Origin of the sequence: Antarctobacter sp. (assembly GCF_034670325.1) — a bacterium.
Lineage (GTDB): Bacteria > Pseudomonadota > Alphaproteobacteria > Rhodobacterales > Rhodobacteraceae > Antarctobacter.
Map to the genome: position 1 here is coordinate 283981 of NZ_JAXMNR010000003.1, position 114159 is coordinate 398139.

Consider the following 114159-nt stretch of genomic DNA (forward strand, 5'->3'; position numbering starts at 1 on the left):
AAAGCTGGTTGATTTTGATAGCCCAGATGATTTTGTCGGTAAGGCGGCGCTTCTGAAAATCAAGGCTGAAGGCGCGAAGCGTAGGCGTGTTGGCTTTGTCATCGCCGGCGCGCCACTCCTTGGTTGCCAACATTCGTTACACGTCCAAACGACCGATGGTAAGGTCGTTGGCGTCTTGAGCGAATTTGCCTATTCCCGCCGGTTTTCAAAGAACATCGGCGTTGGGATGATGTCGACGGAGATCGAGAGCGCTTCGCAGGATCTTATAATTGATTTGGACGGGGTGGGTCGTGAAATCAATGTTGAGGAATTGCCCTTTGCATAATGGGTTGGCCATGCTGGCAGCGGCCATTTGAACCAGTGCGGTGAAGGTTTGGTTCGAGTGTTCTTTAGGGGCTCAACCCGGTAAGGACGGCAGACAGGTTTGCGATCGCCGATCCTCGCCCCGTTCAATGACCACTTCGGTGAAATGTGTTTCATTGCGACAAAAGCCTTGCTGCACTCGCAGAATAATGCTGCGCCAACACTAGCTGCGCCTGCACAAGTCCGTTTTGAACGCACAGCCGACCTTCACCCGCCGAGAATGGTGTAAGATGGACAAATGGACGGTCTGGTAAAGCTGCACCGCAGCGCTCGGCCACGAGGCGCACGGCAGGTCAGGGCCGGTGGTCCCCAAAACGTCGTCCTCACCAAATCCCAAACCCACCGTCCGCAGCCCAGTCCACCCCCTCAAAACCTAACAGGGTGTAAAAACGCCTCTGTAACTCCTTGATCTTGCACAACCGCTAAGCTGTCCACATGTGGACACCCTCCCAAAACCCGCGCTGCCATTGGCAACCAAATCCCCAGCAGGCACACTCCTCCCATAGGCCAGCCAAGGAGGGATTCGCATGAAAGTCGGTATCGTCGGGGCGGGCATGGTGGGCAGTGCCGCCGGATTTGCTCTGGTCATGCAGAACACCGTCTCGGACCTCGTTCTGATCGACCTCAACGCCGCCCGCGCACAGGCCGAGGCCGAGGACATCGCCCACGCCGTCCCCTTCGCAGGCTCCACCATCGTCCGCTCCGGCACCTACAAGGACATCGCCGACGCCTCCGTCGTCATCCTCGCCTGCGGCGTCTCTCAGAAACCGGGTGAGACCCGCCCCGAATTGCTTGGCCGCAACGCCGCCGTCTTTCGTGCGGTCATCGGCGAGGTCATGGCCGTCGCCCCAAACGCCATCCTACTGGTCGCCAGCAACCCCGTCGACGTCATCACCGATATCGCCACCCAACTGTCCGGACTGCCGCCCGCCCGCGTGATCGGGTCGGGCACCATCCTCGACACCGCCCGCTTTCGTTGGCTGATCGGGCGGCACCTCGGCATCGCGCCTGGATCGGTCCACGGCTACGTCTTGGGCGAACACGGCGACTCAGAGGTGCTGGCCTGGTCCAACACCTGTGCCGGATCGGTGCCACTCGCCGCCTTTGCCGCCCAAATCGGCGCGCCCTTGACGGCTGAGGTTCGCGCCCGCATCGACAAGGGCGTGCGCCGCGCCGCCTATACGATCATCGCCGGAAAAGGCGCGACATGGTACGGTATCGGCGCGGGACTGGCGCGGATCGTCAAGGCCATCGGTCGGGACGAACAGGCGGTGCTGTCGGTCTCAATCGTTGAAAAGGACGTGCTGGGCGTGCCGGACGTGGCATTGTCCTTGCCCCGTCTGGTAGGGGCCAAAGGGGTCACGGCGACGCTTTGGCCGGACCTCAACCCCGAGGAAACAGAGGCGCTGCGCCGCTCCGCTACCCTGCTCAAGGAAATGTCGGACAGCGTGGCGCTGCCCGACTGATCAAACCGCCCGCGCCACCACCAGCCAGTTGGGCAGCTTCTTGGGATAGCCTCCGGTCTCGACCACTTCGAACCCCGCGGCAATCAGCGCGGACTCGATCTGTGCGGGCCGCAGGCTATGCACCGGCCCCGGAGCCTTGCCGATCTTCTGCAATGCCCAGATCAAGGGGCGGAACCACGGCTTGCCACCAAGGCAGGGTGTCTTGGAGATGAACAATCCGCCCTCGGGTAGCAGTCCCCGCACATGGGCCATGACCGCCGCCGGATCGTCCACAAGATGCAGAAGGTTAAAGGCCAGCACAGCATCATACTGTTGCCCCGCGCCCGCCGTCCCGGCTGCGTCCACGGCAAAGGAAACATGATCGACCGCTGAGGCCTTGTCGTTGGCAATGCGCACCATTTCCTTGGATAGGTCAGTGCCCAGATAACGCGCCACCCCGTCCGCCAGCTTTAGCGCCGTGGTCCCGGTGCCGCAGCCCAGTTCCATCACTGACATGTCAGGCCGCAGCCAGTGCCGCACGCGATCCAGCGTCGCCTCATAGGCGTCCATGTTGCCAATCGGCTGTGTCGAATATTTCTGTGCAATTCCGTCCCAAAAGGCTGCCGGTGTCATGAACCTGTCTCCATCAAATGTGTCTGGAGCGCATATACGCCAAAGCATGTCTTCCGGGGATTGCCGAATACCGCAGCGGTCCCATGCGGGATCGCATGGGACCGCTGCGGGGCGGCGGGCTACTCTGCCGCGTCGCGCTTGGGCAGAACCCAATCACGGCGCACAAAATGGCAGGTGTAGCCGCTCGGGAGACGTTGCAGATAGTCCTGATGCTCTGGCTCCGCCTCCCAGAAATCACCTACGGGTTCGACCTCTGTCACCACTTTGCCGGGCCAGAGGTCGCTGGCGTCAACATCCGCAATGGTGTCCAGCGCGCAGGCGCGCTGGTCCTCATCCACGTAATAGATGGCCGACCGATAGCTCATCCCAAGATCGTTTCCCTGACGGTTCACGGTTGTCGGGTCGTGGATCTGAAAGAAGAATTCCAGCAGCTTGCGGTAGGAAATCCGCTCTGGATCAAACAGGATCTCGATCCCTTCGGCGTGGGTGCCGTGGTTGCGATAGGTGGCATTCTTCACGTCGCCCCCGGTATAGCCGACGCGGGTTTCGATCACGCCGGGCATCTTGCGGATCAGCTCCTGCATGCCCCAAAAGCAGCCGCCAGCCAGAACAGCACGCTCACTCATTGGATATCCTCCACCTGATCGATGTAATCGCCATAGCCTTCGTCCTGCATCTCATCCTTGGGGATGAACCGCAGCGAGGCCGAGTTGATGCAGTACCGCAAACCACCCTGTGCCATTGGCCCGTCGGGAAAGACGTGACCCAGATGACTGTCGCCGTGACGCGAGCGCACCTCGGTGCGAATCATGCCAAGGCTGGTATCGCGTATCTCGACAACATTGTCCGGTTCGATCGGCTTGACGAAGCTGGGCCAGCCGCATCCTGATTCGTATTTTGCCGCCGAAGCGAACAGCGGTTCGCCCGAAACCACGTCGACGTAGATGCCCGGCTCTTTCGTGTGCAAGAATTCGCCGGTGCCCGGACGCTCTGTCCCGGCCTCTTGGGTGACGTGGTACTGCTCGGGAGTCAAGCTGTTGATAACCTCCGGTCTTCGCTCATATTTCGCCACGTTGTCCTCCTGTGCTACCGCGCCTTGCATTAGATGGGTTGGAACCGCGATTTTCAAAGCGATTTGTCATGGAACTCACGTTGCCTTGCGCGGCTCTTGCGCGATGGCGGGACGGCTGCCATGTAACGAGCGAGTGACACGTGCTTTCTCCCAAGAAAACCGACTGTCGCTCCGGGCGCTGGGATGGCAGCTCAGCGCCCGTCTTATTGCCCCAACATACCGTCTGACGCGCCGATTCTAAGGCGTGCCACAGCCCAGCGGGCGGCGTCCCGCACGGCGGGGTCTAGGTCGTTGCACAGGGCCTGCACGGTGGGGATTAGCGATACAGACCCAGAGTTGCCGATGGCGTAGCAGACGTTGCGCACAAACCGGTCGCGCCCGATCCGCTTGATAGGAGAGCCGGAAAACCGCACCCGAAATCCCGGGTCATCCAGTGCCGCCAGATCCGCCAAGGGGGGGGCCACAAGGTCGCCCCGCGCGTGGTACTTCACCTCTTCGGCCTGCTGCGCGAACTTGTTCCACGGGCAGACAGCAAGACAATCGTCACAACCGTAGATGCGGTTGCCCAGACCGGCGCGCAGGTCCTCGTCCACCGGACCTTTGTGTTCGATCGTCAGGTAGGAAATGCACCGCCGCGCGTCGAGGTGATAGGGCGCGGGGAAGGCATCGGTCGGGCAGATATCCAGACAGGCCCGGCAAGAGCCGCAGTGATCCCGCTCGGCCCCGTCGACTTCCAGATCCAGCGTCGTAAAGATACAGCCCAGAAACAGCCAGGACCCCAGCCGCCGACTGACAAGATTGGTGTGCTTGCCCTGCCATCCAAGTCCCGCCGCTTGCGCCAAGGGTTTTTCCGGCACCGGGGCGGTGTCGACAAATACCTTGATCTCACCGCCCGCCGCGTCGATCAGCCAACGGCCCAACCGTTTCAGCCGCTTCTTGACCACGTCGTGATAGTCACGATTGCGGGCGTAGACACTGATTGCGGCACTCTCACGCGCCTTCAGAACGGCCAAAGGGTCCTCGTCAGGCCCATAATTCTCGGCCAGCATGATGATAGACCGCGCCTCCGGCCAGAGCACATCCGGGGCGCCGCGCCAATGCACACGCTCTGCCAGCCATCCCATCTGGCCGTGATAGCCCTGCGCCAGAAAACCCTGCAAACGCTCCATGACGTCCGGAACGTCACCGGGGCGGCAAATTCGGCAGTCGGCGAAACCCACATCGGCGGCCTCACGTTTCACGCGCTCGGTCAGACCGGTCACAAGGTCCCCCGCTTCTTCTGTCTGAAAATATCCCGGGGGAGGCCCGCAGGGACGGGGGCAGCGCCCCCCACGATTTTTCGACGAAAAATCGCCTCCCGCTCAGAAATCAAGGTCGGCATAATGCGCCGGTGGCGGAAAGCCCGGCACCTGGTCGGCAAGGATCGACCGGAATGCGGGGCGCGACTTGATCTTGGCGTACCAGTCCTTGACCACCTCGGACCGGTTCCAATCCACGTCCGAGATGTAATCGAGACTCGACAGATGCGCGGCAGCCGCGAAATCGGCCAACGTCATGTTGTCCCCTGCCAGCCAGCGGCGGTGATCCAGCAGCCACGCCATGTAGTCGAGGTGATACTTGACCGCCTTGGCACCTGATTTGACGTTGCCGCTGTCGGGAAAGCCGGCCTTCATCACCTTCTTGTTCACCCGCTCATACAGCAGCTTCGAGGTGACCTCATTGTGGAACTTGTCGTCGAACCAGCCCACGATGCGGCGCACTTCGTATCGGGCGTCGGCAGAGCGCGGCATCAGCGACGGCTCGGGGTACTTTTCTTCGATCCACTCGCAGATCGCGGCGCTTTCGGCCATGATCTTGCCGTCGATCTTCAGCACTGGAACCTTGGCCGCCGGGTTGCGGCGCATGAAATCCGGGTCCTTCTCCCAATAGCGTTCCTCGACCAGCTCACACTCGATCTTCTTTTCAGCGAGGCTGAGTCGGACCTTGCGGCAGAACGGGGAGAGGGGAACGTGGTAGAGCTTGGCCATTTGGGATCCGGATTGCGGGGAACCCCCTCTACTTGCCGTGAAAGCGGGCCAGTTTCAACGAGATTGATGGGATGCGGCGATCCGGTGCCGGCTGCAGTCTTGCCAGCAAGGGGATTTTCAGCGCCCGAAGGGTGTTCTAGGGTGCCGCCATGACACAGCTGTCCCTGCATCACATTTCACTGCCCGTGCGTGATCTCGCGCGGTCAGCAGAGTTCTATGACAACGCCTTGGGCCTGCCCCGGCTGGACCGGCCCGGGTTTGGGTTTGACGGGGTTTGGTACGGCTGTGGCGACGGTCAGTTGCACCTGATCGTCAACCCCGACGGCACCTATCGCAGCGGGCCGGTGACGGGCGGGGATGTGCATTTCGCCCTGTCGACCGATGATTTCGACGGCGTCTTGGCCCGGTTGGCAGAAGCGGGCTACAGCGAAGATGCGGCTGCTGACGCCCCGACTCACCTTCGGGTCAGGCGCGACAGCGATGCCGGTTTCGCACAGGCCTTTCTCATGGACCCGGACGGGCATCTGGTTGAGATCAACCGCGCCCGCGGTTGATCCGCCTTATTCCGCCGAGCGGCGAATGCGATAATGCGTCTCGGGCGCGAATTTGCCCTCGATCATCGTTTCATCGCCATTGGCCCAGCGGATCGCGACCCGGGTCACCTCAACAGCGTCGCCAAGTCCAAAATGCGCCACAGGTGCGTCGAAAGACATGAAACCGCCGCCCAGCTGCAATTCCTGCATCCGGGTCACGCCGTTTGTGTCCGTCACCCGGATCGTCGCGCCGATGCCATCGCGGTTGCCGGCCAGATCCTCAAAAGAGACTGCCAGCGCGTGGCCTGCTTGCGCATTGTTGCGAAACACCGCCAGCGGGCCGTTTACCGTGTAGGTGACGATATCCAGATCGCCATCGCCATCCATGTCGAATTGGGTCGATGTCGCGGTCATCAGGTAATCCTCCAGCCCGAAGGGGCCAGAGGCCTCGGCAAAGCCGCTGCCGGTGTTGTGGTAGAACAGGTTCGACGGGCTGACCTCATTCGGAACCCATGTGCCATTGACGATATAGACGTCGCTGAGCCCGTCTTCGTCGAAATCGGCAATCTTGGTGTCCCAGCTCCAGCCTCCGATTTCCAACCCCATGTCCTTGGCCACATCGACAAAGCCGCCCTTACCGTCGGGCGTCAGCAACACGTTAAAGCTTTTGATCTGCGGCAGGGCGGCGTTGGCCTCTGCCGCCGGGATCGGGCGGGAGGGTTTGAAATGCACCTCGCAATAGGCGCGCGCCTTGTACTGACCCGCCGGGATCATGCCGCAGATGTCCGCATCCTTGCGCTGGATGGCAAGGTCCTTGATCAGCATGGCCTTGCATTCGGCCTGATATCGTCCGGTCAGGTCCTGACAGCGGCTGGCGTATGTCGGGTCAAAGCTGTTGCCAGAGCGATACCACTCCTTGATCGCCATGTTGCTTTCGCAGATTGCCCGTTGGTCATCGCGGGTGATCGTGGTGCAGTAGCGGTCCAGCGGCTGCATCTTTAGCTTGGCAGAGACGCCCGAAGACCGCCCCGCGATCTGCGCAAGATACAGCTCTGCCGCGCCGTCATTGTTCAAGTCGGCAGTCTTGATCGCCATCGTCGTCGTGGTGGTGTGCGGAATGATCCCGTCCTGAAAGGTGATCGCGCGGAACCCGCCCGCGCCGTCACCCAGGTAATAGTAATCCGGCACCTCGAAATCATTGCCGACCAGCAGGTCGGCCTTGCCATCGCCATCGAGGTCGGTGAACAGCATCGACAGTGTCTCACCGGGGATGCCGGGCAGGACGGTGTGTGCCGCGCCCGTCAATGCGCCCCCTTCGTTCCAGATCACGCGGTCGCGCGATTCCTCACCCGGAATGCGGCGATACCAGCCCGCCGCCCAGTTGCCGACACCCAGATCGAGGTCGCCGTCGCGGTCCGGGTCGCCAAAGGTCAGCGCCATGCTCAGCGACGCGCCGGGCGTATTGGTGACCTCTTGCGGCGCACCGAACCCGTCCGGCCCGTTCATCAGGGTGAAATTGCCGCGCTGGTAGGTGGCCAGAAACAGGTCGCGCCAGCCGTCGTTATTGATATCGACCAAAACGGCGTTGAACACGGGCGCATCGGCCAGCGGGCCAAGGTCAATCTCCATCGGGGTGAACTGTCCCGTGCCGTCATTGGCAAACAGGCGCAGGCCAACCTCGGTCGAGGCGACGGCAAGGTCGATATCGCCGTCGCCGTCGATGTCGCCAGAGGCAAGGCTGCGGCCCTCCCAGAACGGCGGCCACATGTCGGCCATGGTGAACTCGATCGGTTGGTCCAACCCGATCTCCCAGCCTTCGAGACGTGTGAACCCGGTCTCGGCGGCGGGGGAGGGGGGCGCAAAGGGGCGCGGCTCGACAATGATGCGGGCGGCATCGGGGCTGGTGACAACCCAAGGATCGCCCTCGGCGGCCTGAGCGGCCCACAGCCAGTGGGGTGTCTCTGCCTCACCCGTCAACATCCGCAACGCGCGGTCGCTTTGCCATTCGTGGTAGTAATGCGCGCCCGCGCCGGACAGGATGCCCAGCCCTGCGATGCTGGCACCCAGCCAGATCCCGGCGCGCAGGCCCACCGATTGCGCCACGATAAAAAAGGAATAGACGCTGAAGCTGCCCAGCGTGAACAGCAGCGCCATGACATATCCGTGGCTCAATCCCAGACCCAGCAGCGCGCCTGTCACCACCACGTCAAAGGCGATGGGCACCGGCAGGAAAACCCCGACCAGTGCGATCAGCACCAGAACGATCAGACTGAACCTTAGCCCGGTGATCAGGTCCTGCGGCAGCAGCGTGGCGACCACCGCCCCCAGCATCCCCGCCAGCAGCATCAGCGGCACGGTCATCTTGATGATGTACCAGAGGTTTTTCAGGTAGCTCACCAGCACGTCCCAAAGGGCGCGGTGCACATCTGTCAACGGCGCGGGCGGCACCGCGGCCACGCGTTGTGCGGGGGGAATTTCCTTTTGCGGCAGGTGGCGGCAGATCAGTGGCACGACCACAAGGATCACCAGCAGGCTGAGCGCGATCTTGGTCAGCGCCATGTAGAACGGCAACAGGCTGAACAGCATCGTCAGCACCACAACGTTCAGGGTCGGTGAGGCGATCATCGCCGATAGGGTGGTCTCTGCCCTGAGGCCGCCTGTATACATGCCCCTCGCGATGGGCGCGGCGCAGTTGACGCAAACGCCCAGCGGCGTGCCGATGGCCAGACCCAGCGCGCTGTTGGCAAACCCACCCTTGAAACTCTTGCGCCGCACATAGGGCGCTGCGGTCAGAAAGGCGGCGGCAAAGAGCACGCCAAAAGTCATGCCCTTCTTGTTGGTGTTGATCCAGTTGAGCGTGGACCAGAACATCCGTTGCAGCACGGTCATGTCCTCGGTCAACGGATACTTGGCCTCGAACCCCAGCGGATCCTCCAGCAGGATGCCGCCCGACATCATCGCCTTTTCATCCAGCGCCGGATAGCGCGAGCCGGTCCAGAACAGATAGGCCAGCACAATCACGATGGTGGATGCAATGGCAAGGCGAAGCCAGTCGGTGCGGGCGGCGGTACTTTCCACGGTCTGTCTCTCTTGTTTGGGTCTGGTGGGCCGGTTGCGCGTCCTCAGTATGGATGGTCCAGACCAATAGGGGCAAGCGGATCGCAAATGGCGACCAATACGAAAACGCCCCGACTGCGCTGGGCAGGCGGGGCGGATATCAGGTTTGTCGTGGCATGGTCATGGCCAACCGGGGCCGGATCACTTGGCCTGTGTGGTCAGCGCGGTTTCCAGCATCTCAATGCGCTCATTCAGCTGCGAGATGTAGATATGCGCGTGTTCCAGCTCGTTCAGCATGCCCAGCAGCTTTTTGGTGAGGTCGTACTGACCGGCTTCGGCGGTCGGCCCGACGTTGGGCAGATAGCCGAGGTCATACATCATTTCCGCCCGCGCCGAGATTGGCAGAATATCGTACTCGGGCGCGAACACCGCATCACAGCCCACCGAGCAGCTGCCGCTGGTCGTGATGGTGCCTCTCAGCACCAGGTTGCCATCCTCGTCCAGCTCGAATTCGCGGCCAAGGCCGTCCGGGGTGTTGACGTCGATGACGAACTCGCTGTTCGCGGCCGCGCTGGTGACGATGACCCACTTGTCCGAGGTGTTGGTGTTCGTCATCGCGATGGCGCTGCCGCCATTGTTGATCAGCTTGATCAGCTCTCGCGGCGCGGTCGTGGCATTCACCTCTTCAATCAGCAGAGCCGCAGTCGCGTCAGAGCGGCGAACGTGCAGCGCAGCTGTCGGGTTGTCCGTTCCGATACCGACCTCGCCGGTTGAATCGATATAGATACTGTCCTCGGGCGCGCCGGGCTTAGCGCGGAAGAACAGCCTGCTGCCGTTGGTCACGTCGCGGATGAAAAAGTTCGCCTCGTTCGCGGCGATGTCGTAGGTCTGCGCGGTGAACCCGTCGCTGCCGTCCTGCTCCAGACGCAGGGTGGGTGTGTTGCCCTCGACGACGTGGATATCCACAACCGGGTTGGCGGTCTTGATACCAACGTCACCGTCAGCCTCGACATATAGGGTGTTGACCGGTGCGCCCGCCTCAACCCGGAAGGGGATGCGCCCGGCGGTCGAATCCTCGAATGCCAGATAGCTTGCGCCGCCGTTGGATGTGTCGTTGGCGACGATGCGCCAGTCATTCGTTGGGAAGCTGGCGCTGACCGACGTATCCTGAAAGTGGATGCGCAGGTTGTTTTCCTTCAGCCGCAGCGTGTCAAAGCCAAAATTCTCACCATTGACGCAGTCGTTGCCGACGCACAGGCTGAACTCGATGATGACATCATCAAGGTGTTGAATGTCGGCAGAGGCGCTGCCGGACAGCGCAACCCAGGCACCAAGGCCTGCCGCGGCGATCTTCCGCGTCGATTTCATTTTGTTGGCCATGGTCTTTTTCCTCGCGCGCGTTGGTTCGTTTATTGGGTCAGTTTTCTTCTTCGGTCATCTCGTCAGGCGTGGTTATGACGCCTCGGGATACGACGAACTGCCCTGTCAGGTAAAAGGATTTCGCCGCAGTGTCAGAGGCCTTGTCACCGCGTCCGTTATTCTGGGGATTGATGATCTTGACCTTCTCTTCGGTCGCGGCCGTCAGTTCGAAGCTATAGACACCGTCCGTTGCCTTGCCGCGGTCCAGTTCGAAAACCGGCGTACCCGAAGCTGCGAAGACTGTGGTCATTTCGCCGCTGGGCGCGACCACGTCTAGCTTGGCGTTGGTCAGCCCGAACCAGTTCACGAACCAGAACGCGGTTGAATTGTGCTGCGCCACCGGGTCGGCGGCATGGGCCATGCCCCCTGCAAACGTGAACGTGGCAATCGCAAAAACGCGAAGAGTATGGCCGACCCGCATTTGGTGTCCCTTAGACTTTGGGTAAATTAGTTTGAGCAGAAATGTTAACGGCTGCCCCTATTCTAAGCAATGATGCCCTGAAAGGTGCCGCAGGGTCAAGTTTGATGCGCAGTCCGGGTGTAACTACTGCGCCACATTTTGCCATGAGGCCCATTTTGCTTCGGCCCGTGCCTGTGCGTCGTTGATCTGGTCGGCGGTCATTTTCGCGCTCCAGTGTGCGGTTAGCCCGGCGGTGCCGTCAAAACCGCTGGTGCCCGCCAACACGAGCCACATTTGCCCAAGGACATAGTCCTGCGGAACGCCCAGTCCGCGAAAGTACAGCAAAGCGACATTGGCCATGGCGGGGGCATACCCTGCCTCGGCGGCGCGGCGCATCATCAGCGCCGCCCGAACGTCCCGGCGGGGGTCGCGCAGATCGTCCTCCAAGACCAGATAGGCCACCAGAAACTCGGCCACCGGGTCGCCCGCGAGGGCGGCTTTCTCCAAAGCCTTCAACGCATCTGTATCGCGGGGTGGCGGCGCGAGGCGAATGTCGTAAACCAGATGCTGTGACTGTTTGGCCCCCGCGTCACCCTGTCCGCCACGTCGGTAATAGCTGGCGGCCAGTTCGTCACTCTGCGGGACACCAAATCCGTTTTCGTAAAGAACGCCAAGATTGGTCAGCGCCTCGCGCAGCCCCTTGTCCGCCGCCGCCTTGAACAGGTCGGCGGCGCGGTCATAGTTTTGCGGCACGCCGTTGCCGCGCGCATAAAGCAGCCCAAGGTTGTTGAGCGCCCGCGCATGGCCAGAGTCGGCAGCGCCTTGATACAGCGCGGCGGCCTCGGCAAAATCCTGCGCCACGCCTTTGCCGTTTTGCAACAGCACGCCAAGGCTGACCGCTGCGTGAAGGTTTCCGGCCTCGGCCGCGCGCCGGTACAGTCCGGCGGCGCGGGTCAATTCGGCCTCATCGGTTTGCGTGGTCTCGATCACCAGCGCCAGATCATACAAGTGTTCGGCTGTGCCGCTTTCTGCCGCCCGTTCCAGCAGGGTGATAGCGCGCGGGATGTCGCGCGGCACGCCCAGACCCGCGTGATACAGTCGTCCCAGACGGTTGGCGGCCTCGCGGCTGCCTGCCTGGGCGGCGCGGTCATACCATTGCGCGGCGCGGGCAAAGTTCTGCACCACGCCATTGCCGTTTTCGAACCGTTCGGCGAGCGTCAGTTGCGCGGTCAGGTCCCCGGCCTCGGCGGCTGCCCGCAGGTCGCCCTGCGCAAGGGCGGGCGCGGCCATAAAGGCCAGCGCAAGGGCAATCGGGCACAGCAGTCGGCGCATGATCAGTTGGCCTCTGGCGCGGACACGCGGAGCGCGTCGGTCTCAAACCATGTGCGGGCGGCGTCCTGCGCGGCGGCGATCTGCTCAGGCGTCATGAGAGCGCCCAGTACCTCGCGTTTTTCCGGTGCGTCCGGATGGCCGAAGGTGGCGGCGATATTGTACCACTTGTGCGCCTCGACATAATCCGGCGTGCCGTCATGGTCGCCACGGGCAAGGATACCGGCAAGGGCGAATTGCGCCGGGCCATCGCCAAGGTCCGCCGCCGACCGCATCAGGGTCAACGCCTCTTCGCGGCGCGCCTCATCGGTGTCGAACAAGTGCCGCGCCAAGGCGGATTTCGCCTGCACGTTTCCTGCGTTCGCCTGGGTATCAAGCCAGTCGAGCGCACCATCGCGCCCCGCCTTTGCGGCGGCCATGACCCAAGGAACCGCGCGTTGCGGTGCCGCGCGCCCGTCAAGCCGTCCCTCGATCGTCAGTCGCCCCAATTCGATCCGGGCAAGGCGCGCGTCTGTGGTGTCCAGCGCGCGGGTGTACCATGTCAGCGCAGTGTCGAAATCCTCTGCAACGCCAGAGCCAAGTTCGAACTGCCGTGCCAGCGCGACCATTGCGCGTCCCAGCCCGTTTTCGGCCCCCATGCGATACCAGCGCACCGCCTGCTCCATGTCCTGTGGCACACCTTCGCCGCGCGCAAAGGCGTAACCAAGGTTGCTCATCGCCCCGGCGTCGCCTGCCTTCGCCGCCAGCGTCAGCCAGCGCAGGGCCTCTTGCGGGTCGGCGGCCACACCGTCGCCTTGTAGATAGCGGGTGCCCAGCATCCGCTGGGCCATGACATGGCCGGTCTCTGCCGCGCGGCGGAACCAGTCGAGCGCTTCTGTCCGGTTGGTCACACCGCTTTCTGGGTCGTCGAGCAGCATGGCAAGCTGTATCTGCGCCTCTGTCAGCCCTTCACCGGCGGCCGCGCGCAGCCAGCGCATCCCCTCTTGATTTTCCCTGTTCTCGAATTGAACGGCAGCGAGCGAGAATTGCGCCATGGCGTGCCGTTGTTCTGCGGCGGCCAGCAGCCAGTTGAAGGCGGCGCTCTGGTCCTGCGCGACGCCTTGGCCGTTCTGGTAAAGCAGGCCCAGCATATATTGCGCGCTGGCGTCGCCACGGGTGGCGGCGCGGGTCAACAGATCCGCCGCCTTGGCCGCGTCTCGACCGGGACCGTCGGGTACATCGCTGAGATAGATTCGCGCCAGCAGGGTGGCGGCCTCGACGTGGTTTTGCTCCACCGCCTTGTCCAGCCACAGCACTGCGCCCGCCGGATCGCGCGGCCCGCCGCGTCCCTCGATCAGCACGCGGCCATAGCGATATTGTGCCAGAGCAGTGCCGCTATCCTCGGCCAGCGCCTTTAGTCCCTGACGCACGGTGACAAAGTCACCTTGTGCCCAGGCACGTTCGATCGCGGCCATTTCCGGCGGGTCCAGCGTTTCGGCTGCAGGTGGATCGGCCACGTCCTGCGCGGTCAGTGGCAAGGGCGCAAAGGCTGTGGTCGAGGCGAAAAGGATTGAGGCAAAGGGGCGTATGAAAGACGTCATGGCGGCTCCGGTTCTCGGGCGGGTTGCAGGGCAACGCGGGGCGATCCTAGCGATCCTGACACAATGCGCGAGGGGGGTTATGCCCTCAGAGCAGGGTTTTTTCCAACAGCCAGAGCACCGCCCCTGCGCCGCAGAGCGCCGATCCGAAGGGCAGGGCAAGGTCACCTTTTAGATCGCGACGCATCAACAGGGTGACGGCCAACGCGCCCAGTGCGGCGATCAGAACCAGCAGGGGCAACTGGAACGGGCCGGTCAGCGCGCCCAGTCCAGCCATGAGTTTCACATCGCCAAGGCCCAGACCCTCACGCCCCCGCAGCGCGCTGTAGGAAAGGCGCAGGGCCAGAAAACTGCCCATGCCCACCAGGCCGCCCGCCAGCGCATGAACAATTACGCCCTGCGCCAAAGCCGCGCCAAGGCAAAGCGCCGTCAGGGCCGCGGTCAGCGCGTCGGGCAGACGGAACCAAAGCAGGTCGCACACCGCCAGCGCAAGCAACAGCCACAGCAGACCGGCCGAACACCAGACCTCCCACCCGGTGCCGCCACGCAACAGCGCCAGCCCTGCCAATCCCAGCGCCGCTAGCTCCATCAACCAGAGCCAGCCGGGCAGGGCAGTGCCGCAGTGGCGGCAGCGTCCGCGCTGGAGGGGATAGGACAGCAACGGCACCAGATCGCGCAATCCCAGCCGCGTGTCGCAGCTTCGGCAGCGCGAAGGCCGCGTCACCACGTCCTCGCCGCGCGGCAGCCGGTCGACAAGCACCGCCAGAAACGATCCGACAGCAGGGGCGAGCAGTAACAGCAAGAGCATCGACAAGACGGTCATGGTGGCCCTCCGATCCGCCAACGCATTGTCTGGCGGCGATTGTCTGCCCTCAGGTTCTTGTCTAGGATCGCCGGAAAACGTCAAGAGCCTCCGGGGAGCATATGTCACAAACACAACAGGCCGCGCCGCGTCGCGCCGCCGACGCGGGCTTTTCGTTGCTCGAACTGATGGTGGTCGTGGTGATCCTGTCGATCCTTGCACTGGTCATCGTGCCGCGCGTCATCGACCGGCCCGATCAGGCCCGCGCGGCCCGGGCGCAATCGGACATCGGGGCGATTCAGGCGGCGGTCAATCTCTACCGGCTGGACAACTTTCGCTACCCCACCACCGATCAGGGACTTGAGGCACTGGTGACGCGGCCCGGCAGCGAACCCGTGCCGCAGAACTGGTCGTCAGGCGGCTATATGGACCGGGTGCCACAAGACCCTTGGGGGCGGCCCTACCAATACCTGCAGCCGGGGGTTCACGGCGATTTCGACGTCTTTACCTATGGCGCCGACGGGGTGCCCGGAGGCACCGGGGCGGATGCGGACATCGGGTCGTGGACGCAGGGGTAAGGTCTTGCGATGCGGGCTTTAGCCTGCTCGAACTGATGGTTTCGGTTGCCGTGCTGGCGGTGCTGGCGGTGGGGGCCGGACTGGCCACCGGGTCCGCCGTGTCCCCTGCCGCGCGCGATGCCGAAAGGTTCCGCCGGGCGTATGATCAGAACTGGTCGCTGGCCATTTTGGGCCGCGAGTTGCGTGGCCTGACTGTCACCCCTGACGGGTTGATGCTGGCGCGCAAAGACGAGGATGGCTGGGACGGCGGCGCCCTTTTGTATGATTGGCGCGGGCAGGCGCATTTCACGGCGACGGGTCCACTGCCGGATTTTGGCACGCCTGAGATTACCTTTGCCCCCGACGGCAGCAGCACGGCCTTTTCGCTGGTCTTCAGCAGCAGTCGCGGGCCGGTCTGGCGGTGTGCCTCCGATGGGTGGAGCAAGCTGACATGCGCCGCCCAGTGACCAGACGAGTGACCCGCGCGCCAAGGTCGCCCAATCCGCCCAATAATTGCCGGGGCCTGACCCTTCTGGAACTGGTGATCGCCATCGCCATCCTGTCGCTGGGCACGCTGGCCACTCTGAACGTGATCGGGCAGGCGCGGACCACGCTGGGCGGAGCGACGCCGCGCCTGTTGGCGCAACTGGCGGCCGAAAATCGCGCCGAGGAAATGCGCCTGCCCGCAAGCGGCCCGCTGCCCGCGACGGTGACGCTTGGCCCCTACAGCTTTGACATCGAGATCCGCAAACGGACCACAGCCGCAGGTCTGACCCGCGCAGATATCACCGTGTCCTCCAGGGGCGGCCCGGGGGCGACACTTGTCACCGTTCTGCCGCCCGCGCGGGTGCCGTGATGCGGCGGGACAAGGGGCTGTCATTGATCGAATTGGTCGTCGCCATGGCGCTGTTTGCATTGGTCGCCGTGATGGGTATGCAGACCCTCAGCGGCACAATCCGCAGCCGGGATGTGCTGACCGCGCGCGATGACCGGGACGAGAGCCTTGGGGTGACGCTTGCGCTGCTCCGGTCCGATCTGGACCGCGCGGCGCCGCTGCTGTTCTATCCGCCCGACAATCCGCCGCAATCGGCGCTGCATCAGGTCGCCTCAGAAGGGCAGTTTGGCCTGTCAATCGCTGCGCCAGTCGGGGCGGGTGCGCCTTTCCAGCGCGCCGAATGGCGGCTGGACCGGGATGATGGGCTGCTGTCGCGCCGGTTCTGGCCGGTGACTACGCCGGACCGTGCTGGCCAGCGTAGCCCCGAAAGGGTCCTTCTGACCGGCGTTCAGGCCCTGCGTCTGCGCAGTTTCTGGACGGGCTATGGCTGGGTCGAAGGCGCAGGGGCCGATCTGTTCGCCGAATCGCCGCCGCCCGGCGCTGCGGACGGCGATGCGGCCTTTGCTCTGGTCGCCAACACCTATTCCGACATGCTACCCGCCGCCATCGAGATCACTCTGGTCATTGAGGGTCTGGGAGAGATCCGCCTTATGGAGGCATTACAGTGACGGGGTCGCGCGGATTTATTCTTGTCAATGCGCTGGTGCTGGTGGGCGCGCTGGCGGCGGCGGCGGCGGTGTTGCTGGTCCGCGCGGAAATGAGTGTACAGCGGCAGGCGGCTTGGCAGGGCGCGGCGCAACGCGACGCGTATCTGGATGCATTCGAAGCGTTGGCAATTGCCGCACTCGAAGCGGACCCTGCAGGCGGACCGGACACAATAACCGAAAGCTGGGCCCGGCCGATTGTTGCCGCTGAACTGGACAGGGGGGCTGTTAGCGGAACGGTGGAGGATCTGCAGGGGCGCTTTAACGTGAACTGGCTGGCTGTCCCGGAAGACCTCAATGCGCAAAATGCGTTTGCCCGGTTGCTGTCAGGCTTGGGTCTGTCATCTGAACTCGGCGGTCAGATCAGCGATTTTCTTGCCCCCGGCGGGCCGTTGAATGCGGCGGCCTATGCCGCAATTGATCCCGCCACACTCCCGCGCGGCGGCCCGGTTCTGGACATCCGGCAACTGTTGGCTGTGCCGGGCCTGTCACAAAAGGCGTTTGACCGGCTGGAGCCGCTGATTGCTGCGCTGCCCAGCGACACCCGGCTGAACGTCAATACTGCCGCGCCGCAGGTGCTTGCCGCATGGGTGCCCGGTTTGACGGCAGAGGGGGCGCAGGGTGTTGTTCTGCGGCGCACCCGCGCGCCGTTCGGATCGGTCCAGGAATTCCTTCTGGAATTACCCCCCGCCGTGGCCGCAGAGATCGACGACACCCGGTTTGCCATAGGGTCGGAGTGGTTTCTGGCCCGAGCTACCGCCCGTCTGGACGGGCGCACTGCCGCGCGCCGTGTGCTGTTGTCGCGGCAGCCGCTTCCAGTCGGGGTGTTGGTCGACTATCGTCTGCCGGATGGTTGATATGCACGACACCAAAGCGCTGCCAACGGACCCCGGGTTGGCAACCGTCCCGATTGCGGAGCCTGCTCCGCGCGGCCGCTATGTGGCGTTGGTGCCGGGTGAAGCGGTGCCTTTGGTGACGCTGGATTTGCCAAACGGGCTGCGGGGTCGTGCGCGTGAACAGGTGGCCCAGCGGCAACTTGCGGACATGCTGGGGGCCGATGCCGCATCACTGCAACTGCGGCCATTCGCGCCCGAGGGCATGGCCGAAACCTGGTCAAAGGTGATGCTCGCGGAGCGCGCGCAGGTTGCCAAATGGCGCGGCCAGACCGGAGGGCGCTGTGCGGCGGTGCTGCCGGACTACCTTGCCCTTCCGGTCTCTGAGGGGGTGTGGACGGTTGTCGGTACGCCAGACCGCCTGCGGGTACGGTTCGGCCCCGGCGACGGTGCGACGACGACAGAGGGGGCTCTCTGCCTGCAGGCCGCGCGGCTGGTTGCCGCGGGACATGCGCCCGATCGCGTTCTGCGGTTCGGGGCGCCCTTGCCCGCTTTCGAGGGGTGGCTGGCGCAGGCCGGCATTCCGCTGGAAACCGACCCGACCAAGGCCGGGTCAGCCCCTTTGCGCGCCTTTTCGCGGGGGGAACTGACGTTGGACCTGCGCGCCGACCCGCAGGCCGCCCGCACCCGGTTGCAGCGGCAGGTGCGCGCCTGGCAATGGCCGGTGCTGACCGGCGCGGTGGCAGCGGCGCTTTGGGCCGCGACGCAACTGACGGTGATCCGCGCTGTCGAAGAGGAAACCGCGACCGTGACAACCCGCGCCTTGCAGGCAACGCGCCAGAATTTTGTTCCCGCTGGCCCCATTCTCGACATGCGGGTGCAGGTGGCGCGGGTACTGGCGGATGAGCGGGCGGCGCTGCGCGCCAGCAATGACGATGTCTCGCCGCTAGACCTGTTCGCGGATGCCGCCCCTGTTGTGTCGGGGGCTGGCGCGGACCTGCAATCGGTGGCGTGGGAGCCGTCGGGCGGCTTGCGCCTTGTCCTGCAAGCGGGCGATTTTGCCGCCGTCGATGCGCTGGTCGATGCGCTGGGCGCAGAAGGGCTGCGGGTGACGGTGCGCGATGCACGGCTGGCAGAGGACAGCGGCCGCGTGACCGCTGATCTGGAAATCGGGCTGCCGGAGAACGGCGGATGACCCGCCGGTTCGTGGAACAATTGCTGCGCCTGACCGGGCGGGAGCGGGCGCTGTTGCTGGTGATGGCCCTTGTCCTTGCCTGCGGTGCTGCGGCAGGTCTGCTGTGGCCGTTGGTAGAGCGGCGCGCGGCGGCGCAGGCGGCGCTGGACGAGGCGCGCGCCGTCGATGCCTGGGTCGCGGCGCGGGTCGCTGATGTTCAGGTGTTGCGCTCTGCGACCGGCCCCGGTCCCACGGCCCCCATCGGGCTGGCGGCCGTGCAGCGCAGCCTTGAGGGGGCGGGGCTGATCAAGAATGTGGCGACGCTCTCGGCCCGGCGCGGGGACGGCATAGAGATGCGCTTTGAGGCGGTCAGCTTTGACCAGCTGATCGCATGGCTGACGCAGGTCGAGCCGCTCTGGGGCTATCGCTTTGCGGCCTTCCGCATAGAGAGGGGGGCCGAAGACGGGCTTGTCGCCGCAGTGATCGAGGTCGTGCCGCAGTCCGAAACACAGCGCTGACCGGTTTTCCGGACGCCTACCTCGAATGCCAGTGTGTGGCCAGTGTGATTTGAAAAGGCGTGTTTTGTACGGCGTTTTTTTGGAAACGACGGTTGCCGCGGCAGGGTTGAACACGATCTATTACTTGTCCATCGGCGATATCTTTGTCGGGTTCGTTGCGGGCAGCGATGAGGTTGACCGGACGCTGGTCACGCTGGCGGCGGGAGAGACCTATACCGTTACGCTGACCGGGCTTTACGGAGGGGCGTCCGCCGGGGCGTTCAGCGCCGCGAAAAACGAATCCGGGACAGCCTATTGGAGCGTGGTCTACGCCACCGGGGCCGTGAACGGGACCATCGCGGGCCGTCAGGTGGTCGATACCGGCGGGGCGTGGCGCGTGACCTCTGTTGCGCCGGTCGATGGCGAATATTCTCTGGCGGTCGATGACAACGACGACGCGCAGGCGGGGCATATACGATTGCGCTCCTGTCCGGCAACGGGACGACATATACCTCGGTGACCGTCACCGATGCGAACGGTGATTTCAAATGCCACATCCGCCGTTTTTTTGGATACGGGCGGCGCGCGCGTCCTGCGGTCAATGCTGCTGGACAGCGGTTTGCGTCTGGAAACCAATACAGCGGCGGGGTCCGGACGCTGCTGCGTGTGGCCGACCTGGCCGATACCGTGAACTGGACCCGTTAACCGACAGTTTCGATGCGACAGGCGACCGGACCCAACGGGTCATGGTGATGGATGACGGGACCGAGATTATCACTACCTTTGCCGAGGAACCGGGCGTGATCCAGGCACCAACTGCCCCGCCCGGCGATGGATGGGCCGGGCGGGGCAGATTGCTTAACTCCGGATGCGCCAGCCGGTCTTGAAGATCCACCAGATCGCGATCATGCAGATCGCCGTGAACCCGCCGATGGCCCCAAGGCTGACCGCGATCGGCACATCTGCGATCCCGAAGAACGACCAGCGAAAACCGGACACAAGGTAGACCACCGGGTTGAAGTAGGCGACCGTCTGCCATGCCGGTGGAAGCATCGAGATCGAGTAAAAACTGCCACCAAGGAACACCAGCGGCGTCACCACCAGCATTGGCACAAGCTGCAGTTGCTCAAAGCTCTTGGCCCAGATGCCGATGATGAACCCCAGCAAGGCAAAGCTGACGCAGGTCAACACAAGAAAGGCCAGCATCGCAACGGGATGCTGGATCTCCAGATCGACAAACAGCGCCGAGGTGCCAAGGATCACGACCCCGATGAATAGCGCCTTTGTCGCCGCAGCCCCGACATAGCCCAGCACGATTTCAAGGAAATTCACCGGTGCCGACAGCAGTTCATAGATCGTGCCGATAAACTTGGGGAAGTAGATCGCAAAACTGGCGTTCGAAATCGCCTGCGTCATGACCGACAACATGATCAGACCGGGAACGATGAAAGAGCCATAGCTGACGCCCTCCACCTGATCGATGCGCGATCCGATGGCCGCGCCGAAGACCACGAAGTAAAGCGATGTGGATACTACCGGCGAGATGAAACTTTGCATGATGGTGCGGAAGAACCGCAGCATCTCGAATTTGTAGATCGACAGGATCGCCGGAAGGTTCATGCCGCGGCCTCCTTTTTCTGGTCGGCCACAAGACTGACAAAGATGTCCTCAAGTGAGTTCTGAGCCGTATGCACGTCGCGCACGTTGCAGCCGGACGTGGCCAGCAGCCCCATCAGCCGCCCGATCCCGGTGCGTTCGGCCTGCGTGTCATAGCTGTAGACGATTTGTGTGCCATCTTCGGACAGGTGCAGGTCATAGTCCGACAGCGCCTCGGGAAGGGTGTCGATTGCCTCGATCAGGTCGATGGTCAGTTCCTTGCGGCCCATACGGGCCATCAGGCTGGCCTTGTCCTCGACCAGCAGGATCTCACCCTTGTTGATCACGCCAACCCGGTCGGCCATCGCCTCGGCCTCTTCGATATAGTGGGTGGTCAGGATGATGGTCACACCATCGTTTTTCAGTTCCCGAACGGTCTCCCACATGTCGCGCCGCAGTTCCACGTCGACCCCGGCCGTGGGTTCGTCCAGAAACAGCACGCGCGGTTCATGCGCCAGCGCCTTGGCGATGAGTACACGGCGTTTCATCCCACCTGACAGTTCCACGACCTTGGAGTCGCGCTTGTCCCAGAGCGACAGCCGTCGCAGGATGCGCTCCACCAGTGCCTCATCGCCGCGCTTGCCGAACAGACCGCGCGAAAACCGCACCGCATCGGCGACCTTCTGAAAGGGTTCAAGGTTAATTTCCTGCGGCACCAGTCCAACCAGCTTGCGCGCCGCGCGATAGTCGTCAATCACGTCATGCCCGCCAACAGAAATCGTGCCTCCGGTGATCCGGGTGATGCCGCAAATCGCGGAAATAAGAGTTGTCTTGCCAGCGCCGTTCGGCCCCAGCAGCGCAATAATTTCGCCTTCGTCGATGGCAAGCGACACACCTTTGAGCGCCTCGAAACCGTCATCGTACTGTTTCCGCACGTCGCGGATGTCTACCATGGGCATATCCAGCCCTCCTTGTTCGCATGCGCGCAACCTAACCTTCCGCACGTGATGTTCAATTGAGCAGGAATGCATAGAGACCATGCATGTCGCAAACAGACAGGCATCCGCTGAAGGCCCGTCCTAAGGCCAAGGCATGACCCCTACAAAATTAAATCGTCCCGCCCTTGGCATCTTGTTCATCTGCATGGGCATCGTCGCCATTTCGATAAATGACTTGTTGATCAAAGTGTTGTCGGGCGGTTACCCGCTGCACCAGATGGTCTTTGCCCGCTCTGCCGTCGGTCTGGTGTTTTCCTTTTGCTTTGTCTTTGCCGAAGGCGGCCTTGGTGTGCTCAGGACCAGCACGCCGGGGTTGCATCTATTGCGCGGGCTGCTCGTCGTGCTGTCGAACATGACCTATTTCTGCGCGCTGGCGGTTCTGCCGCTGGGGCAGGCGACGGCGTTGTTCTTTGTCGCCCCGCTGCTGATCACCCTGCTGTCCATCCCGATCCTTGGCGAAAAGGTCGGTCCGTTGCGGATCGGCGCGGTGATTGTCGGCTTTGCGGGGGTGGTCGTGATGCAGGAACCGTGGAAGGCGGATGTGTCGGCCTCGCGGCTGGTGATGCTGTTGCCGGTGGTCGCGGCGGCGTTTTATGCTTTGATGCAGGTGCTGACACGGCGGCTGGGTATGACCACGCGCGCCTCGGCGCTGGCGGTCTACGTGCAGGGGACGTTCCTGATTGTCTCGGCGATGTTTTATCTGGTCGCCGGGGACGGGCGCTTTGTCGAAGGGGTCGAGAACGAAAGCCTGGTCTTTCTCTTGCGGGCCTGGATCTGGCCCGCGCCGGGGGACTGGGTGGTGTTTCTGGGGCTTGGGCTGTGTTCCGGGGTGGTTGGCTATTGCCTTGCCGCCGCGTACCGGATGGCCGATGCCGCCACCATCGCGCCGTTTGAATACATCGGTCTGCCGCTGGCGATCTTCTGGGGCTGGATGGTGTTCGGCGAATGGCCGATCCCGGCAACATGGGCCGGATGCCTGCTGATCATCGGGGCGGGCGTCTTTGTGTTTCTGCGCGAACAGGCCAAGGCACGTCCCGCGCCGGGGCGGCGGTCGCGCTGGGGGCGGCGCTAAAGCGCCTTCAGCCGTACCGCGATGCTGGCCTGACGACCGGCCAGCGATCCCAGAGGGTCCAGTTCAGGGTGCGTTGCCAGCACCTGCGCCATAGAGGATTGCGCGTGTTCGAGATGCATCTTGCCGGCCTGCGTCTTGCCCTCGGCCAAGGACTCTAGCCCCAGTTCGTGCCGGGCTGTGGCCGCCACCGCCAGCGCCGCAGCACTGGCCGCGCCGTCGCTGCCCATCGCCATCGCCTCTGCCATCTGGGCGGCCTGCGCATAGTCGCCGGCGCGCAGCAGGCTGTGGGCGTATTCCAGCTGGATACGGGGCAGGAACGGGCCCGCGCTGCTCATCAGCCGCGCATACTGCCGGTTCGCCTGACCGTATTCGCCCTGTTCCAGCGCCGACCGCGCCACCACATAGTTCTTGCGAAAGCCCGATGAATTGCTCTCTGCGGTGCCGCATGCCGCAAGGGGCAACAGCACGCCAAGCGCCATGGACGCCAGCATCACGCGTTTGGGGGTCATCTGCTCTGTCCTCATTATCGTCGCCAAGGTTTGCCTTGATCGACGGCCATGATACCACCGGACAGGGGGCGGCGTCCACGAAAACCCAAGACCGCCCATAGGATAGGATGGAGAGCGTGATGCGCTGGCTTGCCTGGCTCTTGACGCCACTGACCCTTGCCGCCGCCATCTGGGCCGGTCAGGGACTGTATCGCGCGCTTGAAAATCCGCTGCCAGAGGCGGCGGCGCTGGCCCCGGCGCCTGCGGATGAGACGCTGGCCCTGGACATCCCGCAGCCACAGCCGCCGGTCCGCTGGCCGTCGCTTTTCGGCACCTATCAGCCGCCCGAACCGCAACCGCCGCGCCCGCCCGCCCCAGTTCTGGCAGAGCCACCGCGCCCGCCCGCGCCACCGCTCGACAGCCTTGGTTTCGCGCTCAAGGGGGTGGTCAGCGACGGGGACACCCGGTGGGCCATCATCTCGCATCCGACGGGCGAACGCCTGATCCGGGTTGGCGACAGCCTTGCCGACAACGTCATAGTGACGGGGATCGAAAGCGGCGGGCTGCGGGTGGACAACCACGGCGAGGATGCCTTTCTCGCCTTCCGCGACTGACCCTTTTTCCTCCTGATTCGCCGAGGGGGAGACAAGCCCCTTGTTTCGCTGTATGTTGTGGCGAAACGACCGCGAACACGCGGCGAAAAACAATATCGAGAGGGCACGAAAGTGCGGGCAGGAACTTTGGTCGACATGAGCGGCCCCGCGCGGGTTCGCGCGTGGTGTCTGGCAGGCTTCATTGCAATTCTTGTGCTTTTGCCGGGGCTTGTCCGGGCGCAAGGCGCGCTTGATCTACGCGACGCGGACCTGCGCAGCTTTGTCGAAATCGTGTCAGAGGCGACGGGTCGCAACTATGTCATCGATCCCGGCGTGCGCGGCACCGTCACCGTGCTGGCTCCGGAAAACGTGACCTCTGCGGCGCTGTATGAGATCTTTCTCAACGTGCTGGAGGTCAACCGCCTGACCATCGTCAAGGGTATAGACGCCGACAGGATCGTGCCGCTGAACACCGCGAGAGAGCTGTCTCCCGGCGCGGCCGGGGCGGGTGTCTATGAGACCCGTGTCATCTATGTGCAACACATTCCCGTCTCTGAGGTGGTCGATGTGGTGCGCCCGCTGTTGCCGTCCGAGGCAGTGATTTCCACCGTTCCCAATGCGCGGCTGATCATCCTGTCGGATCGTTCGGGCAACCATCGCCGCATCCGGAACCTGATTTCCGAACTCGACCAGCCGCGCTCTGAGCCGATCGAGATGATCCGCCTGCGCAATGCCGACGCGCGTGAGGTGTTGCAGGTGATCCAGTCCATGGGCATTGTCCCTGATGGCGCCAGCGTCAGCGTTGATGCGCGCTCCAACGCATTGTTGGTGCTGGGGCCGCTGGACCTGCGCGAACAGATCCGCATCCTGTCGGGCCGTCTGGACGCGCAACAGAACAACCAGCAAAGCCGCGTGGTTCAGATCAACTATGCGCAGGCGGCGACGCTGGCGGATGTGGTGTTGCGCAGCTTTCAGGGGGCGGACACAGGCGGGACCGGCGGGCAAATCCGCATCGTGCCGGAGCCGGGCACCAATTCGCTGCTGATCTCCGCCCCTGCTGACCAGATGCAGGACATCGTCGCCATGGTGCACCATCTGGACCGCCGCCCGACGCAGGTGTTGGTCGAGGCGGTGATCTTTGAGATGTCGGTGGACGGATTTTCAGACCTGTCGGTGCAGTTCGGCGCGATCCTGAATGATGCGATCATCGGTGGGGTGCAGTTTGCCTTGGAAGGACGGCCCAGTCTGACCAGCCTCGTGTCCACCGTTCTGAACGGCGACGTGGCCAACCCCGGCAACGGCGGCGTGATCGGCGGGCGGGCAGGGGACAACTCCACCGGGATCGCGGGCCTGCTGACGGCCATCGCCGAGACCCGCAGCACGCGGCTGTTGTCGACGCCTTCGATCCTGACGCTGAACGGGCAGGAGGCAGAGATTGTGGTGGCCCAGAACGTGCCCTTTGTGACCGGGCAGTTCACGCAGGTGGGGCAGGGCGCGGTGAATGAACCGTTCCAGACGATTGAACGGCAAGACGTGGGCCTGACGCTGAACGTGACGCCGCAGATCAATGCGGACGGGACCGTCCGGATGGTGATCAAGCAAGAGGTATCGAACCTCACCAATGCGGTCTCATCGGCGGGCGGAGAGATCACCGCCAAGCGGGCGCTGTCGACCACCGTTCTGGTGCGTGACGGCAACGTGATCATGCTGGGCGGTTTGCTGGAGAACGGCTTTGGCTCCAGTTCTCAGCGGGTGCCGGGGATTTCGAAGTTGCCCGTCGTGGGCGGGCTGTTCCGGGGCAAATCAGGGACCAAGAACCAGCGGGTCTTGCTGGTGCTGTTGCGGCCCCGGATCGTGTCCTCGGACAAGGAGGCGACGCGGCTGACGCGTGAGCTGGCACGGGAGGCGAAGAAGGCGAGCCTTGCGATCCAGCCCGAGGACAGCACGCGTTTTCCGCAGACCCCTCTGGGGGCGCTGCCCTTTGATGGGGCCGATCTGAACCAGCCGTTTGACGCGACCTTTATTGATCGCGCGGCGGAGACGAAAAACTATCCGCCGCTGCCCAGCCGGTTGAAATTTTCGGAGTGACCTTTTGGGCTGTCCACGTGTGGACAGACTCGGGGGTGTGAAAAATCAATGGCTTACAGAGGCGTTTTTACGAAGTCTTAGGGTTTGCGCCCGCGCCGGGCTGACAGCCGGGCGCGGAACAGGCCCCCCTCAGGCGGCGTCCGTCACCTGTTCGGACAGGCGTGCGCGCAGATGCGCCGGGACCATCCGGGCGGAACTGATCCGGGGCAGGGGCATCTCTGGAATCGAGGTATCAACGCCATAAAGCGCGAGATATTCGGCGTGATTGTCGAAACTGCTGCGCGCCACGTAGTCGATGTAGGTTTCCGCCGCCGCGCCATTGGCGAGGATCACGTCATGTGCCGCGGTCTCGATATGAAAGACGGTAAAGCGGTCGGGCAGGTCTGCCAGCGGCACCCAGTCAATGCCGTGTCCGTTGACCAGCGCAGAGGCATTTGCCACAAATCCGTCCAGCACCATCCCATGATCCGCCGTGACCATCAGGTCGGACGTGGGCAGCCCACCGCCCAACGCGCCTTGGCGGATGCGGACCAGCCGCGCCCGGTCGCCGCGAAACTGCTTGAGGATCGTCTGACGCCCGATCCATTTGACGGACACCTTCCGACCATCCGCTGTCAGGATCAGGTCGCCGATATGCAGATCCTCGACCGCACGGTGGCGGTTTGGGGTCGCGATTTGCGTGCCCGCCGCAAAGCAAGTGGTGAAATCGCTGGTGTTCAAAGTGTTGAGGTCGATGCTGGAAGGCAAAGTCACGTTTGCCGGATCGACGTTCTCTGACAGGATCAGGATTCGTTGACTTGTGGGGACGCTGCTCATTTCGGCAACCATCGCCACGGTGGTCCCGCCACCGGCCAAGGGCAGCTCCAGCGTCCCCAGAAAGATCGCGGTCACTGAGTTTGAATTGATGTCGTCCCCGACCTCAAAGGTCGTGTCGGCCTCTTGATCGTCGTAGGTGAAAGTCGATGGAAGTTCCTGACTCAGGTAGGTGTAGGTTGTACCGGAATCGAATTCATATCTGAAGTAATTGAGTGCGGTATAGGTGGCCATGTAGTTTCCCGAAACAATGGGTTTTGAGTACGATTTGGTCTGTTAGGAACCGGGTTTGCGCCGCGATAGACGCCCCGGTAAAATGCGCGGGACACATAGGCCCGGCGGCACAGCAGATTAAGGTTTGATTAATCTCTTGGTAACCTTTTCCCCGACGCCAAAAGAGTCAAGCCCTCGCGTGGCCAAGGGCCTGAGACCGACGTTACAGAATGCGCGCAAATGGTGGGTGGGAGCCGCCCCTAGGCGGCGGTTGTCGCCCCTTCGGACAGGCGGTCCCGCAGAGATGCCGGGACCATCCGGGCGGAACTGATCCGGGGCAGGGGCATCTCTGGAATCGTGGTATCAACGCCATAAAGCGCGAGATATTCGGCGTGATTGTCGAAACTGCTGCGCGCCACGTAATCGACATAGGTTTCCGCCGCCGCGCCATTGGCGAGGATCACATCGTGCGCGTCCGTCTCGACATGGTAATAGGCGATGGTCTGGCCAAAGCGCCGCCAGTCGACCCACTGCACCGAGGTGCCGTTGACCAAAGCGCCCGCCGTGATGACCATGCCGTCCAGCACCATGCCGTGATCGGCGGTGACAGTCAGGTCGCGGTTGGGTACGCCCGGCGCAAAGGCACCCGCGCGGATGCGCACTGGTTCCAGCCGGTCGGCGGGTTTGAACATCGGGCTGATGCTGGTGCGGCCAATCCATTTGACCGGCACGCTGCGGCCCTCGGCGGTGGTCACGAGATCGCCAATCGCCAGATCTTCGACCGGGCGTTCGCCGGTGGGCGTGGCGATGCCGCTGCCAGCGGCAAAACAGAGGGTGAAGTTGAAATTCAGCGTGTCAATATCGATGCCGCCGAAGCTGCTGTTGCCCTGCACCGTGCCAGAGTGGCTGTTGAGGCCGCTGGATTGCACCTGTGCTGCCGTGACGGTGTAGGTGAATGTCCCGTCGGCGGCGTTGAGGTTGAACGTCCCGGGAAACGATCCTGACGGTGAAAAGCTGTAGCCGCTGTCACTTCCCCCGTCGACAAACTCGAAGTCGCCGGTGAAGACAAATGTCGGACCTACGACGCTGAAATCGACATCGTAGGTATAGGTGTCGTCGGTCGTGCCTTCTGAAGTCGTGCTTGACGCCGCGACTGAGGGGCTGGTGAGTTGCATGGAGCCAACTGAACCCATAGGTTTTTTCCTTATGAAATGGTGTCAAATTCGCGGGCCGGGATGCGGTGGCTTGTCCACTTGTCCGGGCCATCGCGGCGAAATTCGGTGACGTGTTTAAGAACGCCGGGGGAGGCAAAGCGCGGAAACCGGGCGGTCAGGTGGTCCGGCCCCAGCGTTTTGAGAAAGGACTTTGTCAGTCTCGCGCCAAGGTTTGACCCCGGGTAGGGGGCGATCAGTTCCATGATCCACGCCTGTGTGCCCGAGGCCCAGTCGCGCGGGGCGATCATCTGTCCGTTGATCAGCTTTGCCTCGGCCTCTGGTGACAGAAAGGCCCATGTGATGGCGGCGCGCGGCACGCCCTCGATGTTGCGAATGTGGTAGAACCGCAGGTCAACGGGCGGCTGAATCAGCAGGCGGATGTCGGAAAAGGAAATCCGGTCATATTTGGGCGCACGCATGTAAAGAAAGGAGATCGCGCCATAGGCGGCGATCTGGTCCTGATCCGGATATTCCGGTTTCGGCCCGTCCATTCCGGTCTTGGTTGATGTCATGCCTGATCTGTGCCCCGCTCTGGCCCATAAGGTTAATGGCGGCCCGGTTTGTCAAGCATTGCAAGCGGTTGGGAAAGACCGTTGCGGTGGCGGTGGTGTTGAGGGCACAAAGGGGACGCACCTTTTGCGCGGGACACACGACCGGATGACCAAGACCCCTGAGGAACCGCTGTTGCTGATCGCGCCGGAGCCGCTGCCGGTGCTGCCCTATGCCTTTGCGCGCGACCACGGGGTCGCCTTGGACGGTCTGCGGGTGGTGGCGGGGCCGGCGGCCACGCTGACCGGCCTGCGCGAGGCGCAGCGGCGCGCGGGGCTGGCGGCCCCGCTGGACACGCCGGATGCGGCGGGGTTCGAGTCGGTGCTGGCGCGGCTGTACCACAGCGCCAAGCGCGATGGTGAGGCGCAGGGGGTGAGCTTTGACCTTGTGGATGATGCCGGGCAGCGGCGCGGGCGCGATCTGTTGGAGGACGCCGAGGAGGCGCCGGTGATCCAGTTGGTCAACCAGTTGCTGCGCAAGGCGGTGCTGGACGGCGCGTCGGACCTGCATATCGAGCCGCATGAGGGGGGGCTGCGCGCGCGGATGCGCATCGACGGCTTTTTGCAGACGGTGATGGACCGGGCGGATGTGCCGGTGAAACGGGTGGTCTCGCGGCTAAAGGTCATGGCGGGGCTGGACATCGCCGAGACGCGCCTGCCGCAGGACGGGCGGATTCCCTTGCGGCTGGGCGGGCGGATGATTGACACGCGGGTGAGTTCCTTGCCGGGCAATTACGGTGAGCGGATCGTGCTGCGGATTCTGGACCGGGCGGCGGGGTTGATGCCGCTGGAGCAGTTGGGGCTGGATCAGGTGCAGATTGCGCTGTTGGAAAAGCTGGCCGCCACGCCGAACGGGATCATCCTTGCCACCGGCCCGACGGGCGCGGGCAAGACGACGACGCTGTATTCGCTGCTCAAGCTGGCGGATCGCGAAGAGCGCAATATCGTCACGGTCGAGGACCCGATCGAATATGACCTGACGGGGATCTCCCAGACCCAGATCAACGCCGAGATCGGCATGACCTTTGCCGCCGGGCTGCGGGCGACGCTGCGGCAGGACCCGGATGTGATCCTTGTGGGGGAAATCCGCGATGGAGAGACCGCCAGCACCGCCGCGCAGGCGGCGCTGACCGGGCATCTGGTGTTCTCGTCGCTGCACGCGAATAGCTCGGTTGCCGCCGTGGTGCGGCTGCGCGATCTGGGGCTGGAGAATTTCCTGATCTCGGCCACGCTGCGCGGGGTCATCGCGCAACGGCTGTTGCGGCGCTTGTGCCAGACCTGCCGCCAGCCACATGCGCCGACGGAATCGGAGGCGCGGCAGTTCGATATGACCAACATGCCGCTGCCCACGGCGGTCTATGTGGCCAAGGGCTGTCCGGCCTGTAACGGGGCGGGCTATGTCGGGCGGATCGGGATTTTCGAGATATTGCCGGTGGATGAGGACCTGCGCGAGGCGATCAACTATGGCGCGGGCGAGGGGGCGTTGTGGAAAAGCACGCTGGAGCCGCGTGACCGCCTCATCGGGCAGGCGCTGCGGGCAGTGGCCACCGGGCAGACCAGCCTTGCCGAGGCCCTGCGCGTGGTCGGGGATGGCGGATGAGGGCCTTTGCCTATGTCGCCTACACCGCCGAGGGGAAACGCAAGGCGGGCACGGTTGTTGCCGAGACCGAGGTCGATGCCTCGGAGCAGCTCAAGGCGCAGGGGCTGTATGTCTCTGACCTGACGGCGCGGTCGCGCGGGCGCGCGGCGCGGGGACGGGGCTTTGGCCTTGGCTTTGGTCCGGCGCGGTTGTCGCGCGATTTGCAGGCGGTCTTTACCCGCCAGATGGCGGTGCTGCTGAGCGCCGAGATGGCGGTGGACGACGCGCTGGGCACGCTGAAAAGCGCGGGCAGCACGGCGGCGCTGGATCAGGTGGTGGCCCGCGCGCAGGCCGCCCTGCTGGAAGGAGAACCGCTGTCGGTGGCGTTGGAAACCAGCGGCGCGGGGTTCCCGCGTTACTATCTGGCCGCCGTGCAGGCAGGTGAGCGCGCGGGGGAGTTGTCAAACGTTTTCAACAGTCTGGCAGAGCATCTTGAGACCGCGCGCAGCGACCGGGCGCAGTTGGGCTCGGCGCTGGTCTATCCGGCGTTTGTGGCGGTGGTCTCTGTGCTGGTGGCGGGGGTGCTGTTTGTCACCGTCGCACCCGAGATCGTGGCGCTGTTTGAAACCTCTGGCCGCCCCTTGCCGGATTTGACGCGGCGCATGATGGCGCTGTCGCGCTGGATCGAGGGGCATATGGCGCTGCTGGGCGGGGTCGCGCTGGCGCTGATCGCCTTTGGCGTGATCAGCGGGCGGGTGCAGTCGCTGCGCGATGCGCGCGACAGGGCGTTCCTGCGGCTGCCGGTGGTGGGCACGCTGATGCGGCAGGGCGCGGCTGTGCAATACCTGCGCACGCTGGCGCTGGTGCTGGATGCGCGCCACACGGTGCCGATTGCAGTGGAAAGCGCGGGGTCGGTCCTGACCATCAGCCGTTTTCGAGCGGAATCCGACAAGGTGGCAGAGGCCATTCACGCCGGGGAATCGCTGTCTACCGCGCTGACGGCGCTGAGCGTGGTGCCGCCCGTGGCGCGCCAGTTGATCGGCGCAGGCGAAGTGTCGGCCCGGTTGGCGCGGATGACGGGGCGCGCGGCGGCCTTGGTGGAAAACGGCCTGTCGACTCAGCGCAAGCGCATTGCCGCGCTGATGGAGCCGGCGCTGATGATGCTGGTTGGCGCAATGGTGCTGGTGATCGTGCTGTCGGTGCTGCTGCCGATTTTCGACCTGCAAACGCTGGTCGCCCCTTGAGGGGAAAAAGACAGAGCATTCCCCTTGATCCAAAACGAGCTTTTAAACGCTTGGGGTTAGAGTGCGAAGTTAAGGGGTGTCGCCGGAAAGTCGCACTTCATTTCGCGCATCGGTAGAATTTGACAGGTTTTGGTCTGTAGCCTTCCCAGAGGTCAACGGCTCGGCTACGAAATTGTGAAATATGCAGCATACCAGTTGGTCCCGCGCCTCATTTCAGCGCGCGCGGGCAGGCGTCTGGCGTGGCGCCCAAGGAGGAATTTGAATGTCGGTTGGTCAGAATCTGGGTCGAATTTTTGCACTCTGGGTCTTTTCGCTGCTGGCAGCATCCGCCGCACAGGCGCAGGCCACGTTCAGTTCAAACCTGTCTCCGGACACGATCAGCGAAGGGTCGGTTTCGACACTGACCTACGATATCGTCAACGGGGTCGGATCCCCGCTGGTCAGTGGCGCGTTCACCACCACCTTGCCGGCGGGTGTCACCTTTGCGACGCCCTCGGGTCTGGACGTCTCGACGGGATGTGCGGGTGCAACCGCCACAGCCCCCGATGGCGGAACCGTGCTGACCGTCAGCACGGTGTCTATCGGGTCCTTTGGAAGCTGCTCGGTGTCGGTTCTGGTCACGTCGACCACTGTTGGCAGCCAAATCATCACCAGCGGCGATTTCACCTCTGATCAAGGCAACTCTGGTACGGCCACCTCAACCCTGACGGTGAATGCGGCCGCTGACGGGCCGACCTTCAGCAAATCGCTGTCCGCGTCGTCTGTCGCCATCAATGACACCACGCGGGTGACCTACCTGATCGACAACACCGCCAACGGCAACTTTGTGAACGGCGCCAGCTTTGTCGAGAATCTGCCGTCGGGCGTTACGGTGGCCCCGGCCCCCAATGTCGACGTGTCGACCTGTGCATTTCCGCCCAACGTGACCGCCAGCGGCGGCTCTATCTCTGTCTCTGGCATCACTTTGCTCAGCGGGACAACCTGTAGCATCTCGCTGAACCTCAAGGCGACCTCGGCGGGCACATATACCCTGCTGTCCGGGGATCTGGCGACCTTTTCCGACAGCTACGGCAAAAGCCTTGCCTCGTTGAGTGTCACCGGACTGCCCACAGGCACGCCGCAGTTGCAAAAGTTCTTTCCGGACGGTGTGGCCAACCCCGGCGGGACCGCGACGCTGGAATTCCATATCTCCAACGGCGACAGGGATTTTTCCGCCACCGGGATAACCTTTACCGATGATCTGGATGCCATGCTTTCTGGTGCGACCGTGGCGGCCGCCTCGCTGCCCAGCGATCCTTGCGGCACCGGGTCGACGATCAGCGGCTCTTCGGTTCTGACCTTCTCCGGCGGCACGCTTGCGCCGGGATCGAATTGCAGCTTTTCGGTTCAGGTGACTGTGCCCGGCGGCACCGCTGGCGGGTCTTATGCCAATACGACCTCCTCGCTGACCGGGTCGCTGGGCGGCACCGGGTTCACCGGCAACCCGGCCACCGACACGCTGGAGGTCGCAAGTGCGACGATCGACCAGCCGACCTTTACGCTGGAGTTCACCGACGATCCGGTCCTGCCGGGCAATACCTTCAACGCGCGCTACACGATCACCAATGCCTCTGCCACGACAACGGTGACCGACCTTGCCTTTGCGCATGACATCTCTTTCACCTCGGCCACGGTCGCCGGCGGCACCGGCTCCAACCTGTGTGGCTCGGGCTCTTTTGTCTTTGTCAACACGGTCTCCGGCACGCCCTTCCTGAACCTCACCGGCGGGCAGTTGGCGGCCAGCGCAAGCTGCGTCATCGACGTCACCTTTCAGACCGACATAAGCGAGACGATCGGCGACTACCCGACAACCACCGGGCCGCTGTCCTACAACAATGGTGCGTCGGTCGTGTCCGGACCGACCGCAAGCGATACGCTGACCGTCGAGGGCGGCGCGGATCTGACCCTGTCCAAGCTGTTTGGACAGGACAACGCCCAGCCGGGCGAGACCGTGTCGTTGACCTTTACCATCTCCAGCGCGGCGGAATCGGTCAGTGTGGCAACGGCCATCGCCTTTACCGACGACCTGCACGTCTTCCACGCCGGATCGACCTTTGCCGGGCTTACCTCTAACACCTGCGGCGGCACCGGGGCCGGGGCGACAAGCGATCCCTCGGGCGCCGCAGTGGTCGACGGGACATTCAGTTATTCCGGCGGCACGCTGGCCCCGGACAGTAGCTGTACCATCGTCATCGATGTGACACTGGGCGCGGGCGATCCCGGCGCCGAGGTGACCAACACGTCCTCGACCCTGACCGCCACCGCAGGCAGCGCGGCGACAACCGCGCCGGCGGCGACGGATACACTGTTTATCGGTACGGTCGAGCCTTATCAGTTGTCGTTCGCCTTCGACACAACCTCGGCGTTGCCGGATGATCTGATCGGTCTGGATGTCACGATCACCAACCCCAATGCGCCCGGCACCGGGGACGCGACAGGCATTTTCCTGATAAGTTCGCTGAGTTCCGCGCTGTCCGGTCTGGCGGCCGAAGCGCCGCTTCCGACCGATCCCTGCGGCACGGGCAGTTCGCTGTCGGGCACCACCACTGTCATCATGACCGGCGGCAATGTGGCGGGCGGCGCGTCCTGTTCCTTTACCATTCTGGTCCGGGTGCCGGCGGCGGCGGCGGACGGGTCCTACGCCGTCACGGCGCAGACCTCCGGCTCTGTCGGTGGGGTCGGGGTGTCCGTCGACGGAGTCGCGAAGCTGGTGATCGACAGCAACCTGTTGTCGATGACCAAGAGCTTTGCGGCATCGACGGTGACCGCTGGCGATACCGTGGACATCAGCATCGTGGTCACCAACGACTCGACGACCCGTACGGTCACCGATGTCGCCTTTACGGATGATATCGACGCCATGCTGTCGGGGGCCACGATCCTGTCGCAGTCCGCGACCTGCGGCAGCACCGCAGCCAGCACGGCCACGGTGCTGGACCTGTCAACGGGCACCCTGACGCCCGGCGCGACCTGCACCGTCACCGCGACATTGCAGATCCCGGTGAGTGCCCCCGCCAGCAACGCGACCAATACAACCAGCGCGGTGACCGGCATGGTCGGTAGCGCGGCGGTGTCCGGCGCGGCGGCGACGGACACGATCACCGTCACCCCCGACATCGACCTGGTCTTTGCCAAGGATCTGACTCCGTTGGCCGCCCCGGCGTCCGGCACCACGTCCCTGACGTTCACCATCCAGAATGCCAGCCCGACGGCGACTGCCTCGAACGTCGGCTTTACCGACGATCTGGACGCCATGCTGAGCGGCACGCTGGCGGGTGGGCTATCGGCCAGCGCCGGCTGTGGCGGCGGCACCTTTACCGGCACCTCTTTCCTGACCTTCAGCGGTGGCAACATCGCGGCGGGCAACACCTGTACACTGACGGCCACGATCAGCCTGCCCGGATCGGCAACGCCCGGGGTCTATACCAACACCACCAGCCCGCTTTTCATTGCTGGCGTGGCCTCTGAGGAGGCGGTGAGCGACACGCTGACCATCGTGCCCGCACCGGGGTTCGCCAAGGTCTTTGCCGATGCAACCATCGCGCAGGGCCAGACCAGCACGCTGACCTTTACCGTGGACAATTCTGCGTCGATCATTGAGGCGACCTCTCTCAGCTTTACCGACAACCTGCCCGCCGGGGTGCAGGTGGCGGCGACGCCCAATGCCTCGACCACCTGTACCGGCGGTAGCCTGACGGCGAGTGGCGGCACCGGCGTGATCAGCTATACCGGCGGCACCGTGACGGCCTCGGCCTCCTGTACGGTGGCGGTGGATGTCACCGGCACCGCGCTGGGCAGCCATGTGAACACCACCGGCAACCTGACCTCGACGCTGGGCAATTCCGGCACCGCGTCGGACACCCTTGTGGTTGAGCCGCTGCCGACATTTGCCAAGGCCTTTGCCGCCAGCACGATCGGTGTCAACCAGACCACAAGCCTGACCTTTACCTTGGACAACACCGGCGCCACTCTGGCCGCATCGGCACTGGATTTCACCGACAACCTGCCCGCTGGCCTGCAAGTGGCCGCAACGCCCAATGCCACGACCACCTGTACCGGCGGCACGTTGACCGCCACCGGCGGCACCGGCGTGATCAGCTATACCGGCGGCAGCCTTGCGGGGGCGGCCTCTTGTACCGTGGCGGTTGACGTGACCCCCACCTCGACCGGCGCAAAGGTCAACACCACCGGCGACCTGACCTCATCGCTGGGCAATTCCGGTACGGCGACCGACACGCTGACCGTTGTGCCGCAGCCGGTCTTTTCCAAGTCGTTCGGAACCGATCCCATCGGCGTCGGGCTGGTGACATCGCTCAGCTTTCGCATCGACAACGCTGGGTCGTCGCTGGCCGCGACAAGTCTGGATTTCACCGACAATCTGCCTGCGGGCATGATTGTCGCGACCCCGGCCAATACCTCGAACAACTGTACCGGCGGCACCCTGACCGCCACGGCGGGCAGCGGGGCGATCAGCTATACCGGCGGATCGCTGGGCGGGGGATCGTCCTGTGCGATCTCGGTCGATGTGACCACCACCGCCACCGGCGTCCTGACCAACACCACCGGCGATCTGACCTCATCGCTCGGCAATTCCGGCACCGCGTCCAAGACGCTGACCGTTGTGCCGCAGCCGAATTTCACCAAGAGCTTTGCCGACAGCGCGATCCCGCTCGGGTTCTCATCGACGCTGACCCTGACCATCGACAACAGTGCCTCCAGCGGGGCGGCGAGTGCGGTGGCCTTCACCGATACCCTGCCTGCCGGGTTGCAAATCGCCACCCCTGCGAACGCGACGACCAACTGCGCCAGTGCCACGCTGACCGCCCCGGGGGGCGGCAGCGCCATCAGCCTGAGCGGCGGGTTCTTGAACGGCGGAACAAGCTGTCTGGTCGAGGTGGATGTGACTGGCACCGCGCTGGGCAGCCATGTGAACACCACCGGCGATCTGACCTCGTCTCTGGGCAATTCCGGCACCGCGTCGGACACCCTTGTGGTTGAGCCGCAGCCGGGCTTTGCCAAGGCCTTTACCGATGCGGCCATCGCGCAGGGCTTTTCCACCACGCTGACCTTTACCATCGACAATTCGGGCGCGACGCTGACCGCCTCGGCGCTGGATTTCACTGATACACTGCCTGCGGGCTTGCAAGTGGCGGCGACGCCCAATGCGGCGACCACCTGTACCGGCGGCACCCTGACCGCGACGGGCGGGGCAGGGGTCATCAGCTACACCGGCGGCAGCCTGACAGGCGGCGGCACCTGTACCTTGGCGGTCGATGTGACCGGCACCGCAACCGGCGCGCTGACCAACACCTCGGGTGATCTGACCTCTTCGATGGGCAACTCTGGCACCGCCAGCGACAGCGTGACCGTTGTCCCGCAACCGGGTTTCGCCAAGGCGTTTTCACCGGCGGGTATCAACCTTGGCCAGTCCTCGACGCTGACGTTCACCGTCGACAACAGCGGGTCGATCCTTGCGGCCACGGCGCTTGATTTCAGCGACACGCTGCCCGCCAATCTGGCGGTTGCGGCGACACCCAACGCATCGACCACCTGTACCGGCGGCACATTGACCGCCACCGGCGGCGCAGGCAGCGTCAGCTACACCGGCGGCAGCCTTGCCGCCTCGGCGAGCTGTACTGTCAGTGTCGATGTCACGCCAAGCGCGGCGGGGACCTTCAACAACCTGTCCGGGGATCTGACCTCTTCGCTGGGCAACTCCGGCACGGCGGCGGCGACGCTGACCGTGATCACACCGGAAATCGGTATTTCCGGCTCTGTCGGCGGGGCGGTTGCCGACGGCGGCACGCTGGATCAGGGGACACCCGATGCGGGCGCGCAGCAGACGTTGACGTTAACCGTTTCCAACACCGGCACGGATGCCTTGACCCTTGCCGCAGCGCCGGTGATTTCCGGGGCCAGCAACGTGGTGGTGGACAGTGTCACCGGCCCGCTGGCGACCACGGTTCCAATCGGCGGCAGCACAACGATCACCATTCTGTACACGCCCGCAGCGGCGATCCAGACCGATCCCACCATCAGCCTGCCGTTCAGCTTTGACCTCTCGCTGGGCAATAATGACGTCGATGAGGCGCCCTATGACTTTACCGTCAGCGGCACGGCGCAGGATGTCACGGTGCCGTCCGGCTATACAGTTGCCTTTGATCAGAACCCGGTGAACAGCGGCAATGAGGGCAGCATCAGCTTTACCTTTGCAGCGGCTGAGGTGGGCGCGGGTTTCGCTTATAGCATCACCTCATCGGGGGGCGGCGCGCCGGTCGCAGGGATCGGCACCATCGCCACGGCGACGGACCAGATCACCGGCGTCGATGTGTCCGGGCTGGCGGACGGGACGCTGACGCTGACCGTGGCGCTGACCGATCCGGCGGGCAACACCGGGGCGGACGCCACGGCCACCACCGCCAAGGATGCCACGGCCCCTGCGGGCTATGCGGCCACCTTTGATCAGGACCCGGTGAACGGGGCCAACCAGACGGCGGTCAGCTTTACCTTTGCCGGGGCCGAGGTCGGGAGTACCTATGTCTATGCGATCTCCTCGTCGGGGGGCGGCGCGCCGGTGACCACCATGGGCACCATCGCGACGGCCACGGACCAGATTTCGGGGATCGACGTTTCGGGCCTTGGCGACGGGACGCTGACGCTGTCGGTGACGCTGACCGATACGTCGGGCAACACCGGCGCGGCGGTCACGGACACCGCCACCAAGGATGCCACGGCCCCTGCGGGCTATACCGCCACCTTCGATCAGGACCCGTTGAACGGGGCCAACCAGACGGCGGTCAGTTATACCTTTGCGGCGGCCGAGGTCGGCGCGGGCTTTGCCTATAGCATCACCTCGGACGGCGGTGGCGCGGCGGTCACCGGCACCGGCACCATCGCGACAGCCACGGACCAGATCGCCGGCATCGACGTCTCCGGTCTTGGCGACGGGACGCTGACCCTGTCGGTGACGCTGACCGATGTGGCGGGCAACACGGGCGTGGCGGCCACGGATACCACCACCAAGGACGCCACCGCCCCTGCCGGCTATACGGTCGCCTTTGATCAGGACCCGGTGAACGCCGCGAACCAGACGGCGATGAGCTTTACCTTCGCGGGTGCCGAGGTTGGCGCGGGCTATGCCTATAGCATCGCCTCGGATGGCGGCGGCGCGGCTGTCACCGGCACCGGCACCATTGCCACGATCACCGATGTGGTCAGCGGGCTGGACCTGTCGGGCCTTGGCGACGGCACACTGACCCTGACGGTCGCGTTGACGGATGTGGCGGGCAACACCGGCACGGATGCCACCGACACGGTTGCCAAGGACACGCTGGCCCCGGCGGTTGCCATCGACACACCCCTGTCCGGCGATGGTTTTGTGAATGCGGCTGAGGCCGCCGGCTTTGTCCTGTCGGGGACGTCGATGGGTATGCCGGACGGCAGCCTTGTCGATATCTCGCTGACCGGGAATGGCGTCACCGTTGCCGGGCTGAGCACAACCGTCACGGGCGGTGTCTGGACCTTGCCGTTTGACTTGACGTTCTTCACCGACGGTCCGATCAGCGTCGTGGCCATCGGCTACGACCAGGCGAACAATCCATCGCCGCAGGCGACGGCCACGGGGACGCTGGATACCACCGCCCCCACCGGCTACACCATCGCCTTTGATCAGGACCCGGTGAACCTGTCGAACCATACGGCGATCGATATCACCATCAGCGGGGCCGAAGTGGGGGCAACCGTCGCGTTGCGGATCAGTTCCGACAACGGGGCGACGATTGTCACTCCCGCTACGGTCACCGCAGCGAGCGCAACGGTCAATGTGACGGGGCTTGACCTCAGCTCATTGGGCGACGGCACGCTGACTGTCACGGCGATCCTGACCGATCCTGCCGGCAACCCGGGAAGCGCCGTCACCGGCACCGCGACAAAGGATACCGTCGCGCCCGGTCTGACCATCGACACTCCGCTGGCCGGGGACGGGGTGGTCAATGCCGCAGAGGCTGCGGTTGTGACCGTCTCGGGCACCGCCACCGACCTTGCCGATGGCACCGTCGTAACTGTCAACGTGACCGACACCGGCGCGGGCCTTGCCACAGGCACGGCCAATGTCGCGGGCGGCGTCTGGACCCTCACGCTGGACCTGTCGGGGCTGGCGGACGGCGCGTTGAGCTTGACCGCTGACGCCTCGGACGCGGCGAGCAACCCCGCCCCGCAGGCCACCGCGACTGCCAGCAAGGACGCCGACGTCCCTCTGGTCACCATCGACGGACCCATCGCAGGCGATGACGTGATCAACGCGGCTGAGGCGGGTTCCTTTACTGTCTCGGGCACCGCCACCGGCGTTGCCGATGGCACAATTGTCCGTCTGATCCTGCGCGACAGCGCATTGGCGGCTGTCTACAACCGCGACGCCACGGTCACGGCGGGCGCGTGGAGCCTGAGCTTTGACATCGCGGCGCTGGTGGATGGCAGCTATGACCTGTCCGCCGACGTCACCGATCCGGCAGGCAACCCGGCGGCGCAGGCGACCACCGCGCTGACCAAGGACACCGAGGCCCCGTCGATCCAGATCGCCGATCCTGCGGCGGGCGCGACCAGCTTTTTCGACAACGCCGTAAACGCGGCAGAGGCGGCGGCATTCACCGCATCGGGCACGGCGCTGAACGCGGCGGACGCGGTGCAGGTTGTCCTGACCGCCACCGATGGTGCATCGGGCAGCGTGTCGGTCACCACCGGCCTGACCGCCGGTCCCGCGCCTGCGCACAGCTGGACCGATGCGTTGGACCTGACCACGCTTGCCGACGGGGCGATCACCCTGACGGCGGTGATCATCGACGCCGCTGGCAACACCTCATCGGCCTCGACCAGTTTCCTCAAGGACACCACGGCACCTGCGGGCTATACCGCCACGCTGGATCAGGACCCGGTGAACATCGCCAATGAAACAGCGGCGAGCTTTACCTTTGCGGATGCCGAGGTCGGACCGGGCGCGCCCGGAACCGATGTCACCTTTGCCTATAGCATCACCTCTGACGGCGGCGGTGCAGCGGTCACCGGCACTGGCACCATTGCTACGGCCACGGATCAGGTGACGGGCATCGACCTGTCGGGCCTGTCCGATGGCACCCTGACGCTGAGCGTTACGCTGACCGATTTCAAGGGCAACACCGGCGCGGCGGCGACCGACACCGCCACCAAGGATGCTACCGCCCCCGGTCTGACACTCGATGCACCGCTGGCGGGTGATGACGTGGTCAACGGGGCAGAGGCGGCGGCGGTCGTGATCTCCGGCACCTCGACGGATCTGCTGGACGGCACCACGGTTACCGTGGCCGTCAGCGATGGCGCTGCGGGCCTTGTCACCGGGGCGGCCACCGTCACCGGCGGAATCTGGACTGTCACGCTGGACCTGAGCCCGCTTGCCGATGGGACACTTGGCCTGACAGCGGACGCAACGGACGCGGCGGGCAACCCAGCGCCGCAGGCGAGCGCCGCGATGACCAAGGACTCTGTCGCGCCGACCGGCTACAGCGCCAGCTTTGACGACGATCCGGTGAATGCGGGCAATCACACCTCGACCGGCTTTACCTTTGCCGGGGCCGAGGTGGGGACGAGCTTTGCCTATACCATCACCTCCGACGGCGGCGGCACGCCGGTCAGTGGCGCGGGCACCATCGCCACGGCGACCGACCAGATCGCCGGGCTGGACCTGAGCGGCCTTGCCGACGGCACACTGACGCTGACCGTGGCGCTGACCGATCCGGCGGGCAACACCGGCACGGATGCGACCGATACGGCGGTCAAGGACGCAACCCTGCCCACCGTCGCCATCGACACCCCGATTGCGGGCGATGACGTGGTCAATGCGGCAGAGGCGCTTGCCACACCCGTGTCCGGCACCTCGACCGATCTGGCCGATGGGGCGGTGGTCTCGATTGTCGTCAGCGATGGCGCGGCGGGGTCTGTCACCGGCACCGCGACCGTCACGGGCGGTCTGTGGACGGCGACGCTGGACCTGTCGGGCCTTGCGGATGGGGCGCTTGCCCTGACGGCCGATGTCTCTGACGCGGCGGGCAACGCGGCCCCGCAGGCCAGTGCCAGCGCGACCAAGGACGCCACAGCGCCCAGCGGGTACAGCGCGGCCTTCGATCAGGACCCGGTCAATGCGGGCAACCAGACGGCGGTCAGCTTTACCTTTGCCGGGGCCGAGGTGGGGACGGGCTATGCCTATACGATCACCTCTGACGGCGGCGGAACGCCGGTCAGCGGCACGGGCACCATCGCCAGCGCCAGTGACCAGATCAGCGGGCTGGACCTGACGGCGTTGTCCGACGGCACCCTGACGCTGACGGTGGCGCTGACCGATGCGGCGGGCAACACCGGCGCGGATGCGACGGATACGGCGGTCAAGGATGTGGCGGTGCCCACCGCGACGCTGACCGGTCCGGTTACGCCGCAGGCCGATCCCTTTACAGTGACGCTGACCTTCTCTGAGGCGGTTACCGGGCTGGACCTGACCTCGGTCGCGCTGGTCAACGGCACCGCCTCGGCGCTGACGGGCAGTGGCGCGGACTACAGCTTTACCGTGACTCCGGATCATGACGGCACGGTCGAGATTGCGCTGGATGCGGGCGCGGCCGCGGATGTTGTGGGCAACCTGTCCACGGCGGCCACCGCGATCACCGTCACCGCCGAACTGACCGGCACACCCAACCCGACGCCGCTGCCCGACGCGGATGGCGACGGAGTGGCCGACATCTATGAAACCGGCGACCGGGACGGCGACGGCATCCCCGACGATGAGGATTTCGACCCGCAGGGCTATTTCTACTGCGAGGACGATGGCCGCATCATCCCCGGCGGCGGGTTCACCGTCTCGGGACCTGCGGGGAGCAATTCGTCGCTGGGGACGCTCAATGACATCAACATCACCCGCGACGGTTCAACCGGTGAAATCCAGTGGTTCGCCCTGCGCCCGGGCACCTATTCGATGTCGCTGAGCTATCCGACGGCTGTGGGTGTTCCCAGCACGGCGCGCCTGTCCTCTGGCACGCTGGACCTGACCTCTTTGCTGCCGGCCAACCCGGCGGTGATCGGTTCGTCCGAGTTCGGTGCGACAGGGTTCCTTGCGGATGCCTCGCTGGCGGCCAACCCGGCCTTCTACACCGGCTTTGTGATCGAACCGGGTGATCCGTTTGTGCTGTCGAACAACATCCCGATGACGCAATGCGCCGAAAACCTCGTGACGCTCACCGCCACGACCGACGGGGCAGAGGCCAATACCGGCGTGCCGACCGACGCGACCTTTACCGTGTCGCAGGGGCGTGTATCGACCGTGGATACGGTGATTGCCTATACGGTTGCGGGCTCGGCCACCTCGGGCACCGACTTCACCGCGGTTTCGGGCACGGTGACGATCCCGGCGGGCGCGACATCGGCCACCATCACCGTGCCGGTGCTGGAGGATGGCGACATCGAGGGGCCGGAGACGGTCGAGATCACGCTGACCGGCGTGACCTCGGGCGATTTGACCACGCTGCTGGGGACCGCGGTGACGGCCAGCGCCACTATCGCAGATGACGACTTTGCCGATATCGCGGTGGTCAACGTGGACCTTGTCACCAACGAGGGCGGCGGCGACGATGCCACCATGACCTTTGCGCTGCTGGGGATGCCGACATCGCCGGTCACGCTGCGGTTTGCGGGCGACAGCCAGTGTACCGTGGCCCCGGCCAGCATCACCTTTACGGCGGCGGATTATGCGGTGCCGCAGGCGCTGACGATCCGGGCCATCGACGATGATAAGGTCGAAGGCACGCACAGCTGTCAGCCGACCGTTGTAGTCAGTTCCGCAGATACCCGCTATGACGGCGCACCGCTGGCGCTGGCGACGGTCACCGTGACCGACGACCTGGTGGACCAGATCCGCGAGCCGCTGACCGAGATCCTTGAAGACGACCTTGAGGAGACGATCACGGCGCAGACCAAGGCGTTCAGCCGGATGTCCAAAGGCGCGTTGCAACGCCTGCAGGCCGGCCGTGATCTGCCGTGCGGGACGATCCAGGGCTTTGACGTCGATGGCAGTGTCCAGATACAGGACGCGACAGGGGCGGCGCAGGGCTCATTCGGGCGCGATGCCTACAACTGCGTCACCGACACGCGAGAGATCCTTGACGGCACCTTCTCTCTGAACAAGACCGAGGACACCGGCGTTCAGGCGCTGTTCCAGTTCGCCTGGCAGCGTGAGCGGTTCATCAGCGACGCCGAAATCGCCGGGTACTTCCTTGGCGGCTACTACAGCCGGACGGATGTCAGCGGTCTGGGCGATGGCAAGATCGACGGGTTTGGCGTCAATGGCGGGCTTTATGGGGCGCGCAGCTTTGCGCAGGGTCTCTTCCTTGACTACTACCTCGCCGGGGCCGCCGGACGGCACAGGTTCGACATCGACTTTGACGCCGCAACCGCGCCGATCAACGCCACGGGCCAATACAGCTATCTGGCCGGTTTCGCCGGGGTTGGCATCTCTGGCCAGCGCGAATTCGACAGCTTTGTGATGAAGCCGCGGGTTGGTCTGGACCTTGCCTATGCCAAGGCGGGCGATGCGGATGTGACCGCCACGCAACTGGGGCTGAGCCACAATGGCGTGATCGATCTGGACGATTTCAGCGGCGTGCGCGCGACGGCGGAAATCCGGTTCGAGAGCCTGTCCGCTCCGGGTGGGGCAGAGGCGCTGTCGGGCATGATGCGCACCGCCTTTACCCCGCGCTTTACCTGCGAGTTGTCGTCTTACGAAGATGGGGCGAACTGCGGGTTGGGTCTGGCCTTTGCCTGGGAGCGGACGGATGCGGCCAGCGGTCTGACATGGGGTTTCGAGGTGGATGTAGAGCAGATCGACGACAGCCGCCGGTTTACCTTTAACATCACGCGGGAGCGTCCGGTTGCCAATGGGCGCGGCGCGGTTGTGACACGTCTTTCGATGCCCGAGGCGCAGACCCTGCAGTTGGAACACGGGCTGAAGCTGGACTTCTGATCAGGGGGGCGGGCCCACCCGCCCCCGCTCCGGCGCGGCCCCACCCACCCACCCCCGCGCGCCCGATCGAGCGCGGGCGGGCCCTGAGGTCCGGGGGGACGCGAGGTTGGGGACAGTCAGTCCTGAAAACAGGCGGCGCGGCCGTCCTGCGCGATCAGCGCGGCACCGTCCATGATGGTCGCCGCGCGGCGGTTCATGGTGGATGTGGGCCGGTTCGCCTCACGCTTTTTCGGGCTGGGCAGGACAGAGGCCAGAAGGGCGGCCTGACGGTCGCTCAACGCCTCAGGTCCGACGCCAAAGTAGTGGCGGGCGGCGGCGTCGATGCCAAACACGCCTTCGTCGAATTCGGCCACGTTCAGGTAGACCTCAAGGATACGGCGTTTCGGCCAGAGCGCCTCTACCAGGGGGGTCAGCAGCGCCTCCATCGCCTTGCGGATATAGCTGCGGGCCTGCCACAGATAGACGTTCTTGACGACCTGCTGGCTGATGGTGCTGCCGCCCCGGTTTGCGCCTTCTTCAATCGCGGCGCGGATGGCGTCCATGTCAAAGCCCCAGTGGGCGCAGAAATTGGCATCCTCCGCCGCCACAACCGACCGCACCATGACCGGGGCGACGTTTTCGATGTTGACCCATGTCCGGTCCACGCCGCCGAGGCGGCGGGCCTCGGTCCAGATCGTATGGGTGGTGGGGGGATTGAACACGCGGAAGGCCAGCACCGCCAGCACCGCCAGCAGCCCCAGTCCAAGCGCCGTGCGCCAGAGCCAACGCCGGACAAAGGCCAGCGGGCGAAACGACCGTTGTCCTTTCGTGCCATTGGGGCGCTTCTTGCCGCGCGCCGGTTTCCTTGCCTTCACTGCCATGAAATCTCTGTAGCTCAGCCTTGGCCCGTCGCCAACGCCTGAGCGGTGGTTCCGCATGCAATGTCGCGCGGGCGAGGGGCCAGCCCCTCGCGCTCCCCGGGATATTTTCGGACAGAAGAAACATGGGGGCGGCGCGCCCGGTCCGGTGGAGACGCAAAAGGCCCGGTCGCGTGACCGGGCCTTTTGGTGGATCTGTGCAGAGCGGTCTATTCGGCGGGAACGGCCAGATCGCCTTCAATGCCCAGCGGGTGCGGGATCTTGTCCAGCATTTCTTTCGGGCAGACCTGCATGAAATGTGCCTTTTCCAGATCCCAGTTCTGCAGGATATCGGTTGCCTTGCGGCTACCGGTTTCCTCGACGTGGCGGGTGATCAGGCCTTTCAGCTGGTCTTCCCAAGCGGTGACGGTGACGGGGCAGGTAACCAGCCCCTCCATGTTCATCATCGACGAGGCGGTGCCATCCGGATCATAGATATAGGCCATGCCGCCGGTCATCCCGGCGCCAAAGTTGGCCCCGATGCTGCCGAGGATCACCGCCACACCTCCGGTCATGTACTCACATCCGTTGGAGCCGCAGCCCTCGACCACCACCGTTGCGCCCGAGTTGCGCACTGCGAAGCGTTCACCCGCGCGACCGCAGGCAAAGAGATGCCCGTCGGTGGCACCGTAAAGGACGGTGTTGCCGATGATGGTGTTCTCAGACGCGACAAGCGGCGAGACCAGCGGCGGGCGCACGACGATCAGACCGCCGGACAGGCCCTTGCCGACGTAGTCGTTGGCGTCACCGGATACCTCCAGCTTGAGCCCCGGAGCGGCGAAGGCGCCCAGCGACTGCCCGGCAGAGCCGGTCAGCTTGACGTGCAGGTGGTCGGGCTGCAACGCGTTGCGCATCCCGAATTTCTGCACGATGTGGCTGGAAATCCGCGTGCCCACGGTGCGGTGGGTGTTCATCACCGCGTAGGACAATTGCATCTTTTCGCCGTCTTGCAGGAAGCGGGCGGCGTCGCGCACGATTTCTGCGTCCAGCGTGTCAGGCACCTCATTGCGCGGCTTGGCGCGGTCGTAGACGATGTCATCGGAGCCATCGACGCGGATCAGCAGCGGGTTGAGATCAAGATCGTCAAGGTGATCGGACCCGCGCGAGACCTGGCTGAGCAGGTCGGCGCGACCGACGACCTCTTTCAGGCTGCGCGCGCCGATTTCGGCGAGGATTTCACGAACTTCCTGCGCGTAGAAGGTGATCAGGTTCACCACCTTGTCCGCCGAGCCGGTGAACTTGTCACGCAGCGCCTGATCTTGGGTGCACACGCCCACCGGGCAGGTGTTGGACTGGCACTGGCGCACCATGATGCAGCCCATGGCGATCAGCGCGGCGGTGCCGATGCCGTATTCCTCGGCCCCCAGCATCGCTGCCATGACGATGTCACGCCCGGTGCGGAGCCCCCCATCGGTGCGCAGGGTGATCCGGTCGCGCAGGTTGTTCATCGACAGGACCTGATGCGCCTCTGTCAGGCCCATTTCCCACGGCAGACCGGCGTATTTGATGCTGGTAGCCGGCGATGCGCCGGTGCCACCGTTGTGACCGGACACAAGGATCACGTCGGCCTTGGCCTTGGCCACGCCCGCCGCGATAGTGCCGACGCCGGACGAGGCGACCAGCTTGACCGTCACCTTGCAGCGCGGGTTGATCTGCTTGAGGTCATAGATCAGCTGCGCGAGGTCTTCGATCGAGTAGATGTCGTGGTGCGGCGGGGGAGAGATCAGCGTCACGCCCTTGGTCGAGTGGCGCAGCCGGGCGATCAGGTCGGTGACCTTCATGCCGGGCAACTGGCCGCCCTCGCCGGGCTTGGCGCCCTGCGCGACCTTGATTTCCAGCTCTTCGCAGTGGTTGAGGTATTCGGCGGTGACACCGAACCGGCCCGAGGCGACCTGCTTGATCTTGGCCGACGGGTTGTCGCCGTTGGGTTCGGGCACAAAATGCGCCGGATCTTCGCCACCCTCGCCACTGTCGGATTTCGCACCGATGCGGTTCATGGCGACGTTCAGCGTTTTGTGCGCCTCAGGCGACAGCGCGCCCAGCGACATGCCCGGGGTCACGAACCGCTTGCGGATCGAGGTGATGCTTTCCACTTCTTCGATCGGGATCGACTTGCCCAGCGGCTTGATCGCCAGCAGGTCACGCAGGTGGATCGGCGGGTTGGATTGCATCGCCTTGGAATACTGCTTCCACATCTCGTAGGAGGCGCGGTCACAGGCGGCCTGCAACAGGTGCATGGTTTGCGCGCCCCAAGCGTGCGTCTCACCGGATTTGCGGGCCTTGTAGAAGCCACCAATCGGCAGCACGTCACGGCCGGATTTAAAGCCAAGCGCATGCACGTCTTCGGCTTTTTTCTGGATGCCGCTGACGCCGATGCCGCTGATGCGGGAGATCATGCCGGGGAAGTATTCCGCGCACATCGCACGGCTGAGGCCCACGGCCTCAAAGTTCAGGCCGCCGCGATAGGACGAGATGACCGAGATGCCCATCTTGGACATGATCTTGAGCAGGCCCTGATCAATCGCCTCGCGGTAGCGGGCGACCGCCTCTGTCAGCGTCATGTCCAGCAGGCCGCGCTTAATGCGGTCGGCAAGGCTGTCCTCTGCCAGATAGGCGTTCACGATGGTCGCACCGGCGCCGATCAGCACGGCAAAGTAATGCGGGTCGATGCATTCGGCGCTGCGGACGTTGATGCTGCAGAAGGTGCGCAAGCCCTTGCGGGTCAGGTGGCTGTGCACCGCGCTGGTCGCAAGGATCATCGGCATGGCGACCCGGTCGGGACCGCAATGTTCATCCGTCAGGATAAGGTGACCCGTGCCAGAGCGCACCGCGTCCTCTGCCTCGGCCCGGATACGGGCCAATCCGTCACGCAGGGCACCGGGGCCGCCGCTGAAGGTACAGTCGATTTCGACGCAGGGCGCGTTGAAATGGACCTGAAGTTCCGAGAACTGGGCGTTGCCCACGAAAGGCGTGTCCAGCACAAGGATTTCGGTCTGCGAGCTGTCCTCGTCCAGCACATTCTTGAGGTTGCCGAACCGGGTCTTGAGCGACATCACGCGGTATTCGCGCAGGCTGTCGATGGGCGGGTTGGTCACCTGGCTGAAGTTCTGGCGGAAGTAGTGCGACAGCGGGCGATACTTCTTGGATAGAACGGCACTTGGCGTGTCATCCCCCATCGAGGCCAGCGTTTCCTTGGCGTCCTCGGCCATCGGCGCAAGGATTTGCTCCAGCTCTTCCATCGTGTAGCCCGCCGCGATCTGGCGGCGGCGCAGTTCTGCGCCCTCGAACAGGGGCTGTTCTGTGACAGCGGCCAGCGGCGTGTCCAGTTCCGAGATCTTTTCGACCCAGTCGCCGAACGGCTGGTTGGACGACAGCCGGTTCTTGATTTCGGTGTCGTGGTAGAGCTTGCCCTCTTTCATGTCGACGGCGATGATCTGGCCCGGCCCAAGCGCGCCTTTTTCGCGCGCTGTCGCCTCATCCGTCGGCACCATACCAATCTCGGACCCGGCAATCAGCAGCCCGTCGCCGGTCACGACATAGCGCATCGGGCGCAGGCCGTTGCGGTCGAGGCCGCCACAGACCCAGCGGCCATCGGTCATGGCCAGAGCTGCGGGGCCGTCCCACGGCTCCATCACGGAGTTGCAGTAGGAATACATGTCGCGCCAAGCCTGCGGCAGTTCCACAGCCTGCTTGGACCACGATTCCGGCACCAGCATGGTCTTGGCCATCGGCGCGCTGCGCCCGGCGCGGACCAGCACCTCGAACACGGAATCCAGCGCCGCCGAGTCGGACGACCCGTTGGGCACGATCGGCTTGATGTCTTCTGCCATGTCGCCAAAGGCCGAAGAGGCCATGCGGATCTCATGGCTTTTCATCCAGTTGACGTTGCCCTTCAGCGTGTTGATCTCACCGTTGTGGGCCAGCATCCGGAACGGCTGGGCCAGCCACCACTGCGGGAAGGTGTTGGTCGAATAGCGCTGGTGGTAGATGGCAAAGGCGCTTTCAAAGCGTTCGTCCTGCAGATCGGGATAGAATTCCGCCACCTGCTCGGCCAGCATCATGCCCTTGTAGATGATCGACCGGCACGACAGCGACGCGATATACAGATGTCCGATACCAACCGCTGCCGCCGCCTTTTCGATCCGCCGACGGATCACGTAAAGCTCACGTTCAAAGGTCTCTTCGTCCACGCCTTTGGCGTTCGAGATGATGATCTGTTCAATCTCGGGGCGCGTGGCGTTGGCCTTTTCGCCCAGAACCTCGACGTTCACCGGAACGTGGCGCCAGCCATAGATGTAGTGGCCCATGCGCAGGACCTCTGTCTCGACGATGGTCCGGCAGGTTTCCTGCGCGCCAAAGTCGGTGCGCGGCAGGAACACCTGACCCACGGCCATCAGCTCATTCTTGCGAGGCGTGTGGCCGGTGCGACCGATCTGGTCATAAAAGAAGGGGGCAGGGATCTGCACATGGATACCCGCGCCGTCGCCGGTCTTGCCATCGGCGTCGACCGCGCCCCGGTGCCAGACCGCCTTGAGCGCGGAAATCCCGGCCTCGACCACGCGGCGCGATGCTTTGCCGTCGATGCTGACGACAAGACCCACCCCACAAGAGCTGTGTTCCTCGCTCTCGTGGTACATGCCGTTTTCGGCCATCCACTTACGCTTGGTTTCCTCGGCCCGTACCCAGTCGGCGTCGAATTTGGTCATGGCTCAAGCCCTCCGTTCATGGACCGCCTCGGCGGCCCGGCTTCTTCTGTCATGGCGGCGATCCCAACTGCGAGAGCGTCCTGCCGAAATTAACTCAGTCGGCGGTCTCTGCCAGAACGCCGAATTTCGCGTGACACTCGGCCCGCGTCATCAGTTTGTGGCCCGACTGGCCCTCATAGGCGAAACTGTCGGGTTTGATGTCGATATAGATCTCATTGGTCATCTCGAACCCGTCGGCGTCATCAAAGACCCCGATTGGCAGTTCGATGTCGCCGGAATAGTCCGAGTCCATCGTGACGCGGAAAAACATGCCCGATCCGCAGCGGGTGCAAAATCCGCGCTCTGCCCAGTCGCTTGACTGGATGCGGCCAAGATGAGCCTCATCTTCCCAAGTCACGTTTTCCAGCGCCACGGTCACGCCGATCAGCGCCGATCCGGTCCAGCGGCGGCACATCTCGCAGTGGCAGGCACCGACATTAGTCGGCACCTCGCGCGCGGTGAACCGCACCGCGCCGCACAAGCAGCCGCCCGTGCGCATGCTCATGCCGCGTCCTCCGGCAAGGGCAGGCCGCTCATCAGGTCGCAGTCATAGCGCGGGTAGGTGCCGCGAAAGCCGGGTTCATCGGGATAGATGAAATCCACCGGGCTGCGGTCGCGGGCGTTGGTTTCGCGTTCGTCCTCTGTGACATCCGTTGCAAAGCCCGCAAAGAACCGTTTGTGCCGGGCAGAGACGTATTCCTTGCCGCGCACATGTTCGATCACGCGCCCGTCTTCGTCGCGGCGGGTCATTTCGAATTCGGTGCGGTACAGCGGTTCTCCGTCGATCTCGACCTCTCCGATGATGCGGTCATACCCTGAGACCCGTGTGCGGCCGTCTTCGTCGTCCTGTTGGTAGAAATCAAAGCTGTCCACGCCGTTTTCTATCAGTTCGGACACGCTGCCGGGGTCGGTCAGCGGGGGGATGGTGCGGGTGCGCGCCGGGGCCTCTGGCGGGCCGCTTTCGATCCACTGCGCATCGCTGTCGATGCGGCTGTAGAAATAGGGGCCTGCCTCGCCGAAATCGGCGCGGAACCTGTGGTCGGGGTCAATCTGGGGACAGATGAAGTGATTGGTCACGCTGCAGCTGCGCGACTGCACGGTCATATAGGTCTCGCAGCCCTCGGGCGGGGTGAACAGCCCGCCCTGTACCTGTGCCGCTGCCGAAGTGGCAAGCGCCAGCAGGATCGGCAGACCCGCGATTGCGGCGATGATCGTTTTCCCGTCTCTCAACTTTCCGCCCTCCCGGGTCAGGCCTATCGACCTTGTTGACAGTTTCCAGACACCGTCGGCAACAGACCAGAATTCGGTGCCCGGTTTTGCAGGCTTTGCGTCTTTGATGCGCGCAAAACCTACCTTTTGTGCAAACCCGGGGCTTATTCCGCGGCGACGGCTGCTTTTGCAGCCATATCCTGAAGAACCGCTTCGACGCAGTCGCGCCCGTCACGGATCGCCCAGACCACGAGGCTGGCACCGCGCACGATGTCGCCGATGGCATAGACGCCGGGCAGGGCAGTGCGGCCACTGGTGAACTCGGCCTTCACCGTGCCCCAGCGCGTCACTTCCAGTTCCGGGCAGCCCCAGAGCGTCGGCAGTTCTTCAGGCTCAAACCCCAGCGCCTTGATGACAATATCGGCGGGTTCGTCATAGTCCGACCCTTCGATGACCTCGGGGCGCTGGCGACCGGTGGCGTCCGGCTGGCCAAGGCGCATCTTTTCGACGATCACGGCGCTGACCGGCTCCCCTTTGAAGCCTTTGGGCGCGGTCAGCCATTCGAACTGCACACCTTCTTCTTCGGCGTTCTGCACTTCGCGCTGCGATCCCGGCATGTTGGCGCGGTCGCGGCGGTACAGGCATTTGACGCTTGTCGCGCCCTGACGGATGGCGGTGCGCACACAGTCCATCGCGGTGTCGCCACCGCCGATCACAACGATTTTCTTGTCTTTGGCGTTCAGTTCACCGCTGTCGAATTCCGGCACGCTGTCGCCAAAGTTCGACGCCCGGTTCGAGGCGGTCAGATAGTCGATGGCGCGCACGATGCCCTTGGCCCCCGCACCCGGTCCGCCCAAATCACGCGATTTATATACGCCGGTGGCGATGATGACCGCGTCATGCTGCGCGCGGATTTCCTCGAACGACAGATCCTCACCCACGTTGCAGTTCAGGACAAAGCGCACGCCGCCTTGTTCCAACTGATCGTTGCGGCGTGTGACGATGTCCTTTTCCAGCTTGAAGCCGGGGATGCCATAGGTCAGCAGACCGCCCGCGCGGTCATACCGGTCATAGACCGTGACCTGCACACCGGCGCGGCGCAGCATGTCGGCGGCAGCAAGCCCGCCGGGGCCGGCCCCGATGATGCCGACGCTTTCGGTCCGCTCTTGTGCCGGAGTGATCGGCTTGACCCAGCCCTTTTCCCAAGCGGTGTCGGTGATGTATTTCTCGACCGAGCCGATGGTCACGGTGCCGTGGCCCGACTGTTCGATCACGCAGTTGCCTTCGCACAGGCGGTCCTGCGGGCAGATGCGGCCACAAATCTCGGGGAAGGTGTTGGTGGCCTGACTGACCTCGTAGGCTTCTTCCAGACGACCCGTCGCGGTCAGGCGCAGCCAGTCGGGAATGTTGTTGTGCAGCGGGCAATGGCTTTGGCAATAGGGCACGCCACATTGGCTGCACCGGGCGGATTGCTCTTTGGCCTTGGCGTCGGCGTATTCTGCATAGATCTCGTCAAAGTCGGTGCGACGGACCGAGGCGTCCCGCTTGGCGGGCATTTCGCGCGCGACATCGACAAATTTCAGCATCGGCTGCTTGGCCATTCCATATCCCTTTTCAGGTGATCTCACGTCAGTCCGGGCCTTTTACAAAAGCTGCCACGAGAATAAAAGTCAGAAAGACTGACCTATATTATCTTTCTTTTCGGTTTTACGGCAAAAACCGTCGGCCGCACAGGTGAATTTATGACCATTTCGGAACTAAATCGGCTCTTTCTCCTCTGAAACAAGGGGTTATACCGATGCCTATGACACGGATTGGACCCTGATAATGCCATTCACGCAACTCCTGATTCTCGCCCTGATCCAAGGGGTTACCGAGTTCCTGCCCATTTCTTCCTCAGGTCACCTGATTCTCTTGCCGAATCTTACCGGGATGCAAGATCAGGGGCAGGTGATCGACGTCGCCGTACACCTTGGCACGCTCTTCGCCGTGATCCTGTATTTCCGGTCTGACGTGAAAGACGCGGCGGTGGGCACCTTGCGCCTTGCCACTGGGCGGATCGACACACCGGGCGCTCGGTTGGCCTTTCTGCTGCTTGTCGCGACGATCCCGGTGATCGTTGTCGGTCTTGCGCTGAAACTGACGGGCCTCGATGACATGCTCCGCTCGATCGCGGTGATCGGGTGGACCATGCTGATCTTCGGTCTTGTGCTGTATTGGGCCGACATGCGGGGCGCACAAACCAAGGACGAAACGGACTGGAACCTGCGGGATGCGGTCATCATGGGAATGTGGCAGGCCGTGGCGCTGATCCCGGGCACGTCCCGGTCCGGCATCACGATCACGGCGGCGCGACAGTTGGGCTACAACCGTCACGATGGCGCGAAACTGGCGATGCTCATGTCGATTCCGACCATCATCGCCTCCGCCGTCTTGCTTGGGGCCGAAGTGATCACCACGGCGGACGCGCAGGCCGCGCGCGACGGAGCGATTGCGGCGGTGCTGGCTTCTGCCTCGGCGCTGGGGGCGCTCTGGCTAATGATGCGCTTGTTGCGGTCGGTCAGTTTCACGCCTTACGTGATCTACCGGGTTATCCTTGGGGTCGTCCTGCTGTGGATCGCCTATCGCTGAGGCCGTGCGTCAGACCCGGTGATAGGGCGCGCCCGCAAGGATCGAGGCCGCGCGGTACAGTTGTTCGGCCAGCATGACCCGCACCAGCATATGCGGCCAGACCATCGGCCCGAAGGACATCAGATCCTGCGCCTCTGCCCGCAGGGCAGGGTCGATCCCGTCCGCCCCGCCGATGATCAATGCCAGATCCTGTGTGCCGGTGTCGCGCCAGCCCGCCAGTTTTTGCGAAAATTCAGGCGAAGACCAAGTTTGCCCGCGTTCATCCAGCGCGCAAATCCGCGCCCCGGAGGGGATCGCGCGCCGAAGCAGGGCGGCCTCGGCGCTCATACCGCCGCCCTTGCGGTCCTCGACCTCTGTCACCTGCGCAGGGCCAAGGCCAAACGCCCGGCCCGTTCGGTCGAATCGGGTAATGTAGTCGTCAATAAGCGCCTTTTCCGGCCCCTTGCGGAGCCGGCCAACCACGCACAGATGCAGGCGCACCAGTCAGGCCTGAGCGGCCGTCATCGGTGCCCACATCTTTTCAAGCTGATAGAACTCACGCACCTCGGGACGGAACACGTGAATCACCACGTCACCCGCATCAATCAGCACCCAGTCCCCTGTGCCTTTGCCCTCAAGTGTCGAGAGCACGCCATGGTCCTGTTTGAGTTTATCGGCCAAATTCTCTGACAGTGCCGCCACCTGACGCGACGACCGGCCCGACGCGATCACCATGTAATCGCAAACGGCGGTTTTACCGCGCAGGTCAATCTGCACGATATCCTCGGCCTTGAAATCAGAGAGGGTTTCGAGCACCGCCGCGAGAAGTGTCTCTGCGGTCGGGAGGCTCTGCGCCATGGCCGAGATTCCCCGGCCGTGATCAGCGGCATGTGCCGCAAGTGTCGTCGAAGACAGGACAATGTCCTCCTTTGTCTTTGCACGCGCCCAATGCCCGGACGCCAAGCCGTGTCATAAAGATAGCATCCCGAATGTAAATTCTCAATGTCAAGGCGTCGGCGGGGCGTCGCCATGTGCGCAATCTGCCGCGCGCTTCAGCATTCCGGGGGCTGGATGACTTTGTCGAGGCATCGACATGGGCGCGGGGGGCGCGGATTTCAAGCGTCGGTGCACCCCGGTTTTTTGCATAAATCCTTAGGCCCCGTAGGGTACCCAGACCGTCTTGACCTCTGTTGCGGCCTCTAGAAAGCCGCGCCCTTCGCCCGCCGGTCCGTGCCAGTCGCGTGCCTGACCGTTGTTGACCCATGTGCGTTTCAGATTGCCCGCAGCGCCGTTTTCGATGACCTGCGCAAGGTCGGTGGACGAAAAGCTCCACACCGCTTCGACATCCATATGTGTGGCCAGCGTCGGGGCCAGCTCCGCGTGAGAGCCGGTGAGGATGTTCACCACGCCGCCCGGCACGTCGGAGGTTTCCAGCACCTGATAGAACTCCAGCGCCGCCAGAGGGAAGGGGTCAGACGCGACAAGCACCACGCGGTTGCCCATCGCGATGGCCGGAGCCATGACAGAGATCAGGCCCATCAGCGGGGCCTCATCCGGGCACAGCGCGCCGATCACGCCGCAGGGTTCGTTCATCGCCAGCGCCACGCCGCGCAGCGGCACGCTGCGCACGTCGCCATCGAATTTGTCCGCCCAGGCGGCATAGGTGAACAAGCGGTTCACCGCCGTCTCGACCTCTGCCTTGCCGGTCTTGCCGCCGGTCAGCCGGTCGATCAGCGTGGCAAATTCGCTTGCGCGGGCGGACAGGTTCTCACCGATATAGTACAGCACCTGCGCGCGGTTGTGGGCCGTGGCCTTGGCCCAGCCGCCAGCGGCGCGCGCCGCCTCGACCGCGTTGCGGATGTCCTTTCGGTTGGCGATGGGGGCCTGACCGATCAGCGTGCCCTTGGTGTCAAAGACATGGCGCGCATAGCCGCCGTCGGGGCGCGCCTGCTTGCCGCCGATATACAGCTTGGCGGTGCGGTCCACGGGCTGCGGTTCGGCGCTGTCGCCGGTAAACGGGGTGATCTGCTTTTGCGGTTTGGGTTTGTCGCCTGTGCGGATGTAGGCGCGCAGGCCCTCCCATCCGCCTTCGCGGCCAAAGCCGCTTTCGCGGACCCCGCCAAACCCGGCAGCGGCGTCGAACATGTTGGTGCCGTTGACCCAGACCAAGCCCGCCACCAGTTGCGGGGCTATGTCCAGCGCGGTGTTGATGTTCTCGGACCACAGGCTGGCCGCAAGGCCGTAGCGCGTGTTGTTGGCAACTTCGACCGCCTCGGACGGGGTGCGGAAGGTGGTGGACACCAGCACAGGGCCAAAGATTTCTTCCTGCATCAGAGGCGAGGCCGCAGAGAGGCCAGAGATCAGCGTCGGCGGATAGTAACAGCCCTCTGGCAGGTCACAGTTGGCCCGGTAGATCGTGCCGTCAGAACCAGACACCAGCGCCTCGACCCGGCGCAGTTGTTCGGGGTCGACCAGCGCGCCAACGTCGATGCATTTATCCAGCGGGTTGCCAATGCGCAGCTTGTCCATGCGGGTGCGCAGGCGTTCATGAAAGGTGTCGGCAATGCCTTCCTGCACCAGCAGGCGCGACCCGGCGCAGCAGACCTGCCCCTGATTGAACCAGATGGCGTCCACCAGCCCCTCAATCGCGCTGTCGATATCCGCGTCTTCGAACACGATGTAGGGAGATTTGCCACCCAGCTCCAGCGTCAGGGACATGGCTCGCCCGGCGGTGGCCTGCCGGATCTTGCGACCCACCTCTGTCGAGCCGGTAAAGGCGATCTTGTCCATTTGGGCACCAACGATCATCTCACCCACCGCGCCGTCGCCGGTGACGATGTTGACCACGCCTTTGGGCAGCCCGGCCTGCTGGCAAATGTCGGCAAACAGCAGCGCCGTCAGCGAAGTCCACTCGGCCGGTTTCAGGACAACAGTGTTGCCCATGGCCAGCGCCGGTGCGATCTTCCACGCCAGCATCAGCAGGGGGAAGTTCCACGGCACGATCTGCCCGCAGACACCCAGCGCGCGGGCGTCGGGCAATTCGCTGTCCATCAGTTGCGCCATGCCCGCGTGATAGTAGAAATGCCGCTGCGCCAGCGGAATGTCGATGTCGCGGCTTTCACGGATCGGTTTGCCGTTGTCTAGGGTTTCCAGAACGGCAAACAGGCGCGCGTGTTTCTGCAACAGCCGCGCCAGTGCATACAAATAGCGGGCCCGCCCCGGTCCCCCCAGCTTTTCCCATTTGGGCTGCGCCTTGCGGGCGGCGGCAACGGCTGCGTCCACATCGGCCTGCGTGGCCTGCGTCAGGGTGGCCAGCACCTCACCCGTCGCCGGGTTGCGGCTGTCGAATCCGGTTCCGGGTTGCGTGAATGTGCCATCAATGAAATGCCCAAAGCGCGAACCCTGATCGACGATCCATGCCAGCGCATCCCCGGCGCTTTCGGGGGCGGGGCCATAATCCATGGTCTCAAAGATCTCTTTTACGGTCATCACAGTAGTCCCATTCCGAGGAGGACCACCCAGCCCATCCAGATTAGCGCCAGCAGCCAGACCCCATGTTGGACCCGCAGGCTGCGCTTGTGCAGCGCGGCGTATCCCTGCAACTCGTCGGGAATATCCTCGGGCGGCAGAAACTCCGGTTCTGGCCCAAGCTGCCGAAACAGCCGCGTCGGCAGATCGCGCGTCGCCCGTCGTAGGCGGCGACGTCGCCAATTGGCGGACCCCATCACAAGGAAGATCGCCACCATCATCAAGGACCATTCCGGCGTCATCTGCATCGGTCTAGCCTATCGCGTGCCGCCAGGACGCCGAATAGGCCCCGGTCACATGGTGTTCCAGCTGCCGTTCGATATCGCCCAGCAGGGAGGACGCGCCAAAGCGGAACAGGTCCGGGCGCAGCCAGCGGTCCCCCAGTTCCTCTTTGATCATCGCAAGGTAGACCAGAGAGTCCTTGGCTTTGGAGATACCGCCAGCGGGTTTGTAGCCGACGCGATAGCCGGTGCGGTCATGGTATTCGCGGATCGCACGCATCATCACCAGACTGACGGGCAGGGTGGCGTTGACTGACTCCTTGCCGGTTGAGGTCTTGATGAAATCCGCCCCCGCCATCATGCAAACCAACGACGCACGCGCCACGTTCTGCAAGGTGCCCAGCTCTCCGGTGGCGAGGATCGCCTTGACGTGCGCCTCGCCGCAGGCGGCGCGAAAGGCGCACATCTCTTGATATAACCCCTGCCAGTCGTCGCGCAGGACGAGGCGGCGAGAGATCACGATATCGATCTCTTGTGCGCCCGCCTTTACGCTTTCCTCGATCTCTGCCACCCGCAGGTGGAACGGCGACAGCCCCGCCGGAAACCCGGTCGAGACGGCGGCCACGGGGATACCCGATCCTTCCAGCGCGGTGACGGCGGGGGCGATCATGTCGTGGTAGACGCAGACGGCGCCGACGGTCAGCCCCTCCAGTCCCAACGCCTCTAGCAGGTCGGCGCGGACGGGCTGGCGCGCCTTGGCGCACAGGCGGGCGACGCGGCCGGGGGTGTCGTCGCCCGCCAGCGTGGTCAGATCGATGCAGGAAATGGCGCGGGCCAGCCATGCGGCCTGATAGTCCTTTTTGACAGAACGCCTGCCGGGCAGGGTGGCGGCGCGGCGCTCAATCGCCGACCGGTTGGCGCGGGCCGCCCGGACCCAGTCCATATCCAGCGCCATGCCTGGGTTGCGCGCCTCGTGGACCTGCGGCAGATGCGCGGTCTTGTCTGTCTGGGCGGTGCCGGTGGTCATGTCGCCTCCAATGTCATGTCGTATATACCTGCCCCCGCTGGCGGACCATTTCAAGCGGAACGCTGAGGCAGGGCCGCCTCTGCCAAGGCCTCCTGCAGTTCTCTGTCTGGGACGGTGCCGCCTCGAACCTGCGTGCGCTTCAGCGATTTCCAGCCGTTGGTGATGTTGCGACAGTGGTAGAACCACGCGTTGTGCGCCTGAAACCGACCGGCAAAGGGCAGCCGTTCCAACCCGTGCGCGCGCCACTGATAGCCCTTGAGCGACCCGCTGGGGACGACGCACCATTTGGACGGGCAGGACTTGAGCGGGTCATCGCGATGCGTGTGCCGGGCGTGCGCGGGCCAGCCATCGTCGTCGGGCGCGGGATGGACCCAGCGGCCGGGAAAGCTGACAAAACCTTGTCGGCTGGCGACCGCCGCATCAAAGACAGAGCGCCCCGGCGTCATGACCAGTTCGTCCACGTCGCAGTTCAGCACCGCACGCGCGCCTTGCAGGAACCGAAATTGCAAGGCGTTCAGCACGCCGGTTTGCAGGAACAATTCGGTGTTGAGAAAGGGGGGCAGCCCGCGTGGGCCGTAGCGCAGCGGGGTCGAGAGCAAAACGATGGTCCGAAACCCGGCCCGTTCCAGCGCGGGGCGGATCTGGTCCGGTCCCCATGTCTGCGACCCGTTGTCGACAAACAGCACCGCATCGGCACCGTGCTGTGCGATGTGAAAGCGGCCCCAGTCCTCTACCCAGTCGGGGTGATTGTCCTTGGACAGGGTCATCAGGACGTTGCCCCCGTCAAGGCGTGTGTCGGGGCCATTGACGACCGTCTCTGCGTGCCAGTCACCGATTTTTACGGCGACGGATGCCGGACGTGTTTCTGCGGGCAGGCGGATCAAGGTGTGGCGATAATAGCGAGTGAACCTTGGGCGGACCTCTGTGCCGTCCACGCTGAACCGCGCTGCCGCGATGGCGCGTTTGAGGTTGTTCAGGCGCGGGCAGATCAGCACCACCGCGCCGTCATGCCAGATGGCATCCAGCCAGAGGGTTGTTGCGTCAAAGCGGTCAAGATACCCCTCGGCGCGTTTGGCGGGTCGCACACGCGGGGCGCGGGTCAGGCCGCTACCATTCAGGCCAAGGGTGGCAAAATCGCTCATTTTGTGGTCCCCGCTTTGCGGCAAGATCGCTAGACCACCAATGGCATCGGGTAAAGCACGGATCGTCCCGATGCGATGACGTGACGTAGATCGTGACAGCGTAACCGCCATGCTGTGAGGTGGCGACCAAGGAACCGGGAGGACACCATGACCGAATATCCGCATCTTTTGCGCCCGCTCGACCTCGGCTTTACCACGTTGAAGAACCGCGTGCTGATGGGGTCGATGCACACCAACCTCGAAGAGCGGGGGGATTGGAACCGGGTGGCAGAATTTTACGCCACGCGGGCGCGCGGCGATGTCGGTCTGATGGTGACGGGCGGCATGGCTCCCAACCGCGAAGGCGGGGTGTTTCCGGGGGCGGCGGGGCTGTTTACGCCGCAGGACATCGCCAATCACCAGATGGTGACGGATCGCGTCCACGAGGCAGGCGGCAAAATCGCGATGCAGATTCTACACGCGGGGCGCTATGCCTATGGGCCGGAATGTGTCGCGCCCTCTCCGGTCAAATCGCCGATCTCTCCCTTTCCGCCCAAGGAACTGGACGAAGAGGGGATCGAAAAGCAGATCGCGGATATCGTCACCTCCGCCGTGCGGGCGCGTGAGGCCGGTTATGACGGGGTCGAGGTGATGGGGTCTGAGGGGTATTTCCTCAACCAGTTCCTTGTTACGCACACCAACAAACGGACGGACCGGTGGGGCGGGTCCTATGAAAACCGGATGCGTTTGCCGGTCGAGGTGGTGCGCCGGGTGCGGGCGGCCGTGGGTGACGATTTTATCGTGATCTACCGGCTGTCGATGATCGACCTGATCCCCGATGGCTCGACCTTTGAAGAAGTTGTGACCTTGGCACAGGCCGTTGAAGCGGCAGGGGCCACGATCATCAACACCGGCATTGGCTGGCACGAGGCGCGTATTCCCACCATCGCCACCAGCGTTCCGCGCCGCGCCTTTGCATGGGTGACGCAGAAACTGATGGGCAAGGTGGGCATTCCGCTGATCACCTCGAACCGGATCAACACGCCTCAGGTGGCGGAACAGGTGCTGGCCGAGGGGTGCGCCGATATGGTCAGCCTTGCGCGGCCTTTCCTTGCCGATCCGGATTTCGTGGCCAAGGCGGCGGGCGGCAAGTCGCATCTGATCGCGCCCTGTATTGCCTGCAATCAGGCCTGCCTTGACCACACCTTTGCGGGCAAAGTCTCCAGCTGTCTGGTCAACCCCAAGGCGGGGTTCGAGACGGAATTGGTGGTGGAGAGGACCGATGCGCCGCGTCGCGTGGCGGTGGTGGGTGCCGGGCCTGCGGGCTTGTCGGCGGCGATCACGGCGGCAGAGCGGGGGCATGACGTGACGCTGTTCGACAAGGCTGACCAGATCGGCGGTCAACTGAACATGGCCAAGCAGGTGCCGGGCAAGGAAGAGTTTTTCGGTCTCGTCGACTGGTTCGCTGCCATGGTTCAAGAGGCCGGCGTTACCCTGCGCCTTGGGACAGAGGCGACGCCGGAGGCACTGGCAGGCTTTGATTCCGTTGTCGTCGCAACCGGCGTGCTGCCGCGTGATCCGCAGATCCCCGGTCAGGATCACCCATCGGTCAAAGGCTACATCGACGTGCTGCGCCACGGGGCCGAGGTGGGCAAACGCGTGGCCGTGATTGGTGCGGGCGGCATCGGGTTCGACGTGGCCGAGTTCCTTGTGACCGGCGACAGCCCGACCGAAAGCCTGCCCGACTGGCTGCGCGAATGGGGCGTCACCGACCCGGCCGAGGCACGGTCTGGCCTTGCCCCCGAAGGACCGCAACCGGACGCGGCAGAGCGCGATGTGGTGCTGCTACAGCGCAAGGCAGAGCGTCCGGGCAAACGTCTGGGCAAGACAACGGGCTGGATTCACCGGGCCGCGCTCAAGATGAAAGGCGTCGATATGCGCAGCGGTGTCAACTATGAGCGGATCGACGACGCGGGCCTGCACGTCAGCTATGGCGAGACGCGCGAGCGCCCCGAGGTGATTGCCTGCGACACCGTGGTGCTGTGCGCCGGACAGGTCAGTGAACGGTCGCTGGCCGATGCGTTGATCGAAAAGGGCGTTGAGACCCATGTGATCGGCGGGGCGGATGTGGCCTCTGAACTGGATGCCAAGCGGGCGATTGATCAGGGTACGCGCCTTGCCGCCGCGCTGTAACCCTGTCCGGGCGGGATAACCCTGCCCGGAAAGTCGCGCAGGAATGGAACAGGCCGCCGGTTTGGACGTTGCAGTATCAGACACAGCAACGAAAGGAGGCATTCCATGCCGAATATCGCTGACTCGAAGGTACTGATTATCTCGACCGACGGTTTTGAACAGTCGGAACTGGAATTTCCGCGCGACCAACTGCGCAGCAAGGGCGCTGAGGTCCATGTGGCCACGCTGGACGGCAAGTCCATCAAAGGTTGGGAAGGCTCTGACTGGGGCCGCGAGGCTGAGGCGCAACTGAAGATCGCCGATGCCGACCCTACCCAATACGATGCGTTGGTGATCCCGGGCGGCCAGATCAACCCGGACCTGTTGCGAGTCGAAGAACCCGTGATCGCGCTGGTGCGGGCCTTTGCCAAGCAGGGCAAGGTGATCGCCGCCGTCTGTCACGCCCCTTGGGTTCTGATCGAGGCCGACATCGTGGCGGGCCGCGAAATGACCGCCTATCCGTCGATCCGCACTGACCTGAAGAACGCGGGCGCGCGTGTGGTGGATCAGTCGGTTGTGGCCGACAGCGGTATCGTTACCAGCCGCAATCCTGACGACCTGAAGGATTTCGTCTCGAAGATCGTGGAAGAGATCGAAGAGGGCCGCCACAACCAGAAAGCGGCCTGATCGTCGCTTGACCCCTGTGGTTCAACAGAAGGGGCGCGTTGCATCTGCGGCGCGCCCCTTTGCATGTTCGGCCCGTCGCGCCGGGGTTATTCCGACACGGTGATCGTGATGTAGTCCGAGACAACAGACGGGTTGTGCGGGATGTGGTTCATGTCCCCCAGCACAAGTTGCAGGGTATGCGTGCCTGGATCGAGGCCCAGCATGACCTCTGTCTGGCCACCGCCGAAATGCCGGTGGTTGTCGTCGCCGGGAATGCCGTATTCGGCGAACTCGGCGTCCTCGGCCCCCTCGCCATAAGGCGCTCGGTCGATGAAAACGTGGTGGTGGCCGGTAAATTCCTTATCTGTGCCCGCAGGCGCGACCCCCATCCCCGACAGGCCAAACTGGATCGCGACCGGGCTTGTCACCGTATCCCCGTCAGCGATGTTGATGAAATAGACGGATGCGTCATCCGGGGCCGGCGTGGATTCGGCCCAGACAGCAAGCGGGGCAATGACAAGCGCGGCCGCGCAGGCGATGTTTCGGAACATGGTTTTGGTCCTCCCTGAAAATGACTTCTGACGTTACGGCAATCGTGCGGGCAGATTACACATTCGCGATCCTCCGGTCAGGTGTTTTCCGTTTCGGTACGGCAAACAGAGAACGTGATTACCCCTCAATTGTCGCCTCAATGCCCAAGTTGCGCCCCAGTTCAAAAGCATAGCTGCAGGAGGAATGTTTAGTTGAACGGAGACCGGTATGGATCGTCTGACCGAAATGGAGGCCTTTGCCACGGTTGTGGATCAGGGCGGTTTCACTGACGCCGCCAAGAAGATGGGGATTTCCAAATCCGCGGTCTCGAAGCATGTTTCGAGCTTGGAGGCGCGGCTGGGCGCACGCCTGTTGAACCGCACCACGCGCCGTGTCTCACCGACCGAGATCGGCCTGGCCTATTACGACCGCGCGCGCCGCGTCCTGAACGACGCTGGTGAGGCGGACGCGCTGGTGACCTCGATGCAATCCGCGCCCTCGGGTCTGTTGCGGATTTCCGTGGCCACGGATTTCGGCGTGAACCACCTCAGCCCGGTTCTGGGTGAGTTTCTGGCAGAATTTCCCGACATCACTGTGAACATGGTGTTGAACAACCGCTACGTGGAACTGATCTCTGAAGGGTTCGACATGGCGATCCGCATCGGAGAATTGGAGGACAGCACCCTGCGCGCGCGCAAGCTGACCGAGACGACCAAGCGGATGATTGCCTCGCCTTCGTATTTCCAGAAATTCGGCCGCCCACAGCGGATCGACGATCTGAACGAACACAAGCTGCTGCACTATTCCAACCAATCCTCTGGCAACGTGTGGAAGCTGACCGCCCCGTCGGGCGAAAAGCGTCAGGTGCGCACGGCGGGCTGGCTGACGGTGAACGATGGTCAGTCGCTGCTGAACGCTTGCATTGCGGGGCTCGGCATCGCCTATCTGCCCTCTTACCTGTACAATGAAGCGATGGAGGCCGGTCTGGTCGAGGATGCGATCCCCGACCTGCCGATCGAAATGCAGGGTATCTATGCGGTCTACCCGCCGGGCCGGTTCACCCAGCCCAAGGTCCGCGCCTTTATCGACTTTCTGGTGCATGCCTTTGCCGAAAAAGGCCCGCAAAGCTGGTGATCTGACGCCGCCTATTGCTGTGTTTGCGCGCCGGGCCCATGTGCCCGGCGCGCTTATTCCGTCGAAATCAACACTGCCTCGACGCGGCGGTTCGCCTCGCGCCCTTCGGGCGTGAGGTTTGACGCAACCGGGGCAAGGTATCCGGCCCCCTGAGCATCGATCTGGTTGGCCGAGGTGTCGTGGCGATCGCGCAGGTAGCTCACCGCCGCCTGTGCGCGGCGCAGGGATACGTTGCGATTGGCGTCCAGCGAACCTGTGGCGTCGGTGTGCCCGACAAACAGGATGCGCCGCGACGGGTTCTGCGCAAGATACGCGGCGATGGCATCCAGCGAGGCAAAGCGTCCCGCGCCCAGTGCGGTTGACCCTGTCTCGAACACCAGATCGCCAAGAACCACGTGGCCGTTGGTGTCCAGCTGTTCGGCGATCCCCTGCGCTTTGACCGTGGGAGCGACCGATGCGGGTTTGGCGCTGGGGCGGATACCCCCGGCGGTGTCCCCGGCACGGATGATCTGGATATAGCCGGACCGCGCATCACGGCTGGTCAGGATCGAAACCGCCCCCTGATCGTCCGATAGGGCCGAGACAAAATGGAAATCGGTCAGATCGACGAACATTTCCGGCGCGGGCAGCACCAGCGTGGCAAAACGGAAATCGAATCCGCCGCAGGCCCGCGCCCGACAGTCGAGCAAGATCTTGAACCCGTCGGCAATCAGCGCATCCCGCAAGGGTTTGATCAGCTGGAACGGCGTGTCGCCATTGCCCTGAATATGCCATGCGGCCACCTCGACCCGCCCTTCGACCCGCTCGACCGGCAGGGTGCCGTTCTTCCACGGTCCGGTCGGCAGGGCGTAGGCGCCGGGCGACTGCACGGTGCCAAAGCTTTGCTGCGCACCGGGCGGCAACGACAAGTCAAGCGCCAAGGCGCTGCTGCCCGCAGCCAGTGCCAGCCACAGGGGCAGACCAAGCGCCTCAGCGCGCTTGCGCGTGGTACTCGTCATTCGGACGCATGTCTGTGGCGCTTGCGACGCGGTTCGTCATGTTGAAGAACCCGGCGACATTGGCGATATCCCAGATGTCACGCTCTGAGAAACCGGCATCGCGCAGTGCCTCACGGTCGAACTCGGCCACCTCGGACGAGGCAACGGTCATTTTCTCGGCGAATTTCAACATCGCGCGCTGTCTGTGGTTCAGGTCCGCAACGCGCCAGTTCATCACCAGCATCTCCCCCAGTTTGGGGTCGCCAGACAATTCGCGCACTGCCGCGCCATGCGCGGTCAGGCAGTAAAAGCAGCGGTTCACGGCGGACACGACCACGGCGATCATCTCGCGCTCCAGCTTGGACAGGCCGCTGTCCGCCAGCATCAGCTCATTGTACATCGCGGTAAAGCTGTCCAGCTTGGCGATGTCAAAGGCATAGGCCCGCAGCACGTTGGGCACCATGCCCAACTTTTCCTGACAGATGTCGAAATATTTCTGCGTGGCGTCCGGCAATGGGTCTGCCATCGGCAGGTTCAGCGCGGTGGGAAGGGCGTCGGTCACAAGTCCTCGCTTTCAGCGTTGAGAATCCGGTAATGGTAATGCCCGGCCACCTCCATCTTCAAGGTGGCATAAAGCGCGTTCGCCCCGGCATTCGCTTCGGTGGCGGCGACGGCGATGCGGGTAGCCCCCTGATCCGCCGCCCAGAGCGCGGCGCAGCGCATCATCCAGCCGCCCAGCCCCTTTTGCCGATGCTCCGAGGCAATCTCCAGCGCGTGGACCATGGCGGTCTCACCATGTATCGCGCAAAAGGCCGCGCCTGCGGGTTTGTCCGACACGCGGCCAAGGATGCCGGTCTTGGGCGGGGCGGCGCGGTCCATGATCCTTTGGCGTGCGGCACCGATACCGCCCGTCTCCCAGATTTCGCGCATGATGGCCAGCGGCTCCCATATGGCAAAGGCAGTGACGCGGGGTAGTCTTAGATCGGTCAGCACGTCGATTGGCGCGACCCATAGCTGGACCGGGTCGATCAGGGTATAACCGCGTGTCTTCAGCGCGGTATCCAGGGCTTCTTCGCCGGGGCGGATCATGAACAGCGGGTTTTGACCCAGCAGCGTCATGGATTTTTCCGCAGCCGACAGATCGTCTTCGCGCCAGTCGCCCCGCGCGGTGGCCGCCGAGACGCGTTTGCCGCCGCCGCGCCCCTCGCGCAGTACCCACGGCCCGGCGTCAATCTTGGCCGCCGCGGGCCAAGTGGCGTCGAGCGCGTCGAAGAGGGAAGAAAAGTCATCGGACATGACGGCGGCCAAAAATTAACACTGGGTTGCCGATGTTATGGCTGTTGCCGCCGGGGCTGTCCATGCGGCCTGCGCGCCCGACCGCCGCTCAGTGTGCGACCGCCTCGGGAAACAGCGCCAACAGTTCGGCCATGGCGGCGTCGATTCGGCTGCCATCGCCGCCCCGGATCACCACGTTGGCCCCATAGACGCCGTTGCGCTGATAGGGGTAAGAGCCGATCGACAGGTCCACGAAGCGCCCGGCCAGATCGCTGAGCGGCCCGGCGATATCGCCCTCACCGCGCTCTATCCGCAGCGTCTGGGATAAAAGCGGCTGGCCGCCGGTCAGGCCGGGCAGAACGCTGGACACCATCGCCTGAAACACCGATGGCACGCCCGCCATGACGTGCACATTGCCCAGCGTGAAACCGGGCGCGGCAGAAACCGGGTTTTCGATCAGCGTCGCCCCGTCCGGGATGCGCGCCATGCGCAGCCGCGCCTCGTTCAATTCGGTGCCTTGCCGGTCGTAGTGCGCCTGCAGGATGGCGCGTGCGTCGTCGCGCACGGTGATCGCCACGCCAAAGGCCTCGGCCACGCAGGGCGCGGTGATGTCGTCATGGGTCGGGCCGATCCCGCCAGAGGTCACCACATGATCGAACCCGTCACTCAGTGCCTTCACGGCGGCAATGATCGCCGCGCGGTCGTCCGACACTACGCGGACTTCTTTCAGGTCGATGCCGTGTTTGGTGAACTCCTGCGCCAGGTGGTGCATGTTCGAATCCCGGGTACGGCCCGACAGGATCTCGTCCCCGATGACCAGCATGGCGGCGGTGGGATTGGGCATGGGCTGGCTCCTTGGCGCGTGCGTCGCGCTACGGTATAGGGCCGGGTCATGCGCTTTCAAACCCCTCTCGTCCCGGCGACGCTGCTGCGCCGCTACAAACGCTTTCTTGCCGACTGTCTGCTGGAGGACGGGCGCGAGGTGACGGCCCATGTGGCCAACCCCGGCAGCATGTTGGGGATGAAGGACGAAGGCCTGCGTATCTGGCTGGAACCGAACGACGATCCCAAGCGAAAGCTCAAATGGGCGTGGCGTTTGGTGGATCACGGCGGTGGACACTTTACCGGCGTCGATACCGGTGTGCCGAACAAGGTGCTCAAGGCCGCGCTGATGGCGGGCGAGGTTGCCGGGCTCGACGGCTATGACCTTGTGCGACCAGAGGTGAAATACGGTGAAAACAGCCGCATCGACTTTCTGCTGACCGGGGCAGGGCGGCCCGACACCTATGTCGAGGTGAAATCGGTGACACTGTCGCGCACCCCCGGCCTTGCCGAGTTTCCCGACAGCGTGACCGCGCGCGGGACAAAGCATCTGGGCGAACTGGCCGCAATGGCCCGGCAAGGACAACGCGCCGTCATGCTCTACCTTGTGCAGCGGACCGATTGTACGCGGGTCTCTCTGGCTTCGGACATCGACCCGGCCTATGCGGCCGGGTTTGACGTGGCGCGAGCCGCCGGCGTCGAAGCGATGGCGCTGGGCTGTCGGATTTCACCGGACGGGATCGGTCTGGGCCTGCCGCTGCCCGTTTCTTCTGTCTGAAAATATTCCTGGGGGAGGCGCCGCAGGCGACGGGGGCAAAGCCCCCACCCGCACAAAACAGAACGGGGGCCGACAGGCCCCCGTGCAATTGGACTATTACCGCAGCCCGCAAGGGGCCGCCGCCTCACACCTTGAGGTTCGGGATGATCTGCTTTTTGCGGCTCATGATGCCGGGCAGCACCACGGTGTCGCCGGTCACCGTCGCGCCAAAGCTTTTCTCGGCCACGCCTTTGACAAGGTCGTTGGGGACCAGCAGGGTGGCTTCTTCTTTCAGAATGTCCACGACAAACAGCAGCACTTCGTCCACGCCGTCTTCGGCCTGCACGGTCTTGTAGGTTTCCATCAGGCTGTCCTTGCGGCCAAGCGGGATTTCCGGTGCGGTGGTTTCAAGCACCGAGACGCGGAACTTGGTGCCGTCGACTTCGTATTCCTTGCTGTCCATGCGGATCAGGTCGGCGTCGGAAAAAGCCGAGACATCGGATTTGGCGGCAAACATCTGCGCGGCGAACTCGGTGATGTTCACACCCAGATCGGCGGCCAGCTTTTGGGCGACGGCCTTGTCGTGGTCGGTGGTGGTGGGCGAGCGGAATTCCAGCGTGTCGGACAGGATGCAGGTCAGGGCCGCGCCCTTGATCGCGGTCGGCATCTTGGCGGCGTCGTCGCCCATCAGGTCGACCATGATGGTGGCGGTGCAGGCCAGAGGACGCACGGTGATGTCGATCGGGCCCTTGGTTTCCAGCCCTCCGACCAGCTTGTGGTGGTCGATGATGGCGCGGATGTCGGCGGAATTGATCGACGCGGGCAGCTCGGCAGGGTTGTTGGTGTCGACGATCACGACCGGCGCGCCCTCGGCCACGTCCGAGATGATCTCGGGTTTGTCGAGGCCCCAGTGGGTCAGCATGAAGGCGGCTTCGGTGTTGGGCTCGCCCAGCAGGGCGGGGGTGGCGGGCTCACCTTTGATTTCGGAGAGATACCAGGCCCAGATGATCGGGCTGCCGGTGCTGTCGGTGTCGGGGGATTTGTGGCCGAAAACCTGCGTGGTCATGGGGAATCCTCATTGGCTGGATAGGTCGAATTTGCGGGCCTCATAGCCGCGCGGCATCTTCTTGTCACCCCGCACCAAGGGGGTGCGACCTTGGGGCCGATCCGGGCGGTGGTGCGGGTGTCCACGCGTGGACAAAGGGTCGGGTGTGAAAAATCAAAGGGTTACAGAGACGAATTTACGTTTGGTTAGGAATTGGGCGATCAGTGGGAGCGGCGGCGAGAGGCCCCGGGTCAGGCCCGGGGCGGGGTTTATTCGGCCCGGGACCGGAGTTTGATCGGGCCGGGGCGGGAGTCTGACGTCGCGGAGCGATTTACCTTGGGCGCGGCGTCGCACCCCGGTTGTACGCCGACCAATCCGTGATCTCGGGGTAATACTGTGCCCGCCACGCCCGCACACGCGGGTTCATCACCCGTTTCCACAGCGGCGGCACCATCGCGGCCATGGTCATGATCGGATAGCCATAGGGCAGTTGCGGCGCATCCGTTTCGGCGTGGTTTTGCAGCAAGGGAAAGCGCCGGTCGGGTTTGTAGTGGTGGTCCGAATGCCGTTGCAGGTTGATCAGCAGCCAGTTCGACGCCTTGTGCGCGGCGTTCCACGAATGGCGGGGCAGGACGTGTTCGTATTTGCCCTCTCCCAGATATTTGCGGGTCAGACCGTAATGTTCGATGTAGTTGACCAGTTCCAACTGCCAGATGGCAACCCCGGCCTGCACAAGAAACAGCGCAACGCCGCCCAGACCACCAAGGCCATAGGCCAGCGCCAGCATGGCCAGTTGCAGGCCCCAGTAGCGCCAGAACGGGTTCGACAAGGCGTGCCACGGCAGGCGTTTACGCGCCATCATCGCCTTTTCGGCAGCAAAGCTGGAGCGCAGGCTTTGCCGCAATACGCGGGGGTAAAAGCGGTGAAACCCCTCATTATAGCGCGCGGTCACCGGGTCGCGGGGGGTGCCGACATAGCGGTGATGCACCAGCAGATGTTCAGAGCGGAAATGCGAATAGAGCACCATCGCCAGCAGCAGATCGCCCAAAAAGCGTTCGACGCGGTTTTTCTGGTGCATCAGCTCATGGCTGTAGGTGATGCCCACGGTGCCGGTCATCACGCCGACGCCGAAGAAGACCATGAACTTTTCCAACCCGTTCAGATGCGCGGCGCGGCTGACGTACCAGATCAGCGCAAACAGGCTGATAAATTGCAGCGGCACCCAAGCGGCGGTCAGAAGCTTGTACCAGCGCAGGTCCGCCTCTGTCGTTTCAAGGTCGGCATTTTCCGTGTTCAGGCCCAGCACCGCATCCAGCGCCGAAAACAGATACCATGTCATCACGATGGGCAGCAGCACCCACAGCCCGCCTTGCGTCGCCGCAATCCAGACCAGCAGGATCAGCAGGTAGGACATGTAAAACGGCAGGGCGGCACCGGGTTTGGCGACTTGGGCTGCGGGGATCATCGGGGCTCTCCGATTTCTGGGCGGGGCTATGATACTGTGCGACCCAGCCTGTCCCAAGGGGTGATCAGCCGCCTTGCGCAAGGTCAAAGGCCTTGCGCATGACCGTTGGCAGATCGGAGGGGCGGAATTCAGGCAATTCGATGAAATCTCCGCGATGGGGCAGGCGGTCCATCGGCACCAGAGCGGTTTTCACCGTCAGGCGCAGGTGGAAATGGGTAAAGGTGTGGCGCGCCTCTCCGGCTATGGTTTTCCATTCGGCGCGGATGGGCGGGGCCTCGGCTGGCTGGTCTTCGGTCCAGTCAGAACCGGGCCAGCCCAGCATGCCACCCAGCAAGCCCTTGTCCGGGCGGGTTTCCAGCAGCATGGCCCCATCGACGCGGCGGGCCAGATAGGCGATGCCAAGGCGCGTGGGTTTGCGTTTCTTCGGGGTCTTCTTGGGCAGGTCAGCGGCGGTGCCGCGCAGCCATGCGGTGCAGGCGCTGCGCCACGGGCACAGTCCGCAGGCGGGGCGTTTGGGGGTGCAGATCGTCGCGCCAAGGTCCATCACCCCTTGGGCATAACAGCCGGGGCGCTGTTGCGGGGTCAGGCGGGCGGCGTGGTCCGTCAGGATCGGCTTGGCGGCGGGCAAAGGCGTGTGTTCGTCAAACAGCCGCGCCATGACCCGTTCGACATTGCCGTCGACCACGGTTTCGGGCGCGTCAAAGGCGATCGAGGCGATGGCGGCGGCGGTATAAGGCCCGATGCCGGGCAGGGTCAGCAGGGTGGCGTGATCGCGCGGAAACTGGCCGTTGTGGTCGCGGGTCACGGTGCGGGCGCATTTCAGCAGGTTGCGGGCGCGGGCGTAATAGCCCAGCCCCGCCCACGCGGCCATAACATCGGCATCCTCGGCCCCGGCCAGCGCCTGAACATCGGGCCAGCGGGTTGTAAAGGTCAGGAAATAGTCCTTGACCGCTGCGACGGTGGTCTGTTGCAGCATGATTTCGGACAGCCAGATGCGGTAGGGATCGGGCAGGTCGCCACGCGCCCGCGCGGCTGGGCCAATCCGCCACGGCAAGGCGCGGGCGTGCCGGTCGTACCAGTCAAGCAGCGCCTGAGGGTCAGGGCTGTGTTGTGGCTCATCACGCAAGGGTGAAACTCCGTGTCGGAAGGGGGGTGGTGCCGCCCCGTATGGTCACTAGAATAGCCTCGCCGACAAGGAGTCAAACGTGGCGCATCGCAAACCGACGACATACGGGTTTTCCAGCGCGTCCAAGCTGTTGCAGGACCGCATCCGCAAGGCAGCGGAGGGGCGGGGATTCGCCCAGAGCCGGGTGTTGACGCATTGGGAGGAAATCGCCGGGGCCGATGTGGCGGCGATTTCGCGGCCCGTCGAGGTGAGCTATTCCAAGGGTGGCTTTGGCGGCACGCTGACATTGCTGACCACCGGCGCGATGGCGCCCATGGTCGAGATGCGTCGCGAGGAAATCCGCGCGCGGATCAACGCGGTTTATGGCTATAACGCCATTTCGCGGGTGCGGGTGACGCAGACCGCCCCAACCGGATTTGCCGAGGGGCAGGTGGATTTCCAGCACCGCCGCAAGGAGGCCGGGACCGCCGAGGCGTCGGCCAAGATACAGGCCGAGGCGCGCGATGTGGCCGAAGGCGTGGGAGATGCGGATTTGCGCGCGGCGCTTGAACGTCTGGCGGCAAACGTCATATCGAAGGCGGGCCGGGAGTGACCCTGGCCCGAGGACTGACAGGAAAGAGGCGAACGACATGAAATGGATCCTTCGCGCAGGCGCAGTGGCGCTGGCGCTTTTTGGTGGCGGCGCATGGTATCTGACGCAGGGTGCGGGTCAGACGGGGGCGGCGGACATTCGTTTGCCCGGCGCGGCACAGGCGCAGACGGCTGATATCGACATCACGACCGTGACCGAAATGGTCAAAGGGGCCGAGGATGCTCCGATCGAGGTGATCGAATACGCGTCCTTTACCTGCCCGCATTGCGCCTCGGCCCATGCCAACCTGATCCCCAAGCTGGAGCAGAATTATATTGACACCGGCAAGGTCAAGTTCACCTACCGTGAGGTCTATTTCGACAAGGTCGGCGTCTGGGCGTCGCTGATCGCGCGCTGCGGCGGCGAGGCCAAGTTCTTTGGCATCACCGACCTGATCTACAAGGGTCAGCAGGACTGGGCCCGCGCCGGGTCCGAGGCGGCGGTGATCGGAGAGCTGCGCAAGATCGGCCGTCTGGCCGGGATGGACGGCGACCAGGTTGAGGCCTGCCTGAACGACGGCGACCAGATCGCGACCCTGGTGGCGTGGTTTCAGGCCAACGCGACAGAGCACGGCATCACCTCTACCCCCAGCTTTGTCATCGACGGCAAGACCTACTCCAACATGAGCTACGAGGAATTCTCGGCCATTCTGGACGCCAAGCTGGATTGATGACATCGGCACCGCGCGGACCCCTCGAAGGGGTGAAGGTCATTGAATTGGCGCGCATTCTGGCTGGCCCCTGGGCCGGTCAGACGCTGGCCGATCTGGGCGCCGAAGTCATCAAGATCGAGGCACCGCAGGGCGACGACACCCGCCGCTGGGGGCCGCCCTTTATCGAACGGGAGGGCGATACCTCGGCCTCCTATTTCCACTCGTGCAACCGGGGCAAAGCCTCCGAGGTGGTGGACCTGACTTGTGCCGAAGGGCAGGCGCGGATGCGCGACCTGGTCGCCGGAGCCGACATCCTGATCGAGAACTTCAAGGTCGGCGGGCTGGCGAAATACGGCATGGACTACGCGTCGCTCAGCGCGGTGAACCCCGGTCTGATCTACTGCTCGATCACCGGCTTCGGGCAGGACGGCCCCTATGCGCACCGCGCCGGGTACGATTACATCATTCAGGGCATGTCCGGCTTCATGTCGATCACCGGCGATCCCGACGGCCAGCCGCAGCGCGCAGGTGTGGCCATCACCGACCTGTTCACAGGGCTCTATTCGGTGAGCGGTATCCTTGCGGCGCTGCATCAGCGACACCGCACCGGCAAGGGGCAGCACATCGACATGGCGCTGATGGATTGCGCGGTCTCGGCCATGGCCAATCAGGCGTTGAACTACCTCAGCACCGGCACGCCGCCGGGGCGCACCGGCAATTACCACCCGAATCTGACGCCGTATCAGGTGTTTGACTGCTCGGACGGGCACATCATCATCGCCACCGGCAATGACGCCCAGTACCAGCGCCTGTGCCGCCTGCTGGGGCTGGACGAGATGGCCGAGGCACCGGAATTCAACAGCAACGCCGACCGTGTCGCCAACCGTGAGGCGATGATCGCGCGGCTGACCGGCGCAACGCAGGCGCGGACCAAGGCCGACCTGCTGCAAGCCTGCGAAGCGGCGGGCGTGCCTGCCGGACCGATCAACGACATGGCCGAGGTCTTTGCCGATCCGCAGGTCATTGCACGGGGGTTGCAGATTGCGCCTGACGGCGTGCCGGGCGTGCGCGCGCCTTTCCGGTTTTCGGACGCCGATCTGGTGCTGGAACGACCCGCACCAAAACTGGGCAAGGCTGGCGATTAACGATCCGCGCGTGACACCCGGGCGGGGCGACCCTGCGGCAGATGTTGGCCGTAACAGTTATCCCAAGGCGCTCTTTGTGCTTCTTCTTGGTCCAAATACCTCTGGGGGTCCGGGGGCAAAGCCCCCGCCGGATCGGCGGGCCGCAGGCGCGCCGATCCTTTTGCCCTCAGTCCTGATACCGAAAACAGGCCGTCATGGTGCCGGACTTGTCCTCCAGATCCGCAACATCTTCGTTGATGCAAAAGGCGATCTGACCCAGGTTCCTATTGAAAACACCCGACTGGCGGATCGCGCCGTGACAGCGCGCCCAATCCAGTACCAGCGCCCTCATGCCAGATGATCCACCACGTTCAGGTGCTGGGCGAGGCTCTGCACCTCGTCCAGCCAGCGCGCCACCAGTTTCGGGTCCGAGGGCGCGGCGCTGACACCGGCGGGGACGGCGCGGTCCAGCACCGCCTCGACCGCCAGCGACACCGGGATCGACACCAGCCGGGCCATGGCGCTGCTGCGCGCATCGCCCCAGGCATCCATCACATAGGTCTTGTGATAGACCGGCGTGCCGTCCTTTTCCGCCTCCAGCGCGACACACAGGACAACGCGGTCCGGCTCATCCTCATCGTAGGCGTTTTCGGCCAGCAGCGTGTCGGCGATCTCTTGCAGGCGGGCGTCTGTGGCGGTGCCGGCCTCGGCAAAGATGTCTTTCCACGCCTCCGCCCAGCCGTTCAGGCGCAGGGTGCCGCGTACGAAATTCTTGACCTTCCACGCGTCCTCAAACCCATAGTCCGCCATGAAGGGCAGGCTGTCGCGGTTCGGGTAGACCTCAAAGCTCTCGGCGCTGGGCAGCGGCGCGTCGTAGCGCGACAGCGCGTCCCACGGGCGGTTGACGTTCAATTCGCTGAAGTGGCGGATGGACCGCGAGGGGGATTTCAGCGCCTTCAGCACGCCCACGGGCGCCCAGCTGAATTTATAGCGAAAGGCGTTGGGGATCTTCGGCACGCCACCACAGTATGAGATGAACGACAGCGCGTTGTCGGCGTCAAAGGCGTCCGAGGCGCGGTAGTCGGCCACCAGCCAATGGGCCATCAGGTGGTCGATGCCCGGATCAAGGCCAACCTCATTGATCAGCCGCGCATCGGCCTGTTTGGCGCGGGAGTCCAGCGCGCGCATCTCTGGCGAGATGTAGCTGGACGAGACAAATTGCGCGCCTTTGTCCAGCGCCAGTTCGGCCAGCGGCACGTGCCAGTCACCCGGCAGCATCGAGACAATCACATCGCCCGGTTTCAGGGCGGCAGCCAGCGCGTCCTTGTCAAAGGCGTGGATGTCGTCGGTCAGGTCGCCGACAGCCTCAGTCGCCTTGGCCTCTGTCCGGTTCCAGACGGTCACAGGGTGGCCGTTTTCGATCAGCCGTCGCAGGCCGGGCACGGCCGACAGGCCGGTGCCGCACCAATGGATGGTCATGTCGCGTCCTTTGGTTTGTGTTTCAGATAGGTGTCATGCGCGCGGCCCCAGACGCCGGTGTCAATCGCGTCCAGCGTCAGCAGGTGGGGCAGCAGTTGCTGCGCAAAGTCGTGCGACGACTCGCGTGGCAGCAGCGAGGGCAGGTTGTCGATGGCCATGACATCCAGCGGCGGCGCGTCGTTTACGCGGGTCACGGGCGCGGACCATGTGGTCGCCGCATGGTACAGCGGGATCGGGTTGAACGGGCTGTCCGGGTCGCAGGCGATGTCGCCGATCACCCGCAGGGCGCGCTCTGCCAAACAGGCCTCTGGCGGGACAAAGACCGGCACGCCTTGGGTGGCGAGGATACAGTTGAGAAAGATCCCGTGGTCGAGGATTTCCGGAAAAGGCGCGCCGCGCGCGGTTTCCGCCATGTCCCATGCGGTGACCGGCAGGTCCAGTTCGGTGCACAGGTCGCGGGCGCCGGTGCCGACGCGGCCCTTGGCCCCGATCACGATGACAGAGGCGCGCGGCACCGGGTCAAGGGCGGCGCGCAGCGCGTCCTTCAACTCATCCGCATCGTCCCATGTGGTGACCGGCGGGCAGATCTTGCCGTCGCCTTGCGCGGCCCATGCCAGCAACGACACCGCCGCCCCGGCGTAGCCCGCCCAATAGCCAAAGGCGGCGACGCGGCGGCCCTGATCGTCGGTGAGGTATTCGAGATCGTACAGCGCGCCGCCCCCTGCGGCAAAGCGTTTCAGCAGCCGCGCCCCCGCCGACTGGCCCTTGTAGGCGTGGCCGAACATGATGTGGCGGTGGATCAGCGGCGTGTCCGCCTCTGGCAGTTCCTTGAGGCCCAGGATGATCGCGTCGCGCGGGGCCTCGGGCCATGAGCCTTTGGGCGCAATGTCGGCGCCCGCGTCGGCAAAGGGCTGCGGGCGCAGGATGCGTTTCGGGCAATCCTCGACCGTGACGCGAAAGCCGTGTTTCACCAGCGCGGCGACGCCGTCTGGGGTGACGCCGGTGCGTTCCTCGTTGCGGCGGCTTTCCGCCCGGATCCAGAGATGGGTCATGTCGCTTCCTGATCTTTGCGGGTCAAAGAACCTGCGGGCGGGCGGTCGTGCAAGCAGTTTTCGGCGCGGCTGCCGGTTACAGGTGGCTGCGGGCGTGCTGGCGTTCGGGGGTATCCAGATGGGGCAGGGCGTTGAACTGGGTCATCGCCAGCCCGGTGGACAGCGGTTGAATCCGGTGGAGCGAGCTGTTCTCGATGGCAAGGCAGAGATGCGCCATCGCCTTCAGCTCCAGGTCCATGATCACCCGCATCGCCATGCCGATCAGCCCGCCGGAGGTGACCACCAGCGCGCGCCCGTCGCCCGCCGCGATCTCTGTCATGGCTTCGGTGACGCGGGTCTCGAAGGCGGTCCAGCTTTCCGGCACGCCGTCCAGCGCGCCGTCGCGCCAGAGGGTCAGCAGTTGTGGCATGTGCTGGATAAATTCCTCACGGTCGCCGGGGATGGCGATGCCGTGCTGGGTTTCCATCCGCTGGGCCATGTCGAAATAGGCCAGTTCGTTCAGGCGTTCGTCGCGCACCGGGGCGGCAAGGCTGTCCGGCGCGATGCCTTCCAGCGTTTCGACATGCCTGCGCAAGGTGCCGCAGTAGGTGCGGGCGAATTTCTCATTCGTCTGCTGGAAATAGCCGCCCAACCAGCGCGCCTGCTGCCAGCCCAGATCGCTGAGCCGGTCATAGCTGTCTTCGTCGCGGGCGCTGGAATTGGCCTGTCCGTGGCGGACGAGGGTGATGAATGACATGCCGGTCTCCGCTGCTGTGCCCGGCGCTGATACGCCGGGCGGGGGCAGAGGGAAAGGGTCAGTCCGGTCGCGTCAGGGAAATCGCCGGGTCGTAGGTGAAAACCTGAAGGTGCCGGTCCTTGCTGACCTCGGGGGCGAAGGAACTGACGAAATCGGTCATCTCCCAGCGCATGACCTGATCGGTCTCCGGGTCGATGTAGACGGTGTTGAGCGCCCCGAACCATGCGCCGCCCATGCTGTCGTCCGGGTCGGTCTTGGTGAAGTAGGTCACGACATCATAGGTCATGCCCTCCACCTCGACCGGGCCGGGGCAGGCGGTGTCGGTCAGGTTGGCGACCATCTGCGCCACCTGCTTGCGCTGGAAGGCCTCGCGGTCGGGGGGCAACTGGTTGGGGGACTTGGTCCACGGGCCTGTCAGGCTGGGTCCGATCCAGCTGTCGCTGTCGATCACCAGAGTAAAGGTGCCGCTGTCCTTGATGCCGGAGACGCTGCGCGCCGGGGTGTCCCAGAGGGTGTCAAAGACGTAGCGCACCGTGCCCTCGGGGTCGGTCACGGTATTGGTGAAACGGTGCGGTGGGCGCTGGAACGCATCCAGCGCGCCGCCCTGCATCATCGCGGCGATGCGGTCTTGGCAGGCGGTGTCCTGCGCCGTTGCGGGCAGAGCAAGGGGCATCAGCAGCAGGCAGGTGGCGGCGGCGCGGGCAAGGGGCAAAGGCATCGCAAACGGTCTCCTGTTCTATAATCAAGTTGACCAATCCTAGCCGCAGGAGGGCGCCAAGGGAAACACCGGTCCTACCCCGCACGGGGGGACAACTCGGCGTCCCAGACAGCAAGACGAGGCCACAGGGTGACGGAGTTCGGTCAAGGCGAGCGATCCGGTTGAGTTTTCCCATTTAGATGAATAATTGCGCACATCCGTATGGGAGAGGCGCATGGTGCATATTTTGCGATCACTTGGGCCTGCGGTCTCGCATGTTTCGCCGCTTGAGGCGCTGCGCGCAGGTGTCGGAGCGCTGTTGGGGCTGGGGTTGGCCGGGCTGTTTCTGCTGTCGCCGGAGGTCGATCTGGCGCTTGGGCTATACCTTGTCGCGCCGTTCGGGGCGACCTCGGTGCTGCTGTTTGCCGTGCCGAACAGCCCGCTGGCGCAGCCGTGGTCCGCGGTGGTCGGAAACATCGTCGCGGCGCTGGTGGGAGTTGCCGTCTGCCTGACCATCGCCGACCCGACGCTGCGCGTAGCGCTTGCGGTCGGTCTGGCGATCACCGCGACGATCCTGTGCCGCGCGGTGCATCCGCCCGCAGGCGCGGTGGCGATGACCGCCGCAATGAGCCCCGACGCCATCGCAAAGCTGGGGTTCTGGTTTGCGCTGACACCGATTGCGGCAGGGACGGTTGCCCTTGTCCTGCTGGCCACTGTCTATGCGCGCCTGACCGGACGGCACTACCCGTTTCGGCAATTCGATGAGCCCAGTCGGCATGGCACCGAAGACCGCAACCCCTCGGAACGTCTGGGCCTGACCGAAGCGGAATTGACCGCGCTATTGGAGCGGACCCGGCACTCTCTCAACCTTGGTGTCGAGGATCTGGCGCGTCTGATCGGCGCGGCGGAATTGCAGGCCGCCAGCCATGCCACCGGCCCGCTGACGGCCGAGGACATCATGTCCAGCGATCTGATCACCGTGCGCCCCGAGACCAGATTGCGCGAGGTCGCCGACCTGTTCCGTCGGCATCGGTTTGCGTCGCTGCCGGTGGTTGGCCCGAACAAGGAGTTCCTTGGCGTGATCTTTCAGATCAACCTGATCAATCAGGCCCGTGACGATGCGCTGCGGCTGGATCGCGGCTATGTGGCGGCGCTTGGTCGGCTGCTGGACCGCAGGCGGGAGCGTCCGGTCCGGGCGGGCGCGATCATGAACGTGGCCGGTCCGCGCGCCACCACGAAAACCCCCATCGGCGTGCTGCTGCATCTGATGGCCGATGGCGATGTGGATGCCGTGCCGGTGCTGGAATACGGGCGCATCGTCGGGATCGTGTCCCGGACAGACCTGATCGCCGCGTTGGCGCGGTCGGTTGTGCGCGCCGCGTAATCGCCGGTGATTCACACTGCTTGTATCGCGCGGCGTCCGGCGTTACCTCCGCCGCGCGCCACTGGCAAATTCCGGCGTGGGCCGCTAAATAGGGCGAAAGACCAGAGGAAAAGACGTGAAAGACAAGGCTGGACATCGAGTGACCCGCGACGGCATCCGCATCCATACACCCGCAGATTTCGCGGGTATGCACAAGGCGGGCCGCCTTGCCGCGCAACTGTTGGACGAAGTGGCCGAGCTTGTCTTTCCGGGCCAGACCACCGGCGCGATCGACGCCTATATCGAACGCCGTGTGACCGAAGAGGGGGCCACATCGGCCACCATCGGCTACAAGGGCTATCAGCATGCCACCTGTATCAGCGTCAATCACGTGGTCTGCCACGGCATCCCCGGTGACAAAAAACTGAAGGATGGCGATATCCTGAACATCGACGTCACGGTGATTGTCGAGGGTTGGTTCGGCGATACCAGCCGCATGTATGTGGCGGGCAAGCTGAGCCGAAAGACAGAGCGCCTGATCCAGGTCACCCACGATTCGCTGATGAAGGGGATCGAGGCGGTGAAGCCGGGCAATACCTTTGGCGATATCGGGTTTGCGATCCAGAGCTTTGTCGAGGCGAACCGCATGTCGGTGGTGCGCGATTTCTGTGGTCACGGGCTGGGGCAGGTGTTTCACGCGCCGCCCAACGTGCTGCATTATGGCCGCGAAGGCACCGGGCCGGTGCTGGAAGAAGGCATGTTCTTTACCATCGAGCCGATGGTGAACCTTGGCCGCCCGGAAACCAAGGTGCTGGCCGATGACTGGACGGCGGTGACGCGGGACAAATCCCTGTCGGCGCAGTTCGAGCATTCGGTGGGCGTGACGGCGGACGGGGCCGAGATCTTTACGCTGTCGCCTGCGGGCAAATTCCACCCCACCTATTGACCGGAGCGGCGATGACCGGGGCGCGGGCCGAATCCGGGTCTGAACACCCGGACCCGCGCAGCGATCCCCGCAGCCTTTTCCTGATCCTGTCGGTCTGTAACTTTGTGATCGGCATGGGGGCCTTTGCCCCCATCGGCATGTTGGAGCCGATGGCGGGCGCGCTGGGGTCTCCGGTAACGGCTGTCGCCGGATTGCTGACGGTCTATTCCATCGCCTATGCGGCCAGTTCGCCGATCCTTGTGGCGCTGACCGGGCGGATCGGGCGGCGGCGGGTGCTGACGGCGGGCTTGGCGATCTTTACGCTGGCCATGGCGCTGTCGGCGCTGGCTCCGGGGATTGCGCTGCTTTACCCGGCGCGGGTTTTTGCGGCGGCGGGGGCGGGCATGGTCACGCCTGTATCGCTGGCCATCGCGGCGGCGCTGGCCCCGCCGGACCGGCGCGGGCAGGCGTTGTCGCTGGTGTTTCTCGGGCTGACGCTGAGCCAGGTGGCGGGGGTGCCGGTGGGCAGTTGGCTGGCCTATACCTATGGCTGGCGCAGCGTGTTCGGTCTGGTGGCGCTGATGGCGCTGCCGTGCCTCTGGATGGTCTGGACGCGGGTGCCTGCGGGCTTGCGGTTTTCGCCCGTCACTCTGGGTGATCTTGGCGGCGTGCTGCGCAATCCGGTGGCGCTGATCACCGTGGGCTTTACGGTGGTGTTCCTTGCCGGCATTTTCATGGTGTACACTTATCTTCCGCCGCTGTTGTCGCAAACCATGGGCTATGGCCGCGATGGCGTCAGCCTGACGCTGCTGATCTTCGGGCTTGGCGCGCCGCTGGGCAACATCCTGGGCGGGCGCATGGCGGACCGTCTGGGACCGGGGCGCAGCCTGATCCTGATCTGTATCGCCGAAATCCTGTGCCTGCCGCTGTTTGCACTGTTGCCGCTGCCGGGGACGCTGCTGCTGGGCTTTGTCTTTTTCTGGTCGCTGGTGGGGTGGTGTTTTTCGCCGTCACAGCAATTGCGACTGGTCTCGCTTGCGCCGCCGCTGGCCCCGGTGCTGATGTCGCTGCACGCGGCCTCGATCTATGTCGGCATTGCCGCTGGCTCCGGGCTGGGGGCGATGGTGCTGGAGAGTGCGGGGCTGATGACACTGGGACCGGCGGCGGCCGGTGTGGCATTGGCCGCGCTGGGCGTGCTGATCCTGTCCGACCGCGCGGCGCGGCGGCAAGCGCAAGGTTAAGGGCGGCGCGGGTGCGCCGCCCTTAGGGGCGCGCTGTCACCACTGCCAAAGGGCGGGGACAAAGCGAAAGGCGTCACCGTCGCGCGCGATATGGCCGACTCCGGGGAAGGGGAAGTGGTAGCCCAGCACCGCCATCCGGTCGGTCGCCGCCATGTCCAGCAGGCGCTTGCGGGTGGCTACGGTCAGATCCGCGTCCATGTCAAAGCCGCTGACCCACTCGGGGCGGACCGTGCTCATCCACGCGTGGTTCATGCTGTCGCCGAGGGCGATGAGTTGCTTGCCGCCGGATTCGATCACCACCGACATGTGGCCCATCGTGTGCCCCGGCGTGTCGATCACCCGCACGCCCGGCACGATCTCTGTGCCGTCGGCCATCAGCGACCAGTCCGCGCCCTCGACGTTCAGCGAGTTCACCGCGCCGACGACAAATTGCTGCATCTCGGTCGGGACAGTGTTCACCAGCCCGTCTTGCAGCCAGAAATCGCGCTCTGTTCCGCCGATGTAATAGGCGGCGTCGGGAAAGATCGCTTCGTCAAAGTCATCGCGGATGCCCCAGATATGATCGGGGTGGGCGTGGGTGATGACCACATGGGTGATCGCGCCCGCGTCGATGCCCGCGCTGTCGAGGTTGTCCAGCAGGCGGCCAGAGGTCGGCTGAAAGCGGTTGCCAGAGCCGACATCGACCAGAACGGTGGCCTCGCCGGTTTCGATCACAAGGTGGTTGGTGTGGGAATAGTTGACCTCGGTCGAGAGGAAGTAACTTTCGAGGAAGGCGGTCACCTCTGCCGGGTCGGCGTTGATGCCCAGCCCGTTGGCGGGCACCTCCAGATGGCCGTCGGAGACCACGGTCAGGGTCACATCGCCCAGTTGAAACCGGAAGTGCGCAGGGTTGGCAGCGGCGGGCGCGCCCAGTGTCTGCGCCCGTGCCTGTGACGCGGACAGTGCGGGCAAGGCCAGAGCCGGGGCGGTGGCCGCAAGGCTCAGGATTTCGCGGCGCGAAGGGCGAAAGATGGACATGGAGACCTCCCAATTATTCATGGATTTGAATAGGAAGATATCACCGAGAGGCGAAAATTCCAGTGCAATCGGTTGAGAGGGCAATCCGGTGTGGAGCATTGAAAGTTCAGATATATATAACGTTATATCAATGAGTTAGGTTGTTATTTGTGGGGCCTTTCCGGTCCGGCCCGTTGTGGGCGGCGGATCACACAAGCCAATCCGGCGGGCCGGGTGCCCAAGGCAAAGGTTCCGGTGCCGCGCTTTGAGGGCACGTCATCCACCACAGGGGCGTCATTCGCCGCGCGGCATTTCACACCGGACAACCGCGTTGATTATGGCACGGTCCTGTCCCTGATGCCGCGCAGATGCTCGGGCACGCGCCCCGCCCCGCGCCGGGGCCTGCCGCTGTTACCCGGCGGCCCGCAGCAGGGTAACATGCGTGTCGCCGTAGCGGCGGGTTTCCAATAGATCGAACCCCGCGGGTGCCTCTTGCGGGCTTTGTTCCTCCCAGACCACCAGTGCCTCTGGCGCGATCCACCCGCCTGCCAGTGCAGAGGCCAGCGCCTGACTGCCCAGACCCTTGCCATAGGGCGGATCGAGAAAGATCAGGTCGCAAGGTGTGTCCGCAGCGGGCAGGCGGGTGGCGGAATGGGCGATCAGTTTTGTCCGACCGCCGCAACCCAGCGTGCGGATGTTGTCGCGGATCAGTCTACCCGCTACGCGCCCGTCATCGACAAAGGTCATATGCGCCGCGCCGCGCGACAGCGCCTCTAGCCCCAGCGCGCCGGTGCCTGCGAACAGGTCCAGACCCTGCGCGCCGTCAAACGGATCGCCAAAGCGCCCGCCCGCCAGCATGTTGAACAGCGCTTCGCGCACGCGGTCGGTGGTCGGGCGCAGATGCGCGCCCGCGTCGCCCTTGCCAACGGCGGCCAATCGCCGTCCGCGCCAGTCTCCGGCGATGATCCTCACGCCTTCAGCAAGCCCTTGAGGTTGGTGTCCGGATTGGCCACCATCTCTGGCGCGGGGCTTTTGCCCGCCTCGATCAGGCGTTTGCCCACCATGTAGGACCGGCTGTCGTTCATTGCGTCCACCGCCAGCAGGCGGTCGCCCGCATAGTACCAGTGTGAAATGGCCGCGCCATCCTCACGCACGACGATCCGGTCATAGCCCGCGTTCAGCCCGGCGATTTGCAGTTTCACGTCGTATTGATCCGACCAGAACCAAGGGGTGGCGGTGTAATCGCGCTCTGCGCCGAGGAGGTTGTCGGCCACCAGTTCGCCCATGTCGATGGCGTTGCCCACCGATTCCAGCCGCATCCGGGCGGCGTTTTGCGGAAAGCTGGCGCAGTCGCCCGCCGCCCAGATCGCCGGGTCGCTGGTCAAACCGCGCGCGTTGACGGCGATGCCATTGTCGATCTCCAGCCCGCAGGCTTCGGCCAGAGCGGTGGCGGGGGTGATGCCGACCCCGACGATCACCATGTCGACGTCCAGCGTGGTGCCGTCCGCCAGTTCCGCGCCGGTCACATGGCTGTCCCCGATCAAGCGTTTCAACCCGGTGCCTTCGCGCAGGTCGACGCCGTGTGATTTGTGCAGGTCGCGGAACCAAGCCGAGGTTTCAGGGGCAGCAACCCGTTGCAGGATGCGGTCCGCCGCCTCGACCAGTGTCACAGACAGGCCCAACTTGGCGCAGACCGCCGCTGCCTCCAGCCCGATGTAGCCGCCGCCGACGATCAGCACGCGCTTGCCCTCGGTGCAGGCGGGGGCCATCGCGTCGACGTCTTTCAGGGTCCGCACCACATGCACACCCGCCAAGTCGCCGCCGATGGCTGCGGGCAGGCGGCGCGGCACCGATCCGGTGCACAGCACGCAGTGGTCGTAGGGAATCACCTCGCCCCCGGCCACGACCTGTTTGTTGTCCCGGTCGATGGCGGTGACGGTGTCCGCGAGTTTCAGGTCAATGCCGTTTTCGCCGTAATAGGCTTCGGGGCGCAGGTAGAGGCGCTCCAGCTCCATCTCGCCCAGCAGATAAGCCTTGGACAGCGGCGGGCGCTGGTAGGGCGGCACTGGTTCTTCGCCGATCAGGGTGATCTTTCCCTCGTGTCCCTTGGACCGCAGCCGCGCCACCAGAGAGGCCGCCGCCTGTCCCGCGCCGATCACAACAACATCGCTCATTTCGCCCTCACCGGTTTTCATTCTTCGCGGACAAACTACAGTCCGGATTCGGGAAAACGCAATTCCAAGGAGCGACAGGACGATGACGATTTCAGTAGGCGACAGCCTGCCAGAGGCAACTCTGGCGCGTATGGGAGACAAAGGCCCCGAACAGGTGGCATTGAGCGCGCTCACCAAGGGCCGCAAGGTTGTGATCTTTGGCCTGCCCGGCGCCTATACCGGCACCTGCACCACCGCGCATGTGCCCAGCTTTATGCGCACAAGGGACGGATTTGCCGACAAGGGCGTCGACGAGGTGATCTGCCTGTCGGTGAACGACCCCTTCGTGATGGGGGCGTGGGGCGAATCGACCGGGGCTTCGGCGGCGGGGATTGCCATGATCGGCGACCCGGCGGCAGAGCTGACCAAGGCGATTGGCATGGACTTCACCGCGCCGCCCGCCGGGTTGATCGACCGGTCCAAACGCTATGCCATGCTGGTCGAGGACGGCACCGTGAAGGTTCTGCATTTGGAGGAAAACCCGGGCGTCTGCGAGACCTCGGGCGGTGAGGCGCTGCTGGCCGCGATCTGAGGTACGGCAGTAGAGGCAGGAGAGGGGGCGTCATGCCAGAGGCATGCTTGCAGCATGACGCCCTCGGCCTGCGGCCTCACGACCGGGATGTTTCAGGACAAAAGACGCCGGGGAGGGTCAGAGGCTGTCCAGCTTGCGCGCCAGTTTGGCGTCCAGCGCCGACAGGCCGCCGACGTCGTGGGTGCTGAGCGTCACCTGCACCGTCTTGTAGACGTTGAACCATTCGGGGTGATGGTCCCATTTTTCCGCCCAGAGCGCGGCGCGGGTCATCCAGGCGAAGGCCTGTGTGAAATCCTTGAACTCGAAGGTCTTGGCTATCGCATCGCGCCCCTCGACCATGGCCCAGCCGTTGTCGAGGAGTGGGGCGAGCACCGTCTTGCGGGCGGTATCCGACAGTTTCTCGGTCATTCTTGTTCCTCCTGTCTGTCCTTGCGGAAAGGGCCGTAGGCGGTGAGGATTTCGATGTCCTCATCAATTGCCCGACGTTCCGCTTGCAGATATTTGGCGACGGCGTCGGAAAAGCCCGGATTTCCGATCCAGTGCAGCGAATGGGTCGGGCGCGGCAGGTAACCGCGCGCCAGTTTGTGTTCGCCCTGTGCGCCCGCCTCGACCGACTGCAACCCGTGGGCGATGGCAAAGTCGATGGCCTGATAATAGCACACCTCAAAATGCAGGCAGGGATGATCCTCTGTGCAGCCCCAGTAGCGGCCGAAAAGCGCCTCTTGTCCGATGAAATTCAGCGCGCCTGCCACGTAGCGTCCGTCGCGTGAACACATCACCAGCGCGATGTCGTCGCGCAGGTGCTCTTGTGCAAGGTCAAAGAACGCGCGTGTCAGGTAGGGGGAGCCCCATTTGCGGCTGCCGGTGTCCTGATAGAAGACCCAGAAGGCGTTCCAGTGGTCGGGGCGGATCTGGTCGCCGGTCAGAATCTCGATCTCTCCACCGAAGGCCTGCGCCTTAGCGCGCTCCTTGCGGATATTCTTGCGCTTGCGGGAACTCAGGCTGGCTAGGAAGGCGTCGAAATCCGCATAGCCTTTGTTCTGCCAGTGGAACTGTTGGGTGGTACGCCGCAGGAGGCCTATCTGCTCACCGGCGATGGCCTCGCCCTCGGTGCAGAAGGTGACGTGGACCGAGGACAATTCATTGTCCGACGCGATCTGCACGGCGCCTTGAACCAGCGCCGATGTGCCTGTCACCTCGAACCCCGGTTTGGTCAGAAAGCGCCGCCCGGTGGCCGGGGTGAAGGGCACGGCGATCTGGAGTTTGGGGTAGTAGTCGCCGCCCGCGCTTTCGAGGGCATGGGCCCAGTTGTGGTCAAAGATGTATTCGCCCTGACTGTGCGATTTCACATAGAGCGGCGCTACGGCGATGGTGTCTCCCTCCGCCTCGACTCGCAGGTATCGCGGGTCCCAGCCAGTGCCGGGACCGACGGAGCCGCTGTCCTCCAGCGCCTTGAGGAAGCGGTGGGTGGTGAACGGGTCGAGGGGACGCGCCCCGCCGGTTGCTTCCGGGCAGGCGCAGGCATCCCACACCTCTGGCGCGATTTGCGACAGCGAGGAGAGGACGTCGATGGTGACTGTTGGGGTCGGGCGCTGATCCGTCATGACATTGTTTTATCTGGCATCGCGGGCGCGGCGATCAAGCGTTGTACCCTTCGAAGGTCACATTCTCGGCGATGCGCCGCGCCTCTGCCTCTTCACCGGGCGAGCGGATCGTCCAGCAGAGCACATGCAGTCCGCGCGCCTTTTGATCCGCCACGATGGGACTGTTCAGATCGGTGTGGTGGTGCGAGATGAAACTTGCGCCCATGTCCGCCAGTCCGGGCATGCCGCGCAGATGGTCGCGAATGTCGGCGGAGAGGGTCGGGTAATCGTCGGCGGTATAGGCGCAGGTGGTCAGGCCACGCGGGCGATCCGGGCAGAGCCGCGCCATAGCCGCCGCCGAGTGCGGGTTGAAGGACATGAAGGCAAGCTGCCCGTCATAACCGGCCACGGCATCGGCGGCGGCCTGTTCCAGCGCGCCGATGTTCGGGCCCATGCGCCCGTCCTGATCCTTCAGCTCGATCAGCAAAGGCACGGCGCCGCCGACAATCTGCAACACCTCGGTCAGCGTCGGCACGCCCTCGGTGCCGCCGATCAGGGTCAGTTGCGCAAGGTCGCTGGCGCTGCGCTGTTGCACGGGGCCATTGGCCCCGGTCAGGCGCGTCAGGGCGTAGTCGTGAAAGACCATGGCCTGACCATCTTTGGACAGTTGCAGGTCGATCTCGATGCCGTAGCCAGCCGCCACCGCCGCCCGGATGGCGGCGCGCGAGTTTTCAGGACGTCCGGCCCCGTGCAGGGCGCGGTGCGCGATCGGGCGGTCAAGGAAGACCGGCGGCAGCGGTGTCATCAGGCGATCTCGAAGATGCCTTCGATCTCGACCGCGACGCCCAGAGGCAGCGCGCCCGCCGAGACGGCAGAGCGCGAATGCCGCCCTGCGTCGCCCAGAATTTCGACCAGCGTGTCGCTGGCACCGTTCACCACCTTGGGCTGGTCGGTGAAATCGGGGGTGGAGTTGACGAAGCCGGTCAGCTTGACCACCCGTTTGAGGCGGCTGAGGTCGCCCCCGCAGGCGGCCCTTGCCTGCGCCAGCAGGCTGAGCGCGCAGGTCTTGGCGGCGGCGGCGCCCTCTTCGACGGTCAGGTCGGCGCCGACCTTGCCGGTGATGAGGCCGTCGGCGTTCATGCTGATCTGCCCGGAGACAAATACAAGGCTGCCCACGATCACGTAGGGCACATAGTTCGCTGCGGGCGCGGGGGCGTCGGGCAGGGTCAGGCCGAGTTCGGCGAGGCGGGCATCGATGGCATTGGACATGATAGGCTCCCTTGAATTTGGCGCCACGCTAGCGGCGGGTCCGGGCACGCGCAAGGACCCTGCGCGCCCCTTTGGACGTGTTCATTTGCCCCGGCGTGTTGCTGTGGGAAAGATCTGTGTGGAAGGCGATCGGGGGAGGGGACATGACGCCCCCTGTTCCCCGGTTAACTCTCGCGGAAGGCCTTGGCGAAGTAATCCATGAAGGGTTTCACCAGATAGCCCAGCGGCGTGCGGTCCTCTGTGCGGATAAACGTCTCGACCGGCATACCGGGGATCAGCGCCGCGCCTTCGGGCAGTCGGTCAATCTCTCCTTCGTTCAGCACAATCTCGGCGCGGTAGTAGCGCACGCGCGAGTTCTGATCCTCAAAGGCATCGGCGGAGATCTGCACCACCGAGCCGAACAGTTCCGGCGTCTGCCGCTGGTCCAATGAGGAAAACCGCAGGCTGACCTCTTGATCGACAAACAACTTGTCGATGTGGATCGGTTCCACCTGCGCCGCAATCACCAGCGGGCGGTCCTGCGGCACGATATAAAGCACCGGATCGGCGGGCCGGATGACAGAGCGCGGGGTAAAGATCGTGAGGCCATAGATGATGCCGCTGACCGGCGCGGTGATGACCATCCGGCTGAGCCGTTCCTTGATGGCGCGGCGTTGTTCGGCCAGTTCGCGTTCCTGAAACTGCAGGTCGCGCAGCGTGGTGATGGCCTCTTCGCGGCGGCGGGTTTCAAGGCCAAGGATCTGGATGTCGATTTCCGTGATCTTGCCCTCTGCCTGCGCCTTTTGCGCCTTGAGTTCGCCCACCGAACCGGCCAGCCGCGCCTCTTCGCGTTGCAGGGCAAGGATTTCCGGCGCGCGTACAAGGCCCTGCCGTTGCAGTTCCTCCTTGCCTACCAGTTCCTGTTTGATCAGGTCCGACTGGCGGGTCAGGGCGGTTTGCTGGGCGTCGATGCCGATGACCTGATCGGTGATCTGGTCCGACCGTTTGCGCAATTGCCCGATCTCGCTTTCGATTGAATCGCGGCGCGCGAAAAAGAGGTTGCGCTGACCTTCGACCAGTTCGGCCACTTCGGCGTCGGTCACGGTGCGTTGCAGGACTTCCTCGGCAAAGACGATCTCGTCCTTGCCGTCGCGTTCCGCCTGTAGGCGCGCGCGGCGGGACATGATCTCGAACAACTGGCCCTCGATGATGGTCAGTTCGGACAGCAGCAAGGTCGGGTCGAGCCGGATCAGCGGTTGACCAATGGCCACCGTGTCGCCCTCATCCACAAGGATTTCCGCCACCACGCCGCCGTCGGGGTGCTGCACGATCTGCCGGTTCTGATCCACTTCGATGGACCCGGAGGCGACGATGGCCCCCGAGATATTGGTTGTCGCGGCCCATGTGCCAAAGCCGCCTACGAGGATCGCCAGCCCGAGGATGCCAGCAACCATGGGGCCGCGCAGGGAAAACTGCTTGTCCGCGCTCATCGCACACCTCCCGGTCCGGCCTTTTGCAATTGCTGATGGTTCTTGACCATGTTCTGCAACACCTCGTCCTTGGGACCAAAGGCGGCGCGGCCGCCGTTTTCCAGCATCAGCAACAGGTCGCATTCCTTGATGGCCGCAGGCCGGTGCGCCATGATCAGCACCGCCTTGCCCGCCTCCTTGAAGCTTTTGATCGCCTTGTTGACCGCCTCGGACCCCTCATTGTCGAGGTTCGAGTTCGGCTCATCCAGCACCAGCAGCACCGGGTCGCCGTACATCGCACGGGCCAGACCGATGCGCTGCATCTGGCCGCCGGACAGCCGCCCGCCAGAGGCGGAGACACGCGTGTCATAGCCCTGTGGCAGTTTCAGGATCATCTCATGGGCGTCGGCCTTCATCGCTGCCGCGACCACCTGTTCGGGATCGGGGTCGGGCGACAGGCGGGCGATGTTCTCGGCGATGGTGCCATCGAACAGGGTCACGCGCTGCGGCAGGTAGCCGATATGCTGGCCCAGCGTTTCGGCCCCGTATTGATCCAGAGAGGCCCCGTCGAGCCGGATCTTGCCGCCCGCAGGCCGCCAGACGCCGGTCAGCGCACGGGCCAGCGTGGATTTGCCCGCGCCCGAGGGACCGATCACGCCGCAGGCCTGACCGGGTCCGACATTGAACGACACCAGCCGCAGCGCCGCCTGCTGTTCGCCCGGCGCGACCACGGTCAGTTGCTGCACCTCCAGCTTGGCGGCGGGTTTGGGCAGTTGCGTAGGCTGGCTGGCTTCCGGCACTTCGCTCAGCAGTTGGGACAGGTTGTCCCAGCCCTTGCGCGCGCGCTGCACCAGCGCCCATTGGCCGATCAGCAGTTCGATGGGGGCCAAGGCGCGGCCCATCAGGATCGACCCGGCGATCATCGCGCCCGGTGTCAGTTCGCCTTGCAGGACAAGATAGGCACCAAGACCCAGCATCGCGGATTGCAACAGCATCCGAATGGTCTTGGTCATGGTGGAGAAGGTGCCGGTCAGGTCGGCAGAGGCGATCTGGCCCGACAGGGCCTGTGAGCGCGCCTTCATCCAGCGCTTGAAGGCATCGCCGCGCATCCCCAGCGCCTGCACCATTTCCGCCTCTTGGCGGATCTGGTCGGCGGTGCGTTCGGCCTGCATCACCGCCATGTTGGATTTCAGTGTCGGTGTCTTGCTGACCAGCTGGTTGACCAGCGTCACCGCAATCAGCACAAGGCCGCCGCCAATCGCCAGATAGCCCATCCACGGATGGAAGATCATGATTCCGATGATAAACAGCGGGGTCCACGGAATGTCGAAAAACGCCATCAGCACCGGCGAGGACATCAGCCGCTGCACCGATTCGAGGTCGCGCAGCCCGGTCTGGGCCAGTTCATCGTTCTGGACCGCCGCCCGCCGCAGCACAGCATCGAAGACCCGCAGATCCAGCGCCGACTGGAACCGCGCCGCGACGCGCCCCATGATCCGGCCCCGGACATAGTCCAGCAGGCCCATCATCGAATACAGGAAGATCACAAGGACCGAGAGCGCGATCAGCGTCGCCTCAGACCGCGAGCCAAGCACCCGGTCGTAGACCTGCAACATATACATCGGCCCCGTGAGCATGAGGATGTTCACGAAAAGGCTGAAGATGCCGACAAACCAATAGTAGGGCCGACTTTGTCTTCGGGCGGCGAGGAGTTCATCGCGCCCGGTGTCTTTTCTTGCGGTGCTCATGCGCCTGTATCAGCCCCTCGTTGTGTACCGGGCCGGAATCTGTGACAGTGGGTTCCTGTCATGCCTCATGTCGCCATTGTGCCACATGAGTGGGGATTCCGGCATCCTTCGTTGGGAACATTCGGATATGAAATTATCTACCCTTTTACGGAAAGCGGGCAGCTTTCCCAAGTGGTTTGAAAAGGACTTTGGGTCATGTTGGATGTAAGACCGGTCGTTCTGGTGACGCTCGCGCTGGCTTTGGCCGGTTGTTCGGTGCCCGGACCGGGCGGGGCGCCCGATGGAATCCATGATCCTTATGAGGTGAAGAACCGCAAGGTCCATGATTTCAACAGGAATCTCGACGAGAAATTGTTCAGCGGCGGTGGTCCCGGGTATGCGGGAACCGTTCCGCCATTTGTGCAGGAGCGCGTTTCGAGCTTTGCCGATACGGTCTCTTTGCCGCAGACGGTTGTGAACCAGTTGCTTCAGGGGCGTCTCTTGCGGGCGACCAGCAACTCCATGCGGTTCACGCTGAACGCGACGATCGGCTTGGGCGGAATGTTCGACGTGGCCAAGGAATGGGGGCTGGACCCGGACGATTCCGACTTTGGCGAAACGCTGGCCGTCTGGGGTGTGCCCGAAGGGGCCTATCTGGAGGTGCCGGTTCTTGGCCCTTCGACGGAACGGGATACGGCCGGGGACGTTGTCGACCTGTTCACCGACCCGCTGAAGTACGTGGTGCCGACGCCTGAGCGCTATGTCGGCACAGCGGCCAAGGCATTGGACAAGGTGGGCGAGCGCAGCAAATTCGGCGGCACCGTCGATTCGATCCTGCACGGCAGCGCCGACAGTTATTTGCAGTTCCGGTTGATGTACCTGCAGAACCGGAGATACGAACTGGGCGAGGATGCGCCGGGGTCGGATTTCGATCCGCTGGCGGTGGACGCCGAGGGATTCTAGGAAGGAGCCTAGTCATGACGCTATTTTCACGCCGCCACTTCCTTGCGGTCGGCACCGCGGCAGCGGCCTTGCCCGCGATGCCTGCATTCGCCTTGACGAGCGGTCAGGCGTCCAGCCTGATCAGCAAGATGGTGGATGAGATCAACAAGGTGATCTCATCGGGCAAATCCGAATCCGCGATGTACCGCGAGTTCGAGCGGATTTTCCGGAAATACGGCGATACGCCGCTGATCGCGGCCAACGCGCTGGGCGTGGACGGGCGTCGCGCAACGGGGGCGCAGAAGAAAGCCTTTACCGACGCGTTCACCGGCTACATCTCGCGCAAGTACGGCAAGCGGTTCCGCGAATTCATCGGCGGACGGCTAGAGGTGAAATCCGTCGGGTCGATCCGGCGCGGGTATGAGGTGCGCTGTACCGCTTATCTACGAGGCACCGATCCGTTCGAGATTTCTTTTCACGTCTCCGACTCCAACCGCTTTTACAACCTGTTCATCGAAGGGGTGGACATGCTGCTGACAGAGCGGAGCGAGATCGGCTCTATGCTGGATGCCCGCCGGGGCGATATCGACAAGCTGATCACCGACCTGCGCACGGCAAGCTGAGACCGATCCACCGCGATTGAAAAGGGCCGGGATCCTGACAGGATCCCGGCCCTTTGGCCTTTGTAGGGGGCTGTGTCTCAGTTCCCGCCGCCCAGAATGTCGCGCAGGACCTGCTCGAGGATCGACTGTTTCTGGCGGCGGCGCTCTTCCGGTTCGGGTTGCGGCTGTGGTTCGGGCACTTTGGGTGGCACCGGTTCTGACATAGGCAAAGGCTGCACCGGCAGCCCCTCTTCGACGCCCACCATGACCTCATGCCAGATTTCCGCCGGCAGGCCGCTGCCTGTCACGCCGGTCAGAGGCGTGTTGTCGTCGTAGCCCATCCAGACGCCGGTGACGTAATCGGCGGTAAAACCGACAAACCAGGCGTCGCGCGCCTCTTGGCTGGTGCCAGTCTTGCCCGCGACCTGCCGGTCGGGCAGGGCGGCGCGCCCGCCGGTGCCTTCGGTCACCACCTTGTGCATCATCCAGACCAGTTGCCGCGCGGCTTCCTCGCGGACCACGCGCTCTCCGATGCCGCCGCCGGAGCCCATCAGCGGATCGTTTTGACCTTTCAGACGCAGCACGCGCAGACCGTAGGGCGTCACCGAAGAGCCGCCGTTCAGGATGCCCGCATAGGCGCCGGTCATCTCCAGCAATGTCGCCTCGGACGCACCAAGCGCCAGCGCGGGCGTGTCCGTGAGTTCGCGGTGGATGCCGAAGTCGCGGGCCACCCGCAGCACCAGATCGCGGCCCACGGTTTCGGAGACCTTGACCGCAGGTATGTTCAGCGATCTTTTCAGCGCCTCGGTCAGCGTGACCACACCGTAGTGGCGGCGCGAATAGTTCTCGGGGCACCACTGGCCTGACCCGGGGATGTTCAGGCAGTAGGGGGCGTCCTCGACCGTATCCAGCGGCGAATAGCCCAGTTCCAGCGCGGTGGCGTAAACAAAGGGTTTGAAGGCCGATCCGGTCTGGCGCACCGCCTGCGTCGCGCGGTTGAACAGGCCGGTGGCATCGGTGTCGCGCCCGCCGACCATGCCGCGCACCGCGCCGTCAGCAGACATGACCACCACAGCCACCTGCGCCTTGGAGCCGGATTTGACCTTTTCGGCAAAGATCTTTTCCACCGCCGAGGCCGTCACCCGCTGGATGCGCTGGTCCAGAGTGGTCTCGATCACCACGTCCTCGGTGGTGTCGCGGGTAAAGAAGTCCGGTCCCGACTGCATCACCCAGTCGGCGAAATAGCCGCCACCCAACTGCTGCGCGCCGCTCGACAGCACCGCCGGGTTGGACTGGTATTGGCGCATTTCCTCTTCGGTGAGATAGCCCTGATCGTACATCAGCCGCAGCACTGTCGCGGCGCGGTCCTGACTGCGCTTGAGGTTGGATGTCGGCGCGAGGGTCGAGGGCGCGGTCAAAAGTCCGGCCAGCATCGCCGCCTCTGCCGGGTTCAGCGCCGCGGCGGGTTTCGCGAAATAGCGCTGTGCCGCAGCCTCGGCCCCATAGGCGCCGCCGCCCATGTAGGCGCGGTTGAGATAGATCGAGAGGATCTCGTTCTTGGAGTATTTCGCCTCCATCGCCATCGCATAGATCGCCTCGCGCCCTTTGCGCATCAACGAGCCCTGTCGGCAGTCGGAGACGTATTCTGCCTCCGTCTTCCAGATGTCGGGGTCGTATTCTTCACCAAGGCAGACCAGCTTGGCGGTTTGCTGGGTGATCGTGGATCCGCCGTGGCCCGACAGCGGACCGCGTCCTTCGCGCAGGTTGATGCGGATGGCGCTGGCGACACCGCGCGGGCTGACCCCGAAGTGCCAGTAGAACCGCCGGTCTTCGGTCGCCACGACGGCGTTCTTGAGGTGGGGACTGACGCTTTCGGCTGTGACCACGCCGCCGAACTGATCGCCGCGCAGGGCAAAGACATCGCCGTTGCGGTCCAGCAATGTCACCGACCCGCGCGCGCGCCCGTCCAGCAGGGCGTTCAGCTCTGGCAGGGTGCTGTAGACATAGAGGACCGCCGCCCCGAGGAGCAGCGCCACGACCACCGTGGCCGACAGCGTCACCCGCCAGACCAGCCGAAAGATCCAGCGCACCAGCCCGCCGAAGAAGCCGAGAATGCCGCCGCCGCCACGCTTGCGCCGGGACGGCGTGCGCCGCGCCGCGGGTTTGCGGGTTCGGGTGGGTTTCGCGGCGGGCTTTGCACCACCGCGCGGATAGCGCCTGTCGGCCACGAGCCGCTTGGACTTACCTTTGGAGGTACTCATGAACTCTGCCCGTCACGTTATTCTTTGACCGCGACTCTACCGTCTCTGGAAGGGAATGTTGACCATCCCCGGCGCGGCGCTGCGTTTATTTTAAGCTGAAATATTGTGCAAAACGCCAGCGAAGCACAAAAATTAAACACATTTACCCCTGTGTCCGCCTGAAATCCGGGCTGATCCCTTCAAATTTGCGCTCTGTCGCCGTTCTGCTGCTGGTGCAAATGCAGGCGCTGCCCTGCCAGACCGAAGGGGACCAAGGTGAAACTGATCATTGCAACGATCAAGCCGTTCAAGCTGGAGGAAGTGCGCGAAGCACTGACCGGCATCGGCGTGCGCGGCATGATGGTAACGGAAATCAAGGGCTTCGGCTCTCAGTCCGGCCATACCGAAATCTACCGCGGCGCAGAATATGCCGTAAATTTCGTGCCGAAAATCAAGCTGGAGATCGTCGTCTCCTCGTCGATGGCCGATCAGGTGATCGAGACCATCAAGACCACCGCGCAGACCGGCAAGATCGGCGACGGCAAGATCTTTGTGCTCGACGTGCTTCAGGCCGTGCGCGTGCGTACCGGCGAAACCGACGCAGACGCGCTCTGACGCGCAGTTCATCATGAGGGAAACGGACATGAAACTACTAAAGACGCTTGCGCCGGCCGCCCTGTTGCTGGCCTTGCCGAGCATCGGGTTTGCGCAGGATGCGGCACCCGTAGCGGGGGTCGACGCCTCGACGGATTCGATCTTTATCTTCAACTCGCTGCTGTTCCTGATCGGTGGCTTTCTGGTGTTCTGGATGGCCGCGGGCTTTGCCATGCTCGAAGCCGGTCTTGTGCGGTCCAAGAACGTGACCATGCAGTTGACCAAGAACATCGCGCTCTTCGCGATTGCGGCGATCATGTACTACCTGATCGGCTACAACGTGATGTATCCGCTGGGCAACTGGTCGATCGGAACGGATGAGACCGGTGGCTACCTTGGTGCCTTTGGCGTTGCCGTTCTCGAAGCTGTGGGCGTTGGCCGCGATGCGGCGGACGACTATGGCTATGCCTCGACTGGCTCTGACTTCTTCTTCCAGCTGATGTTCTGCGCCACCACCGCGTCGATCGTTTCGGGCACGCTGGCCGAGCGCATCAAGCTGTGGCCCTTCCTGATCTTTACCGTGATCCTGACCGGCCTGATCTACCCGATCCAGGCATCGTGGAAGTGGGGCGGCGGTTTCCTTGACAGCCAGTACGGTTTCCTCGACTTCGCCGGTTCGACTGTTGTGCACTCGGTCGGCGGCTGGGCGGCTCTTGCAGGCGCTCTGATCCTTGGTCCGCGTATCGGCAAGTACACCAAAGACGGTCGTACCGTGCCGTTCATGGGCTCCAACCTGCCGCTGGCAACACTGGGTACGTTCATCCTGTGGCTGGGTTGGTTCGGCTTCAACGGCGGCTCGCAGCTTGCCATGGGCACCGTGGGTGACGTCGCTGACGTGTCGCGCATCTTTGCCAACACCAACACGGCGGCTGCCGGTGGTGCCATCGCTGCGCTGATCCTGACGCAGGTGATCTACAAGAAGGTCGACCTGACGATGGTTCTGAACGGCGCGCTGGCGGGTCTTGTGTCCATCACGGCGGAACCGCTGACCCCGACACTGGGTGAAGCCACCCTGATCGGCGCCGTAGGCGGTGTGATCGTGGTCTTTGCCGTGCCCTTCCTTGACAAGCTCAAGATCGACGACGTGGTCGGCGCCATCCCGGTGCACCTCTTCGCCGGTATCTGGGGTACGCTGGCCGTGCTGCTGACCAACTCGGACGCGACCTTTGGCGGTCAGATCATCTCGATCATCATCGTCGGTGTGTTCGTCTTCGTGGTGTCGGGTGTGATCTGGTTCATCCTCAAAGCCATCATGGGCATCCGTGTATCGGAAGAGGAAGAGATCACCGGTCTCGACATGGCCGAGCTGGGCATGGAGGCATACCCAGAATTCTCCAAGGGCTGAGCTTCTCCTTCCACTCAGTCTTTGATCACTGGCCCGGGCGTTCGCGCCCGGGTTTTTTATTGGCAGGTTGCGGATTGTCGCGCCCCGGGGCCTGTTATTCGGGACACGCCGGGATAGGGTCGCAGTGAAAGGGGCCGCAAAAGATGCCGCGTTTGTTCGTATTGCTCATTTCGACGGCTTTCCTTCTATGGGGAGCATCCTCGGCCATGGCAGGCCATGGCGGCGGCATGATGGAGTGCGCGACAGATTGCATGGACTGTGCAACGAATGACGCGGTGCAGGGCCATGACCTTGCCTGTGCGGCGTGTCCGGCCATCGGCTCTGTCATGCCCGACGTCCTCGTTCTGTTCGCTCCCGCAGAGCATCGCGGCATGTTTGACCTGCCCGGGCGGTTGCTGGTTGCCGAACCGGCTTTGGCGTCCGATCCACCGCCTCCGCGCGTCTGACAGCGCAACCGGCACCCAAGAGGGTGCCATGCCTGTCAGATACACTCGGAGACCTAAATGAAAACCAGATACATATTGGCCGGTACGCTTGCCCTTGGGGCCGCCATCGCCGCTTATCAATTCACCTCATTCGGCAGCGCCGATGCCCAGACCGCTCCTGCTGTGGGGGCACCACTGGTACAGGTCATCGTGCCAGAGACGCTGTCGCCCGATGCGCAAATCGGCAAGACGGGCTTTGACGCCATTTGCGCGGCCTGCCACGGCCAGAACGCGGCGGGGCGCAATGGCAAGGGGCCACCGCTGGTCCACAAGATCTATGAGCCGTCGCATCACGGCGACGAATCGTTCCAGCTGGCAGTGCAGCGCGGTGTGCGCGCGCATCATTGGCCCTTTGGCAACATGCCGCCGGTGGCGGGGCTGACCCGTGCGGATGTGGTCGCCATTGTCGCCTATGTGCGGGAATTGCAGCGCGCCAACGGCATCAACTGACCGGGCACCCGGCCTGTGTCCGTCGCCATAACGGCGGCGGGTGTGGGCCGGGTCAGCCGCGCTCTGTCTCGCGGCGCAGCCGTTGACGGGCGATGGCCTCGTTCTTTTCGGCCTCGCGATTGTCGCTCAGCGCCGCCTCGACGAAGTTCAGATGCGCCTCGACGGCGGCGCGCGCCGCCTGCGGGTCACGGGCCTGCAAGGCGTCGTTGACGGCGCGGTGCTGCTCTAGCAGGGTGTCGCGCCTTGTGCGCTGCTTGAACATGATCTGGCGATTGTAAAACACGCCTTCGCGCAACAACTGGTACATCGACCGCATCATGTGCAGCATGATGACGTTATGGCTGGCCTCGATGATCGCAAGGTGAAACTCGGCGTCCAGGCCGGCCTCTTCGGTCGGATTGCGCTTGGTATGGGCGGTTTCCATCTTGGCAAAGACCGCCGCGATGACCGCAAGATCGCAGTCGGTGCCATAAATCGCAGCCCGTTCGGCGGCCAGTCCTTCCATGTCGCGCCGGAAGGACAGGTAGTCGAACACCGCTTCGTCGTGGTTGGCGAAAAGCTGGATCAGAGGCTGGGAGAAGGCGCTGCCCAGCACTTCTGTCACAAAGATGCCCGCACTGGCGCGCGAGATCAGCAGGCCGCGCGCCTGCAATTCCGCCACCGCCTCGCGCAGCGAGGGGCGCGAGACACCCATCTGTTCCGACAGGTCGCGCTCTGAAGGCAGGCGTTCGCCGGGGCGCAGAACGCCGCGCAGGATCAGCTGTTCGATCTGCCGGACGACAGCGTGCGAGAGTTTCTCGGACTGGACTTTTTCGAATGGCATAGTTGTTCCTTCGCGCGGTAAGGGATTCTTACCAAAGCTGCGGGAGTCTTACCACCGCGTCAGTGCTGCCTCGTCTTCCTCCTTGGCGGCGACCCATGTCCCGGTTTCCGCGCAATATTCCTTTTTCCAGAAGGGCGCGCGGGATTTCAGGTAGTCCATCAGGTACTCTGCCGCCTCAAAAGCGTCTTTGCGGTGCGGGGCGGCGGTGGCGACCATCATGATCTGCGCGCCCGGCTCCAGCCGCCCGTAGCGGTGGATCACCAACGCGTCCCCCAGCGACCAGCGCTCAACCGCCTCTGCCGCGATCTTTTCCAGCGCTTTCTGGGTCATGCCGGGATAATGTTCGATCTCCATGGCCTGCAAACTGCCGCCCGGACGGTCGCGCACGATCCCGGTGAAGGTGACAACCGCGCCCATGTCGTGACGCCCGGCAGCAAATCCCGCCGCCTCTGCACCGAAGTCAAAGGGGGCCTCCTGCACGACGATCCGCATGGTCAGCCCCCCGTCATCGGTGGGAAAAACGCCACCTCACGGACACCGGCCAGCGGCGCGTCGAAATCGGTCAGTTCCTGATCGACGGCCACGCGCAGCGCGCTCAGATCCTCAAAGGCCATGGCGTAGCGGTCTTCTCTAGCGCGGAGTTCGGCCACCAGATCGGCGACGGTTGCGGCCTCGGTCTGAACCGTTTCACGCGGCAGCCCGATGCGTTCGCGGACCCATGCGAAATACAGCACGTCCATCACTTGTCCTCCTTCAGATGCGGCAGCGCCTTGCGGAAATAGTCCCACCCGGTGATCAGCGTCAGAGCCGCCGCCAGCCACAGCAGCACCAGCCCGCCCTTGCCGGACCAGATCATGCCTTGCAGCTTCCAGCGCAGGCCGAATTCATCCGCGATCTCGCCGCCAAGGACCTGCCCGATGATTTCATCGCCCATGCCCATGCTCGACATCACAAGATAGTGCTCGAATATGCCCTGCGCAAACAGCACCGCGATGGCGACCATCTGCGTGGTGGTCTTCCACTTGGCCAGCTTGGTCACCTTCAGCGTGCCCGCCGTGTCGCCAAGGAATTCGCGCAGGCCAGAGACAAAGACCTCACGGAAGAGGATCATGGTTGCGGGCAGGACAAGCCACGGGGACCACGAGGAAAAACCGATGATGACCATCAGCGCGATGACCACCATGGCTTTGTCCGCAATGGGGTCCAGCATGGCGCCCAGCTTGGTCTCTTGTTGCCAGCTGCGGGCCAAATGGCCGTCCAGCCAATCGGTCATGGCGGCCCCCGCAAACAGGATCAGCGCCGCCCAATCGGCCACGGGGCGCGAGAAATACAGGAACATCACCGCAACGCCGGGGGCGGCGAGCAGGCGCAGGATTGTCAGAAGGTTGGGCAACGTGAGTTTCATCGTCGCCTTCCTAGCCGGTTCTCAGGGAAGGGGGAAGGCTTGCCGGACGGGCTGAGGTGGGCCAGATTGGGCAGATGACAGCGAGGTGATCATGCGTGCGACACTCTTTGCCCTGTTGGGCCTGGCAAGCAGCGCCGTGGCGCAGGACGGCATGACGGATGTGTCTGCAAAGGGGCGTTGGGTGCTGCAAAGCATCGGGGACGCGCCGTTTACCGCGTCGGCGGAACTGGACCTGTCAGAGCCGGGGCGCTTGAGCGGGCGGGGTCCGTGTAACGGGTTTTCCGGTCGGCTGGACGGCGTGTGGCCAGAGATCTCAGTCGGGCCACTGCGCGCCACCCGTCGGGCCTGTCCGGAGCTTGCGCAGGAGCATGTGTATTTCATGGCTTTGCAGGCGGTGCGGTTGGCCGAACTGCGCGAAGGGACGCTGGTGCTGACCGACGCGGCGGGGCGCGAGATGGTGTTTACCGCGCTGCCCGCGCCTTGAGGCGCGTGATCAAAGCCGACCGCGCGGCGGGCAGGGGTTTGTCCCGCAAATCCGGCGCGAGGCGATTTTCCATGAAAAACCCGGTGGTTGTGAGACCGTCGAGAATGTCGGAGTCCTCTGCCTCTCCATGGCCCAACAGGATTGGCGGCAGCGGCAACAGCCGGTCTGCCCAGTCCCCGGCGGCCTGCGCCGTCACCGCGCGCCCGGTTCTGGGGGAGACATAGGTCAGGTTGTCCGTGGCCCCGGTTACCGCGCAGGTGGTCAGGTCAAGGCCAAAACCCATCTCGTCCAGCAGTGCCAATTCCCAGTTCAGATAGGCCAGCGGCCAGAGGTCGGGCCGGTCGAGCAGATCCAGCAGCGTCTCGGAGCGGGAGTAGAGCGCGGGGTGCGGCTCTCTTTCGGGCAGGCAGAAGGCCAGCAGCGCGGTCACCGTGTTGAGCCCTGCCAGCGCAACCCGGTCACCAAGCGCGGCAGCGGCGCGGGAGCGTTGGGGTTCTGCGGTGTAGCTGCCGATGTGATCCTCGAGCCGCGCGCGCCATGCCAGATCCAGTTGCGCGCCGGGTTGCAGGTGCGGGGCCAGTTTGCGCGAAGTGCCGCCGCGCAGAACGCCCGCGTGACGGCCATGTCCGGGGGTGAATACGTCAAGGATCAGCGAGGTTTCGCCGTGTTTTTTCGTGCTGAGCAAGATGCCGGTGTCGCGCCAGTCCATGGCCTGCAAGATCGGGAGGTTGGCGGGCTTTGGCAAGCGGTGATCCAGCGGAGCAGCCTGCGGCTGCGCTGTTTTTCTCGGCCCCCTGTGGGGCCTCGGATTGTGAGTATTTGGACCAAGAAGAAGCCCGCAGGTCAGGCGAGGGAGGGATCGTCGAGCAGGTGGCGGCCCTGTCTGTCCTCGACCTCGATCACCCAGAGGTCGGGGTCGAAGCGGCGTTGGCGGGTGATGGCCTCATCGACGTCGCGTTCGGCCCCAGAGGTGAGGTCGGTCCATTTGCGGTCGCCGGTCATCAGGTCAAAGCCGCGGGTAAAGGCCCGGGCCTGTCCGTCGAGGGTGTTCAGCTTGACGAGGACGGCGCCAGCGGTGTCGTCGCCATGGGCGAGGACAAAAGCGGGGATGTCCGTCAGGCGCAGGCGCGCGAGATAGGCATCGACCCAGAAGCGCGCGGTAAGGCGCGCCATCTCAGGCGTTGCCGTCTTTGAAATCCAGCCCCATTTCGGAGTAGCGTTCCTTTTCCTCGAGCCAGTTTTCACGCACTTTTATTTGCAGGAACAGGTGGATGGGGCGGCCGAGAAACTCTGTGAGTTCCTCGCGAGAGGCCTTGGAGATCGCCTTGATTGTCTCACCCTTGTGGCCAAGGATGATGCCTTTGTGGCCGTCGCGGGCGACATACACGATCTGGTCGATGCGGGCGGAGCCGTCCTTGCGTTCTTCCCAGTTTTCGGTCTCGACCGTCAATTGGTAGGGCAGTTCCTGGTGCAGGCGCAGGGTCAGTTTCTCCCGCGTGATCTCTGCCGCGATCATGCGCATGGGCAGATCGGCGATCTGGTCCTCCGGGTAGAGCCAGGGGCCTTCGGGGACCTCAGACGCCAGCCAGGTGCGCAATTCGTCGATGCCATAGCCTTTTTCGGCGGAGATCATGAAGGTTTTGGCAAAGGGGAAGCGGTCGTTCATGTCCTTGGTCAGGGCGAGCAGTGTCTTGGCCTCGACCCGGTCTATCTTGTTGATGGCAAGGGCGATTTTGCGGCCGCGTGGCAGGTCTGCAAGCCCTTCGAGGATGCGTTCCACGCCTTCGGTGACGCCGCGATGCGCCTCGATCAGCAGCACGATCACATCGGCATCCGCCGCCCCGCCCCAAGCGGCGGCGACCATGGCGCGGTCCAGCCTGCGGCGCGGTTTGAACAAGCCCGGCGTATCGACGAAGATCAGCTGGCTGTCGCCCTCCATCGCCACGCCGCGGATGCGGGCGCGGGTGGTCTGTACCTTGTGGGTGACGATCGAAACCTTGGCCCCTACCATAAAGTTGGTAAGCGTGGATTTGCCCGCGTTGGGCTCTCCGATCAGGGCGATGAAACCGGCGCGTGTGGTCATTGGGGGATCCGGGGGGTTAACTGAAGAAGCTGGTGATTTAGGGGAAAACCGGGATCAACGCCAGTGGAATCCCCGGATCGGCCGCGAATCGGGGTTAACGTCTTGCCGGGGCGCGGAAAATGCCGAGGCACAGTCCATGCACAAACGATGCACAATCCATGCGCATGCACTGCGCCGCGCGGGCGGGTTAACGCATCGTGCGCCGCTCTCGCAGGAGTGAGTAGATCCCGGCCCCCACGATCAGCGCCGCTCCGGCCAGCGTCATGTTATCGGGGCGTTCGCCGAAGAATGTGTAGGCGAGGACAAGCGCCACGATCAGGCGGCTATAGCGGAAGGGGGCGATCACGCCGACCTCTCCGGTGCGCATGGCAAAGGTCATCGCGGTATAACCCGCGAGGCCGCACAGGGCGGTGCCGCAGATCAGGGCGGCGGCCTGTGGAGAGGGTAGGGTCGGTGTCCCGGGCTCAAACATCAGGATCACCAGACCGGCGAAGCTGACGACGGCAAAGCCCAGAACCCCCAGTTGCGCGGTGTGCACATGCATCGGCGCGGTGCGCGTCGCCAGGTCGCGCCCGGCAAAGCCGATCATGCCAAGCAGGGCGAAGACCGCGTTCGCCTCGATCCCCGAAGGCGAGGGGCGCACGATCAGCAGCACGCCCAGAAAGCCCACCGCCATGGCGGTCCATCGGCGCGGGCCGATGCGTTCCTTGAGAACGACCGCCGCGCCCAGCATGACAAACAGGGGGGCCGCCTGAAGGATCGCCGAGGTGGTCGACAGCGGCGTGTAGGCAAGGCTGAGGGCAAAGAAGAGGCGACCGGTAATCTCGAACGCGGTGCGGATCAGCAGGCCGGGGCGCAGGTATTCCCGCGTCCAGACCGGCACGCCGCTGAACCGGGCGTAGAGGGCGTAAAGCGCCATCGCCAGCAGCCCGAACTGCAGGGTGCCAAGTCCGGGGCTGATCCCGCCAGAGCCGGTCGCGGTCTTGAAAAAGGCATCCTCGATCCCGAAGCCAAGCATGGCGAGGATCATGTAGAGGCTGCCCTTGAGATTGTCGGTCATGCGTGGGTCCACGGTTTGCTGAGGCAGGCGGTAGCGTAGATTTCCCGGCTGTGCCAGAGCGCGTCCGCGCAGCGGAAGTCGGGCGGTAGACGGAATATGAAACCCTTGACCCGCCAGAGACTGGACGCGCTCGACGCCCGGGTAGAGCCGCTGGGCCTGCGGCGGCAGCGCCGTGGCCTGATGGTCGTCGACGGGTCAGCGCAGATGACACAGGCGGTGGCCTTGCAGCCACGGGACTGGCGAGATGGATTGGTTTGGGGGCAGTGATTTGCGCAGGTTTATTGGCACCCGGTGGACAAGATCCTGAGCCGGGGGTTCGGGCTGCGCTGGAAGCGCTTTGGCGTACCGGCCGTGTCCCTGTTGCGGATGGGCGACGACCCCGAGCAGATCCCGGCGGGAGCGGGCGGCGGCTTGGGTGGCGTCGGATGTCTTGCCCTGCGCCGAGGCATTGGTCGCTCCGCAAGCGCTGATGTCGCGGGCGGACGAGACGGTGTCCCGGCAAGACCCGCAAGCGGTGCCGCGCAACCTTGCGATGCGGGTCTGGGCAGAACAGGTCCTTGATCCGCCCGGTGTCATGAAGGCGCTGCGCGCGTGCCTGTCGGGCCGTGATTTCGACCTTGAAGCGTTGGAGGCGTTCCACGGACGCCTTAGGGAGGCATCCCCGGAGGCCAAGTTGGCGGATCGCCTTTAGCGGGGGATCATCCCAATTGGTCCAGCAACGCCTTGGCCGCCATCTGCTCGGCCTGCCGTTTGGACCCGGCGGTGGCCTCTGCGGTCTCGCCAGAGGGCAGCCGCGCCTCGATGACAAAGACCGGCGCGTGGTCCGGCCCGGTCCGAGAGGTTTCGACATAGGCGGGGGGCGGCAGCCCGCGCGCCTGTGCCCATTCCTGCAAGCTGGTCTTGGCGTCCTTGGCGTCCTCTTCGACGCCGTCGATGCGTGCGCCCCAGAGCCGCAGGATCAATGCGCGGGCCACGTCAAAACCCGCATCGACGTAGACGGCAGCGATCACCGCCTCCATCGCGTCGCCCAACAGCGCCAGCTTGCGCCGTCCACCGGACAGCTGTTCCGAGCGGCCCAGTTTCAGCGCGTCACCCAGCCCGATCTCACGCGCGACATCGGCGCAGGTCTCTTTGCGCACCAGCGCGTTAAAGCGCGGCGCAAGCTGGCCTTCAGAGGCGGCGCGGTCGTTCTTGAGCAGCGCCTCCGCCATGACCAGACCCAGCACCCGGTCGCCAAGGAACTCTAGCCGCTGGTTGTCCTCGCGCCCCGGTCCAGAGCGTGAGGCATGGGTCACGGCCCTGCGCAGCAGCGCCGGATCGGTGAAACGATAGCCAAGCGAGTCCTGCAAGGCGGTCAGTTCTGCGGAAACCTTCATTCGACAATCCTCAGGACGCGGCCCTCGCGCCCTTCTTGTGAATAGAGCACCAGACGGACCCGTCCCGCAACCGCCGCCAAGGCGACAAGGCCGACGCCACCCGCTGCTTGCGCGATCCGGCTGTCGAGTGAGTTGTCGCGGTTGTCGCCAAGGACAAAGACAAAGCCATCGGGGATGGTCACGGCGGCGGTGAAATCGGTGGCCATTGGGCCGACCTCGAGCACGGTATAGGACGGACCGCCGGGGAGCGTTTCGGTCGCGGCCTGTTTCACGCAGGTGTCGCCCTCGACCACGGGGGTGATACGGCGCGGACGGGTGCCGATGGCGGTGGCGCGGTAGGGTTCGGTCCAGTCGGGGGCGCGCAACCGTCGCCGGGCGTAGCCCCAGAACAGAAGGAACGCCAGCGCCAACAACAAGGCGATGACGGCCCCAGCATTGCTGAGGGTCGGCACCTGTGTCTGTGCCGCCAACAGAACCGCAACCGGGATCACCGACAGCGCAAACCGACCGCGCCCGGTCAGGCCATGCCAGTTCAGCGCCGCGCGGAAAAATCCCATGGCATCCGGCTCAGTCGATCTTTTCAAAGTAGCGGTCGCTGCGCCATGTCCAGAAATACAGCATCGACCGGCCTGCGGACGAGAACAACACCCGGTCGGCGCGGCCAATCAGGTTCTCGTAAGGGACAAAGCCCACGCCATTGGCGATGTTGGGAACACGGCTGTCGGAAGAGTTGTCCCGGTTGTCTCCCATAAAGAAGTAATGACCTTCGGGCACCGTGTAGACCGGCGTATTGTCCGAGCCTTGCATGGAAATGTTCAGGATCGAGTGGCTGACCCCGCCGGGCAGCGTCTCGATGAGCTTTTCCTTGATGCAGGCAGCGCCGTCCCCAACGGTGCCATTGGCACAACGCGGGCGCAGGCGATGCGGTCCCTGCGGGGCGGCCAGTTCCTCAAACGTGCCGTCCGGTGTGACCTCGACCGGCTCACCGTTGATGTGCAGCACGCCGTTGCGCATCTGAATGCGTTCGCCCGGCAGGCCGATCAGCCGCTTGATGAAATCTTGGCCCGACACCGGATGGCGAAACACCACCACATCGCCGCGTTGCGGGTCGCCGCCAAACAGGCGTTTGTTATCGCCGTCGGCCCAGCCGCACAGATCCTGCGCGTCGATGTTGATGCCAAAGCGCGGGATTTTGACAGAGGGGCAAGAGGCGTAGGAATAGCCATAGGCCATCTTGTTGACGAAGAGGAAATCGCCGATCAGCAGCGTGTCCTTCATAGACCCTGACGGGATCCAGAACGGCTGAAACAGGACGGTCCGAAAGACGCCCGCGATCAGCAGCGCGTAGACAATCGTCTTGATGGTCTCCCAGAGACCGCCTTTTTTCTCTTCGGTTGCCATATGGCGAGCCCCTTGCCTGTCGTTCCGGCGTTTCATGAGCGGCAGGGCAGGGCGTGTCAAGGCGGCAGGCCCGGTGATTGACCGGGGCGCGCCGGAGCCACTACCGTAACGACCATTCAAAAGACCCCGGGGAGGGGGCAAGATGATTCGCAAAATTATGTTGTTCTCCGGGCTGCTTGCCCTGTTCGGCGCACCGCTGAAGGCCTTTACCCAGTGCGACTTTGGTTTTGAGGTGAACAACGAAAGCAGCGCCCTGCAATCGCTGATCGACGGGGCGCAGGATCTGGGGGGCTTCTGGCGTCCGATCCGTCAGGCCCCGGATGACGTGCAAGAGATCGGGCGGTTCATCGCGCGGCTGGATATCTGCCTTGTGACCCCGGACGGCAAGCCCCGCACAATCCGCATCGGCGGCGGCAGTCAGGAAATCCCCAGCCCCTATGTCACCACCTGCACCGCCGCGCTGTTGCCGGGAAACCGGCTGTTGGCAAACCGCCACTGTTTCTACGAACCGGCGCTGGTGAAGGCGGGGTTCACCTTTGTGCAGGAGGCGCGGGCGAACTTTGGCTACGTCTCGGAGGATTTCACCGACAATGTGCAGACCTTTCTGGTCGCCAACCGCGAACTGGCGCAGGACGAGGGTACCGATGCGCTGGTGTTGCAGATCGTCGGGGCGGATGCCAACGAACGTTTGGGCGGCCATATCCCCATGCTGATGGAAACCCGCGCCACGCCGCGCCGCGCGCTGACCATGATCCACCATCCTTTGCGCCAGCCGCAGCGGTTTTCAGCCGGGACCTGTCAGATTCACCCGACGCAGGATGAATTGCCGCCAGAGGCGGCAGAACTGCGCCACAGTTGTGAAACCGGCGGTGGGTCCTCTGGTGCGCTGTTGCTGGACGCGCGGACGCTGGCGGTTGTGGGCCTGCACAACCGGGGCGGGCTGACGGCGCGCGGCGGTCACAACGGCGGGCACAAGATTGCGGCGGTCGAGGCGGCGCTGGGTTTGGGCTTTGAGGAGGTGCGTAGCCCGGAACCCAAGGTCGATCCCGAGGCAGAGGCCCGGTTGGCGCTGACCGCCGCGCTGCTGATCCGTGCGCTGGACGGGCGGGCCGCCGCTCTGGCGCAGGTGGAACGGGACCACGCGGGCACACGGGGGGCGACGCTTGCGGCGCGAGAGCGGGCAGACCTGCACGAGGACCGGGCCAATGCCGCGCTCGACGCGGCTGAACGGCTGTCCGACCCGAGGCAGCAAAAAACGGCGCTGGAACAGGTTGCGCGCGACTTTGTGCAGACAAGGGCGGCGGACCGGGCGCAGCGTATGCTGGTGTTCCTGCAACCCAAGGGCCCATCGCGTGACGATCAGGCGATGGCATCACTGTTGGCGGCATTGCGCGCGCCGGACGATGCCGCGCAGCGGCCCCTGCTTGAAGCCATCCTGAAGGATTTCTCCGGGACGTCGGCGGCCAAGAGCGCCGAAGCGATGCTGGCTAAAATGGCGGTGGCGACCAAACCTGTGGCAAAAACGGTTGCCAGACCGGTCGCCGTACCCAAGCAACCGACGGCGCGCGCCAGTGATACGGAGAAAAGTGCTACTGCCGCGCTGGGGCGTGCCCTTGCCATGTCTGATCCGGACATGCAGCGGCGGGCGCTGTCGATGGTGCAGGAGCGTTACCCGGGAACGAATGCTGCGAAAAGGGCGCGGGCGGCGGTCGCAAAACTGACGACCTCGGGAACGGCAGTGGTGAATGGCGCGACCAAGGCCAATGCGCGCGCCGCGCTGGCGCGTGCCCTTGCCATGTTTGATCCGGACATGCAGCGGCGGGCACTGTCGATGGTGCAGGAGCGTTACCCGGGAACGGATGCGGCGAAAAAGGCGCGCGCGGCGGTTGCCGCTGTTCCGACCTTGAGTGTCAAGCAGGACGGCAGCGGTGATTTTCGCACCATCGCCGAGGCGGTGAAGGCGGCAAAGCCGGGCACAAGGATCGAAATCTTCCCCGGAACCTACAATGGCGGAGTTCGGGTTGGCAAAGAGCTTGAAATCGTCGGGGTCGGCGACCGGGACAAGATCATCTGGCAAGCGAAGAGTGCCGACGTCATCGAATGGGTTGCGCCGAAGGGCCGGATCGCCAACCTGAGCCTGCGCCAATTGGGCGAGAGTTCATATGCCGTCAGATTCGGGGCCGGTTCGGCACTTTTGGAGCACTGTGACCTTACCTCTTCGGGAGGTCCCTCGAAGGGAGCTCCCATTGTTGGCATCTTTAATCGCGCCAATCCTGTGCTGCGCGACAACGTCATCCACGATGGCAAGTCGATCGGTGTCTTCGTTGCTTTCAAGGGAAGGGGCACGCTGGAGCGCAACAAAATCTACGGCAACAAAAATGCCCAGGTCAGCGTCACCCTTGAGGGTGACCCTGTGCTGCGCAACAACGTGATCGGCCCCAGTCCCACGATTGCCGTATTCGTCAACAAGGGCGGCAAAGGCACGATCATCGCCAATGATCTGCGCGGCAACAAGGCAGGCGCCTTTAGCATCGGGCGCGACGCGGGCAAGGTCATCCGCCGCGACAACAAGGAATAGTCACGCCTTCAACCGCGCCTCGATCACCACAAAGGCCTGCGCCCAGGGGTGATCGTCGGTCAGGGTGACGTGGATGATCGCCTCGTGCCCCTCGGGCGTCATGGCGTCCAGCCGTTCCTTTGCCCAGCCCGTCACCTCCATCACCGGCTGGCCGGTGCGCAGGTTGCTGACGGCCATGTCCTTCCACGCGATGCCCATGCGCAGACCGGTTCCCAGCGCCTTGGAACAGGCTTCTTTCGCGGCCCAGCGTTTGGCATAGGTGCCCGCCACATCGCGGCGGCGTTCGGCCTTGCGCTGTTCCACCTCGGTGAAAACGCGGTTGCGGAACCGGTCGCCGAACCGCTCCAGCGTGCCGGCGATGCGGTCGATGTTGGCCAGATCGGTGCCAATGCCAAGGATCATAGGGAGGGGTCTCTATCCGGGGATCACTGCGTCAGGGCGGTGGTGATATCGCCCGTCGCCTGATTGAGCGTGAACCGCAGCGAATACCAGTCGAAATCGGCAGTCGCCGCATTGTAGGCCTGCACCGGCACGGAGAAACGCAGCCCGGTGGCGGGATCATAGCTGGAGGTCAGCTCATTGAAGCGAATGCCGCCGAACCCCATGCCACCATAGCCGATGGTCTTGCACTGACGGTCGCCAATCTCGGAATAGGGCGGCGACAGAACAAGGATATGCGCCCATGCGGCGGCCGGTTCGATGGTGTCCAGCACTGCCAGCCGTGTCTTTCCATTGGAAAAGGTGCGGCTGTTTTCTTCCCACGGTTCGGCAAGGTTCCACGCGCTGGCCTGCCAGTCGCAGTCGCTGACGGTGACAACGGGGTCTTCCTGCGCGGCGGCCAGAGCGGGTAGCAGGGCAAGGGGCAGGGCGGTCAGGAAACGGGGCATGGCGGATCACCGGGGTTGTCTGGGGGTCCGTGAAACCCTAGGCCGATCCGTGTGGCAAAGCGAGGACGGGTTTTCCCGACCCGGCCTAGAACCCCAACCGTTGCAGCCGCCCGATCACCTTGCGGAAGATCACCGGCGGCAGGATTTCCTGCAACCTGTCGGCGCGTTTGACCTGCCGGTCAATCTGGTCCTGCGTGCCGGGGCGTGGCTTGAACAGGGTGGTGTGCGACTTGCGCGTATAGTCCCATGTGGCGGTGTAGTAATACAGCGCCAGCGACATGCGCGGCTCTCCATCCGGGTGGTTCACCGTCTCCGGGTTGCCGTGCCATGTGTCAGACCCGGTGTTGAAACAGCACATCCGGTTGAAGACAGGCACAAAGCTGTCGACCTGCTTGGTCATGTCGGTGTTCCAGATCTCGAACGAACCGCCGTATTCCTTTTTCCAATCCTTGTTCAGGTAGATCAGGATGTTAAGGCGACGTTCAAGGTTCAGCTTGGCGTTGTGGTTGAAGTCCGCGTGGATATCCAGATGTCCGCCATTGGCCACCACATGCACGCCGCCACCGGCGAAATAGGGATCGGGGATCAGCCCGTTGATGCCGGTCATCTCTTCGAGGAACCGCACAAAGGGGCGCGAGTTCAGAACGTAGAACAGATTGCGGGTGTAGGGCGGCAGGCGCTCGGGCAGGTAGCTGGACTTCAGCTTTTCCTGCGGGCGGTCGAACATGGTCTCCGCTTCTGGCAAGGTGCGGATCTCTTGCAAAACGTGCTCCAGCACCTCTTCGGGCAGGAAGTCGTCGAAACAGCCATAGGGATAAGGCCGGCGGCTTTGATACTCCGCGCCTACCTGCGCGCCAGCGGCCTTGGCAGCCCCGGCGTCGATGGCAAGCGTTACGGGATCCATCGGGATAACTGGCATGAGAAGACCCTCTGCTGACAGGCGCGTTTGCGCCTTCATACTGCCCGTTTGCGGCAAGAAAATGGTAACAAACGTATGGAATTTGGCGCGCCCTGCGCGGTAACCGCTCCCTTCAGCCGCGCGCCTCATCCATCAGCCGCCGCATCTCGGCTATTGCCGGGCCAAGGCCCAGAAAGATCGCCTCGCCGATCAGGAAGTGCCCGATGTTCAGCTCCATCACCTCGGGAAAGGCGGCGACCGGTTTGACAGTCTCATAGGTCAGTCCGTGACCGGCATGAACCTCCAGTCCCAGTGAATGGGCAAACGCAGCCATGTCGCGCATCCGCTCCAGCTCGGCGTCGCGTTCGTCAAATCGGCCCTCGGCGTGGAAATCGCAATAGGCCCCGGTATGCAATTCGATCACCTGCGCGCCGATCCGGTGCGCCGCCTCGATCTGGCGGCGGTCGGCGGCGATAAAGATCGACACCCGGCATCCCGCTTCGCGCAGGGGCGCGATGAAATGCGCCAGCTTGTTTTCCTCGCGCGCGACCTCCAGCCCGCCTTCGGTGGTCCGCTCCTCACGCTTTTCCGGCACGATGCAGACCGCGTGCGGCTTGTGCCGCAGCGCGATGGCCTGCATCTCCGCCGTCGCCGCCATCTCAAAGTTCAGCGGCACCGTCAGATGATCCATCAACGCATCGATATCCGCGTCCGAGATATGGCGGCGATCCTCGCGCAGGTGTGCTGTGATGCCATCGGCACCGGCCTCCTCGGCCAATTTCGCCGCGCGCACCGGATCGGGATAGGCGCTGCCGCGCGCGTTGCGCACCGTGGCGACATGGTCGATGTTGACGCCAAGGCGCAGGTTTCCGGCATTGGGGTTCATGGCGTTCTCCCGCTCAAAAATTTGATCAAAAGCTAGATCGCAGGCCCCGGAAAGGAAAGTGCGAATTCCGCGCGCCGCCCCGGCTTCTTCTGTCCAAAAATATCCCGGGGGGCGACCGAAGGGAGACGGGGGCAGCGCCCCCTAATCCGCCTGCTTGCCCAGCTTCTTTTTCTTTTTCAATTCGGCCAGCTTGGCCTTGATCGCGCCTTTGCGCCGGTTCTGGAAGGCGGTGATCAGCGGCAGGGACACGTAATAGGCGATTGTGCCCGCCACGATGCCGGGAATGATTCCGCCGATCATGTAAGGAAAAAACACCTCATCGTAGAAGATGCTCAAGTGGCTCCAATCGGCCTTGTCCGGGGTAAAGAGGGCAAGCAGATTGTCCCACAGGTCTTCACCGGCCTTGACGAATTTCTTGCCGATACTGCCATGATCGGCGCCTGCCTTCAGCCCAAGCAAGGAATAGCCGGTCTTCATCGCAACAACGCCGATGGGCACGTAGGTCAGCGGGTTGCCAAAGAAGGTCGACAGGATCGCGGCCAGAATATTGCCCCGCATGATCCAGGCCAACATCGCCGCAAACACAAAGTGAAAGCCGTAGAATGGGGTGAAGGTGGTGAACACCCCGGCGAAGATCCCGCGCGCGATTCGTTCGGGCGGATCGGGAAGACGGTTCAGGCGCAGTTGCACATAACGCGCAGCCCGGCCCCAGCCGCCACGCGGCCAGAGCGCTTCGAGCACGATCCGGCCCACTGGCCGTCTGTCGCGTCGCTTGAAGACCAAACTGTGCCTTTCTGCCTACTCTGCCGCTTCGGAGGCTGCCCCCGGAACCGTCTCCAGTGCCGGATCACGCCGCCTTTCGACCGAGGCGACATTGCTCTCCGCCTCAAGGTTGGAAATCAGGGAGTGCAGGTGTTCCGCATCTCTGAGGTCTACATCCATCATCAAACGGTAATAATCCGGTTTACGGTCTATGAAGTTCAAATCAGAGATATTGGCCCGTGTCTCGCCAATCAATGTGCAAATGCGTCCCAGGACCCCGGCATCGTTGCCAATCGTCAGATCCAGCGACACGGTATAGACCGCCGGGTGCTTGCCCTCGGCCCAATGCAGGTCCAGCCAGCGGTCAGGCTTGTCCTCGTGGTTGGCCAGAGCGGCGCAGTCGATGGCATGGACCGCCACCCCCCGGCCACGATGGGCAAGGCCGACAATCCGTTCGCCGGGCAGTGGCTGGCAGCAGCGGGCGCGTTCAAACCCTTGCCCGTGTTCCAGCCCGACAACCGCTTTCTTGAGTTCGATCTCACCGCCGTCGCGGATGGCAAGGTTGGGATAGACCGCCTCCACCACCTCAGAGGACGTCAGTTCGGCGCTGCCCAGCCGGGCCAGCAGCGTTTCGGTGTCTTCCAGCCGCAGGGTCGCCGCGGCCTTTTCCAGCACCTTGTCGGTGGCTTTCTTGCCGCGCGCCTCAAACGCCGCGCGGGCCAATTCATGGCCCAGCTTGGCATAGCGTTCCTTGTTGGCTTCGCGCAGGGCGCGCCGGATCGAGGCCTTGGCCTTTCCGGTCGTCGCCATGTCCAGCCATGTCGCCTGCGGGGCCTGCCCTTCGGCGATGATGATCTCGACCGACTGGCCGTTCTTCAGCCGCGTCCACAGCGGCACCCGGATGCCATCGACCTTGGCCCCCACGCATTTCGACCCGATCCGCGTGTGGATCGCATAGGCGTAGTCGATCGGCGTCGCCCCGCGCGGCAATTTGACCACGTCGCCCTGCGGGGTAAAGCAGAACACCT

The 114159-nt window shown here is 64.1% G+C and carries 107 protein-coding genes (2 of these 107 cut by a window edge); 39 read left to right on the forward strand and 68 right to left on the reverse strand.

Annotated elements, in window-relative coordinates; translation table 11 throughout:
* Together VOI21_RS09360 and VOI21_RS09365 are read left to right on the forward strand one after the other, a co-directional pair.
* Positions 1-325, forward strand: the 3' end of a protein-coding gene (locus tag VOI21_RS09360) for a glycine cleavage T C-terminal barrel domain-containing protein (protein ID WP_323769577.1). The gene continues 794 nt to the left of window position 1, outside the view; the window shows 325 of its 1119 coding nt (coding positions 795-1119); the start codon falls outside the window, past its left edge; the stop codon is at positions 323-325.
* Between the two features lie 565 nt (positions 326-890).
* Positions 891-1829 (forward strand): L-lactate dehydrogenase, encoded by a 939-nt coding sequence (locus VOI21_RS09365; protein WP_323769578.1) that lies wholly within the window; start codon positions 891-893, stop codon positions 1827-1829.
* Here VOI21_RS09365 and VOI21_RS09370 read toward each other — a convergent pair whose 3' ends face one another.
* The 5 genes from VOI21_RS09370 to VOI21_RS09390 form a co-directional block, all read right to left on the reverse strand.
* Complete coding sequence (locus VOI21_RS09370; RefSeq protein WP_323769579.1) at positions 1830-2441, reverse strand: class I SAM-dependent methyltransferase; 612 nt, start codon at positions 2439-2441, stop codon at positions 1830-1832. It abuts the gene before it with no gap.
* 119 nt (positions 2442-2560) lie between these two features.
* Positions 2561-3067, reverse strand: a complete 507-nt coding sequence (msrA, locus tag VOI21_RS09375) for a peptide-methionine (S)-S-oxide reductase MsrA (RefSeq protein WP_323769580.1) — start codon at positions 3065-3067, stop codon at positions 2561-2563.
* Complete coding sequence (gene msrB / locus VOI21_RS09380; RefSeq protein WP_323769582.1) at positions 3064-3513, reverse strand: peptide-methionine (R)-S-oxide reductase MsrB; 450 nt, start codon at positions 3511-3513, stop codon at positions 3064-3066. Before msrB ends, msrA begins: the two co-directional genes overlap by 4 nt.
* Positions 3514-3716: 203 nt before the next feature.
* Positions 3717-4775 (reverse strand): tRNA epoxyqueuosine(34) reductase QueG, encoded by a 1059-nt coding sequence (gene queG / locus VOI21_RS09385; protein ID WP_323769583.1) that lies wholly within the window; start codon positions 4773-4775, stop codon positions 3717-3719.
* A 99-nt stretch (positions 4776-4874) separates the two neighbouring features.
* On the reverse strand, positions 4875-5540 hold the full coding sequence (locus tag VOI21_RS09390) for a glutathione S-transferase family protein (protein WP_323769584.1): 666 nt from the start codon (positions 5538-5540) through the stop codon (positions 4875-4877).
* A gap of 149 nt (positions 5541-5689) precedes the next feature.
* On the opposite strand from VOI21_RS09390, the gene VOI21_RS09395 reads away from it, so the two are divergent.
* On the forward strand, positions 5690-6094 hold the full coding sequence (locus tag VOI21_RS09395; protein WP_323769585.1) for a VOC family protein: 405 nt from the start codon (positions 5690-5692) through the stop codon (positions 6092-6094).
* A 6-nt stretch (positions 6095-6100) separates the two neighbouring features.
* Here the strand turns inward: VOI21_RS09395 and VOI21_RS09400 are convergent, their stop codons facing one another.
* The 6 genes from VOI21_RS09400 to VOI21_RS09425 all read right to left on the reverse strand — a co-directional run bounded on the left by VOI21_RS09400 (position 6101) and on the right by VOI21_RS09425 (position 14678).
* Positions 6101-9151 (reverse strand): FG-GAP-like repeat-containing protein, encoded by a 3051-nt coding sequence (locus VOI21_RS09400; RefSeq protein WP_323769586.1) that lies wholly within the window; start codon positions 9149-9151, stop codon positions 6101-6103.
* A 180-nt stretch (positions 9152-9331) separates the two neighbouring features.
* A complete protein-coding gene (locus VOI21_RS09405; RefSeq protein ID WP_323769587.1) occupies positions 9332-10510 on the reverse strand; it encodes a hypothetical protein in 1179 nt (392 codons plus the stop codon).
* 37 nt (positions 10511-10547) lie between these two features.
* On the reverse strand, positions 10548-10970 hold the full coding sequence (locus VOI21_RS09410; protein ID WP_323769588.1) for a hypothetical protein: 423 nt from the start codon (positions 10968-10970) through the stop codon (positions 10548-10550).
* Between the two features lie 123 nt (positions 10971-11093).
* Positions 11094-12281, reverse strand: coding sequence for an SEL1-like repeat protein (locus VOI21_RS09415; RefSeq protein ID WP_323769589.1), 1188 nt, complete (start codon positions 12279-12281; stop codon positions 11094-11096).
* 2 nt (positions 12282-12283) lie between these two features.
* The gene (locus VOI21_RS09420; protein ID WP_323769590.1) at positions 12284-13858 is read right to left on the reverse strand and encodes a tetratricopeptide repeat protein; all 1575 of its coding nucleotides are present in this window, start codon (positions 13856-13858) and stop codon (positions 12284-12286) included.
* Between the two features lie 85 nt (positions 13859-13943).
* Positions 13944-14678, reverse strand: a complete 735-nt coding sequence (locus tag VOI21_RS09425; protein ID WP_323769591.1) for a prepilin peptidase — start codon at positions 14676-14678, stop codon at positions 13944-13946.
* A gap of 101 nt (positions 14679-14779) precedes the next feature.
* Here VOI21_RS09425 and gspG point away from each other — a divergent pair, with 101 nt between their 5' ends.
* From gspG to VOI21_RS09465, 8 genes are all read left to right on the forward strand, one after another.
* Positions 14780-15235 carry a type II secretion system major pseudopilin GspG gene (gspG, locus tag VOI21_RS09430; RefSeq protein WP_323769592.1) on the forward strand — a complete coding sequence of 152 codons (456 nt, stop codon included), beginning with the start codon at positions 14780-14782 and terminating at the stop codon, positions 15233-15235.
* A complete protein-coding gene (locus tag VOI21_RS09435) occupies positions 15220-15681 on the forward strand; it encodes a type II secretion system protein (protein WP_323769593.1) in 462 nt (153 codons plus the stop codon). The genes gspG and VOI21_RS09435 overlap by 16 nt, the downstream gene beginning before the upstream one ends.
* Positions 15666-16070, forward strand: a complete 405-nt coding sequence (locus VOI21_RS09440; RefSeq protein ID WP_323769594.1) for a type IV pilus modification PilV family protein — start codon at positions 15666-15668, stop codon at positions 16068-16070. Before VOI21_RS09435 ends, VOI21_RS09440 begins: the two co-directional genes overlap by 16 nt.
* The gene (locus tag VOI21_RS09445) at positions 16070-16717 is read left to right on the forward strand and encodes a type II secretion system protein GspJ (protein ID WP_323769595.1); all 648 of its coding nucleotides are present in this window, start codon (positions 16070-16072) and stop codon (positions 16715-16717) included. Before VOI21_RS09440 ends, VOI21_RS09445 begins: the two co-directional genes overlap by 1 nt.
* Positions 16714-17610 carry a type II secretion system minor pseudopilin GspK gene (gene gspK / locus VOI21_RS09450; RefSeq protein ID WP_323769596.1) on the forward strand — a complete coding sequence of 299 codons (897 nt, stop codon included), beginning with the start codon at positions 16714-16716 and terminating at the stop codon, positions 17608-17610. Before VOI21_RS09445 ends, gspK begins: the two co-directional genes overlap by 4 nt.
* A gap of 1 nt (position 17611) precedes the next feature.
* On the forward strand, positions 17612-18781 hold the full coding sequence (locus tag VOI21_RS09455; protein WP_323769597.1) for a GspL/Epsl periplasmic domain-containing protein: 1170 nt from the start codon (positions 17612-17614) through the stop codon (positions 18779-18781).
* Entirely contained in the window at positions 18778-19278 is a 501-nt protein-coding gene (gspM, locus tag VOI21_RS09460; RefSeq protein WP_323769598.1) for a type II secretion system protein GspM, read from the forward strand. Before VOI21_RS09455 ends, gspM begins: the two co-directional genes overlap by 4 nt.
* A 64-nt stretch (positions 19279-19342) precedes the next feature.
* Positions 19343-19777: a hypothetical protein gene (locus tag VOI21_RS09465; protein ID WP_323769599.1), complete on the forward strand. Its 435-nt coding sequence runs from the start codon at positions 19343-19345 to the stop codon at positions 19775-19777.
* Positions 19778-20115: 338 nt separating this feature from the next.
* On the opposite strand, the gene VOI21_RS09470 is transcribed toward VOI21_RS09465, so the two are convergent.
* The gene (locus VOI21_RS09470; protein ID WP_323769600.1) at positions 20116-20877 is read right to left on the reverse strand and encodes an ABC transporter permease; all 762 of its coding nucleotides are present in this window, start codon (positions 20875-20877) and stop codon (positions 20116-20118) included.
* Entirely contained in the window at positions 20874-21812 is a 939-nt protein-coding gene (locus VOI21_RS09475) for an ABC transporter ATP-binding protein (RefSeq protein WP_323769601.1), read from the reverse strand. The genes VOI21_RS09470 and VOI21_RS09475 overlap by 4 nt, the downstream gene beginning before the upstream one ends.
* Positions 21813-21945: 133 nt before the next feature.
* On the opposite strand from VOI21_RS09475, the gene VOI21_RS09480 reads away from it, so the two are divergent.
* Positions 21946-22923 carry a DMT family transporter gene (locus VOI21_RS09480; protein ID WP_323769602.1) on the forward strand — a complete coding sequence of 326 codons (978 nt, stop codon included), beginning with the start codon at positions 21946-21948 and terminating at the stop codon, positions 22921-22923.
* Here the strand turns inward: VOI21_RS09480 and VOI21_RS09485 are convergent.
* Positions 22920-23432 (reverse strand): hypothetical protein, encoded by a 513-nt coding sequence (locus VOI21_RS09485; protein ID WP_323769603.1) that lies wholly within the window; start codon positions 23430-23432, stop codon positions 22920-22922. The genes VOI21_RS09480 and VOI21_RS09485 overlap by 4 nt on opposite strands.
* Before the next feature lie 119 nt (positions 23433-23551).
* On the opposite strand from VOI21_RS09485, the gene VOI21_RS09490 reads away from it, so the two are divergent.
* Complete coding sequence (locus tag VOI21_RS09490) at positions 23552-24025, forward strand: hypothetical protein (RefSeq protein ID WP_323769604.1); 474 nt, start codon at positions 23552-23554, stop codon at positions 24023-24025.
* A gap of 135 nt (positions 24026-24160) precedes the next feature.
* Positions 24161-26092: a type II secretion system secretin GspD gene (gene gspD, locus VOI21_RS09495; RefSeq protein ID WP_323769605.1), complete on the forward strand. Its 1932-nt coding sequence runs from the start codon at positions 24161-24163 to the stop codon at positions 26090-26092.
* Between the two features lie 129 nt (positions 26093-26221).
* On the opposite strand, the gene VOI21_RS09500 is transcribed toward gspD, so the two are convergent.
* The 3 genes from VOI21_RS09500 to VOI21_RS09510 form a co-directional block, all read right to left on the reverse strand.
* Positions 26222-27139, reverse strand: a complete 918-nt coding sequence (locus VOI21_RS09500; RefSeq protein ID WP_323769606.1) for a Hint domain-containing protein — start codon at positions 27137-27139, stop codon at positions 26222-26224.
* 239 nt (positions 27140-27378) lie between these two features.
* Complete coding sequence (locus VOI21_RS09505; protein WP_323769607.1) at positions 27379-28311, reverse strand: Hint domain-containing protein; 933 nt, start codon at positions 28309-28311, stop codon at positions 27379-27381.
* An 11-nt stretch (positions 28312-28322) separates the two neighbouring features.
* A complete protein-coding gene (locus tag VOI21_RS09510; RefSeq protein WP_323769608.1) occupies positions 28323-28844 on the reverse strand; it encodes a toxin-activating lysine-acyltransferase in 522 nt (173 codons plus the stop codon).
* A 145-nt stretch (positions 28845-28989) separates the two neighbouring features.
* Here VOI21_RS09510 and VOI21_RS09515 point away from each other — a divergent pair, with 145 nt between their 5' ends.
* The 3 genes from VOI21_RS09515 to VOI21_RS09525 all read left to right on the forward strand — a co-directional run bounded on the left by VOI21_RS09515 (position 28990) and on the right by VOI21_RS09525 (position 44775).
* Positions 28990-30480 (forward strand): GspE/PulE family protein, encoded by a 1491-nt coding sequence (locus tag VOI21_RS09515; protein ID WP_323769609.1) that lies wholly within the window; start codon positions 28990-28992, stop codon positions 30478-30480.
* The gene (locus VOI21_RS09520) at positions 30477-31703 is read left to right on the forward strand and encodes a type II secretion system F family protein (RefSeq protein WP_323769610.1); all 1227 of its coding nucleotides are present in this window, start codon (positions 30477-30479) and stop codon (positions 31701-31703) included. Before VOI21_RS09515 ends, VOI21_RS09520 begins: the two co-directional genes overlap by 4 nt.
* A 262-nt stretch (positions 31704-31965) precedes the next feature.
* On the forward strand, positions 31966-44775 hold the full coding sequence (locus tag VOI21_RS09525) for a Calx-beta domain-containing protein (protein ID WP_323769611.1): 12810 nt from the start codon (positions 31966-31968) through the stop codon (positions 44773-44775).
* A 116-nt stretch (positions 44776-44891) separates the two neighbouring features.
* Here the strand turns inward: VOI21_RS09525 and mtgA are convergent, their stop codons facing one another.
* The 5 genes from mtgA to VOI21_RS09550 all read right to left on the reverse strand — a co-directional run bounded on the left by mtgA (position 44892) and on the right by VOI21_RS09550 (position 53226).
* A complete protein-coding gene (mtgA, locus tag VOI21_RS09530; RefSeq protein WP_323769612.1) occupies positions 44892-45635 on the reverse strand; it encodes a monofunctional biosynthetic peptidoglycan transglycosylase in 744 nt (247 codons plus the stop codon).
* 206 nt (positions 45636-45841) lie between these two features.
* Positions 45842-50377 (reverse strand): glutamate synthase large subunit, encoded by a 4536-nt coding sequence (gltB, locus tag VOI21_RS09535; protein ID WP_323769613.1) that lies wholly within the window; start codon positions 50375-50377, stop codon positions 45842-45844.
* A 94-nt stretch (positions 50378-50471) separates the two neighbouring features.
* The gene (locus VOI21_RS09540; protein ID WP_323769614.1) at positions 50472-50921 is read right to left on the reverse strand and encodes a GFA family protein; all 450 of its coding nucleotides are present in this window, start codon (positions 50919-50921) and stop codon (positions 50472-50474) included.
* The gene (locus VOI21_RS09545; protein ID WP_323769615.1) at positions 50918-51646 is read right to left on the reverse strand and encodes a hypothetical protein; all 729 of its coding nucleotides are present in this window, start codon (positions 51644-51646) and stop codon (positions 50918-50920) included. The genes VOI21_RS09540 and VOI21_RS09545 overlap by 4 nt, the downstream gene beginning before the upstream one ends.
* A 143-nt stretch (positions 51647-51789) precedes the next feature.
* Positions 51790-53226, reverse strand: coding sequence for an NAD(P)-dependent oxidoreductase (locus tag VOI21_RS09550; protein ID WP_323769616.1), 1437 nt, complete (start codon positions 53224-53226; stop codon positions 51790-51792).
* A gap of 226 nt (positions 53227-53452) precedes the next feature.
* On the opposite strand from VOI21_RS09550, the gene VOI21_RS09555 reads away from it, so the two are divergent.
* Positions 53453-54256, forward strand: a complete 804-nt coding sequence (locus tag VOI21_RS09555) for an undecaprenyl-diphosphate phosphatase (RefSeq protein WP_323769617.1) — start codon at positions 53453-53455, stop codon at positions 54254-54256.
* 9 nt (positions 54257-54265) lie between these two features.
* Here the strand turns inward: VOI21_RS09555 and rlmH are convergent, their stop codons facing one another.
* The 6 genes from rlmH to VOI21_RS09585 all read right to left on the reverse strand — a co-directional run bounded on the left by rlmH (position 54266) and on the right by VOI21_RS09585 (position 60153).
* Entirely contained in the window at positions 54266-54736 is a 471-nt protein-coding gene (gene rlmH / locus VOI21_RS09560; protein ID WP_323769618.1) for a 23S rRNA (pseudouridine(1915)-N(3))-methyltransferase RlmH, read from the reverse strand.
* 3 nt (positions 54737-54739) lie between these two features.
* Positions 54740-55093, reverse strand: a complete 354-nt coding sequence (rsfS, locus tag VOI21_RS09565) for a ribosome silencing factor (protein WP_323769619.1) — start codon at positions 55091-55093, stop codon at positions 54740-54742.
* Between the two features lie 294 nt (positions 55094-55387).
* On the reverse strand, positions 55388-57724 hold the full coding sequence (locus VOI21_RS09570) for an aldehyde dehydrogenase family protein (protein ID WP_323769620.1): 2337 nt from the start codon (positions 57722-57724) through the stop codon (positions 55388-55390).
* The gene (locus tag VOI21_RS09575; RefSeq protein ID WP_323769622.1) at positions 57724-58011 is read right to left on the reverse strand and encodes a hypothetical protein; all 288 of its coding nucleotides are present in this window, start codon (positions 58009-58011) and stop codon (positions 57724-57726) included. Before VOI21_RS09575 ends, VOI21_RS09570 begins: the two co-directional genes overlap by 1 nt.
* Positions 58012-58015: 4 nt before the next feature.
* Positions 58016-59011 carry a deoxyribose-phosphate aldolase gene (deoC, locus tag VOI21_RS09580; RefSeq protein WP_323769623.1) on the reverse strand — a complete coding sequence of 332 codons (996 nt, stop codon included), beginning with the start codon at positions 59009-59011 and terminating at the stop codon, positions 58016-58018.
* Positions 59012-59061: 50 nt separating this feature from the next.
* Complete coding sequence (locus VOI21_RS09585; RefSeq protein ID WP_323769624.1) at positions 59062-60153, reverse strand: hypothetical protein; 1092 nt, start codon at positions 60151-60153, stop codon at positions 59062-59064.
* A 147-nt stretch (positions 60154-60300) separates the two neighbouring features.
* Here VOI21_RS09585 and VOI21_RS09590 point away from each other — a divergent pair, with 147 nt between their 5' ends.
* Positions 60301-62325, forward strand: coding sequence for an NADPH-dependent 2,4-dienoyl-CoA reductase (locus tag VOI21_RS09590; protein WP_323769625.1), 2025 nt, complete (start codon positions 60301-60303; stop codon positions 62323-62325).
* A 105-nt stretch (positions 62326-62430) separates the two neighbouring features.
* Positions 62431-62991: a type 1 glutamine amidotransferase domain-containing protein gene (locus VOI21_RS09595; RefSeq protein ID WP_323769627.1), complete on the forward strand. Its 561-nt coding sequence runs from the start codon at positions 62431-62433 to the stop codon at positions 62989-62991.
* A gap of 86 nt (positions 62992-63077) precedes the next feature.
* Here VOI21_RS09595 and VOI21_RS09600 read toward each other — a convergent pair whose 3' ends face one another.
* Positions 63078-63521: a DUF4399 domain-containing protein gene (locus VOI21_RS09600; protein ID WP_323769628.1), complete on the reverse strand. Its 444-nt coding sequence runs from the start codon at positions 63519-63521 to the stop codon at positions 63078-63080.
* Between the two features lie 208 nt (positions 63522-63729).
* Here VOI21_RS09600 and VOI21_RS09605 point away from each other — a divergent pair, with 208 nt between their 5' ends.
* Entirely contained in the window at positions 63730-64635 is a 906-nt protein-coding gene (locus VOI21_RS09605; protein WP_323769629.1) for a LysR family transcriptional regulator, read from the forward strand.
* Positions 64636-64688: 53 nt separating this feature from the next.
* On the opposite strand, the gene VOI21_RS09610 is transcribed toward VOI21_RS09605, so the two are convergent.
* The 4 genes from VOI21_RS09610 to VOI21_RS09625 all read right to left on the reverse strand — a co-directional run bounded on the left by VOI21_RS09610 (position 64689) and on the right by VOI21_RS09625 (position 67731).
* Positions 64689-65633: an OmpA family protein gene (locus VOI21_RS09610; RefSeq protein ID WP_323769630.1), complete on the reverse strand. Its 945-nt coding sequence runs from the start codon at positions 65631-65633 to the stop codon at positions 64689-64691.
* Positions 65605-66174, reverse strand: a complete 570-nt coding sequence (locus VOI21_RS09615) for a peroxidase-related enzyme (protein WP_323769631.1) — start codon at positions 66172-66174, stop codon at positions 65605-65607. The genes VOI21_RS09610 and VOI21_RS09615 overlap by 29 nt, the downstream gene beginning before the upstream one ends.
* A complete protein-coding gene (locus VOI21_RS09620) occupies positions 66171-66908 on the reverse strand; it encodes a GNAT family N-acetyltransferase (RefSeq protein WP_323769632.1) in 738 nt (245 codons plus the stop codon). The genes VOI21_RS09615 and VOI21_RS09620 overlap by 4 nt, the downstream gene beginning before the upstream one ends.
* Positions 66909-66996: 88 nt before the next feature.
* A complete protein-coding gene (locus VOI21_RS09625; protein WP_323769634.1) occupies positions 66997-67731 on the reverse strand; it encodes a competence/damage-inducible protein A in 735 nt (244 codons plus the stop codon).
* A 48-nt stretch (positions 67732-67779) separates the two neighbouring features.
* Here VOI21_RS09625 and sfsA point away from each other — a divergent pair, with 48 nt between their 5' ends.
* Positions 67780-68487 (forward strand): DNA/RNA nuclease SfsA, encoded by a 708-nt coding sequence (gene sfsA / locus VOI21_RS09630; protein WP_323769635.1) that lies wholly within the window; start codon positions 67780-67782, stop codon positions 68485-68487.
* 124 nt (positions 68488-68611) lie between these two features.
* Here the strand turns inward: sfsA and VOI21_RS09635 are convergent, their stop codons facing one another.
* The 3 genes from VOI21_RS09635 to mutY all read right to left on the reverse strand — a co-directional run bounded on the left by VOI21_RS09635 (position 68612) and on the right by mutY (position 72102).
* Entirely contained in the window at positions 68612-69532 is a 921-nt protein-coding gene (locus tag VOI21_RS09635; protein WP_323769637.1) for a manganese-dependent inorganic pyrophosphatase, read from the reverse strand.
* Positions 69533-69842: 310 nt separating this feature from the next.
* Positions 69843-70976, reverse strand: a complete 1134-nt coding sequence (locus VOI21_RS09640) for an alkane 1-monooxygenase (protein WP_323769639.1) — start codon at positions 70974-70976, stop codon at positions 69843-69845.
* A 64-nt stretch (positions 70977-71040) separates the two neighbouring features.
* The gene (mutY, locus tag VOI21_RS09645) at positions 71041-72102 is read right to left on the reverse strand and encodes an A/G-specific adenine glycosylase (protein WP_323769640.1); all 1062 of its coding nucleotides are present in this window, start codon (positions 72100-72102) and stop codon (positions 71041-71043) included.
* A gap of 79 nt (positions 72103-72181) precedes the next feature.
* Between mutY and VOI21_RS09650 the strand changes: the two genes are divergently transcribed.
* The 3 genes from VOI21_RS09650 to VOI21_RS09660 are packed head-to-tail and all read left to right on the forward strand — an operon-like array spanning position 72182 to position 74530.
* A complete protein-coding gene (locus VOI21_RS09650; RefSeq protein ID WP_323769641.1) occupies positions 72182-72694 on the forward strand; it encodes a DUF721 domain-containing protein in 513 nt (170 codons plus the stop codon).
* A 37-nt stretch (positions 72695-72731) separates the two neighbouring features.
* Positions 72732-73403, forward strand: coding sequence for a DsbA family protein (locus VOI21_RS09655; RefSeq protein WP_323769642.1), 672 nt, complete (start codon positions 72732-72734; stop codon positions 73401-73403).
* On the forward strand, positions 73403-74530 hold the full coding sequence (locus VOI21_RS09660; RefSeq protein WP_323769643.1) for a CaiB/BaiF CoA-transferase family protein: 1128 nt from the start codon (positions 73403-73405) through the stop codon (positions 74528-74530). The genes VOI21_RS09655 and VOI21_RS09660 overlap by 1 nt, the downstream gene beginning before the upstream one ends.
* 166 nt (positions 74531-74696) lie before the next feature.
* Here VOI21_RS09660 and VOI21_RS09665 read toward each other — a convergent pair whose 3' ends face one another.
* From VOI21_RS09665 to VOI21_RS09685, 5 genes are all read right to left on the reverse strand, one after another.
* The gene (locus tag VOI21_RS09665) at positions 74697-74861 is read right to left on the reverse strand and encodes a hypothetical protein (protein ID WP_323769644.1); all 165 of its coding nucleotides are present in this window, start codon (positions 74859-74861) and stop codon (positions 74697-74699) included.
* Positions 74858-75988: a saccharopine dehydrogenase family protein gene (locus tag VOI21_RS09670; RefSeq protein ID WP_323769645.1), complete on the reverse strand. Its 1131-nt coding sequence runs from the start codon at positions 75986-75988 to the stop codon at positions 74858-74860. The genes VOI21_RS09665 and VOI21_RS09670 overlap by 4 nt, the downstream gene beginning before the upstream one ends.
* On the reverse strand, positions 75985-77040 hold the full coding sequence (locus tag VOI21_RS09675) for a saccharopine dehydrogenase (protein ID WP_323769646.1): 1056 nt from the start codon (positions 77038-77040) through the stop codon (positions 75985-75987). The genes VOI21_RS09670 and VOI21_RS09675 overlap by 4 nt, the downstream gene beginning before the upstream one ends.
* A gap of 76 nt (positions 77041-77116) precedes the next feature.
* The gene (locus VOI21_RS09680; RefSeq protein ID WP_323769647.1) at positions 77117-77776 is read right to left on the reverse strand and encodes a histidine phosphatase family protein; all 660 of its coding nucleotides are present in this window, start codon (positions 77774-77776) and stop codon (positions 77117-77119) included.
* A gap of 58 nt (positions 77777-77834) precedes the next feature.
* Entirely contained in the window at positions 77835-78494 is a 660-nt protein-coding gene (locus VOI21_RS09685) for a hypothetical protein (RefSeq protein WP_323769648.1), read from the reverse strand.
* A gap of 214 nt (positions 78495-78708) precedes the next feature.
* Between VOI21_RS09685 and VOI21_RS09690 the strand changes: the two genes are divergently transcribed.
* From VOI21_RS09690 to VOI21_RS09700, 3 genes are all read left to right on the forward strand, one after another.
* The gene (locus VOI21_RS09690) at positions 78709-79857 is read left to right on the forward strand and encodes an HPP family protein (RefSeq protein ID WP_323769649.1); all 1149 of its coding nucleotides are present in this window, start codon (positions 78709-78711) and stop codon (positions 79855-79857) included.
* Between the two features lie 115 nt (positions 79858-79972).
* Complete coding sequence (gene map, locus VOI21_RS09695; RefSeq protein ID WP_323769650.1) at positions 79973-80782, forward strand: type I methionyl aminopeptidase; 810 nt, start codon at positions 79973-79975, stop codon at positions 80780-80782.
* Between the two features lie 11 nt (positions 80783-80793).
* Positions 80794-82002 (forward strand): MFS transporter, encoded by a 1209-nt coding sequence (locus VOI21_RS09700; RefSeq protein ID WP_323769651.1) that lies wholly within the window; start codon positions 80794-80796, stop codon positions 82000-82002.
* 36 nt (positions 82003-82038) lie between these two features.
* Here VOI21_RS09700 and VOI21_RS09705 read toward each other — a convergent pair whose 3' ends face one another.
* The 3 genes from VOI21_RS09705 to VOI21_RS09715 form a co-directional block, all read right to left on the reverse strand.
* On the reverse strand, positions 82039-83019 hold the full coding sequence (locus VOI21_RS09705; RefSeq protein WP_323769652.1) for an MBL fold metallo-hydrolase: 981 nt from the start codon (positions 83017-83019) through the stop codon (positions 82039-82041).
* 390 nt (positions 83020-83409) lie between these two features.
* Complete coding sequence (rsmD, locus tag VOI21_RS09710; protein ID WP_323769653.1) at positions 83410-83970, reverse strand: 16S rRNA (guanine(966)-N(2))-methyltransferase RsmD; 561 nt, start codon at positions 83968-83970, stop codon at positions 83410-83412.
* Positions 83967-85172 (reverse strand): FAD/NAD(P)-binding oxidoreductase, encoded by a 1206-nt coding sequence (locus tag VOI21_RS09715; RefSeq protein ID WP_323769654.1) that lies wholly within the window; start codon positions 85170-85172, stop codon positions 83967-83969. Before VOI21_RS09715 ends, rsmD begins: the two co-directional genes overlap by 4 nt.
* An 82-nt stretch (positions 85173-85254) precedes the next feature.
* Here VOI21_RS09715 and VOI21_RS09720 point away from each other — a divergent pair, with 82 nt between their 5' ends.
* Positions 85255-85743, forward strand: a complete 489-nt coding sequence (locus tag VOI21_RS09720; protein ID WP_323769655.1) for a peroxiredoxin — start codon at positions 85255-85257, stop codon at positions 85741-85743.
* 117 nt (positions 85744-85860) lie between these two features.
* On the opposite strand, the gene VOI21_RS09725 is transcribed toward VOI21_RS09720, so the two are convergent.
* The 6 genes from VOI21_RS09725 to VOI21_RS09750 all read right to left on the reverse strand — a co-directional run bounded on the left by VOI21_RS09725 (position 85861) and on the right by VOI21_RS09750 (position 91791).
* Positions 85861-86151: a 4a-hydroxytetrahydrobiopterin dehydratase gene (locus VOI21_RS09725; RefSeq protein WP_323769656.1), complete on the reverse strand. Its 291-nt coding sequence runs from the start codon at positions 86149-86151 to the stop codon at positions 85861-85863.
* Positions 86148-87347, reverse strand: coding sequence for a GNAT family N-acetyltransferase (locus VOI21_RS09730; RefSeq protein ID WP_323769657.1), 1200 nt, complete (start codon positions 87345-87347; stop codon positions 86148-86150). Before VOI21_RS09730 ends, VOI21_RS09725 begins: the two co-directional genes overlap by 4 nt.
* A gap of 34 nt (positions 87348-87381) precedes the next feature.
* Positions 87382-88131, reverse strand: a complete 750-nt coding sequence (locus tag VOI21_RS09735; protein ID WP_323769658.1) for a glycerophosphodiester phosphodiesterase family protein — start codon at positions 88129-88131, stop codon at positions 87382-87384.
* Positions 88131-88595, reverse strand: coding sequence for a RidA family protein (locus VOI21_RS09740; RefSeq protein ID WP_323769659.1), 465 nt, complete (start codon positions 88593-88595; stop codon positions 88131-88133). Before VOI21_RS09740 ends, VOI21_RS09735 begins: the two co-directional genes overlap by 1 nt.
* Before the next feature lie 164 nt (positions 88596-88759).
* The gene (locus VOI21_RS09745) at positions 88760-90064 is read right to left on the reverse strand and encodes an HlyD family type I secretion periplasmic adaptor subunit (protein ID WP_323769660.1); all 1305 of its coding nucleotides are present in this window, start codon (positions 90062-90064) and stop codon (positions 88760-88762) included.
* Complete coding sequence (locus VOI21_RS09750) at positions 90061-91791, reverse strand: type I secretion system permease/ATPase (protein WP_323769661.1); 1731 nt, start codon at positions 91789-91791, stop codon at positions 90061-90063. The genes VOI21_RS09745 and VOI21_RS09750 overlap by 4 nt, the downstream gene beginning before the upstream one ends.
* 195 nt (positions 91792-91986) lie before the next feature.
* Between VOI21_RS09750 and VOI21_RS09755 the strand changes: the two genes are divergently transcribed.
* Both VOI21_RS09755 and VOI21_RS09760 read left to right on the forward strand, forming a co-directional pair.
* Positions 91987-92733, forward strand: a complete 747-nt coding sequence (locus tag VOI21_RS09755) for a VacJ family lipoprotein (protein WP_323769662.1) — start codon at positions 91987-91989, stop codon at positions 92731-92733.
* A 14-nt stretch (positions 92734-92747) separates the two neighbouring features.
* A complete protein-coding gene (locus VOI21_RS09760; protein ID WP_323769663.1) occupies positions 92748-93335 on the forward strand; it encodes an ABC transporter substrate-binding protein in 588 nt (195 codons plus the stop codon).
* Between the two features lie 77 nt (positions 93336-93412).
* Here VOI21_RS09760 and VOI21_RS09765 read toward each other — a convergent pair whose 3' ends face one another.
* Positions 93413-95575, reverse strand: a complete 2163-nt coding sequence (locus VOI21_RS09765; RefSeq protein WP_323769664.1) for a transglycosylase domain-containing protein — start codon at positions 95573-95575, stop codon at positions 93413-93415.
* 255 nt (positions 95576-95830) lie between these two features.
* Between VOI21_RS09765 and VOI21_RS09770 the strand changes: the two genes are divergently transcribed.
* The 4 genes from VOI21_RS09770 (at position 95831) to VOI21_RS09785 (ending at position 98488) form a co-directional block, all read left to right on the forward strand.
* On the forward strand, positions 95831-96169 hold the full coding sequence (locus tag VOI21_RS09770) for a P-II family nitrogen regulator (protein ID WP_323769665.1): 339 nt from the start codon (positions 95831-95833) through the stop codon (positions 96167-96169).
* A gap of 28 nt (positions 96170-96197) precedes the next feature.
* Complete coding sequence (locus tag VOI21_RS09775) at positions 96198-97553, forward strand: ammonium transporter (RefSeq protein WP_323769666.1); 1356 nt, start codon at positions 96198-96200, stop codon at positions 97551-97553.
* Positions 97554-97759: 206 nt separating this feature from the next.
* A complete protein-coding gene (locus tag VOI21_RS09780; protein WP_323769667.1) occupies positions 97760-97999 on the forward strand; it encodes a hypothetical protein in 240 nt (79 codons plus the stop codon).
* Positions 98000-98056: 57 nt separating this feature from the next.
* Positions 98057-98488, forward strand: a complete 432-nt coding sequence (locus VOI21_RS09785; protein WP_323769668.1) for a cytochrome c — start codon at positions 98057-98059, stop codon at positions 98486-98488.
* A 52-nt stretch (positions 98489-98540) separates the two neighbouring features.
* On the opposite strand, the gene VOI21_RS09790 is transcribed toward VOI21_RS09785, so the two are convergent.
* The 4 genes from VOI21_RS09790 to pgsA are packed head-to-tail and all read right to left on the reverse strand — an operon-like array spanning position 98541 to position 100716.
* On the reverse strand, positions 98541-99311 hold the full coding sequence (locus VOI21_RS09790) for an FCD domain-containing protein (RefSeq protein ID WP_323769669.1): 771 nt from the start codon (positions 99309-99311) through the stop codon (positions 98541-98543).
* Between the two features lie 48 nt (positions 99312-99359).
* On the reverse strand, positions 99360-99803 hold the full coding sequence (locus tag VOI21_RS09795; protein ID WP_323769670.1) for a molybdenum cofactor biosynthesis protein MoaE: 444 nt from the start codon (positions 99801-99803) through the stop codon (positions 99360-99362).
* A gap of 2 nt (positions 99804-99805) precedes the next feature.
* The gene (moaD, locus tag VOI21_RS09800; RefSeq protein WP_323769671.1) at positions 99806-100051 is read right to left on the reverse strand and encodes a molybdopterin converting factor subunit 1; all 246 of its coding nucleotides are present in this window, start codon (positions 100049-100051) and stop codon (positions 99806-99808) included.
* Positions 100051-100716: a CDP-diacylglycerol--glycerol-3-phosphate 3-phosphatidyltransferase gene (gene pgsA / locus VOI21_RS09805; RefSeq protein WP_323769672.1), complete on the reverse strand. Its 666-nt coding sequence runs from the start codon at positions 100714-100716 to the stop codon at positions 100051-100053. The genes moaD and pgsA overlap by 1 nt, the downstream gene beginning before the upstream one ends.
* Before the next feature lie 91 nt (positions 100717-100807).
* On the opposite strand from pgsA, the gene VOI21_RS09810 reads away from it, so the two are divergent.
* Positions 100808-101200 (forward strand): META domain-containing protein, encoded by a 393-nt coding sequence (locus VOI21_RS09810; protein WP_323769673.1) that lies wholly within the window; start codon positions 100808-100810, stop codon positions 101198-101200.
* Here VOI21_RS09810 and recO read toward each other — a convergent pair.
* The 4 genes from recO to VOI21_RS09830 all read right to left on the reverse strand — a co-directional run bounded on the left by recO (position 101178) and on the right by VOI21_RS09830 (position 104343).
* Positions 101178-101909, reverse strand: a complete 732-nt coding sequence (recO, locus tag VOI21_RS09815) for a DNA repair protein RecO (protein ID WP_323769830.1) — start codon at positions 101907-101909, stop codon at positions 101178-101180. The genes VOI21_RS09810 and recO overlap by 23 nt on opposite strands.
* A gap of 134 nt (positions 101910-102043) precedes the next feature.
* Positions 102044-102373 carry a DUF1491 family protein gene (locus tag VOI21_RS09820; protein WP_323769674.1) on the reverse strand — a complete coding sequence of 110 codons (330 nt, stop codon included), beginning with the start codon at positions 102371-102373 and terminating at the stop codon, positions 102044-102046.
* A gap of 1 nt (position 102374) precedes the next feature.
* Positions 102375-103283 (reverse strand): GTPase Era, encoded by a 909-nt coding sequence (gene era, locus VOI21_RS09825; RefSeq protein ID WP_323769675.1) that lies wholly within the window; start codon positions 103281-103283, stop codon positions 102375-102377.
* Positions 103284-103470: 187 nt separating this feature from the next.
* Entirely contained in the window at positions 103471-104343 is an 873-nt protein-coding gene (locus VOI21_RS09830; RefSeq protein ID WP_323769676.1) for a DMT family transporter, read from the reverse strand.
* A gap of 96 nt (positions 104344-104439) precedes the next feature.
* On the opposite strand from VOI21_RS09830, the gene VOI21_RS09835 reads away from it, so the two are divergent.
* Both VOI21_RS09835 and VOI21_RS09840 read left to right on the forward strand, forming a co-directional pair.
* Positions 104440-104610: a hypothetical protein gene (locus VOI21_RS09835; RefSeq protein WP_323769677.1), complete on the forward strand. Its 171-nt coding sequence runs from the start codon at positions 104440-104442 to the stop codon at positions 104608-104610.
* 148 nt (positions 104611-104758) lie between these two features.
* Positions 104759-105034, forward strand: a complete 276-nt coding sequence (locus VOI21_RS09840; protein WP_323769678.1) for a hypothetical protein — start codon at positions 104759-104761, stop codon at positions 105032-105034.
* 7 nt (positions 105035-105041) lie between these two features.
* Here VOI21_RS09840 and rnc read toward each other — a convergent pair whose 3' ends face one another.
* From rnc to lepB, 3 genes are read right to left on the reverse strand one after another with little or no spacing between them, the layout of a single operon-like run.
* Positions 105042-105719, reverse strand: coding sequence for a ribonuclease III (gene rnc, locus VOI21_RS09845; protein ID WP_323769679.1), 678 nt, complete (start codon positions 105717-105719; stop codon positions 105042-105044).
* Positions 105716-106276 carry a S26 family signal peptidase gene (locus VOI21_RS09850; RefSeq protein WP_323769680.1) on the reverse strand — a complete coding sequence of 187 codons (561 nt, stop codon included), beginning with the start codon at positions 106274-106276 and terminating at the stop codon, positions 105716-105718. Before VOI21_RS09850 ends, rnc begins: the two co-directional genes overlap by 4 nt.
* A gap of 10 nt (positions 106277-106286) precedes the next feature.
* Positions 106287-107120, reverse strand: coding sequence for a signal peptidase I (gene lepB, locus VOI21_RS09855; RefSeq protein ID WP_323769681.1), 834 nt, complete (start codon positions 107118-107120; stop codon positions 106287-106289).
* Between the two features lie 142 nt (positions 107121-107262).
* Between lepB and VOI21_RS09860 the strand changes: the two genes are divergently transcribed.
* The gene (locus VOI21_RS09860; protein ID WP_323769682.1) at positions 107263-109698 is read left to right on the forward strand and encodes a right-handed parallel beta-helix repeat-containing protein; all 2436 of its coding nucleotides are present in this window, start codon (positions 107263-107265) and stop codon (positions 109696-109698) included.
* Here VOI21_RS09860 and acpS read toward each other — a convergent pair whose 3' ends face one another.
* The 6 genes from acpS to VOI21_RS09890 form a co-directional block, all read right to left on the reverse strand.
* Positions 109699-110100 (reverse strand): holo-ACP synthase, encoded by a 402-nt coding sequence (acpS, locus tag VOI21_RS09865; RefSeq protein WP_323769683.1) that lies wholly within the window; start codon positions 110098-110100, stop codon positions 109699-109701.
* A gap of 23 nt (positions 110101-110123) precedes the next feature.
* Positions 110124-110585, reverse strand: a complete 462-nt coding sequence (locus VOI21_RS09870; protein WP_323769684.1) for a hypothetical protein — start codon at positions 110583-110585, stop codon at positions 110124-110126.
* 85 nt (positions 110586-110670) lie between these two features.
* Positions 110671-111504: a 2OG-Fe(II) oxygenase gene (locus VOI21_RS09875; RefSeq protein ID WP_323769685.1), complete on the reverse strand. Its 834-nt coding sequence runs from the start codon at positions 111502-111504 to the stop codon at positions 110671-110673.
* Between the two features lie 112 nt (positions 111505-111616).
* On the reverse strand, positions 111617-112369 hold the full coding sequence (locus VOI21_RS09880; RefSeq protein WP_323769686.1) for a pyridoxine 5'-phosphate synthase: 753 nt from the start codon (positions 112367-112369) through the stop codon (positions 111617-111619).
* A 141-nt stretch (positions 112370-112510) separates the two neighbouring features.
* A complete protein-coding gene (locus tag VOI21_RS09885; protein ID WP_323769687.1) occupies positions 112511-113152 on the reverse strand; it encodes a DUF2062 domain-containing protein in 642 nt (213 codons plus the stop codon).
* Between the two features lie 15 nt (positions 113153-113167).
* Positions 113168-114159 carry the 3' end of a bifunctional (p)ppGpp synthetase/guanosine-3',5'-bis(diphosphate) 3'-pyrophosphohydrolase gene (locus VOI21_RS09890; protein ID WP_323769688.1) on the reverse strand. The gene runs 1159 nt beyond the window's last position, so 992 of the gene's 2151 nt are visible here — the last part of the coding sequence; the start codon falls outside the window, past its right edge; the stop codon is at positions 113168-113170.

Coding starts and splice junctions, on each gene's coding strand:
- VOI21_RS09655 (WP_323769642.1), top strand. CDS start 72,732: ATGAAATGGATCCTTCGCGCAGGCGCAGTGGCGCTGGCGCTTTTTGGT.
- VOI21_RS09555 (WP_323769617.1), top strand. CDS start 53,453: ATGCCATTCACGCAACTCCTGATTCTCGCCCTGATCCAAGGGGTTACC.
- VOI21_RS09685 (WP_323769648.1), bottom strand. CDS start 78,494: ATGCCTTTGCCCCTTGCCCGCGCCGCCGCCACCTGCCTGCTGCTGATG.
- VOI21_RS09525 (WP_323769611.1), top strand. CDS start 31,966: ATGTCGGTTGGTCAGAATCTGGGTCGAATTTTTGCACTCTGGGTCTTT.
- pgsA (WP_323769672.1), bottom strand. CDS start 100,716: ATGAAACTCACGTTGCCCAACCTTCTGACAATCCTGCGCCTGCTCGCC.
- VOI21_RS09640 (WP_323769639.1), bottom strand. CDS start 70,976: ATGATCCCCGCAGCCCAAGTCGCCAAACCCGGTGCCGCCCTGCCGTTT.
- era (WP_323769675.1), bottom strand. CDS start 103,283: ATGACCACACGCGCCGGTTTCATCGCCCTGATCGGAGAGCCCAACGCG.
- VOI21_RS09835 (WP_323769677.1), top strand. CDS start 104,440: ATGAAACCCTTGACCCGCCAGAGACTGGACGCGCTCGACGCCCGGGTA.
- VOI21_RS09765 (WP_323769664.1), bottom strand. CDS start 95,575: ATGAGTACCTCCAAAGGTAAGTCCAAGCGGCTCGTGGCCGACAGGCGC.
- VOI21_RS09405 (WP_323769587.1), bottom strand. CDS start 10,510: ATGGCCAACAAAATGAAATCGACGCGGAAGATCGCCGCGGCAGGCCTT.
- VOI21_RS09850 (WP_323769680.1), bottom strand. CDS start 106,276: ATGGGATTTTTCCGCGCGGCGCTGAACTGGCATGGCCTGACCGGGCGC.
- VOI21_RS09760 (WP_323769663.1), top strand. CDS start 92,748: ATGACGCTATTTTCACGCCGCCACTTCCTTGCGGTCGGCACCGCGGCA.
- VOI21_RS09750 (WP_323769661.1), bottom strand. CDS start 91,791: ATGAGCACCGCAAGAAAAGACACCGGGCGCGATGAACTCCTCGCCGCC.
- VOI21_RS09660 (WP_323769643.1), top strand. CDS start 73,403: ATGACATCGGCACCGCGCGGACCCCTCGAAGGGGTGAAGGTCATTGAA.
- VOI21_RS09680 (WP_323769647.1), bottom strand. CDS start 77,776: ATGTCATTCATCACCCTCGTCCGCCACGGACAGGCCAATTCCAGCGCC.
- recO (WP_323769830.1), bottom strand. CDS start 101,909: ATGGACTGGCGCGACACCGGCATCTTGCTCAGCACGAAAAAACACGGC.
- lepB (WP_323769681.1), bottom strand. CDS start 107,120: ATGGCAACCGAAGAGAAAAAAGGCGGTCTCTGGGAGACCATCAAGACG.
- gspD (WP_323769605.1), top strand. CDS start 24,161: ATGAGCGGCCCCGCGCGGGTTCGCGCGTGGTGTCTGGCAGGCTTCATT.
- VOI21_RS09490 (WP_323769604.1), top strand. CDS start 23,552: ATGCGCTGGCTTGCCTGGCTCTTGACGCCACTGACCCTTGCCGCCGCC.
- VOI21_RS09785 (WP_323769668.1), top strand. CDS start 98,057: ATGAAAACCAGATACATATTGGCCGGTACGCTTGCCCTTGGGGCCGCC.
- VOI21_RS09605 (WP_323769629.1), top strand. CDS start 63,730: ATGGATCGTCTGACCGAAATGGAGGCCTTTGCCACGGTTGTGGATCAG.
- gltB (WP_323769613.1), bottom strand. CDS start 50,377: ATGACCAAATTCGACGCCGACTGGGTACGGGCCGAGGAAACCAAGCGT.
- gspG (WP_323769592.1), top strand. CDS start 14,780: ATGTCACAAACACAACAGGCCGCGCCGCGTCGCGCCGCCGACGCGGGC.
- VOI21_RS09860 (WP_323769682.1), top strand. CDS start 107,263: ATGATTCGCAAAATTATGTTGTTCTCCGGGCTGCTTGCCCTGTTCGGC.
- VOI21_RS09510 (WP_323769608.1), bottom strand. CDS start 28,844: ATGACATCAACCAAGACCGGAATGGACGGGCCGAAACCGGAATATCCG.
- VOI21_RS09795 (WP_323769670.1), bottom strand. CDS start 99,803: ATGCGGATCGTCGTGCAGGAGGCCCCCTTTGACTTCGGTGCAGAGGCG.
- VOI21_RS09550 (WP_323769616.1), bottom strand. CDS start 53,226: ATGGCCAAGCAGCCGATGCTGAAATTTGTCGATGTCGCGCGCGAAATG.
- VOI21_RS09740 (WP_323769659.1), bottom strand. CDS start 88,595: ATGTCCAATGCCATCGATGCCCGCCTCGCCGAACTCGGCCTGACCCTG.
- VOI21_RS09520 (WP_323769610.1), top strand. CDS start 30,477: ATGAGGGCCTTTGCCTATGTCGCCTACACCGCCGAGGGGAAACGCAAG.
- VOI21_RS09595 (WP_323769627.1), top strand. CDS start 62,431: ATGCCGAATATCGCTGACTCGAAGGTACTGATTATCTCGACCGACGGT.
- VOI21_RS09590 (WP_323769625.1), top strand. CDS start 60,301: ATGACCGAATATCCGCATCTTTTGCGCCCGCTCGACCTCGGCTTTACC.
- VOI21_RS09480 (WP_323769602.1), top strand. CDS start 21,946: ATGACCCCTACAAAATTAAATCGTCCCGCCCTTGGCATCTTGTTCATC.
- VOI21_RS09625 (WP_323769634.1), bottom strand. CDS start 67,731: ATGCCCAATCCCACCGCCGCCATGCTGGTCATCGGGGACGAGATCCTG.
- VOI21_RS09670 (WP_323769645.1), bottom strand. CDS start 75,988: ATGACCATCCATTGGTGCGGCACCGGCCTGTCGGCCGTGCCCGGCCTG.
- VOI21_RS09870 (WP_323769684.1), bottom strand. CDS start 110,585: ATGCCCCGTTTCCTGACCGCCCTGCCCCTTGCCCTGCTACCCGCTCTG.
- VOI21_RS09690 (WP_323769649.1), top strand. CDS start 78,709: ATGGTGCATATTTTGCGATCACTTGGGCCTGCGGTCTCGCATGTTTCG.
- VOI21_RS09370 (WP_323769579.1), bottom strand. CDS start 2,441: ATGACACCGGCAGCCTTTTGGGACGGAATTGCACAGAAATATTCGACA.
- VOI21_RS09455 (WP_323769597.1), top strand. CDS start 17,612: ATGCACGACACCAAAGCGCTGCCAACGGACCCCGGGTTGGCAACCGTC.
- VOI21_RS09440 (WP_323769594.1), top strand. CDS start 15,666: ATGCGCCGCCCAGTGACCAGACGAGTGACCCGCGCGCCAAGGTCGCCC.
- VOI21_RS09880 (WP_323769686.1), bottom strand. CDS start 112,369: ATGAACCCCAATGCCGGAAACCTGCGCCTTGGCGTCAACATCGACCAT.
- moaD (WP_323769671.1), bottom strand. CDS start 100,051: ATGGACGTGCTGTATTTCGCATGGGTCCGCGAACGCATCGGGCTGCCG.
- VOI21_RS09775 (WP_323769666.1), top strand. CDS start 96,198: ATGAAACTACTAAAGACGCTTGCGCCGGCCGCCCTGTTGCTGGCCTTG.
- VOI21_RS09715 (WP_323769654.1), bottom strand. CDS start 85,172: ATGAGCGATGTTGTTGTGATCGGCGCGGGACAGGCGGCGGCCTCTCTG.
- VOI21_RS09415 (WP_323769589.1), bottom strand. CDS start 12,281: ATGCGCCGACTGCTGTGCCCGATTGCCCTTGCGCTGGCCTTTATGGCC.
- VOI21_RS09585 (WP_323769624.1), bottom strand. CDS start 60,153: ATGAGCGATTTTGCCACCCTTGGCCTGAATGGTAGCGGCCTGACCCGC.
- mtgA (WP_323769612.1), bottom strand. CDS start 45,635: ATGGCAGTGAAGGCAAGGAAACCGGCGCGCGGCAAGAAGCGCCCCAAT.
- VOI21_RS09425 (WP_323769591.1), bottom strand. CDS start 14,678: ATGACCGTCTTGTCGATGCTCTTGCTGTTACTGCTCGCCCCTGCTGTC.
- VOI21_RS09540 (WP_323769614.1), bottom strand. CDS start 50,921: ATGAGCATGCGCACGGGCGGCTGCTTGTGCGGCGCGGTGCGGTTCACC.
- VOI21_RS09780 (WP_323769667.1), top strand. CDS start 97,760: ATGGCAGGCCATGGCGGCGGCATGATGGAGTGCGCGACAGATTGCATG.
- msrA (WP_323769580.1), bottom strand. CDS start 3,067: ATGAGTGAGCGTGCTGTTCTGGCTGGCGGCTGCTTTTGGGGCATGCAG.
- VOI21_RS09875 (WP_323769685.1), bottom strand. CDS start 111,504: ATGCCAGTTATCCCGATGGATCCCGTAACGCTTGCCATCGACGCCGGG.
- VOI21_RS09730 (WP_323769657.1), bottom strand. CDS start 87,347: ATGACGGATCAGCGCCCGACCCCAACAGTCACCATCGACGTCCTCTCC.
- VOI21_RS09390 (WP_323769584.1), bottom strand. CDS start 5,540: ATGGCCAAGCTCTACCACGTTCCCCTCTCCCCGTTCTGCCGCAAGGTC.
- VOI21_RS09485 (WP_323769603.1), bottom strand. CDS start 23,432: ATGACCCCCAAACGCGTGATGCTGGCGTCCATGGCGCTTGGCGTGCTG.
- VOI21_RS09570 (WP_323769620.1), bottom strand. CDS start 57,724: ATGACCGTAAAAGAGATCTTTGAGACCATGGATTATGGCCCCGCCCCC.
- VOI21_RS09475 (WP_323769601.1), bottom strand. CDS start 21,812: ATGCCCATGGTAGACATCCGCGACGTGCGGAAACAGTACGATGACGGT.
- VOI21_RS09575 (WP_323769622.1), bottom strand. CDS start 58,011: ATGCAGATGACGCCGGAATGGTCCTTGATGATGGTGGCGATCTTCCTT.
- VOI21_RS09665 (WP_323769644.1), bottom strand. CDS start 74,861: ATGAGGGCGCTGGTACTGGATTGGGCGCGCTGTCACGGCGCGATCCGC.
- VOI21_RS09820 (WP_323769674.1), bottom strand. CDS start 102,373: ATGGCGCGCCTTACCGCGCGCTTCTGGGTCGATGCCTATCTCGCGCGC.
- VOI21_RS09745 (WP_323769660.1), bottom strand. CDS start 90,064: ATGAGCGCGGACAAGCAGTTTTCCCTGCGCGGCCCCATGGTTGCTGGC.
- VOI21_RS09720 (WP_323769655.1), top strand. CDS start 85,255: ATGACGATTTCAGTAGGCGACAGCCTGCCAGAGGCAACTCTGGCGCGT.
- rsfS (WP_323769619.1), bottom strand. CDS start 55,093: ATGGCGCAGAGCCTCCCGACCGCAGAGACACTTCTCGCGGCGGTGCTC.
- VOI21_RS09600 (WP_323769628.1), bottom strand. CDS start 63,521: ATGTTCCGAAACATCGCCTGCGCGGCCGCGCTTGTCATTGCCCCGCTT.
- VOI21_RS09635 (WP_323769637.1), bottom strand. CDS start 69,532: ATGACCACGCAGGTTTTCGGCCACAAATCCCCCGACACCGACAGCACC.
- sfsA (WP_323769635.1), top strand. CDS start 67,780: ATGCGCTTTCAAACCCCTCTCGTCCCGGCGACGCTGCTGCGCCGCTAC.
- VOI21_RS09790 (WP_323769669.1), bottom strand. CDS start 99,311: ATGCCATTCGAAAAAGTCCAGTCCGAGAAACTCTCGCACGCTGTCGTC.
- VOI21_RS09725 (WP_323769656.1), bottom strand. CDS start 86,151: ATGACCGAGAAACTGTCGGATACCGCCCGCAAGACGGTGCTCGCCCCA.
- VOI21_RS09395 (WP_323769585.1), top strand. CDS start 5,690: ATGACACAGCTGTCCCTGCATCACATTTCACTGCCCGTGCGTGATCTC.
- VOI21_RS09810 (WP_323769673.1), top strand. CDS start 100,808: ATGCGTGCGACACTCTTTGCCCTGTTGGGCCTGGCAAGCAGCGCCGTG.
- VOI21_RS09365 (WP_323769578.1), top strand. CDS start 891: ATGAAAGTCGGTATCGTCGGGGCGGGCATGGTGGGCAGTGCCGCCGGA.
- VOI21_RS09700 (WP_323769651.1), top strand. CDS start 80,794: ATGACCGGGGCGCGGGCCGAATCCGGGTCTGAACACCCGGACCCGCGC.
- VOI21_RS09610 (WP_323769630.1), bottom strand. CDS start 65,633: ATGACGAGTACCACGCGCAAGCGCGCTGAGGCGCTTGGTCTGCCCCTG.
- VOI21_RS09500 (WP_323769606.1), bottom strand. CDS start 27,139: ATGGCCACCTATACCGCACTCAATTACTTCAGATATGAATTCGATTCC.
- VOI21_RS09515 (WP_323769609.1), top strand. CDS start 28,990: ATGACCAAGACCCCTGAGGAACCGCTGTTGCTGATCGCGCCGGAGCCG.
- rnc (WP_323769679.1), bottom strand. CDS start 105,719: ATGAAGGTTTCCGCAGAACTGACCGCCTTGCAGGACTCGCTTGGCTAT.
- VOI21_RS09620 (WP_323769632.1), bottom strand. CDS start 66,908: ATGTCCGATGACTTTTCTTCCCTCTTCGACGCGCTCGACGCCACTTGG.
- VOI21_RS09445 (WP_323769595.1), top strand. CDS start 16,070: ATGCGGCGGGACAAGGGGCTGTCATTGATCGAATTGGTCGTCGCCATG.
- VOI21_RS09830 (WP_323769676.1), bottom strand. CDS start 104,343: ATGACCGACAATCTCAAGGGCAGCCTCTACATGATCCTCGCCATGCTT.
- VOI21_RS09420 (WP_323769590.1), bottom strand. CDS start 13,858: ATGACGTCTTTCATACGCCCCTTTGCCTCAATCCTTTTCGCCTCGACC.
- acpS (WP_323769683.1), bottom strand. CDS start 110,100: ATGATCCTTGGCATTGGCACCGATCTGGCCAACATCGACCGCATCGCC.
- VOI21_RS09470 (WP_323769600.1), bottom strand. CDS start 20,877: ATGAACCTTCCGGCGATCCTGTCGATCTACAAATTCGAGATGCTGCGG.
- VOI21_RS09755 (WP_323769662.1), top strand. CDS start 91,987: ATGTTGGATGTAAGACCGGTCGTTCTGGTGACGCTCGCGCTGGCTTTG.
- VOI21_RS09735 (WP_323769658.1), bottom strand. CDS start 88,131: ATGACACCGCTGCCGCCGGTCTTCCTTGACCGCCCGATCGCGCACCGC.
- gspM (WP_323769598.1), top strand. CDS start 18,778: ATGACCCGCCGGTTCGTGGAACAATTGCTGCGCCTGACCGGGCGGGAG.
- VOI21_RS09505 (WP_323769607.1), bottom strand. CDS start 28,311: ATGGGTTCAGTTGGCTCCATGCAACTCACCAGCCCCTCAGTCGCGGCG.
- VOI21_RS09410 (WP_323769588.1), bottom strand. CDS start 10,970: ATGCGGGTCGGCCATACTCTTCGCGTTTTTGCGATTGCCACGTTCACG.
- VOI21_RS09675 (WP_323769646.1), bottom strand. CDS start 77,040: ATGACCCATCTCTGGATCCGGGCGGAAAGCCGCCGCAACGAGGAACGC.
- deoC (WP_323769623.1), bottom strand. CDS start 59,011: ATGACCACCGGCACCGCCCAGACAGACAAGACCGCGCATCTGCCGCAG.
- VOI21_RS09705 (WP_323769652.1), bottom strand. CDS start 83,019: ATGTCCATCTTTCGCCCTTCGCGCCGCGAAATCCTGAGCCTTGCGGCC.